Annotated in this window: 81 protein-coding genes and 4 pseudogenes; 47 read left to right on the top strand and 38 right to left on the bottom strand. The window is 70.2% G+C overall.

The window, feature by feature from the left end:
* Positions 1–225: 225 nt before the first annotated feature.
* A complete protein-coding gene (locus ABTY62_RS04830; RefSeq protein WP_352127936.1) occupies positions 226–1,524 on the bottom strand; it encodes an amino acid deaminase in 1,299 nt (432 codons plus the stop codon).
* 196 nt (positions 1,525–1,720) lie between these two features.
* Here ABTY62_RS04830 and ABTY62_RS04825 point away from each other — a divergent pair, with 196 nt between their 5' ends.
* The 4 genes and pseudogenes from ABTY62_RS04825 to ABTY62_RS04810 all read left to right on the top strand — a co-directional run.
* A complete protein-coding gene (locus tag ABTY62_RS04825; RefSeq protein ID WP_502997409.1) occupies positions 1,721–2,743 on the top strand; it encodes a sugar kinase in 1,023 nt (340 codons plus the stop codon).
* Positions 2,740–3,573 carry an IclR family transcriptional regulator gene (locus tag ABTY62_RS04820; protein WP_352127934.1) on the top strand — a complete coding sequence of 278 codons (834 nt, stop codon included), beginning with the start codon at positions 2,740–2,742 and terminating at the stop codon, positions 3,571–3,573. Before ABTY62_RS04825 ends, ABTY62_RS04820 begins: the two co-directional genes overlap by 4 nt.
* Positions 3,574–3,601: 28 nt before the next feature.
* A complete protein-coding gene (locus ABTY62_RS04815; RefSeq protein ID WP_311726225.1) occupies positions 3,602–4,015 on the top strand; it encodes a RidA family protein in 414 nt (137 codons plus the stop codon).
* A 67-nt stretch (positions 4,016–4,082) separates the two neighbouring features.
* A pseudogene (locus ABTY62_RS04810) lies at positions 4,083–4,400 on the top strand (GntT/GntP/DsdX family permease); the annotation flags it as partial.
* Positions 4,401–4,576: 176 nt separating this feature from the next.
* Here the strand turns inward: ABTY62_RS04810 and ABTY62_RS04805 are convergent.
* From ABTY62_RS04805 to ABTY62_RS04795, 3 genes are all read right to left on the bottom strand, one after another.
* The gene (locus ABTY62_RS04805; RefSeq protein ID WP_352127933.1) at positions 4,577–5,119 is read right to left on the bottom strand and encodes a GNAT family N-acetyltransferase; all 543 of its coding nucleotides are present in this window, start codon (positions 5,117–5,119) and stop codon (positions 4,577–4,579) included.
* Between the two features lie 57 nt (positions 5,120–5,176).
* On the bottom strand, positions 5,177–7,141 hold the full coding sequence (locus ABTY62_RS04800; protein ID WP_352127932.1) for a serine/threonine-protein kinase: 1,965 nt from the start codon (positions 7,139–7,141) through the stop codon (positions 5,177–5,179).
* Between the two features lie 126 nt (positions 7,142–7,267).
* The gene (locus tag ABTY62_RS04795) at positions 7,268–7,855 is read right to left on the bottom strand and encodes a CGNR zinc finger domain-containing protein (protein WP_352127931.1); all 588 of its coding nucleotides are present in this window, start codon (positions 7,853–7,855) and stop codon (positions 7,268–7,270) included.
* Positions 7,856–7,930: 75 nt separating this feature from the next.
* On the opposite strand from ABTY62_RS04795, the gene ABTY62_RS04790 reads away from it, so the two are divergent.
* Complete coding sequence (locus ABTY62_RS04790; protein WP_352127930.1) at positions 7,931–8,797, top strand: alpha/beta fold hydrolase; 867 nt, start codon at positions 7,931–7,933, stop codon at positions 8,795–8,797.
* A gap of 252 nt (positions 8,798–9,049) precedes the next feature.
* The gene (locus ABTY62_RS04785; protein ID WP_352128270.1) at positions 9,050–9,781 is read left to right on the top strand and encodes a MerR family transcriptional regulator; all 732 of its coding nucleotides are present in this window, start codon (positions 9,050–9,052) and stop codon (positions 9,779–9,781) included.
* 5 nt (positions 9,782–9,786) lie between these two features.
* Here the strand turns inward: ABTY62_RS04785 and ABTY62_RS04780 are convergent, their stop codons facing one another.
* Complete coding sequence (locus tag ABTY62_RS04780; protein ID WP_352127929.1) at positions 9,787–10,014, bottom strand: DUF397 domain-containing protein; 228 nt, start codon at positions 10,012–10,014, stop codon at positions 9,787–9,789.
* A pseudogene (locus tag ABTY62_RS04775) lies at positions 10,001–10,345 on the bottom strand (Scr1 family TA system antitoxin-like transcriptional regulator); the annotation flags it as partial. The pseudogene ABTY62_RS04775 and the gene ABTY62_RS04780, both read right to left, overlap by 14 nt.
* Before the next feature lie 165 nt (positions 10,346–10,510).
* Between ABTY62_RS04775 and ABTY62_RS04770 the strand changes: the two are divergent.
* Positions 10,511–11,239, top strand: coding sequence for a dienelactone hydrolase family protein (locus ABTY62_RS04770; protein WP_352127928.1), 729 nt, complete (start codon positions 10,511–10,513; stop codon positions 11,237–11,239).
* 41 nt (positions 11,240–11,280) lie between these two features.
* Here the strand turns inward: ABTY62_RS04770 and ABTY62_RS04765 are convergent, their stop codons facing one another.
* Together ABTY62_RS04765 and ABTY62_RS04760 are read right to left on the bottom strand one after the other, a co-directional pair.
* Positions 11,281–13,095, bottom strand: coding sequence for a protein kinase domain-containing protein (locus ABTY62_RS04765; RefSeq protein WP_352127927.1), 1,815 nt, complete (start codon positions 13,093–13,095; stop codon positions 11,281–11,283).
* Positions 13,096–13,342: 247 nt separating this feature from the next.
* Complete coding sequence (locus ABTY62_RS04760; RefSeq protein WP_352127926.1) at positions 13,343–14,713, bottom strand: M14 family metallopeptidase; 1,371 nt, start codon at positions 14,711–14,713, stop codon at positions 13,343–13,345.
* Positions 14,714–14,896: 183 nt separating this feature from the next.
* Between ABTY62_RS04760 and ABTY62_RS04755 the strand changes: the two genes are divergently transcribed.
* The 4 genes from ABTY62_RS04755 (at position 14,897) to ABTY62_RS04740 (ending at position 27,871) form a co-directional block, all read left to right on the top strand.
* Complete coding sequence (locus ABTY62_RS04755; RefSeq protein WP_352127925.1) at positions 14,897–15,748, top strand: S1 family peptidase; 852 nt, start codon at positions 14,897–14,899, stop codon at positions 15,746–15,748.
* Between the two features lie 669 nt (positions 15,749–16,417).
* Positions 16,418–20,128 carry a LamG-like jellyroll fold domain-containing protein gene (locus ABTY62_RS04750; RefSeq protein ID WP_352127924.1) on the top strand — a complete coding sequence of 1,237 codons (3,711 nt, stop codon included), beginning with the start codon at positions 16,418–16,420 and terminating at the stop codon, positions 20,126–20,128.
* 79 nt (positions 20,129–20,207) lie between these two features.
* Positions 20,208–26,756, top strand: coding sequence for a putative adhesin (locus ABTY62_RS04745; RefSeq protein WP_352127923.1), 6,549 nt, complete (start codon positions 20,208–20,210; stop codon positions 26,754–26,756).
* Between the two features lie 650 nt (positions 26,757–27,406).
* Positions 27,407–27,871, top strand: coding sequence for a hypothetical protein (locus ABTY62_RS04740; protein WP_352127922.1), 465 nt, complete (start codon positions 27,407–27,409; stop codon positions 27,869–27,871).
* Between the two features lie 13 nt (positions 27,872–27,884).
* Here ABTY62_RS04740 and ABTY62_RS04735 read toward each other — a convergent pair whose 3' ends face one another.
* Both ABTY62_RS04735 and ABTY62_RS04730 read right to left on the bottom strand, forming a co-directional pair.
* Positions 27,885–30,491, bottom strand: a complete 2,607-nt coding sequence (locus ABTY62_RS04735; protein ID WP_352127921.1) for a BRCT domain-containing protein — start codon at positions 30,489–30,491, stop codon at positions 27,885–27,887.
* A gap of 91 nt (positions 30,492–30,582) precedes the next feature.
* Entirely contained in the window at positions 30,583–31,596 is a 1,014-nt protein-coding gene (locus ABTY62_RS04730; RefSeq protein ID WP_502997403.1) for a chitinase, read from the bottom strand.
* A 203-nt stretch (positions 31,597–31,799) separates the two neighbouring features.
* Between ABTY62_RS04730 and ABTY62_RS04725 the strand changes: the two genes are divergently transcribed.
* A complete protein-coding gene (locus ABTY62_RS04725; protein WP_352127920.1) occupies positions 31,800–32,633 on the top strand; it encodes an NAD(P)H-binding protein in 834 nt (277 codons plus the stop codon).
* 68 nt (positions 32,634–32,701) lie between these two features.
* Here the strand turns inward: ABTY62_RS04725 and ABTY62_RS04720 are convergent, their stop codons facing one another.
* Positions 32,702–33,130, bottom strand: a complete 429-nt coding sequence (locus tag ABTY62_RS04720; RefSeq protein WP_352127919.1) for a hypothetical protein — start codon at positions 33,128–33,130, stop codon at positions 32,702–32,704.
* Positions 33,131–33,324: 194 nt separating this feature from the next.
* Positions 33,325–35,070 (bottom strand): chitinase, encoded by a 1,746-nt coding sequence (locus tag ABTY62_RS04715; protein ID WP_502997402.1) that lies wholly within the window; start codon positions 35,068–35,070, stop codon positions 33,325–33,327.
* 235 nt (positions 35,071–35,305) lie between these two features.
* On the opposite strand from ABTY62_RS04715, the gene ABTY62_RS04710 reads away from it, so the two are divergent.
* From ABTY62_RS04710 to ABTY62_RS04655, 12 genes are all read left to right on the top strand, one after another.
* Entirely contained in the window at positions 35,306–36,202 is an 897-nt protein-coding gene (locus ABTY62_RS04710) for a hypothetical protein (RefSeq protein ID WP_352127918.1), read from the top strand.
* A 25-nt stretch (positions 36,203–36,227) separates the two neighbouring features.
* Positions 36,228–36,932: a Flp pilus assembly protein CpaB gene (gene cpaB / locus ABTY62_RS04705; protein ID WP_311727485.1), complete on the top strand. Its 705-nt coding sequence runs from the start codon at positions 36,228–36,230 to the stop codon at positions 36,930–36,932.
* Positions 36,933–36,993: 61 nt separating this feature from the next.
* Positions 36,994–38,778: a CpaE/TadZ family protein gene (locus tag ABTY62_RS04700; RefSeq protein WP_352127917.1), complete on the top strand. Its 1,785-nt coding sequence runs from the start codon at positions 36,994–36,996 to the stop codon at positions 38,776–38,778.
* Entirely contained in the window at positions 38,756–39,163 is a 408-nt protein-coding gene (locus ABTY62_RS04695; protein WP_352127916.1) for a TadE/TadG family type IV pilus assembly protein, read from the top strand. The genes ABTY62_RS04700 and ABTY62_RS04695 overlap by 23 nt, the downstream gene beginning before the upstream one ends.
* A 495-nt stretch (positions 39,164–39,658) precedes the next feature.
* Complete coding sequence (locus tag ABTY62_RS04690; protein ID WP_352127915.1) at positions 39,659–41,017, top strand: TadA family conjugal transfer-associated ATPase; 1,359 nt, start codon at positions 39,659–39,661, stop codon at positions 41,015–41,017.
* A gap of 6 nt (positions 41,018–41,023) precedes the next feature.
* Positions 41,024–41,962, top strand: a complete 939-nt coding sequence (locus ABTY62_RS04685) for a type II secretion system F family protein (protein ID WP_352127914.1) — start codon at positions 41,024–41,026, stop codon at positions 41,960–41,962.
* Between the two features lie 13 nt (positions 41,963–41,975).
* Positions 41,976–42,869, top strand: a complete 894-nt coding sequence (locus ABTY62_RS04680; RefSeq protein ID WP_352127913.1) for a DUF5936 domain-containing protein — start codon at positions 41,976–41,978, stop codon at positions 42,867–42,869.
* Positions 42,870–43,322: 453 nt separating this feature from the next.
* Complete coding sequence (locus ABTY62_RS04675) at positions 43,323–43,487, top strand: membrane protein (protein WP_014176788.1); 165 nt, start codon at positions 43,323–43,325, stop codon at positions 43,485–43,487.
* 8 nt (positions 43,488–43,495) lie between these two features.
* Positions 43,496–44,191 (top strand): hypothetical protein, encoded by a 696-nt coding sequence (locus ABTY62_RS04670; RefSeq protein WP_352127912.1) that lies wholly within the window; start codon positions 43,496–43,498, stop codon positions 44,189–44,191.
* Positions 44,192–44,247: 56 nt separating this feature from the next.
* The gene (locus ABTY62_RS04665) at positions 44,248–44,841 is read left to right on the top strand and encodes a hypothetical protein (RefSeq protein WP_352127911.1); all 594 of its coding nucleotides are present in this window, start codon (positions 44,248–44,250) and stop codon (positions 44,839–44,841) included.
* A gap of 7 nt (positions 44,842–44,848) precedes the next feature.
* Positions 44,849–45,484: an OmpA family protein gene (locus ABTY62_RS04660; RefSeq protein WP_352127910.1), complete on the top strand. Its 636-nt coding sequence runs from the start codon at positions 44,849–44,851 to the stop codon at positions 45,482–45,484.
* A 58-nt stretch (positions 45,485–45,542) separates the two neighbouring features.
* Positions 45,543–46,856, top strand: coding sequence for an SLC13 family permease (locus ABTY62_RS04655; protein WP_352127909.1), 1,314 nt, complete (start codon positions 45,543–45,545; stop codon positions 46,854–46,856).
* A gap of 58 nt (positions 46,857–46,914) precedes the next feature.
* Here ABTY62_RS04655 and ABTY62_RS04650 read toward each other — a convergent pair whose 3' ends face one another.
* Complete coding sequence (locus tag ABTY62_RS04650) at positions 46,915–47,325, bottom strand: cold-shock protein (protein WP_352127908.1); 411 nt, start codon at positions 47,323–47,325, stop codon at positions 46,915–46,917.
* 107 nt (positions 47,326–47,432) lie between these two features.
* A complete protein-coding gene (locus ABTY62_RS04645; RefSeq protein ID WP_352127907.1) occupies positions 47,433–47,828 on the bottom strand; it encodes a DUF192 domain-containing protein in 396 nt (131 codons plus the stop codon).
* A gap of 71 nt (positions 47,829–47,899) precedes the next feature.
* Here ABTY62_RS04645 and ABTY62_RS04640 point away from each other — a divergent pair, with 71 nt between their 5' ends.
* From ABTY62_RS04640 to ABTY62_RS04620, 5 genes are all read left to right on the top strand, one after another.
* Complete coding sequence (locus ABTY62_RS04640; RefSeq protein WP_502997401.1) at positions 47,900–48,652, top strand: prepilin peptidase; 753 nt, start codon at positions 47,900–47,902, stop codon at positions 48,650–48,652.
* 344 nt (positions 48,653–48,996) lie between these two features.
* Positions 48,997–49,758: an isoprenyl transferase gene (locus tag ABTY62_RS04635; protein ID WP_311727677.1), complete on the top strand. Its 762-nt coding sequence runs from the start codon at positions 48,997–48,999 to the stop codon at positions 49,756–49,758.
* 403 nt (positions 49,759–50,161) lie between these two features.
* Complete coding sequence (gene phoH2, locus ABTY62_RS04630; protein ID WP_352127906.1) at positions 50,162–51,499, top strand: RNA 5'-3' helicase PhoH2; 1,338 nt, start codon at positions 50,162–50,164, stop codon at positions 51,497–51,499.
* A 437-nt stretch (positions 51,500–51,936) separates the two neighbouring features.
* A complete protein-coding gene (locus ABTY62_RS04625) occupies positions 51,937–52,653 on the top strand; it encodes an aggregation-promoting factor C-terminal-like domain-containing protein (RefSeq protein WP_502997400.1) in 717 nt (238 codons plus the stop codon).
* A 138-nt stretch (positions 52,654–52,791) separates the two neighbouring features.
* Positions 52,792–54,324: an AI-2E family transporter gene (locus ABTY62_RS04620; protein ID WP_352127904.1), complete on the top strand. Its 1,533-nt coding sequence runs from the start codon at positions 52,792–52,794 to the stop codon at positions 54,322–54,324.
* 60 nt (positions 54,325–54,384) lie between these two features.
* Here the strand turns inward: ABTY62_RS04620 and menC are convergent, their stop codons facing one another.
* Together menC and ABTY62_RS04610 are read right to left on the bottom strand one after the other, a co-directional pair.
* Positions 54,385–55,497: an o-succinylbenzoate synthase gene (gene menC, locus ABTY62_RS04615; RefSeq protein WP_352127903.1), complete on the bottom strand. Its 1,113-nt coding sequence runs from the start codon at positions 55,495–55,497 to the stop codon at positions 54,385–54,387.
* The gene (locus ABTY62_RS04610; RefSeq protein WP_352127902.1) at positions 55,494–56,369 is read right to left on the bottom strand and encodes a GNAT family N-acetyltransferase; all 876 of its coding nucleotides are present in this window, start codon (positions 56,367–56,369) and stop codon (positions 55,494–55,496) included. The genes menC and ABTY62_RS04610 overlap by 4 nt, the downstream gene beginning before the upstream one ends.
* 191 nt (positions 56,370–56,560) lie before the next feature.
* Between ABTY62_RS04610 and ABTY62_RS04605 the strand changes: the two genes are divergently transcribed.
* Positions 56,561–58,192 carry a PucR family transcriptional regulator gene (locus ABTY62_RS04605; RefSeq protein WP_352127901.1) on the top strand — a complete coding sequence of 544 codons (1,632 nt, stop codon included), beginning with the start codon at positions 56,561–56,563 and terminating at the stop codon, positions 58,190–58,192.
* Positions 58,193–58,216: 24 nt separating this feature from the next.
* On the opposite strand, the gene dapE is transcribed toward ABTY62_RS04605, so the two are convergent.
* Positions 58,217–59,278, bottom strand: a complete 1,062-nt coding sequence (gene dapE / locus ABTY62_RS04600) for a succinyl-diaminopimelate desuccinylase (protein WP_352127900.1) — start codon at positions 59,276–59,278, stop codon at positions 58,217–58,219.
* 278 nt (positions 59,279–59,556) lie between these two features.
* On the opposite strand from dapE, the gene ABTY62_RS04595 reads away from it, so the two are divergent.
* From ABTY62_RS04595 to ABTY62_RS04580, 4 genes are read left to right on the top strand one after another with little or no spacing between them, the layout of a single operon-like run.
* Positions 59,557–60,447: an ABC transporter substrate-binding protein gene (locus tag ABTY62_RS04595; RefSeq protein ID WP_352127899.1), complete on the top strand. Its 891-nt coding sequence runs from the start codon at positions 59,557–59,559 to the stop codon at positions 60,445–60,447.
* On the top strand, positions 60,444–61,382 hold the full coding sequence (locus ABTY62_RS04590) for an amino acid ABC transporter permease (RefSeq protein ID WP_352127898.1): 939 nt from the start codon (positions 60,444–60,446) through the stop codon (positions 61,380–61,382). The genes ABTY62_RS04595 and ABTY62_RS04590 overlap by 4 nt, the downstream gene beginning before the upstream one ends.
* Positions 61,379–62,143 (top strand): amino acid ABC transporter ATP-binding protein, encoded by a 765-nt coding sequence (locus ABTY62_RS04585; protein ID WP_352127897.1) that lies wholly within the window; start codon positions 61,379–61,381, stop codon positions 62,141–62,143. Before ABTY62_RS04590 ends, ABTY62_RS04585 begins: the two co-directional genes overlap by 4 nt.
* Before the next feature lies 1 nt (position 62,144).
* Positions 62,145–63,725 carry an N-acyl-D-amino-acid deacylase family protein gene (locus tag ABTY62_RS04580; RefSeq protein WP_352127896.1) on the top strand — a complete coding sequence of 527 codons (1,581 nt, stop codon included), beginning with the start codon at positions 62,145–62,147 and terminating at the stop codon, positions 63,723–63,725.
* Between the two features lie 63 nt (positions 63,726–63,788).
* Here the strand turns inward: ABTY62_RS04580 and ABTY62_RS04575 are convergent, their stop codons facing one another.
* Complete coding sequence (locus ABTY62_RS04575) at positions 63,789–64,328, bottom strand: alkyl hydroperoxide reductase (protein ID WP_311727510.1); 540 nt, start codon at positions 64,326–64,328, stop codon at positions 63,789–63,791.
* A 12-nt stretch (positions 64,329–64,340) separates the two neighbouring features.
* On the bottom strand, positions 64,341–64,892 hold the full coding sequence (locus tag ABTY62_RS04570; RefSeq protein ID WP_352127895.1) for a peroxiredoxin: 552 nt from the start codon (positions 64,890–64,892) through the stop codon (positions 64,341–64,343).
* A gap of 138 nt (positions 64,893–65,030) precedes the next feature.
* Between ABTY62_RS04570 and ABTY62_RS04565 the strand changes: the two genes are divergently transcribed.
* Entirely contained in the window at positions 65,031–65,990 is a 960-nt protein-coding gene (locus tag ABTY62_RS04565; RefSeq protein WP_352127894.1) for a hydrogen peroxide-inducible genes activator, read from the top strand.
* A 94-nt stretch (positions 65,991–66,084) separates the two neighbouring features.
* On the opposite strand, the gene ABTY62_RS04560 is transcribed toward ABTY62_RS04565, so the two are convergent.
* The 5 genes from ABTY62_RS04560 to ABTY62_RS04540 form a co-directional block, all read right to left on the bottom strand.
* Complete coding sequence (locus tag ABTY62_RS04560; RefSeq protein WP_352127893.1) at positions 66,085–68,538, bottom strand: FtsX-like permease family protein; 2,454 nt, start codon at positions 68,536–68,538, stop codon at positions 66,085–66,087.
* Entirely contained in the window at positions 68,535–69,221 is a 687-nt protein-coding gene (locus ABTY62_RS04555) for an ABC transporter ATP-binding protein (protein WP_352127892.1), read from the bottom strand. The genes ABTY62_RS04560 and ABTY62_RS04555 overlap by 4 nt, the downstream gene beginning before the upstream one ends.
* Entirely contained in the window at positions 69,218–69,742 is a 525-nt protein-coding gene (locus tag ABTY62_RS04550; RefSeq protein ID WP_352127890.1) for a PadR family transcriptional regulator, read from the bottom strand. The genes ABTY62_RS04555 and ABTY62_RS04550 overlap by 4 nt, the downstream gene beginning before the upstream one ends.
* Before the next feature lie 94 nt (positions 69,743–69,836).
* The gene (locus tag ABTY62_RS04545; protein WP_352127889.1) at positions 69,837–70,130 is read right to left on the bottom strand and encodes a type II toxin-antitoxin system antitoxin; all 294 of its coding nucleotides are present in this window, start codon (positions 70,128–70,130) and stop codon (positions 69,837–69,839) included.
* Complete coding sequence (locus tag ABTY62_RS04540) at positions 70,127–71,068, bottom strand: SPFH domain-containing protein (RefSeq protein ID WP_352127888.1); 942 nt, start codon at positions 71,066–71,068, stop codon at positions 70,127–70,129. The genes ABTY62_RS04545 and ABTY62_RS04540 overlap by 4 nt, the downstream gene beginning before the upstream one ends.
* 252 nt (positions 71,069–71,320) lie before the next feature.
* Here ABTY62_RS04540 and ABTY62_RS04535 point away from each other — a divergent pair, with 252 nt between their 5' ends.
* Entirely contained in the window at positions 71,321–73,591 is a 2,271-nt protein-coding gene (locus ABTY62_RS04535) for a transglycosylase domain-containing protein (protein WP_352127887.1), read from the top strand.
* 78 nt (positions 73,592–73,669) lie between these two features.
* Here ABTY62_RS04535 and ABTY62_RS04530 read toward each other — a convergent pair whose 3' ends face one another.
* The 6 genes from ABTY62_RS04530 to ABTY62_RS04505 all read right to left on the bottom strand — a co-directional run bounded on the left by ABTY62_RS04530 (position 73,670) and on the right by ABTY62_RS04505 (position 82,019).
* On the bottom strand, positions 73,670–76,111 hold the full coding sequence (locus tag ABTY62_RS04530) for a SpoIIE family protein phosphatase (protein ID WP_352127886.1): 2,442 nt from the start codon (positions 76,109–76,111) through the stop codon (positions 73,670–73,672).
* A gap of 57 nt (positions 76,112–76,168) precedes the next feature.
* On the bottom strand, positions 76,169–76,831 hold the full coding sequence (locus ABTY62_RS04525; protein ID WP_352128265.1) for a class I SAM-dependent methyltransferase: 663 nt from the start codon (positions 76,829–76,831) through the stop codon (positions 76,169–76,171).
* A 263-nt stretch (positions 76,832–77,094) separates the two neighbouring features.
* Positions 77,095–77,808 (bottom strand): cytidylyl-2-hydroxypropylphosphonate hydrolase, encoded by a 714-nt coding sequence (gene fomD, locus ABTY62_RS04520; RefSeq protein ID WP_352127885.1) that lies wholly within the window; start codon positions 77,806–77,808, stop codon positions 77,095–77,097.
* 57 nt (positions 77,809–77,865) lie between these two features.
* Positions 77,866–79,272 (bottom strand): class II fumarate hydratase, encoded by a 1,407-nt coding sequence (locus ABTY62_RS04515; RefSeq protein ID WP_352127884.1) that lies wholly within the window; start codon positions 79,270–79,272, stop codon positions 77,866–77,868.
* A 99-nt stretch (positions 79,273–79,371) separates the two neighbouring features.
* Positions 79,372–81,504 (bottom strand): bifunctional polysaccharide deacetylase/glycosyltransferase family 2 protein, encoded by a 2,133-nt coding sequence (locus ABTY62_RS04510; protein WP_352127882.1) that lies wholly within the window; start codon positions 81,502–81,504, stop codon positions 79,372–79,374.
* A 110-nt stretch (positions 81,505–81,614) separates the two neighbouring features.
* Entirely contained in the window at positions 81,615–82,019 is a 405-nt protein-coding gene (locus ABTY62_RS04505; RefSeq protein WP_352127881.1) for a hypothetical protein, read from the bottom strand.
* A gap of 160 nt (positions 82,020–82,179) precedes the next feature.
* Here ABTY62_RS04505 and ABTY62_RS04500 point away from each other — a divergent pair, with 160 nt between their 5' ends.
* Positions 82,180–83,223 carry a chitinase gene (locus ABTY62_RS04500; RefSeq protein ID WP_352127879.1) on the top strand — a complete coding sequence of 348 codons (1,044 nt, stop codon included), beginning with the start codon at positions 82,180–82,182 and terminating at the stop codon, positions 83,221–83,223.
* A 10-nt stretch (positions 83,224–83,233) separates the two neighbouring features.
* Here ABTY62_RS04500 and ABTY62_RS04495 read toward each other — a convergent pair whose 3' ends face one another.
* Positions 83,234–84,895 (bottom strand): fumarate hydratase, encoded by a 1,662-nt coding sequence (locus tag ABTY62_RS04495; protein WP_352127878.1) that lies wholly within the window; start codon positions 84,893–84,895, stop codon positions 83,234–83,236.
* A gap of 281 nt (positions 84,896–85,176) precedes the next feature.
* On the opposite strand from ABTY62_RS04495, the gene ABTY62_RS04490 reads away from it, so the two are divergent.
* Both ABTY62_RS04490 and ABTY62_RS04485 read left to right on the top strand, forming a co-directional pair.
* Entirely contained in the window at positions 85,177–85,833 is a 657-nt protein-coding gene (locus ABTY62_RS04490) for a DUF1707 SHOCT-like domain-containing protein (RefSeq protein WP_352127877.1), read from the top strand.
* 149 nt (positions 85,834–85,982) lie between these two features.
* The gene (locus tag ABTY62_RS04485) at positions 85,983–86,339 is read left to right on the top strand and encodes a WhiB family transcriptional regulator (protein WP_311727535.1); all 357 of its coding nucleotides are present in this window, start codon (positions 85,983–85,985) and stop codon (positions 86,337–86,339) included.
* 69 nt (positions 86,340–86,408) lie between these two features.
* On the opposite strand, the gene glpX is transcribed toward ABTY62_RS04485, so the two are convergent.
* Complete coding sequence (gene glpX / locus ABTY62_RS04480; RefSeq protein WP_311727536.1) at positions 86,409–87,440, bottom strand: class II fructose-bisphosphatase; 1,032 nt, start codon at positions 87,438–87,440, stop codon at positions 86,409–86,411.
* A 171-nt stretch (positions 87,441–87,611) separates the two neighbouring features.
* On the opposite strand from glpX, the gene ABTY62_RS04475 reads away from it, so the two are divergent.
* Positions 87,612–88,154 carry a DUF4245 domain-containing protein gene (locus tag ABTY62_RS04475; RefSeq protein WP_352128264.1) on the top strand — a complete coding sequence of 181 codons (543 nt, stop codon included), beginning with the start codon at positions 87,612–87,614 and terminating at the stop codon, positions 88,152–88,154.
* 84 nt (positions 88,155–88,238) lie between these two features.
* On the opposite strand, the gene ABTY62_RS04470 is transcribed toward ABTY62_RS04475, so the two are convergent.
* The 3 genes from ABTY62_RS04470 to xseA all read right to left on the bottom strand — a co-directional run bounded on the left by ABTY62_RS04470 (position 88,239) and on the right by xseA (position 90,488).
* Positions 88,239–88,829: a malonic semialdehyde reductase gene (locus ABTY62_RS04470; RefSeq protein ID WP_352127876.1), complete on the bottom strand. Its 591-nt coding sequence runs from the start codon at positions 88,827–88,829 to the stop codon at positions 88,239–88,241.
* 134 nt (positions 88,830–88,963) lie between these two features.
* Positions 88,964–89,257: an exodeoxyribonuclease VII small subunit gene (locus tag ABTY62_RS04465; RefSeq protein WP_352127874.1), complete on the bottom strand. Its 294-nt coding sequence runs from the start codon at positions 89,255–89,257 to the stop codon at positions 88,964–88,966.
* Between the two features lie 10 nt (positions 89,258–89,267).
* On the bottom strand, positions 89,268–90,488 hold the full coding sequence (xseA, locus tag ABTY62_RS04460) for an exodeoxyribonuclease VII large subunit (protein ID WP_352127873.1): 1,221 nt from the start codon (positions 90,486–90,488) through the stop codon (positions 89,268–89,270).
* A 64-nt stretch (positions 90,489–90,552) separates the two neighbouring features.
* Between xseA and ABTY62_RS04455 the strand changes: the two genes are divergently transcribed.
* The gene (locus ABTY62_RS04455; RefSeq protein ID WP_352127872.1) at positions 90,553–91,563 is read left to right on the top strand and encodes a 4-hydroxy-3-methylbut-2-enyl diphosphate reductase; all 1,011 of its coding nucleotides are present in this window, start codon (positions 90,553–90,555) and stop codon (positions 91,561–91,563) included.
* A 39-nt stretch (positions 91,564–91,602) separates the two neighbouring features.
* Positions 91,603–92,502: a polyphosphate--glucose phosphotransferase gene (gene ppgK, locus ABTY62_RS04450; RefSeq protein WP_352127871.1), complete on the top strand. Its 900-nt coding sequence runs from the start codon at positions 91,603–91,605 to the stop codon at positions 92,500–92,502.
* A gap of 22 nt (positions 92,503–92,524) precedes the next feature.
* Here the strand turns inward: ppgK and ABTY62_RS04445 are convergent.
* Positions 92,525–93,220 (bottom strand): annotated as a pseudogene (locus tag ABTY62_RS04445) (DUF6542 domain-containing protein); the annotation flags it as partial.
* Positions 93,221–93,288: 68 nt separating this feature from the next.
* Here ABTY62_RS04445 and ychF point away from each other — a divergent pair.
* The 4 genes from ychF (at position 93,289) to ABTY62_RS04425 (ending at position 99,981) form a co-directional block, all read left to right on the top strand.
* A complete protein-coding gene (ychF, locus tag ABTY62_RS04440) occupies positions 93,289–94,377 on the top strand; it encodes a redox-regulated ATPase YchF (protein WP_352127870.1) in 1,089 nt (362 codons plus the stop codon).
* Positions 94,378–94,761: 384 nt separating this feature from the next.
* Entirely contained in the window at positions 94,762–95,781 is a 1,020-nt protein-coding gene (locus tag ABTY62_RS04435; RefSeq protein WP_352127868.1) for a hypothetical protein, read from the top strand.
* A 103-nt stretch (positions 95,782–95,884) separates the two neighbouring features.
* On the top strand, positions 95,885–97,507 hold the full coding sequence (locus ABTY62_RS04430) for a site-specific DNA-methyltransferase (protein ID WP_352127867.1): 1,623 nt from the start codon (positions 95,885–95,887) through the stop codon (positions 97,505–97,507).
* Positions 97,504–99,981: a DEAD/DEAH box helicase family protein gene (locus tag ABTY62_RS04425; RefSeq protein WP_352127866.1), complete on the top strand. Its 2,478-nt coding sequence runs from the start codon at positions 97,504–97,506 to the stop codon at positions 99,979–99,981. Before ABTY62_RS04430 ends, ABTY62_RS04425 begins: the two co-directional genes overlap by 4 nt.
* A 57-nt stretch (positions 99,982–100,038) precedes the next feature.
* Here the strand turns inward: ABTY62_RS04425 and ABTY62_RS04420 are convergent, their stop codons facing one another.
* Positions 100,039–100,680, bottom strand: coding sequence for a hypothetical protein (locus tag ABTY62_RS04420; protein ID WP_352127865.1), 642 nt, complete (start codon positions 100,678–100,680; stop codon positions 100,039–100,041).
* A 125-nt stretch (positions 100,681–100,805) separates the two neighbouring features.
* Here ABTY62_RS04420 and ABTY62_RS04415 point away from each other — a divergent pair.
* Positions 100,806–101,449: pseudogene (locus ABTY62_RS04415) on the top strand (IS5 family transposase); the annotation flags it as partial.
* Positions 101,450–101,461: 12 nt separating this feature from the next.
* On the opposite strand, the gene ABTY62_RS04410 reads toward ABTY62_RS04415, so the two are convergent.
* Complete coding sequence (locus ABTY62_RS04410; RefSeq protein ID WP_352127864.1) at positions 101,462–101,968, bottom strand: DinB family protein; 507 nt, start codon at positions 101,966–101,968, stop codon at positions 101,462–101,464.
* Between the last annotated feature and the right edge of the window lie 238 nt (positions 101,969–102,206).

The raw sequence follows: 102,206 nt of genomic DNA, 5'->3' as shown, positions 1-102,206 counted from the left end.
GGCCTGGTCCGGAGCCTGGTCCGGAGCCTGGTCCGGAGCCTGGTCCGGAGCCTGGTCCGGAGCCTGGTCCGGAGCCTGGTCCGGAGCCTGGTCCGGAGCCTGGTCCGGGCCCCTCGTGTTGGCCTGGCGGCCCCGGCGCCGACTGCGCCCCGCTGGGGGCGGGACGGGGCTTGCCCCGCCGGGGTCCGGGGCGGAGCCACACATAGGGGCGGGCGGGTGGGTGGGTCAGAAGAACGTGCGGATGTAGTCCGTGACCGTGCCGTCCGCCTCGGCCAGCGGGATCAGCTGCCACTTGTCGAAGCTGGTGCACGGGTGGGAGAGGCCGAGGGCCACCCAGTCGCCGACCTCCAGGGACGTCCCCTCCTCGACCGCGAGCCAGGCGTGCTGGTCGGACAGGCCGGTGACGGTGAGCCCGGTGGCGGGGCGTTCGGTGCCGTCGGGGGAGCGGATGACCTGGGGCTCGGGCAGGTCGAGGTCGTACGCCGCGTCGCGCTTGCCCGCGTTGAGGAAGGCCTGGCCCGGCTCGGGGCGGGAGACGACCTGGGCCCAGAGGCGGAAGGCCGGGTGCAGCGCGCCCTCGTCGGGGACGCGGTTGAAGGGCGTGATGTGGCGGTAGTGGCCGTCGTCATGGGAGACGTACGCGCCGGAGCGCAGCAGCTTCAGGACCGGGCCGGACAGTTCGGGCAGCTCCGCGAAGACGTCCGCGACCGCGTCGAACCACGCGCTGCCGCCCGCGCTGACCACGATCTCGTCCGCGTCCGCGAACCGGCCCTCCCCGTCGAACGCGACGGCCAGCGCGGTGAGCCGGCGCAGCCAGGCCCGGACCCGCTCGCTGTCCGGCTTCGGCACCTCGCCCTCGTAACCGGCGACGCCGACCAGGCGCAGGGTCCCGGTGGCCGCCACCGCGTCGGCGACGGCCGTGCAGTCGGCCTCCGTACGGGCGCCGGTGCGGGCGCCGGGGCCCGCACCGAGTTCGACGACGACGTCGAGGGGGCGGCGGGCGCCGGCCTCGCGCAGGGCCGCGTCCATCAGCTCGACGCCGCGCGGGGAGTCGACGTACGCGATGAAGCGGAACTCGGGGTCGGCGTCCAGCTCGCGGGCGAGCCAGCGGAGCGCGGCCGCGTCCACGACCTCGTTGGCGAGGAAGATCCGCCGGATGCCGAAGGCGCGGTACATGCGCACATGGCCGGGGACGGCGGCGGTGATGCCCCAGGCGCCGTGGGCGAGCTGGCGCTCGAAGAGCTGCGGGGCGAGGGAGGTCTTGCCGTGCGGGGCGAAGGCCAGCCCGTGGGCGGTGGAGTAGCGCTCCATGACGGCGAGGTTGTGCTCCAGGGCCTCGGCGGACAGCGCCAGGACGGGCGTGGTGAAGCCGCCGGTGAACAGGGAGCGGCGCTCGGCGGCCAGCTCGCCGACGGTTCGGCCCTCGGCGTCCGGGGGCAGGCCCTTGAAGCGGTGGTCGACGCGCTCGTGGGCGAGGCGCCCGACGGGTGAGCCGGGCGTGTCGGCGGCGTGGTCGACGGCCATGGAGCCTCCCATGCGGATTCGTGCTGCAACATGTGCAACGCCCATTGCGTATGGCGCTTACCGCTGTCTAACATCCCGCCAAGCACCCGGTCAACGGTGCGCGCCACCCCCCGGAAGGCGCCAGAGCCCACAGCAAGGAGCGAGCCCCGCCGTGTCCGCAGCCCTCCACGTCGACGTCGTGTGCCTCGGTGAGTCGATGGTCACCTTCAGACCGTCCCGGCCGGGCAGGCTCGCCGATGTGCCCGCGTTCTCGCGGGGGATCGGCGGCGCGGAGTCCAACGTCGCCTGCGGGCTCGCGCGCGGCGGGCACACCGCCCGGTGGATCAGCCGCGTCGGCGCGGACGGCTTCGGGGACCACCTCGTCGCGGAGATCGCCGCCGCGGGCGTGGATGTCTCCCGCGTCCAGCGCGACCCGGAACGCCCCACCGGCATCTACTTCCGTACGGCGGGGGAGCGGGAGCGGGAAGGGGACGGGCAGCCGCTCTCCGAGGTCGTCTACTACCGGGCCGGGTCCGCCGCCTCGGCCATGTCCCCGCGCCTGGTGCCCAGGGAGGCGGCGTGGTCGGGCCGTGTCCTCCACCTCACCGGGATCACCCCGGCCCTCTCCGCCGACTGCCACACCCTGATGCGGGAGCTCACCGCCCCCGCCCCGGGCCGCCCCCTCGTCTCGTTCGACGTCAACTACCGCACCGCGCTGTGGCGCGGCCAGGACAGCGGGCGTCTGCTGGACCTCGCCCGCGGCTGCGACCTGGTCTTCGTCGGCGAGGACGAGGCCGAGGCCGCCTGGGGCCTGCACGGAGCGGAGGCGGTCCGGGCGGCCCTGCCCGAGCCGCGGGTGCTGGTGGTGAAGCAGGGCAGCGCGGGCGCCACCGCGTACGCCCGGCAGCCGGACGGCGGGGAGGACGGCGGGGAGGACGAGGTCACCTTCGAGCCTGCCCTGAACGTGGACGTGGTCGCGTCCGTCGGCGCGGGCGACGCCTTCGCCGCCGGGTTTCTGTCGGGCACCCTGCGCGGGCTGCCCGTCGCGGAGCGGCTGCGCCACGGCCATCTGATGGCGGCCGCCGCCCTCACCGTCCCCGGCGACCTGGGCACCCCGCCCTCGCGCGAGCACGCCGACCGCCTGGCCGCCCTCGACCCCGGCGCGTGGGGCAGACTGCGACTCGGCCCCGGCTGGACGGACACCGGGACCGTACGCGCGGAGGTGGTGACCGACCCATGAGCCAGACCGTCGACCGAGCGCTGAGCATCCTGCCGCTGCTGGCGGAGGGCCCGGCCAATCTGGAGCAGGTGGCCACGCGGCTCGGCGTGCACAAGACGACCGCGCTGCGGCTGCTGCGCACCCTGCACGAGCACGGCATGGTCTACCGGCAGGAGGACCAGCGCTACCGGCTCGGCGCCCGCCTCTTCGCGCTCGCGCAGCAGGCCGCGGAGAATCTGGACGTACGCGAGATCGCCCACCCCTATCTGGTCGAGCTCAACGAGCGGTGCGGGCACACCGTCCACCTCGCCGTGTACGAGGACAACGAGGTGCTCTACATCGACAAGGTGGAGAGCCGCTACCCGGTCCGGATGTACTCGCGCATCGGCAAGCCCGTCGCGATCACCGTCGCCGCCGTCGCCAAGCTGCTGCTGGCCGACCTGCCCGAGACGGAGCGGCGCGCGGTGGCCGAGCGGCTGCCGTACCCCGCCTACACCCCGCGCTCCACCCCGAACGCCGCCGCGTTCCTCAAGGAGCTGGCGACCGTGCGGGAGCAGGGCTGGGCCACCGACCTCGGCGGCCACGAGGAGTCGATCAACTGCGTCGGGGCACCCATCCGGGGGGTGGACGGGCGGGTCGTCGCCGCGTGTTCGGTCTCCGCGCCAAACGTCGTGGTCACGGCCGAGGAACTGCTCGCGCTGCTGCCGCTGGTGCGTCGCACCGCGGAGGCGATCAGCCGCGCGTACTCCGGAAGCGCCCCGCCGGACGTGCCGGATCGCGAGGAGCCGGATCCCGACGTGCCGGATCGCGGCGAGCGGGACCCCGACGTGCCGGACCCCGAAGACAAGTAACCGCCCGCCGAACCAAGGGAATCGACCCATGAGCGAGAAGCTCCAGAAGATCGCGATCACCCCGGACACCCACACCGCGCCCCCCGCGAAGTTCTCGCATGGTGTGAAGAAGGGCAACATCCTCCAGGTCGCCGGGCAGGTCGGCTTCGGCCCCGCGGTCCCCGGCCAGGCCCCCGCCCCCGTCGGGCCGACGCTGCGCGAGCAGACCCTCCAGACCCTGCGCAATGTGCAGTCCGTCCTGGAGGCGGGCGGGGCGAGCTGGGAGGACGTGGTGATGGTGCGCGTCTACCTCACCGACACCGCCCACTTCGCCGAGCTCAACGACATCTACAACGACTTCTTCGCGGACCTGAAGGAGGCCCCGGCGGCCCGTACGACCGTCTACGTCGGCCTCCCCGCCGGGCTGCTCATCGAGATCGACGCGCTGGCCGTCCTCGGCTGACGCACCCCCGAGGCGGGCGGGGCACGCCCCGCCCGCCGACCACCCCTTCGTGCCGCTGACCATCGCCCTGCTGCTGGCCTGGCTGATCTCGGTGGTGCTGCGCGTCGCACAGGGCCCGGCGACGGTCGCGATCGTCACCACGGCGGGCATCGTCTCCCCGATGCTGAGCGAGGGCCACTACTCGCAGGCGCATCTGGCGCTGGTCACGATGGCCATCTCGGCGGGAGCGATCTTCGCATCGCGCGTCAGCGACGGCGGGTTCTGGATGGTCGCCAAGTACTTCGGGATCTCCTAGCGGGACACGCTCAAGTCGTGGACCGTGCTGGAGTCGGTGCTGTCGGTGGCGGGCTTCGTGGTTGCGGGGCTATGCGTTCTTTATGGCTGAGGCGGGTGACGCGGCGGCCGCGCGGGATCTGTATGGGGATTTGGTTCGGGACCGTACTCGGGTGCTCGGCCCCGACCACCCCGACACCCTCCATACACGGCACCAGCACGCCCGCTAGACGGCTGAGGCTGGGTGACGCGGCCAAGGCGTGTATCAGAAGTAGATCTTTGCCGCCATCAACGAGCGGTTGCGACGTACTGGTCCGACGACAACTCGAACACCCGCACTCGCCGACCGCTGGTGGGATTGACGGTCTCACGGACCGGATGCATCCCCAGTTTGGTCATGATCCGTTCGGAGGCGTCGTTGCCCACTTGAGCGATGCTGACGATCCGCTCCAGCCCTCGCTCTTCGAACCCGAACCGTACGGCGGCCGCAGCGGCCTCGGTGGCCAAGCCCTGCCCCCAGTGGGAACGTCCCAGCCGCCAGCCGACCTCAACCGCCGGCAGTACCTCCGGCAAGAAGTTGGGCACCGAAAGGCCGGTGAACCCGGCCAGTTCGCCAGTGGACCGGATTTCCACGGCGAACAGGCCGAAGCCCTGTGACTCCCACTCGCTCTCCCATGCCTGGATCCCGCCGCGAGTCTGCTGTTCGTCACGGACGCTGCCGTCACGGATCCACCGCATGACCTCGGGGTCGGCATTGACGGCAGCCATGGGCGCAACGTCTTCCTCGCGCCAGCGACGCAGGATCAAACGGGGAGTCTCAAGCGTGACCATCCCATCATTCTGGATCACGAAGGGGCTCTCCACCATCCTCACCAGGTACTAACGACTCTACGGTGAGGCGGCGTTCCACCGCTGATCGTCGCCTTCATCGCACTCACTCGTCTTCAGCTGATAGCCGTTGGTCTCCGAAGGGGAGTTGGCGTCTTCCAGGCAGAGACCAGTCTTCATGCTGTACAGGGTGGAGTTGTCGCCGGAGATATCCCACCGCTGATAATCGCCTTCATTGCATGAATACGTGTACACCTGGCCGGATTCGTTACTGTCCAAGCAAAGGTCGGTCGCCACATCGCGCAGTTCGATCTCTTCCCCGGAGATGTTCCACTTCCCGTCCCCGCTCCCATTGTCGGAGCAGTCGCCCAACTGCGGGCCGCCGGAGCCGCTGCCGCTCAAGCAGCGGTCAGTCGCCACATTGCGCAGCACGGAATTCTCGCCGGAGATGTTCCACTTCTGGCGGTCGCTGCTATCGCATTCGATCGTGCGCAACGTGCCGTCCTGGTCGCCGTCCAGGCAGCGATCAGTCGCCGCATTGCGCAGTACGGACTTGTTGGATATGTTCCATCTCTGCTGATCGTTGCGATCACATGTCGACATGCTCAGCTCACCGGCATCGTCACTGCCCAAGCACATATCGCTCGCCGCATCACGCAGACTGAACCTCTTCCCGGACGCGGTCCATTTCTGGTAGCCGCCACCATTGCAGTCGAATGCGTAAGCCTCTTCGTCGCCGTTACTGTCCAGGCAACGTCCGGTCGCCGCGTTGGTGAATGTCTTTACGGTCGAGTCCAACTCCTTTGGAGGTGCTGCGGCGTTCGCCGGAGGGTTCGCGGGGGAGGTCTTTTCCTGTGAGGTATCCCGCGATGGGGTTTTCTGGGATGAGGATTTCTGCGAGGAGTTCGGGGAGGCACCGTCGTCCCCGTCGCCGCCTCGGTTCGGGAGCCAGACGAGCAGGGCGGCGACCGCGACGGCGGCGAGCGCCACAAGGCCTATTGCCAGTCGGCGTCTCCCGGGAGTCCCGGGCCGCGTCGCGGATTGCGGGTCGTAGACAGTTCTCTCGGGCATGGGCGGCGCGGAGACCGTCTGGGCCGAAGGGTCAGGCGGCATGGGCGATATGGGCGGCGCGGGCGCGGGCGCGGGCGCGGGAAGGAAGGCCGGGGGCAGCCACCCGGTGGCAGGAAGCACCTCGGTCAGGCCGAGCCCGGCCCCGGCATCCCGGCAGAGGGCCACCACCTCGGCGGGCGTGGGCCGCGCCTCGGGGTCCTTCTCCAGGCAGCGGCTGATGACGGGCCGTATTTCCGCCGGGCAGGCGGTGAGATCGGGCTCCTCGCGATCGATGCGGTAGAGCACGGCCGGGCCCGGCCCCTCCCCGAAGGGGTGGACGCCGGTCGCGGCGACATACGCGGTCAGGCCGAGCGCGAAGACATCGATGGCCGGGGTCACCGGAGCGGCGCCCCTGAGCTGCTCCGGGGCCATGTACAAGGGGGTGCCGATGCGCACGTCGGTGCCGGTCAGCGGAGTGGCCTCGGCGGCCCGCGCGATCCCGAAGTCGATGACGGCGGGGCCGTCCGGCGCCAGGATGACATTCCCCGGCTTGAGATCCCGGTGGGTGACCTGCACCGCGTGGATGGCCTCCAGCGCGTGGGCCACGCCGGCGATCAGCCGCAGGGCCGCGTCTGTCGGCAGCGGTCCGTGCGTGGCCACCGCCGCCGCGAGCGAGAGGCCCGGGGCGTACTCGGTGGCCAGCCAGGGCACGGGCCCTCCCGTGTTGCTGTCCACGACCGGCAGGATGTAGCGGCCCCGCACCTGCCGGCTGGAGCGCACCTCCTGCTCGAACCGCTGCCGGAACTTCGGGTCCTCGGCGAACTCGGGATGCACGACCTTCAGAGCGATCGGCTGCCCGCCCCGCGTGGCGGATAAGAACACCGTCCCCATTCCGCCCGCCCCCAGCCGCCCTTGGAGCGCATAACCCGCGATATCACGCGGATCTCCCGGATTCAGCGGCCGAATTCCCGCCACGCGATTCCCTCCCTTTCAACACCCTTGGCATACGCGTGACTACGCACGGCCAGCCAACTACCGTGGACCAGCGTAAAATACCCCGATCATCAGGTAGTCGACGACGCGACGGCCGGTCCCCGCCGATCAGTCACGCGCGCGGGAGCGGGCCTGGTGGAGCCGCGCTTTGGTGCGGTTCCCGCAGCGGGTCATCGAGCACCAGCGGCGGTTGTGCGCGGGTGAGCGGTCCACGAAGCGCAGGGCGCAGCGCTCGGAGCAGCAGATACGGACCCGCCGTAGCTCCGGGGAGAGCAGCAGCTCGATCGCGTCCTGAGCCACGAGGCCGAGCCCCCCGGCCGCGTCCTCGGCGGCATGCGGAGCGCTGCTCGACTCCAACCGACCGCTCTCGATGGCCAGTTGGAGTACGGGGCGGGGCGCCGCGGCCGACGCCTGGTTGATCACGGCGATGTCGGCCGGCGTCGGCAGCCCACCGTCGACCGCGCACAGCACCGCACGGTCGATCGCCGCACGCAGCGCCACCGCGGAGCGCAGCACGGACTCGGGTACCCCGCGGGCCCGGACGGCGAGCAGGTCGGCGCCCCGCAGCCAGCGCGCCAGGTCGTCCGGCTCGCGGAGTGTCTCCCGGGGCAGCGCCTGCCACCGGTCGCGGAGGGTGTTGACGAAGTCCAGGCACACGCGTCCGCCGTACCAGAGCCATTCGTCATCGGTCGTCATGGCTCCATTGTCCACCGCTTGTCGTGGCACTAACCTCCTATGAGGGTTAGTAAGCGCGAGGCGGGAGGTACGGTCATGAGCACGGAGACGGTGGAGACGGTGACCACAGGCGTCGCCCAGGTCAACGGGGTCCGGCTGCACTACACGCGCGCGGGCTCGGGGCCGCTGCTCGTACTGCTCCACGGGTGGCCGCAGACCGGGCTGTGCTGGCGGCCGGTGCTCGGCGAACTCGCCACCGGCCACACCGTCGTAGCCCCCGACCTGCGCGGATACGGCCTCAGCGACAAGCCCGCCACCGGCTACGACAAGCGGCGGATGGCCTCGGACATCGCCGAACTGGTCCGGCAGCTCGGATACGAACGGGCGGCGGTCGTCGGCCACGACCGCGGCGCCCGGGTCGCGCACCGCTGGGCCCTGGACCACCCCGACCAGGTCGAACGGCTCGCCGTACTCGACGTGATCCCCACCCGGGAGATGTTCCGCCGCCTGGACGCCTCCGTGGCCGCCGGCTACTGGCACTGGCTGTTCCACATGCAGCCCGATCTCCCCGAGTTGCTGGTCGGGAACAACATCCGCGCCTACCTGGAGTACTTCTTCGAGCGCTGGACGTACAACCGCCACGGACTCGACCCCGACGCCGTCGACGCCTACGTCCGCGCGTTCTCCCGCCCCGGCGCGCTCCGCGCCGGTTTCGACGACTACCGCGCCCAGGAACACGACCTTGCCCTCGACGACGAGGACGCCGCCGCGGGCCGCCGCCTGACCATGCCCGTCCTGGCCCTGTGGGGTTCGGCCGGCCTGCCCGCCCGGCTGCCCACCCTGGACATCTGGCGCCAGTACGCGGACGACGTCACCGGCGCCCAGATCCCCGACTGCGGCCACTTCATCCCCGAGGAACGTCCCGACGCCCTCGTGGCCCACCTGCGTACGTTCCTCGCCTGATACCGAACGACGTGGCGTGCCGTCAGTCTCAGCAGTCACAACCGGCGTGGCAGGCAAAGGTGTCCGAGGCGGCCGGGGCCACACGGCGACGGCGGCGATGACCAGGGCGGCGATCGGGTCGGCCCAGGACCGGCCGAGGGTGGTGCGGAGCACCAGGCCGACCAGCAGCACAGCGGAAAGGTACGTGCAGAGCAGGGTCCAAGGCCCTTGACCTTCGAGCCGGGTCGAAGGTCTACCGTCGGCGGTGTGAGCATGATGCGGATCTCCCAGCTCGCCGAGCGTTCCGGTGTCCCGGCCACGACGCTGCGGTACTACGAGAGCGCCGGGCTGCTGGCCGCCGACCGGTCCCCGGCCGGCTACCGCCTCTACGGCGAGGAGGCCGTCGAGCGCCTGGCGTTCATCGGCGCGGCCAAGCACCTGGGGCTGCCGCTGGAGGAGATCTCCGAACTGCTGGCCGTTTGGGAATCCGGCGCGTGCGCGGAGGTGAAGGCCGACCTGCGCACACGTATCGCCGCCCGGATCACCGACGCCGAGGCCCGCGTCGCCGAACTGGCCGGGTTCATCACCACCCTGCACCGGTCCCTGGAGCACCTGGACACCCTGCCCGACCGGCCCGGCCGCTGCGACCCGGAGTGCGGCTTCCTCGCCCTGCTGCCCAGCCGTCAGGCTGCCCAGGGCCGGCCCGAGCGATGGCGATCGGCGCCGGTGGCCTGCTCCCTGGACAGCGGCGGTCTCGCCGAGCGCACCGCCCAGTGGCGGCGGCTGATCGACGGAGCCCTACGGCAGGAGACCGAGGACGGCATCCGGCTGACCCTGCCCGCCGACCGCGCCGGTGACATCGCGGCGCTGGCCGCCGCCGAACAGCGATGCTGCCCGTTCTTCGACTTCCGCCTCCACCTCGACGGCCCCGTCCTGCACCTTCGGGTACGCGCCCCCGCCGAGGGGATCGCCCTGCTCACCGAGGTCTTCGGTCCGGCTGCCTGACCCGGTCAGGCAGCCGGGAACTCCCCTTCCTTGACGGCGGAGAGGAACGCCGACCACACGGACGGCTCGAACACGAGCGCCGGGCCGTGGGGGTTCTTGCTGTCGCGGACGGGTATGGAGGCGTGGCCTCGCGCGACCTCAAGGCACTCGCCCTGATCGCCGCCGCTGTAACTGGACTTGTACCACCCGTTGAGGGTGGACGCGTGGGAGACGCTGTGCTCACTGCTGACCATGCGCGTGTTCCTCCGCTGCCGCTCTGACGACGGCCAGTGATTCCTGATGCGACAACGCGTCGCTCAGGGCCAGAGAGTGGGCGGTCTGGCTGGCCTTCACCAGAGACGGATCATCCATCAAGTTGCCGGTGAGGAAGCCTTCGACGTAGGCCACCGGGGCGGAATCCTCAAAGCTCATGAGAGTGAGCAGACTCTGCTGGAGCGCGTGGGCCCCTGCGCTGTAGGGCAGCACGTGCAGCCGCAGACGTCCCGCTCCGGCCATGTCCGCGATCTTGTGCAGCTGCTCGGCCATGACCTGCGGGCCGCCGACACAGCGTAGCGCTGCGGGGTCGCCGTGAGGCGCGCGTGATGATCTTTGTGATACTTTCGGCGCCGCCGTGCACCATGACGAATTCGAGGAGGTGAGACCGATCAACGCTGTGACAGGTCGGGGCTCCCTCCTTTGCATGGTTTAGGGAGCGCTCGCGCAACGCATCCCGAAAGGCTTGAAACGCTGATGCGCTTCACCTCCCAGACGTCGTCGGACGGCGTCACCGAGCAGTTCTTCACCCTCGACGAGATCCCCGGCGTGCTGTGGACGCCGGAAGGCGCCTGCGGCACTCGTCCCCTGATTCTGCTGGGCCACGGCGGCGGGCAGCACAAGACGGCCCCCGGCAATGTGTCCCGCGCGCGTCGCTACGCCGCCGAGGGTTTCGCGGTCGTCGCGATCGACGCGCCGAACCACGGCGACCGTCCCCAGGACGATGAGTTCGGCCGGATCGTGGCCGAGATGCGGGCCGGCATGGCCGCCGGTACGGATCCGGGCGCGCTGGTCGCCGGCATGCACAGCTATCTGGCCGGTCGGGCTGTCGCGGAGTGGCAGACGGTCCTGACCGCGGTCCAGCGCCTCGACCAGGTCGGCGTCGGCCCGGTGGGTTACTGCGGTATGTCGATGGGCTGCGGGCTCGGCGTACCCCTCATCGCCGCGGAGCCCCGGATCCGCGCCGCGGTGCTGGGCCTGCTCGGCGTGCACGGGCTGGCCGAAGACGCCGCCCGGATCACCGTGCCGGTGCAGTTCCTGGTCCAGTGGGATGACCAGATGGTGCCGCGCGACCAGAGCCTGGCGTTGTTCGACGCCCTGGCCTCGGCGGAGAAGACGCTGCACGCCAACCCCGGCAGGCACGGGGATGTGCCGTCGTTCGAGGTGGACAGCTCGGTGAGGTTCTTCGCCCGGCATCTGAGCTGACGCCGGCGCGTTCGGTCCAGCGGGTCCGACCTGATGCGGCACTAGTAGGGCACGGTGTCGCACCAGGTCTCCGCCCAGGCGGAGGCACCGTAGGTGTTGGCCGCGCGCACCGTGACGCAGATTTCGTCCCCGGAGAACGGGCCCTTGATCGTGTAGCTGGTGCTCCCGGTGGAGTAGACCGTGTTGACGTTCTTCTCCGTGTAGTTGCTGCCCTTGTTGGTGTAGTGGATGTCGTACCTGGTCGCTCGGGAGATCGCCGTCCAGCTCACCTTGAGCGGCATGTCACACGCGCCGACACACGAGTTGGTGTAATCAATCCGGTAGCTCTTCATGGCGGGCGGCCGCGAGCCGGAGGACGTGCCGCTGGAGCCGGATGAACCCCCGCCGCCCGCAGACGAGTTTCCGCCGTCCGAGCCCGAAGAAGAGCCGGACTTGCCGTTGCCGGAACCACTGTCGCTTTTGGACGAACTGCTGCCGCCGTCACCATCCGACGGCCCGGAGCTACGGCTGCTCTTCTGGGCGTTCGGCTTGTCCGTCTCCTTCCCCTTCTCGCCGTCGTCCCCGCTCTTCTTCTTTTCTCCCTTGGAAGGTGAACTGCTGAGCGCGCTCGGCGAGGTGCTGCCACCGGAAGCGGCGCTCGCGCCACCGCTTGGTGACTGGGCATGCGTTCCGCCCCCGTCGTCACCCCCAAAGGGTTGAAGCAGGGCGACCGTGCCGCCGCCGGCGGTGATGACGACGACGATGGGCAGCGCGATGAGCCTGCGGCGCCGACGGGGCTCCCGCTCCCGCTTCGTGGCTCCGGCGCCCGGGACGGCCGGGGCGGCTTCGGCAGGCCCGGCCTTCGGCCGCAGCCCGAGGGTCGCCAGGTCCGTGGACTCCTCCCGCAGCGGCGCCGCCTCGGCGTCGAGCAGCCGGGCGGACTGCCGTGCGAGGTGCGCGACGACACCGGCGGGCAGCCAGGCGCCGTGCGTGGCGCGGGGACGCACTCGCTCGGGATCCTCCAACAGCTCGTCGACGCCGGGCCGTTGAACGGCGTCCTTCACCAGGCAACGGGCGATGAGCGCCCGCAGCGAGGCGTCCGCGACCCCTGTCAGATCGGGCTCGCCCTCCACGATCTCGAACATCACCGCGTGCTGATTGCCCGCCCGCTTCCCGAACGGCAGTTGCCCGGTCGCCGCGTACGTCAGCACGCACCCGAGGGTGAACACATCGCTCTTGACCCCCGCGCGCTGCCCGCGCACCTGCTCAGGCGACATGAACCCGGGAGACCCGACGACCATCCCCGTACTGGTCAACAAGGACTCGACGGACGTCTCCAGAGCCCGCGCGATCCCGAAGTCGATGACCTTCGTACCGTCCACGGTGAGCATCACGTTGGACGGCTTCAGATCACGGTGCACGATCCCGGCGCCGTGAATGTCCTTGAGCGCCTTCAGCAGCCCGTCCGCCAGAGCGTGCAGGGACGCGGCCGGGAGCGGCCCGTGCCGTCGCACGACCTGCTCGAGCGAGAGCCCGGGGACGTACCCCGTGGCGACCCACGGCGGCTCGTCGTCAGGACCCGCGTCGAGCACCGGCGCCGTGTACTGCTCCCCGACCCTCCGTGCCGCCTCGATCTCGCGCCGGAACCGCGCCCTGAACTGCTGGTCGGAGACGTGCTCTTCGTGTACGACCTTCACGGCCACGGTCCGACCGCTGTCCGACCGCGCGAGGAACACCCGCCCCATACCGCCGGCGCCGAGCCGCCCGAGCAACAGATACGGGCCTATGCGCGTCGGGTCGCTCACCGCGAGCGGCTTGACACCCACATCGGCATGGTCGTCCCGCTCGTCGGGTCCGTCCCCGTTCGTACCGCTCATGATGGTGTGGCTCCCCCTGCCCTCTTCTTCACCTGGTCAACGGCGCAACCCGGATGAGAATAGACGTTGTGAACCTGGCGAAGGCGAGGGCGCGTCGGGCGAGCGGGACGCTATGGCCGCATCAAGGCGACTGGAGCGGGCTCTGCGTCGCACTCGTCGGGATCATGGGGGAGCAGGACTCGCGAGGCGCCGTCCCGGCGGGGAATCCCACCGGGACGGCGCCCGTAGCGTGCCGTACGGCCTGGGCTCAGGCGCAGTACTGCGCTTCCTTGCCGATGGAGCGGTACATGCAGTCCGCGTTCTCGAGGAGCTGGAGCACCGCGTCGCGGTTACGGGCGGTCTCCCGGTCGATCACCTCGTCGGGCGGGTAGAAGCCGCCCGCGCCGCTGGAGGTCGGGTACATCTCGAAGGTGTACGCGAAGACCTTCTGGGCGCCCCAAAGCCAGTCGTCGATCGCCCCGTCCGTGATGTACAGCTCGCTCGACTGCTCGGGGGTGTAGCCGTTGCTCGCGGCCATCTTCTTGCCGACCGCGGCGAAGGCGTCGTAGTCGTCCCGCGTCATGCCGGTGGTGGTTTCGTCGTACGTCCAGCCGAACGGCCACAGCACCAGCTCGCTGTAGGTGTGGAAGTCGATGGCGGCCTTGATCTGCTGCTTGCCGCCGACGACGCGGCTGCGCGCGAAGTCCGCGACGACCTTCACCTCGGGGGCCGACTCGGCCTTGGGGCCGCGGTAGGTCTCGGAGCCGGTGGAGCCGGAGGAGCCGCCGCAGCAGCCCCACTTGAAGTCCCAGTTGCGGTTGAGGTCGGTGCCGACGTTGGAGGAGCCGGAGTTGGGCTGCCGGTTCTTGCGCCAGCTGCGGTAGGAGCCGGTGGCGATGTCGTACTCGCCGCCGTCCGGGTTCACATCCGGGACGATCCAGATCTCGCGGCTGTTGACCAGGTTGGTGACCCGGGTGTCGCTGCCGTAGCCCTGGGTGAACTCCCGGACCAGGTAGAGCGCCATCTCGACGGTGAGGTGCTCGCGGGCGTGCTGGTGGGCGGTGAACAGCACCTCGGGCTCGGCCTCGTCCGTGGCCACGTTGTCGCTGATCTTCAGCGCCACGATGTCGCGGCCCTCGTAGGACTTGCCGATGACCCGCTTGCTCAGGATGTTCGGGTACTTGGCGACCGCGGCGTTGATCTCGGCGGTGGCCTCGGCGTAGTTGTGGTACTTCGCGTCCGCGGAGGGGAAGTCGAAGGGCTTGACGGCCCGGCCCTCGGTGCGGGCCGGCGGGGTGGCCAGCGGGCTGAGCTCATAGCCGCGCGAGCGCAGCTTGCGGGCCTGGGCCGCGTCGGCGGTGACCACAACGGAGCGGGCGTCCGCCTCGTCGATGGAGACGCCGGTGGCCGCGATGGAGGAGCGCTCGGCCGGGGTGGCGGGGCCCGAGATCTCGTACTGCCGCACGCTTTCGTCGGCCGCGGTGCCGGCCGAGGCGTCGGCCGCGGTGGCGGCGGCCCTGGTCGCGGAGGTGGAGCCGGATCCCGAGCCGTCGGCCTGGGCCGCGACGGGCGCCGCGAGGGCGAGGGTCAGCAGGGCGGTGAGGGCGGTGGCCCTTCTGCCGCGAATGCGTAGTCGCATGAATTCTCCTGGGGGGTGGTCTGAGGCGAGCGACTGCTGCGCCAGTGTTCGGCCATGCGCATGACATGGTCAAGGGTGGGAAATGGTCGAAGCCGAGGGAACATTCGTGCGGCTCCGGGCCGACCCGCCGCGACGTGACCGGTCGCGGCGTGGTCCGAAGCCTCGTCATGGGAGGGGAACCACATGCGCAGACCCCTGATCGGTGCGCTGTCCGCGCTGCTGCTGGGCGGCGCGGGCCTCGCGACCGCCGGCGTCACCCCGGCCGCGGCCGCCTCGGACACCTCGAAGGCGACCCGCGTCAAGGCGGTCGACTTCGCGGGCACCGTGGCGCTGAGCAACTGCTCCGGCTCGGTGGTACGGATGCCGAACTCGGCGGACAGCGACCCGGCGTTCGTGCTCTCGAACGGCCACTGCCTGGAGACCGGGATGCCCGGCGCCGGACAGGTGGTCGTCGACCGGGCCTCCACCCGGAGCTTCACCCTGCTCAACAGCTCCGGCAGCGGCGTCGGCACACTCCGGGCCACCAAGATCGCGTACGCGACCATGACCGACACCGATGTGTCGCTGTACCAGCTGAGCTCGACGTACGCCCAGATCCAGCAGACGTACGGCATCAAGGCGCTACAGCTCTCGGACAGCCACCCGGTCCAGGGCACTGGCATCAACGTGGTCTCCGGCTACTGGAAGCGGATCTACTCCTGCAATATCGACGGGTTTGTCTACCGTCTTAAAGAGGATGAATGGACCTGGAAGGATTCGGTCCGCTACACCTCCGCCTGTAACACGATCGGGGGAACCTCGGGCTCGCCCGTTGTCGACTCCGCCACGGGCAAGGTCGTCGCCGTCAACAACACGGGCAACGAAAGCGGCGGGCGGTGCACCCTGAACAACCCGTGCGAAGTCGACGCGAGCGGGAACGTGACGGTGCGGCAGGGCATCAACTACGCCCAGGAGACGTACGGCATCACCAAGTGCGTCGCCGCCGGCAACAAGATCAATCTGAGCCTGGCGGGGTGTGAGCTGCCCAAGCCGTAGCCCAGACGTGCCGGTCCCCGGTCCGCCTCGCCAGGTCTGCCGAAGGCCGGACCGAGGGCCGGCACTATGCGCAACACGCCACGCCGTACCCGATCGAGTCGTATCAAGGCCAGGGAAGTGCCGACGCCGGAACCCGGGCGGCGGCCCTGTAAGCAGCGCTGCTGCTGGCCGGCCCCGCTGTCCCGGCCTTGGCGCGTGCCTCGGTATGTGCGTGGGGCGGTGATCCTGGGCTCTCCTCCCCTTGTAACCGCCGAGACGTCCTCGCTCCGCAGGGAAGCTTCGGAGCCGCATTCCTGCGCGGCCACCCCGGCTTGGCAGAGCCATGGTCCTTTCGGTCGGATTCGGCCATTTGTTCGCGCCCGTCATCTGGGGTGGGCCTCTTGCCTCGCCGAGGAAATGGTGATCGCTTGTGGGTTTCGGGCGGGAGTAGTGCTGGGGTGCGGCACTCGCCTGCGGGCTTGTCGAGGGTCGCGTGCGACGCGTGGCTGTAACTCACCCATCCAGCGGAAACGTGATCTGCTTCACGTTGACGAGGGGAACCAGGGGGCCGTTAACTCGCTGCACATTTGAGAATCCTGTGACTCTGGGGTGGGGACTGTGGAGTTGGGGTGGAGACGTCGGCGTGCGCGTGCGCGAAGACGCCGGTTAAATCCTGTGGTCGGCGGGGCGATGGCGGCGGAGATGCTGCTGTCGGTGCTGTCGCCGGTCACGTTCCTGGCGTCTGGCGCGCATGCGGCGGCGCCGGTATCGGCGTCGTCGGAGGAGTCGGCGTCTGCGCGGGCAGTGACATCCGGTGAGCCTGTGGAAGTGATCTCTGCGCGGACTGAGTATTCGCAGACCGTGGCGAATCCGGACGGCACCTTCACCCTGACGCAGTCGACGGAGCCGCAGCGTGCGCGGGCCGCTGACGGCTCGTGGCGCGACATCGATGTCATGTTGCAGAAGTACGCGGACGGCAGGGTTGGGCCGAAGTCCGCCGTGGTGGGGTTGTCGTTCTCGGGCGGTGGTAGCGGCTCGGGGATGCTGACGCTCGGGCGCGGTGAGCAGGAGTTACGGCTGGGCTGGCCCGGCTCGTTACCGGCGCCGAAGCTGGACGGGGCCACCGCCACGTACCCCGATGTCCTTGCGGGGGTGGATCTGGAGCTGACGGCGACGGCCGAGGGCTACCGCGAGGTGCTGGTGGTCAAGACCGCTGAGGCGGCGGCCAACCCGGAGCTGGAGAAGATCAAGCTCACTGCCACTGGGGACGGCCTGAGCGTGGTGCCGGGGGCCGGCGGTGGGGTGCGGGCGGTGGATGCGGATGGCAACGCGGTGTTCCGGGGCCCGGCGGGGCGGATGTGGGATTCCGCAGGAGACGACGCCACGGGCTTGCGTACCCAGCCTCGGTCGATCAAGAGTGGTCTCGCTCAGCCGGGTGAGGGTGATGCGACCGCTGAGTTGCCGGTGATCGTCGGTGACGGCAGTGTTTCGGTGGAACCCGACTTGGAGTTGCTGCGCGGGGAGAAGACCGCGTACCCGGTGTTCATTGACCCGTCCGTGGGTCTGGGGGCGTCGGAGTGGACGAAGCTGTCGTCCGACGGGGACCGGTTCTGGAAGTTCGACGAGCCAAAGGGTGTCGGCTTGTGCGGCAGTGCGGATGGCTACTACTGCGGGTCGGGCTACCGGGACCGGATGTATTTCGAGTTCGGCGCGTCGAAGCTGGCGGGCAAGCATGTGCTGGACGCGACGTTCCGGGCGTATGAGACGTGGTCGTTCAACTGCACCCCGTACTGGGTGGATCTCGAGCGGACCGACAACATCTCCGAGGGGACGCGCTGGCCCGGACCGAAGCAGTTGGACCAGATGGGCGACCGCTACGTGTCGGCGGGTCGGGGGGATCTGTGCAGCCCGGAGCAGCCGAACAAGTGGATCGAGTTCAATGACAATCCGGATGAGCCGGACGAGAACCTGACCTCCACGGTGCGGTCGTTGGCGGACGGCAAGATTTCCCGGCTGACACTGATGCTGCGGGCGAAAGACGAGGGTGAGCCGCGGGCATGGAAGCGTTTTGACTCCAATGCGGAGTTGAAGGTGTGGTACGCGCACAAGCCCGGCGTGCCGACGTCGGTCGGGGCCATCCCGGGCACGGGTACCAAAGCGCAGTGCCGTTCCTCGTCGGATCCGGTGACGGTGACGGTGGACACGCCGACGGTCCAGGCGCGTGTGCAGACGAAGGTCGAGGCTCACGAGGGCGACGAAGAAGGTTCGCTGCAGGCGGAATTCGTGATGCAGCGCAGCAGCACCGACACCAACTCGGGATCGTGGTCGCAGGTGTGGAGCGACTACAAGCCGGACAGTGGCTGGGATCCGGATGGCACGCTGGAGAAGACGACGACGGACAAGCGGGCTGATGGCGGGCTGTACCGGTTCCGCGCCCGGACCCAGTCGCACTGGAGCTACAACGGCAAGTCGGGTGATCTGTTCTCGCCCTACTCGGCGTGGTGCTATCTGCGGATCGACTCCACCGCTCCCAAGGTGCCGGTCATCGTCCCCGGAGCCCCGTACACCGAGTGCACGGCCAATGACTGCGCAGCACACGGCGGTCCGGGAAAGCCGGGGACCTTCACCTTCAAACCGAACACGGCCGACAAGGACGTGAAGGCCTACCGGTGGCGGCTGCTGACCTCCGACGCCGATGCGACCAAGCGGGTGAGCGCCCCGACCACGAATGCTTCGGTGCAGGTCAAGGACGTCAAGCCTGGGCTGCCGGGCACACAGACGCTGTCGGTGGAAGCCAGCGATCTGAAGCTGGACAAGGAAGGGCGGGTGCGCTGGGGACCGCCTGCGGAACTGGCTTTCAAGGTGGCGACTGCTCCCGGGCCGACCGGGCGGTGGCGCTTCGACGACGGCGGGCCCGGTTCGGGGCTGACGGTGGCGAAGGACACGGGCGAGGTGGGCGCCCGTCACGACCTCGTGCTGCGGGACGAGGCCGGCACCGGCTGGTCGACCCTCGCCAGGCGAGGCGCCGGTGACTATTCGCTGCGTCTGAATGACAACCTGAGTGATCCCTCGCGGCAGGTGGGCTATGCGTCGACGGACGGCGCGGCCGTGAACACGCAGGATTCGTTCACCGTCTCCGCCTGGGCGTATCTCACCGACACGTCGGCGAATCATGTGGTGCTGTCGGCACCGGGGGAGTACGGCTCGGCGTTCACCCTGTACTACTCGTCCGCGTACAAGAAGTGGGTCTTCAACCGGACCGACCGGGACAAGAACGATCCGGTGTACATCCGCTCGCTGGCCGAGGAGGAAAGCCCCCCATTGCGGGTGTGGACACACCTGACCGGCGTCTTCGACACACAAGGCGACGCGGACAAGTCCAACGACACGATCCAGCTGTTCATCAACGGACGCCCCCAGGGCGACCCGGTCGTCTTGGCCGACGCGGCGCCCGCGTACGAACCGTGGACAGCCGACCGCAACCTGATGATCGGCCGCTCCAAGGTGGCAGGAGCGTATGGCGAGTACTTCCTGGGCCGCGTCGATGAGATCGCCGTCTGGCAGGACACCCGCACCCCTGAGCAGATCCGGGAGGAAGACCGGCTGGACAAGGACGGAGCGCCCGCCAATGAACTGGTGGCGCACTGGGACGCCACCATCTCCCAGGGCAGTCAGGTGATCGAGAGCCCGGAGGATCCGGACGACCCGGCCAGCACCACATTCCCCTACCGCCGCGGCCCCATGACACTGTCCGGCTCAGGCGCGACCCTGACCGGCGAGGACGCCACGGCGCTGGTACTCAACGGCAGCACCGGCTACGCCTCGGCAACCGGGCCGGTGGTGGATGAGACGGGTTCATTTACGGTGTCGGCGCGCGTGCGGCTGAGCAAGGCGCTGCTGACGGCTAAGCCGGTTGGCTACCGGGGACTGGTTGCCGCGCAGGCCACGCCGGTCGGCAAGGAGTCGTCGTGGGCCTTGTGGGTGGAGAAGCCCGCAGAAAATGTCTACTGGTGGAAGTTCGGGCGAACTTCGGTGGACAGCAACGGCAAGGTGATCGACACGGCGATTGACATGGGTCAGGAGCCGGTCGGTGACAAGGAGTGGGACACCTGGGTGGATGTGACCGGTGTCTTCGACTCCGGGCTTCCTTTCACGGGCAGCGATGGCAGTGAACGCTACGGCGCGGCACGGCTTTTCGTCGGCCAGTTCGCCCAGCAGGGCGGGGATGACGTTGGGCTGGATACGGCGCAGCAGGGCGGCGGGTCCCTCTCGGCGGGCCGGGGCTCGGGTGGCGGCGCCACGGGCCACTACCTTCCGGGGGACCTGGCGAAGGTGCGTGTTTGGGTCGGCGCGATGACGCGCGACCAGGTGACCTCCCAGATCGCACAGCCAACGACCTAGGGTCCGGCTTCTTTCCCTTCTTCTGCTGACCTTTGACGGTGTGCGGGCGCGTCGGCGCTCGCACACGAGGAGACTTGTCATGAACCAGTTCGGGTCCGGCATGCCCCGGATAGGCGACACGGCACGCAGGAGACGGTCCTGGGGCAGACGGCTCGCCGTCTTAGCGGGGTTCGCCCTGGTACCGGGGTTGCTGTCTCCGGTCGCTTTTGCTGATGCGCCGGATCCGCTCGGCAAGCCGAAGCTGACAGCACCCCGTTCCTCAACGGTCTCTCCGCTGACCAAGAAGGCGAACGACAAGAACGCCCGCGTGGTCAAAGCCTCCGAAGCCGCCCACCGAGCCGCGGCCGAACGGGCGAGGACGGATCAGGGCCGATCGGTGACCTGGCCGGGGCAGGGCCAGGAGACGCTCAGACTCGACGCCGAGAAAACCGCCAAGGCGAACCCTGGCACTCTCCCCGTGACATTGACCGCAGCGGCGCCAGGCAGGGACCGGAAGAAGGAACGTGTCGCCCGGACCGTCACGGTCGAGGTTCTGGACCAAGAGGCAGCAGGCAAGCTCGGTGTCAAGGGCGTGGTGCTCACCGCCACCGGTCCCACGGGCGGGGGCTCGGCCCGGCTCACCGTTGACTACTCGGCGTTCGCTTCCGCCTACGGCGGTGACTGGGCCGGGCGGCTCCAGATCGTGAAGCTTCCCGACTGCGCACTCAAGGACCCTGCACAGTCGCACTGCCGTGGTCGCGAGACGGTGCCGTTCACCAACGACCGGGCCGGCCAAACCCTCCAAACCACCCTGGACTTCTCTGCCGCACCTGCGGGTCAGCAGATGGTGCTGGCGCTGGCAGCGGGCACCAAATCGGGGGCCGGCGACTACAAGGCCACTCCCCTGGCGGCCTCCTCGACCTGGGAAGCCGGCGGCTCGTCCGGCAGCTTCACCTGGTCGTACCCGTTGCGGACCTCGCCCGCCGCGGCCGGGCCGTCGCCGGACCTGTCGCTCTCCTACGACTCGGGCAGCGTGGACGGGCGTACCGCGTCCACGAACAACCAGGGCACCGCTATCGGTGAAGGTTTCGATCTCACCTCGTCCTTCATCGAGCGCAAGTACGGCTCCTGCGACGACGACGGGCAGGATGGCAAGTTCGATCTGTGCTGGAAGTACGACAACGCCTCCCTCGTCCTGAACGGCAAGGCCACCGAGCTGGTCAAGGACGACACCAGTGGCCGGTGGCGGCTGAAGAACGACGACGCCTCGACTGTCGAGCACCACACCGGCGCGGACAACGGCGACGACAACGGCGAGTACTGGACCGTTACCACCGGCGACGGAACCGTCTACACCTTCGGCCTCAACAAGCTCGACGGGGCCGGCGCGGATGACCGCACCGCATCGGTGTGGACTGTGCCGGTCTTCGGGGACGACGAGGGAGAGCCCGGCTACGCGGACGGCACGAGTTTCTCCGGCCGGGACAAGAAGCAGGCCTGGCGGTGGAGCCTCGACCTGGTCGAGGACACCCATGGCAACGCCATGACCTACTGGTACAAGGCCGAGGAGAACAACTACGACAAGCTCGGCGACGACAACACGGGCACCGGCTACATCCGCGGCGGCTACCTGAAGGAGATCCGTTACGGCCAGCGCAAGGATGCCCTGTTCTCCGCAACCCCCGCCGCCTCCAACAAGGTCGTCTTCGACTACGCCGAGCGGTGCCTGGCCTCCGGCACCGGCTGCGACTCGCTCACCAAGGACACCCGCGACAACTGGCCGGACGTGCCCTTCGACGCGGTGTGCAAGGACGACGACAAGTGCACCGGAAACGTCGGCCCGTCCTTCTTCACCCGCAAGCGGATGACGGGCATCACCACCTACGCATGGAACGCCGCAGCCTCCACCCCCGGCTACGCCTCCGTCGACAACTGGACACTCAAGCAGCTCTACCTCGACCCGGGCGAAACCGGTGACACCAGTGACCAGTCTCTGTGGCTGGACGAGATCAAGCACACCGGTAAACACGGCAGCGACCTGGCCCTGGACCCGGTCAAGTTCACCCACGTCTTCCTGCCCAACCGCGTCGACGGGGCGAGCGATGACATCCTCTCCCTCGACAAGCCGCGCCTGAAGACGGTCACCTCCGAGGCCGGGGCGCAGACCATCGTCAGCTATCTCGAGGCCGACTGCGTGGCCGGGCAGACGATGCCCAAGGCCGACGAGAACACCCGGCGCTGCTACCCGGTGTACTGGTCGCCGAACGGGGAGAAGAACCCGGTCCTGGACTGGTTCCAGAAGTACCCGGTCACCGCCGTGTCCACCACCGACCCGTACGGCGGCTCGGAGGCGGTGCAGAACACCTACAGCTATGAGGGCGGGGGCGCCTGGCATTACAACGACGACCCGATGACCCCGGCCAAGGAACGCACCTGGTCCATCTGGCGCGGCTTCGGGAAAGTCACCCACCTCACCGGGGACCGTGACAGCACACAGCTGAAGACCGTCACCGTCTACCTGCGCGGAATGAACGGCGACCGCCTACTGGGCCCGGACGGCAAGACCCCGGACCCGGACAAGCGCAAGCAGGTCAAGGTCACCGGCATCAAGGGCGAGGCCATCACCGACTCGGACCCGTACGCCGGGTTCACCCGCGAAACCGTCACCTACAACGGGGACACCGAGGTGTCGGGCACGGTCGATGACCCGTGGTCCAAGCGCACCGCCACCCAGCACAAGTCGTACGCCGACACCGAGGCCTACTACGTCCGCACCGCCGCCACCCACACCCGCACCCGCATCACCAGCGGCCTCACCCCCGTGGACCGTGTGCGGACCACTGCCACCACGTACGACGACTACGGCATGGCCCAGACGGTCGAGGACCGCGGCGACGACGCCAAGTCCAAGGACGAGACCTGCACCCGCACCTGGTACGCGCGCAATGACGACAAGGGCATCAACGCGCTGGTCTCCCGCACCCGAACCACCTCACAGCCCTGCGACACCCCGGACGCGGACCTCGACCTGCCCGCGGACTCCAGCCGCCAGGGCGACGTCATCTCCGACACCGCCACCGCCTACGACACCACCACCTGGAACGCGTCACACAAGCCCACCAAGGGCGAGGCCCAGTGGACCGGGCAGGCCAAGGGTTACGGCACCGACAACGCCCCCGCATGGCAGCAGACCGGCACCGCCGCATACGACACGCTGGGCCGGCCCACCGCGGTCAAGGACGCGCTGAACCGCACCACCGCCACCACGACCTACACACCAACCGCTGCTGGGCCCCTGACAGCGACCACAGTGGCCGACGCCAAGAGTTTCGAGACCACCACAGCCCTCGACTTCGCCACCGGGGCATCACTCAAGGTCACCGACCCCAACGGCAAGATCACCGAAAGCGAGTACGACGCGCTCGGCCGGGTCACCAACGTATGGCTGCCGAATCATCTGAAGGTCCTGTTCAAAAACCCCAGCCTGGCTTACGCCTACCACTTCAACAGCACGTCGCTGCCCTGGATCTCCACCAGCACAATCAAAGGTGACAGCTCCGGGTACAACACCACCTACGAGATCTACGACTCGCTCCTGCGCGCCCGCCAGGTCCAGTCACCCACACCGGTCGGCGGCCGACTGATAGGCCTGACCCTGTACGACGACCGGGGACTGGCGGTCAGCTCTCAATCGGACACCTGGGACGAGACCACGTCCCCGTCGGGCACACCCGTGCAGACCGAGGGCAGCCAGGCCCCCGCTCAGACCGACACCACCTATGACGGCGCCGGGCGGGCCACCAAGACGGTCACCAAACACTACGGTGTCACCCGCTGGACCACTGAGAGCACCTTCACCGGCGACACCGTCGCCACCAGTGCCCCCGCCGGCGGCCAGGGCGTTGCCGAGGTCACCGATGTGCGCGGGCAGACCACCGAGCGCCGCGAATACGCCGGCCCCAAGCCGACCGGCACCGAATTCACCACTACCGGCTTCACCTACACCCCCGGCGGCCTGCAGAAGACCATCACCGGCCCGGACAAGGCCACCTGGTCCTACTCCTATGACCTGGCCGGACGGCAGGTCCTGGCGGACGATCCCGACAAGGGCGAGACCACCAGCACTTACAACGCTGTCGATCAGGTCACCAGCACCACCAACGCCGAGAAGCAGACCCTCGTCTACGACTACGACGAGCTCGGCCGCAAGACAGGCATGTGGAGTGGCACCAAGACAGATGCCAACAAGCTCGCCGCCTGGACCTTCGACACTCTGGCCAAGGGGCAGCAGGACACCGCCGTCCGCTATGACGGGGGCCTGACCGGCAAGGCGTACACGCGGAAAGTGACCGCCTATAACGGCCTCTATCAGGTTATGAACAGCGAGCTCACGCTTCCTGCTGAGGACCCTCTGGTCAAGGCGGGAGTTCCCAAGACCCTGGCCTTCTCCACCGGCTATCGGGTCGATGGAAGCGTCGGCCAGTACGGCGAGCCGGCCGTGGGCGGACTCGCCGCCGAGACTGTCTCCTACACCTACAACGCCACCGGCCAGCAGCTGACCTCTGTCGGTACCACGGGATATCTCCAGGGCGCCACCTTCTCCCCGCAAGGCGACCTGCGGCAGCTGACTGTGGGCATGTCCGGGACCAGCTCGGCGAAGAAGGCTTACCTCAACCACGACTACGAGCCCGGCACCCGTCGCCTGACCCGCTCCTACGTCACCGACGACGTCCACGGCTACATGCCGCAGGAGCTGAAATTCACCCAGGACGACGCGGGCAACGTCACCTCCATCTTCGACAACACAACACTCGGCGGCACCGGCAAGGCCGACTACCAGTGCTTCACCTACGACGGCTACCGCCGCATGACCGAAGCCTGGACCCCGGCCACCGCCAACTGTGCCACCACCGGGCGCACCACCGCCAACCTCGCCGGCGCCGCCCCGTACTGGACCAGCGACCACTACAACACCGCGGGCCAGCGCGACGAACAGACCGAACACACCACAGGCGGCGACACCAAAACCACCTACACCTACGGCACCCAGACCGGCCAGCCTCACCCCCTCACCAAAACCGAGACCAACGGCGGCACACCCCGCACCTACACCTACGACAACACCGGCAACACCACCGGCCGCCCCGGCACCCAGGCCACCCAGACCCTGACCTGGAACCCCGAAGGCAAACTCGCCACCACCACCGAACCCGCCGCCGGTAGCAAACCCGCCACCGCCACCGGCTACCTCTACGACGCCGACGGCGAACTACTCATCCGCCGCGCCACCACCACCGACGGCGACACCGTCCTCTACCTCGGCGCCACCGAAGTACGCCTCACCGTCAAGGGCGGCACCAAGACCCTGTCCGGCACCCGTTACTACACGGCCAACGGCCAGACCATCGCCGTCCGCACCGCCAGCACCGCGACCACCGGCACCAAACTGTCCTTCCTGGCCGCCGACCATCACGGCACCTCCAGCATCGCCCTGGACGCCACCACCTACGCCATCACCAAGCGCTACACCACCCCCTTCGGCGCCCCACGCGGCCAACAACCACAAGCCTGGCCCGACGACAAAGCCTTCCTCGGCAAACCCGCCGACACCACCACTGGCCTCACTCACATCGGCGCCCGCGAATACGACCCCGTTCTCGGCCAATTCCTCAGCCTCGACCCTGTTCTCGCCCCTGGTCAGGCGCAGTCGCTGAACGGCTACAGCTACGCCAATCAGAACCCCATAACGCAAAGCGATCCAACAGGATTGTGGATCGATGACGGCACAGGCCACTCAGAACCCCGAAACGATGGACACGGCGACCACAACAAATACTCAGACGGGTGGAAGGCCGACAAGAATGGAAGGCCGTGGTCTGGCGGAGGTACAGCGACTGCCGAAAGCAGTGGCGGACTTAGCCCATCATCTCCCGAATGTGACGCTTCATGTAAAGCGGCGTTTGGGCAGTTCTTCCAGGCCATCGATGAGGAACCGAAGTACAGAGGGGACTGCGGATCCACTATAAGCGGCGGTTTGTCCTGCTCTGGAACTCTATCGGAAGGCCAAAAGCGCGTCGGTGGAATCTTGTCCATGTTGGACCCCACTGGAGCGCTCGGGGCTCTCGAATGCGCGCAACAGTTCGAAGCATCTGACTGCGGTATTACTGCAATATCCTTCGCCCCTATTGCTGGGAAGGCTTTCAAAGGTGGAAAGGCGGCTTTAAAGAAGATCGACGAATTGGGCCAGGAAGGTCGCGCCTTTGGGCGAGGTGTAGGTCCGGCGAAGAACAGGGTGAGTGTCGGCTCCCACGCCAAGGGTGAGACGGTATTTGCTGGACACGGGAGATGGAATATTTGGAATGGTTGGACTAAGGTTCCCGAAGGTACCGAGTTGAGAATGTACAGCAAGCATGGATATGCGATTGGAGATAGAGAGGGATTCGCTATCGAAGCAGGTGTCCCTCTCTCGTCGGCGGTGGATATCTATCGATCGGGTAAGTGGGTGCGCAATTATACGCTGTATCCGTCCAAAGGGCTCACTGTTTTGCACAGTTCGACGACAGTGGATAAGGCGCATAGACTGGGGGCGTTGCTGCAGGCTAACGCGGGAACATGTCACTGGGCGGCTTGTAGGGGGAACCGCCCCTGATTCGCCATTCCTTGTCGAACTCTCGGTATGATGCCATGGCCTCAGTTGCAAGTCGTGAGATGGATGGCTAGGCGGTGGCCCTTTCCAGCGGCGACGGGGGGCGAACACGGTTGAGCGTGGCTGTTCGTGCTTAGTGGTATGAGTGAAGGGTCGGGATGCTCGTGCCGTTGGGATGGCCAGGTGAGCTCGATGGTGCGACCTTGGTTTCATCTTGAGGGCAATGTCCCGTGATCAATTTAGATCGACGGTCGAGTTGACTGCAAAGAATCCCGTGAAGGGGCATGTCGGAAATGCATCGTTCGGAAGGCCAGCGCGTTGCTGTCGAATTCTTCGTCGCTCGCATCGAGGACGGTCGAAATTGGAAGGTGCGCGGTCCATCCAAGCGGTCTGTCAAGAAATCGATCAGAGATGGGCGATCTATGGTTTTCGTGTTTCGGCCGCCAGGGGGAGGGGGATGGAAGCGCTCCTGGCCGCGCCTGAGAGTCGCGGTCGACCCTGAGACTGGCCGGGCCACGATGCTGCGCTAGTATGGAGGATTTCCGCGCTGGTCCTATACGCGGCCCGCGCCTTCGCGTTGATATTTCGACTTCCACTACTGTTGCTCTGCCCGCGCCTTCGCGCCCCGCACCGGCCGCACCCTGGACCGGGAGGTGGCGGTCACCGGCTTCTCCCAGGGCGCCTCGGCCGCCCTGGGCCTGGCCCGGGCCCTCCAGTCGGGTCAGGCGCCGTACGCCGACACCATTGAGGCGCTGTTCGACGGCGCGCACACCGGCCGGCAGCTCATGGAGGGCACCCCGGCCACCCTCGACAAGCTGCTCACCGCCCACGGCCGCGACCTGCTCGCTCACCCGACCGGCCCCATGGCCGCCGCCCTGCGCACCACCGACGACGTCTGCGACTGGGCGCCCCGCGTGCAGACACGCCTCTACATGGCGAGCGGCGACGAGCAGGCCACCGTCGCCAACACCGCCCACTGCCGGTCCGCCCTCGCCCGCCACGGCGTGGCCGCGCCGGTCGTCGACCTGGGAGCCGTCGACTACAACGGCTCCCGCCACCTGGGCTCCAACGTCCGGGCTACCGCGGCCGTCGTGCGCTGGCTCGACGAACTCCGGTAACCCGACGGAGGCGTCACCACTGGGCCTGGTGGTGGCCCGTGGCGGCGCGCCACACCGCAGAGAGCGCCGCTTTCGGCCGGTGGTTGAAATCATGGGCCGGAAGGTCGCCGAGCAGGTCCAGTACGGCGCTGAGGTGCCCACAGTCCGCGGCCTGCCCGATGAGCTCCTCAGTCGGCATCTGGCGTTTGGCGCGCGGCGTCTTGAGCAGCTTGGCGTGCGCTTCGGCGAGGGCCGCGAGGTCCTCCTCGGTCGGCGTCGGCGGCAGGGACCGCCGCGGGGCGCCGTCGGCGATCGCCTGGGCACGCTCGTAGGCGTCGTCCGGTATGTACCACGAGTCGGCGAGCCACGAGCGGAGCAGATCGGGCCGACCGAGCTCGACCAGTGCCTTGATCATGCTCGACGGCCGTTCCCTGGCCGGGACGCACGCTTCCAGGAACTCTTCCGCGATGTCGAGCCGGTCGGTGCTCAGCAGACAGAGCAGCCACGGCTCGGAGCGGAAGCTGTTGGGCTGGTTCTCGGCGGACGTCCACAGCGACCGGGCCTCGTCCACGCGCCCGCACTCGGTGAGCGCCCAGATGACCGCGAGGCGGTTCTCCCAGGAGTTGGTCTCCGGCTCGATGGCGTCCCGTGCGCGGGCGAACCACGCGTCGGCGGCGGCCGTGTCGCCCAGGGCCTGGTAGGCGCCGGCCACCGAGGAGGCGACACTCACGACGTTGTACTTGCCGAGGGCCGCCTCCGCCCTCGGCTCGGCGAAGGCGAAGACGGCCCGCGCCTGTTCGGTCCGTCCCGCGCGGGCCAGGATCGTGGCCACCTGGGCCGAGGCCGCGACGCGCTCGTCCGTACCGGGTATCGCCTCGAGCAGTTCCGCGGCCCCTTCGGGCTCCCCGCGCCGGGCCCGGAGCCGGGCCGCGTCACCGAGGTACTCGTTCACCGCGAAGTTCCAGTTGCTCCCGAGCTGGGAGACGGCATCCCGTACCGCCGAGAACAGGTCGTCCATCGTCGCCGTGTTGGGCGGCGGCCACGCCCCGTCTCCGTGGGGCTCGGCGGGCTTCATCCGTTCCACGTACTCCCGGACGAAGTAGCCGAGACCGTCGTCCCCGAGCCGCTGGGCGGCGGTCCGTACGTCCGGCACGACATCGAGCCCGCCCCACCGCACCGGCCACCCGAAACGCCGGTCGACCGACCAGGTCAGCACCGCATCCAGGTCTTCCCTGCGGTCCGCCGGCGCGATGACCAGACCCTCCTCGAACGCCGCACACCAGGTGTCGTCGTCCAGGGCGAAGTTGACGTTGTGCTGCTCGAGTACGTAGTCGTCCTCCAGGAGCCGGGGGCCCGGGGGCTCGCGGAGGAAGGTGAAGTCGCCCAGCTCCCCTCCGGTGTCGGGCCGACGGAAGGTCACCCGGGTCGAATCCACCGACACCCGCACTCCGCCCCTGCCGCCCTTTCCTGCGGCCGGGTCGGGTCCGTCGTCCTCCTCAGCCGCCCAGCCGACCTGCCTGGTGGCCACGTCGATGGCCAGATCCCGCTTGTGCCGGGCGTTATACGCGTACAGCCGGGTGCCGTCCAGCGACCAACTGACCCCGTCGTCCAGCCACAGCTCGTCGTCCTCGGCCCCGAACTCCTCGGGAAGCGCCTCGGGCAGCAGATAAGGGTGTGAGGGGGGTGCGTAGCCGGGCAGCCAGAACAGATGGCCCGCCTCCAGCGGGACGACACAGCCCTTGATCGAACAGGGGGAGCCGGACGAGACGAACGCGCGCCGCCCGTCGGGCGCCAGCGCCCACGTCGGCGGCCGGCTGGCCCCGTCCGTCACGGACGCGCTGGCCAGCGGATAGGTGTTGGTGGTGTGGGTCTCGAACGGGTCGAAGACCCCTACCTGGTTGGTGTTGTAGGCGAGCCCGACGCGGGTGCTGTCGGCCGACCACTGGATGGTGCCGTCGTAGTCGGGCCAGCCGACTCCGCCCTCGATGCGCTGGAGTGTGTTGACGCAGCGGCCGCTGGCGACCTCCCAGATCTGTAGCGCACCGCCGCGGTGGTAGTCGTCGCCGACCCAGCTTCCGGTGGCCAGATAGCTTCCGCACGGGCTGACATCAAACGATGTGATCTCTGTGCTGTGGCCGTACGGATGCTGGAGCCGCGTGCCGCCGAGCCCGCGAATCGCGTCGGTCGCGAAGCGATGCGCCTCGGTGACCCCATGCGTGCGCTCGAACTCCAGCAGCCGGGCCCGGAGCGGCGGCAGGTCCCGCTCGGCCGCGAAGGCGGACCAGTCCGCTCCCTGAAGGACCGCGAGCAGTGCGGCCGGGTCGGCGGCCGACGTCAGCGACGCGTGATCCGCGAAGGTCTCTGTCCCGTCGGTGGTGGCGGACTCATGGCCCGCCGAGGGCTTGGCCGCCCCCGTGAGCACGCCCCGCAGCGCCTTCGCGTCGTAGATCGGAATGCCGCGTGTGCTCGCCGCGCCGATCTTGCGGCCCGGGACATCATGTGCGACGAAGACGAGATCTGTTCTGTCGGACACCGAACCCGACACCCGCGCGCCCAGCGCCTCCAGCCCGGCCTTCGCCTCAGCGTGCGGCAGCTTGTGGAACCGTCCCATCAGGACGATTGATTTTCCCCGTAGATCCATGGCCATGACCGTAAGGCCACCCACTGACGACCCGATCACCCCAACTCCCCGCTCGAGGGGGATCTTTCGGTCCCCCTCGAACGGGCGGGCCCTACGACAGACCGTGGACGTGCGGCCCGACCGCCTTCGACCAGGCGCTGCCGTTCGCCGCGTCCCAGTTGGTCGACCAGGTCATCGCGCCGCGCAGCCCCGGGTACGTCTTCGAGGGCTTGAACGAGCCGCAGCCGGAGCCCTTGGTGAGGCAGTCCAGGGCGGCGTTGACGATCCCCGGCTCCACATACCCGGAGCCCGCGCCGCGCGTGGAGGCCGGGACGCCGAGGCCGACCTGGGACGGGTCGAGGCCGTTCTCCAGCTGGATACAGGCGAGGGCGGTGAGGAAGTCGACGGAGCCCTGTGAGTAGACCTTGCCGTCGCAGCCCAGCATGGAGCCGCTGTTGTAGTACTGCATATTGACCACCGTCAGGAAGTCCTTGGTGGCCAGCGCGGTTTTGAAGTACTCGTTCTGCGGCGACTGCATATCGATGGTCTGCGGCGCCATCGTCACCACGACATCGCTCTTCTTGTCGTGGATCGCCTTGAGTGCCTTGGTCATGTAGGTGGCGTTGAGCCCGTTCTCCAGGTCGATGTCGACGCCGTCGAAGCCGTACTCGTCCATGAGCTTGGTGACGGAGTCGGCAAAGGCGTTGGCGGACGCGTCGTCGCTGATCGAGACGGTGCCGTTCTGGCCGCCGATGGAGATGATGACGGACTTGCCCGCCGCCTGCTTGGCCTTCATGTCGGCCTTGAACTGGTCGACCGTATAGCCGCCGAGCCCGGCCGAGTCGAGGTTGAAGGTGACCGCGCCGGGCGTGCCGGTCGCGTCGGCGAAGGCGACGGCGATGATGTCGTAGTCGTCCTGGACGTCGGCGAGCTTCTGGACGGTCGCGCCGTTGTTGAAGTTCTGCCAGTACCCGGTGACCGCGTGCTGGGGGACGGCGGCGGTGCCCGCGGGCTCCTCGGCCGCGCCCGCGGTGTTGGCGGCCATCAGCCCGCCGGCGGCGAGGGCCGCCACGGCTATGCCGCCGAGCAGTTTCCGGGTGAACGTACGTGAATGTGCGCGTGCCACGGGTGCCTCCGGGCGTGGGGGGGACGTGGGGGGAGTGGTGCGCTTACGCGTTCAGGGGCCCCTGAGGCATGTGATCCACCGTGGTCCAGACCAATCCACCTGTCAAGTCCCTGACAGAAACGGAACGGCTTGACCTGAAGTTTGGTTGAGGTTTTAGCGTTCACGCCGGATTGAACATCGTCTGGCGACAGGAGAGTGTGCCCGTGATCCTCGTGACGGGAGCCACCGGAAACATAGGAAGTGCCCTGCTGAAGGAGTTGCGGGCGAGCGGTGCCGGGCCGCTGCGAGGTCTCACCCGGGACGCCGCGCGGGCCGGATTCCCGGCCGGAGTCGAGGCCGTGGAGGGCGACTTCGCGCGGGCCGCCACGCTGAAGCCCGCGCTGGACGGGGTGCGGTCGCTGTTCCTCCCGTCGCGCATGGGCCCGGACGCCGACATCCTCGACGTCGCCCGACAGGCCGGGGTGGAGCATGTGGTGCTCGTGTCGTCCATCACCGTCCAGACCCATCCCCACCTGGGCCCCGCCGAGGAGAACCTCGCCGTCGAGCGGCTGCTGAAGGACAGCGGCATGGCCTGGACGATCCTGCGGCCCACGCAGTTCGCCTCGAACGCCCTGTGGTGGGCGGACCCGATCCGCGGGCGCGAGCCGGTCCGCCTGCCGTACGCGGACGTCGGGCTGCCCGCCGTCCACCCCGCGGATATCGCGGCGGTGGCCGGGGCGGCGCTGACCGGGCCGGGGCGTCGCGGGCGGACGTACGCGCTGACCGGGCCGGAGCGGGTCACGGCCCGGCAGCAGGTCGAGGCGATCGCGGCGGCCCTGGGGCGGGAGGTGCCGGTCGCCGAGATCAGCCGGGAGGAGGCTCACCGCGGCATGGCGGCGTTTCTGGGGGACGAGGCCGCGAGTGCGGTGCTGGACCTGATGGGCGGGGACGTCAACGACGAGTTGCTGAAGGTGCGCGACACGGTGGAGCGGGTCACCGGCCGGCCGGCCAGGCCGTTCCGGCAGTGGGCCGCGGAGAACGCCGACGCGTTCCGCTGACAGCGCTGTTCGAGGGAGGGCGCTCGGCCCTCCCTCGAACAGCACCGTCAGCGAGGATCAATCGGCCATTACTCGGCGTCGGACTCGTCGATGCTGGTGGCGATGCCGTCCTTGATGACGACGGTGGCCATGATGCCGTTCTCGTCCTTCAGTACGGTGTCGAGCTGGTCGGGGGTGCAGGCGGTGTTGGCGTCGCAGATCCGGCCGGCGCCGGTGATTTTGGTGTCGTCGGCGACGAAGAATCCCTGGTTCCCGACGGTGTGCTTGCCCGGGGCGAGGTAGCGGAGCTCACCGGAGAAGGTGCCGTTGACGGGCTTCCCGGCCGGGGCGTCGCCACCGTCCGACGAGCCGCCGCCCGGGGCGGTCGGGGCGGAGGACGAGCTGTCGGGCCCCGAGGCGTCGGCGTCGGACGGCTGGCAGGCGGTGGCGAACAGGGCCCCGGTCACCAGCAGGCTCATGGCGGCGAACGTACGAACGCGGGAGCGGTAGGCGCGCATGATGAGAGACCTTCTTCGCCAGTCGAGGGAGGAGACCCGGGGAGGTGTCTCTCCCGGTGTGCTTCTCATCCTGCGGGCCACCGCTGCCGTGCCATTAACGTGGCGCTAATGAAGCGCTGTTGTCCGGGACGAGCGTCGCCCGGCCGTTCGGGGGAGGCGGTCGGCCCACCCCCGAACGGCCCGAACGAAATCGCCTACGGCAGGCCGTGGACCTTCGGCCCGACCGCGTTGGACCAGGCGTTGCCCGCCAGCGCGTCCCAGTTGGTCGACCAGGTCATCGCGCCGCGCAGGCCCGGATAGGTCTTCGCGGGCTTGAACGAGCCGCAGTTGGTGCCCCGGGCCAGGCAGTCCAGGGCGTTGTTCACGATCGTCGGGGAGACGTAGCCGCTGCCCGCGCCGCGCGTCGAGGCGGGCAGGCCCAGGCCGACCTGGGACGGGGACAGGCCGCCTTCCAGCTGGATGCAGGCGAGCGCGGTGAGGAAGTCGACCGAGCCCTGTGAGTAGACCTTGCCGTCGCAGCCCAGCATGGAGCCGCTGTTGTAGTACTGCATATTGACGACGGTCAGGATGTCCTTGATGTTGAGCGCCGTCTGGAAGTAGGCGTTCGACGTGGACTGCATGTCGATCGTCTGCGGGGCCATGGTGATGACGAGCTTCGAGCCCGCCTTGGCGGAGAGCGAGCGCAGGGCCTGCGTCATGTAGGTCGCGTTGAGGCCGTTCTCCAGGTCGATGTCGACGCCGTCGAACCCGTACTGCTGCATCAGCGCGTAGACGGAGTTGGCGAAGTTGTTCGCGGAGGCCGAGTCGTTGATGGAGACCGTGCCGTTCTGGCCGCCGATGGAGATGATGACGGACTTGCCGGCTGCCTGCTTGGCCTTGATGTCGGCCTTGAACTGGTCGACCGTATAGCCGCCGAGCCCGGCCGAGTCGAGGTTGAAGGTGACCGCGCCGGGCGTGCCGGTCGCGTCGGCGAAGGCGACGGCGATGATGTCGTACTGGTCCTGGACACCGCTGATCTTCTGGACGGTCGCGCCGTTGTTGAAGTTCTGCCAGTAGCCGGTGACCGCGTGCTTGGGGACGGTGCCGCCCCCGCCGCCGCTCCCGGCCGAGGTGGTGCCGGTGACGGCCGTGGACCTGGGCGACTCGCCCGCCGCGTTGGTCGCGGTGACCTGGAACTGGTACGAGGTGGCGGCGGCGAGCCCGGTCACCGTGGCCGAGGTGCCGCTGACCGCCTGCACCTTGGCGCCGTCCCGGTAGACGTTGTAGCCGGTCGCGCCGCTGACCGTGGACCAGGACAGGGCGATGGACGAGGAGGTCACCGTGCCCGTCTTCAGACCTGACGGGGCGGTCGGAACGGGGTCGCCGGGGTCACCGGGGTCGGAGCCGCCGGGGCCGGTGAGGCTGATGTCGTCGGCGTAGTAGGCGGGCTGTCCGTACCAGCCGTGGGTGTAGACGGTGACCGAGGTCGTGCTCGGGCCGGTCTTGAAGGTGGTGGTCAGCTGCTGCCAGCCGGAGGCGGACGGCGTCCAGGTCGACACGTCCGTCGTCCCGGTGCCGCTCGCGCCGAGGTAGACGTAACTGCCCTGCACCCAGGCGCTGAGCGTGTACGAGGAGTCCGGCTTGACGCTCACGGTCTGCGTGCACTGGGCGTTGTCCTGCCCGGCCGGGGTCGCCTTGAGCGCCGACGAGCCGCCGTGCGCCGGGGTGGCGACCGTGGTCCCGGAGGCGGCGGAACAGGTCCAGCCGCTCAGCCCGGACTCGAAGCCGGAGTTCTGTACGAGGTTGGCGTCCGCCGCGCCGGCCGTGCCGCCGCCGACGGCGACCAGCGCGCCGGCGCCGAGCACGGCCGCGGCGGCGGCGGAGAGGAATCGGGTGAGCCTGGTTCTGCCGGGTCTGCTGGGTCTGCCGGGTCTCGCGGGGGGTATCGCAGCACGGTCCACGACTGCCTCCGTGGGGGAGAGTTGAGGGAGGAGCTCAGGGAACGGCGGCCACCGTACGACCGTTTCAAAATGGTCCAGACCAATGGGCTTGTCAAGGGGGCGGGCATGGGTCCGTAACCCAGGGGAACTGTTCTCTCACGCGGCTTTCGTGGATAAAGTGCTGATGCACCAGGACAGCAGCAACGACCTGCGGCCGCCGCTCTCCCCGGCGCCGACGTGAGACGGGGTAGCCGACGTGCCCACCGCGATAGCAGTCACCGGCCGTGAGCTGGTGCTTCCGCCGCCCGACGGTCAGACCCCGTCGGCCGTCGTGCTCATGCCGCCCGACGTCCAGCCGCTGGACGACGCGCTCACCGAGACCGCCGGCCTGCTCGACCAGCAGGGCTATCTCATCGTGGTCTACCCCGCGGCGACCCCCGCGCCCTTCGTCCGCCGGCTCCATACCGTGCGGGCGGTCCTGGAGAGCGACCGCATCGCGCTGCTGCCCCTCGAACTTCCGCCGCTCGCCGTCGCCGTGGTCGCCCGTCAGCTGCGCCAGCTGTCGATGTGCGACTTCAGCCCCGGCGTGCTCGCCTGCGCCGCGCGCCTGCTGACGCACTACGTCCACGCGGGCGCGCTGCTGGGCAGCGTGGCCAAGCTGGACCGGGTGCCCGTCAGCCTCACCTCGCACGTCAAGTCCTGGGTGCCCGGCGCCCAGTTCGCGGTGCTCGCCCACCCCACCCCCCAGCTGGTCAAGGTGGGCGGCGAGGCCGCGCTGCCCGGGCCCGGGTACGCCACCCACCTCACCGTGGCGCGCGGCAACCTCAACAATCACGGCCACAGCCATGCGGGCGGCGACTGGGTCAACGCCAGGCTTGCCCCCGGATGGGGGGTGCAGGGCGTCGAAGAGGTGCCGCCGCCGCATGAGTCGGCCGCCTGGTGGGGTACCCCCAAACTGATCGAGTTCGCCGCCGCCATCCCGGACCTCTCCGTCCTCTACCAGTTGGTGGCGTCCGTACGGAGAGAGGAGTGCCACTGGTGCGGCTTCGAACTCATCGGCGACCGCTGCGCGTTCTGTTCCGCCCCGGTGCCGCGCGGCGATGACATCCTTGCCCTGACCCAGACCGAGCGACCCGCTCTGATGAGCCGGTAACGTCCCCCAACGAGGTTGTGCGTCCATGAATTCACGCCAGCGCCGCGGAGTCATCCTGCTGCTCCTGTCGGTCCTGTGCGCCGGTGGCGCGTTCGCCGGAGTGCTGTCCGTCATCCGCGACGTGGAGTCGAAGGTCGGTCCCGAGACCACCGCGTACAAGCTCAAGTCGGACGTCCCGGCCTACCAGGCGCTGGACGCGGACAAGTTCGAGAAGATATCGATGCCCGAGCGCTGGCTGCCGTCCACGGCCGTCACCGACCTCGCCGACGTACGCGGCAAGATCGCCGTCATCCCGCTGCGCAAGGGCTCGCTGCTCCAGGCCGACATGATCGTGGAGCGCCCGGCGCTCAAGGCGGGGCAGCAGGAGATCGCCATCATGATCGACGCGGCGACCGGCGTCGCGGGCAAGATCAACCCCGGGGCGAAGGTGAACATCTACGCGACCTTCGAGGGCAAGGGCCGTAACGACGACCCCGTCTCCAAGCTCATCGTCGCGGGCGCGGAGGTCATCGACGTCGGCAAGCTGACCGCGCTGGAGCCGAACCAGGACGACACCCGGCGCCTGGACAAGGCCGTGCCCATCACCTTCGCGCTGGACACCGGCGACGCCCAGCGCGTGGCGTACGCGGAGTCCTTCGCCACCCATGTACGGCTCGCCCTCGTCGCCCCCGGCGACGACGACAGCGTCTCCCCACGCGACCGCACCTACACCCTCGACGGCGACAGATGACAAGCGGCACGACGACCCGACAAGCGGCGGGCCGCGGGAACATGAGTGAGGCGGTGCCCCGGTGACGATCAGAATCCTTCCGGCCGTCGGAGATCCCGACGCCGCCCGCGCGCTCGGCGGGCTGCTCGGACAGCTGCCGGGCGTCGAACCATCCCCACCGGTGGGCGACTCGACCCGGCTGCTCGACACCCTCGCCGCGCTGGCCGCCGCCTCCCTGGAGGACCTGCCCGAGGTCGTCCTGGTCCATGAGCGGATCGGCCCGGCCCCCGCGCTCGAACTCATCCGCGAGATCGCGCTGCGCTTCCCGGCCGTGGGCGTGGTGCTGGTGACGGCGGACGCCGGGCCCGCGCTCTACTCCGCCGCCATGGACTCCGGCGCCCGCGGCATCGCCGGGCTGCCGCTGGCGTACGACGAGCTGGCCGCCCGCGTCCAGGCCGCGGCCCAGTGGTCCACCGGCGTACGGCGCCACCTCGGGGGCGGTGGCGAGGCGATCGCCACCGGGCCCGGCGGGAAGCTGGTCGCCGTCGCGGGCGCGAAGGGCGGGGTCGGTACGACGGTCACCGCCGTACAGCTCGCGCTGGCCGCGCAGGCGGCGGGCCGCAGGGTCGCGCTCGTCGACATGGACCTCCAGTCCGGCGACATCGCCTCCTACCTCGATGTGCAGTTCCGGCGGTCGATCGCCGACCTGGCGCAGATCAACGACATCACGCCGCGCGTGCTCCAGGAGGCGGTGTTCACCCACCAGACCGGCATCGGGCTGCTGCTCGCCCCCGGCGAGGGCGAGCGCGGCGAGGAGGTCTCCGACCGCGCGGCCCGGCAGGTCGTCAGCGCGCTGCGGTCGCGCTTCGAGGTGGTGATCGTCGACTGCGGTACGCAGATGACCTCGGCGGGCGCGGCCGTCGTCGAGATCGCGGACCTCGCGGTGCTGGTGACCACCCCGGACGTGGTCGCGGTGCGGGCCGCCAAGCGCATGGTCCGGCTCTGGGACCGGCTCCAGGTCCGCAAGGCCGAGGACACGGTCGCCGTCGTCAACCGCCACACCCGCAGCGCGGAGATCCAGCCGCAGCTGATCGAGCGCGCGACGGGCACCCGGATGGCCCGTACGGTGGTGCCGGCCGGCTTCAAGGAGCTCCAGCCGGCCGTGGACTCGGGCCGGATGCAGGACCTGGACGCCAAGTCGGCCGTCAAACAGGCGCTGTGGGGCCTGGCCGGGGAGCTGGGCCTGGTGGAGCCGGGCCCGTCTGGTGCGGCCATGGGCCCGCCCGGCCGGGCGCACCGCGGGCACCCCGGCCCGGCGGACCACCGCACGCTCGCGGGCAGCCGGCAACGCCGTGCCATAGGAGTGGGCGCCGACGACCCGAGTGGCCTCGGGGGCGGCGGGGGCGCGGGCGGGGGCGGCGGCGATGCGGGCACCGGCCCGGAGTCGCTGCGGGAGGTCCCCTCCACGCCCTCCAGGCGCTTTATGCGCAAGCGGGGCGGCGACCGGGGCCAGGTCGCGGTCGAGTTCCTCGGCGTGCTGCCGCTGGTGCTGGTGGTACTGGCAGTCATCTGGCAGTTCGTGCTGCTCGGTTACACGTACTCGCTGGCGGGCAACTCCGCCGACAAGGCCGCCCGTGCGGGCGCCGCGGTCGGCGGGGACGCGGGCGCCTGCCAGGAGGCGGCGCTGGACGACCTCCCGGGGGCGTGGCAGGGCAGCGCGGAGATCACCTGCGGCCAGAGCGCGGATGGGGTGTGGAAGGCCACGGTGAAGGTGCACGTCCCGGTGCTCTTCCCCGGGGCCGCGGACTTCCCGTGGCCGGTGACCGGTTCCGCGGGGGCGGTGGATGAGCAGGCGGAGGGGGTGTGAGGCGATGGCCGGGCGCGGGGCACGCGACCGGGGGTCTGATCGGGGGTCTGCCTCGATCGAGTTCCTCGGCTTTCTGCCGGTCCTGCTCTTCGTCGCGCTGGCCGCGGTCCAACTGGGCCTCGCCGCGTACACCGTGCAGCAGGCGGGCACGGCGGCCCGCGCGGCGGCGCGTACGGCCTCGCTCGACGAGGTGCGGACCAGCCCGGCGGCGGCCGGGCGGGCGGCGATGAGCGGATGGCTGGCGGACGGCACGGACGTCGGCATCACCCCCTGCGGGGACGGCCGGGCACGGGCGACCGCGACGGTGCAGATTCCGTCGGTGATTCCCGGGGTGAGCTTCGGGAGCGCGGAGAGGAGCGCGACGATGCCGTGCGACGACGGCTAGGGGACCTTTCCCCCACCCCGCCCCTTCCCGATACCGGGGCTCCGCCCCGGACCCCGCTTCGGGGCTCCGCCCCGGACCCCGGGTTGGGGCTCCGCCCCGGACCCCGGGTTGGGGCTCTGCCCCGGACCGCGGGTTGGGGCTTCGTGCCGGGCCCGGGTTGGGGCTCCGTGCCGGACCCCGCCTCGGGGCCCAGCGCCGGACCTGGTTTCGGGGCTCGCGCCGGAGCCTGGGCTTGGGGCTCTGCCCCGGACCGCGGGTTGGGGTCCGCTCCGGACCCCGCCTCGGGGCTCTGCGCCGGGGCTCGGGTCGGACCCCGGCCTTGGGGCCCCAGGCGGAGCCCCAAGCGGGGCCTGGGGCGGAGCCCCGGGTTCGGGGGCCGGGGCAGAGCCCCGGGTTCGGGGGGCCGGGGGCTTGCCCCCGGTTCGGGGAGGGGCGGGGTGGGGAAGAACTCGCCGCGCAGCGTTACCGCAGAACGAGACCACGAGGAGGACACCGATGAGCCTGCGGGCACGCATCACCGCGCCCGAGGGGCCCGGTGAGGGGCGGGAGGACGGGCATCTCGTCTCCGTCTACCGCGCCAAGCTGCTCGAGGAGATCGACCTCGCGGAGATGTCCTCGCTCGCCGCCGGCGAGCGGCGCTCCCGCCTGGAGCGCGTCCTCGGGCACATCATCAGCCGCGAGGGCCCGGTCCTGTCCACCGCCGAGCGGTCCCAGCTGATCCGCCGCGTCGTGGACGAGGCGTTGGGGCTCGGGGTGCTCGAACCGCTCTTGGAGGACGCCTCCATCACGGAGATCATGGTCAACGGCCCGGACCAGATCTTCGTGGAGCGCGCGGGCCGGGTCGAGCTCGTCCCCGTGCGCTTCGCGTCCGAGGAGCAGCTGATGCAGACCATCGAGCGGATCGTCTCGACGGTCAACCGCCGCGTGGACGAGTCGAATCCGATGGTGGACGCCCGGCTGCCGTCCGGCGAGCGGGTCAACGTCATCATCCCGCCGCTCGCGCTGACCGGCGCCACGCTCACCATCCGCCGCTTCCCGCGCGCCTACACCCTGCACGAGCTGATCGGCATGGGCACGCTGGACGAGCAGATGCTGCTGCTGCTCGCCGCGCTGGTGCGGGCGAAGTTCAACGTGGTGGTGTCCGGGCCCACCGGATCGGGCAAGACGACGCTGCTCAACTCGCTGTCCGGACTGATCCCGGAGGGGGAGCGGATCATCACCGTCGAGGACGCGGCGGAGCTACAGCTTCAGCAGACGCATGTCATCCGCCTGGAGTCCCGGCCGCCCAACGTCGAGGGCAAGGGCCGGATCACCATCCGCGACCTGGTGCGCAACTCGCTGCGCATGCGCCCCGACCGCATCATCGTCGGCGAGGTGCGCGGCGGGGAGACGCTGGACATGCTCCAGGCCATGTCCACCGGCCACGACGGCTCGCTGGCGACCGTGCACGCCAACAGCGCGGAGGACGCGCTGATGCGGTTGCAGACGCTCGCCTCGATGTCGGATGTCGCCATTCCGTACGAGGCGCTGCGCGACCAGATCAACAGCGCGGTGGACTGCATCGTGCAGCTCGTGCGGCACGCCGACGGCTCGCGGCGGATCAGCGAGATCGCGCTGTTGGACAGCCATGGCCACGACGACTACCGCATCGCGACCGTCTCCCGGTTCGACGCCCAGCCGATGGCCGGGGACCGGGTGGTGCGCGGGCGGTTCTCGTACTTCCCGCTCCCGGAGCGGGTCGCGGAGCGGCTGCGGCTGGCGGGCGAGTCGGTGCCGCCCGCGTTCGGCGTGGCCGCGTTCCCGGCGCAGCTGAGCGTGCGCGGCGCCGTGTACAGCCCGACGGAGCGGAGGTAGCCGGGCATGGACCAACTGGCGGTGGTGACGGTCGGGGCGACGCTGGTGTGCGGCGCGCTGGGCGTCGCGGGCGTGCACACGTACGCCAAGGGCAAGGTGGCCCAGCGGGCGCTGTTCGACCGGCTCTCCGATACGGGGCCGCTGCCGCTGGCCGGCCGGCCGCACCGCTTCGCGCGGGTCGACCGGCGGCTGCGCGCCACCTCGCTCGGGCGGAAGCTGGAGCTGCGGCTGGCCTCGACGGGTCTTGAGATCACCCCCGGTGAGTTCTTCGTCTATACGGCGGCGGCGGCGATCGGGCTGTGGCTGGTGGCGGCGTCGCTGCTCGCGGCGTTCTTCGGGCCGATCGCGGCGGTGGTCGGCGTCTGGTCGGCGTTCGCGTTCCTCAACTGGCAGCGGCAGAAGCGGATCGAGAAGTTCATCAACCAGTTGCCGGAGCTGTCGCGGATCCTGGCCAACGCCACCCAGGCGGGGCTCGCGCTGCGCACCGCGCTGGGCATGGCGGCCGACGAGATGGAGGCCCCGGCCGGGGAGGAGCTGGCCAAGGTCGCCGACAAGCTGGCCGTCGGCCACTCGATCGACGACGCGCTGGGCGAGCTGGCCGAGCGGCTGCCGTCCCGGGAGCTGGTCGTCCTGGTCACCACGCTCGTGCTGTCCAACCGCGCGGGCGGGACGGTCGTCAGCTCGCTGCGCAATCTGACCCAGACGCTGGAGGAGCGGAAGGAGACCCGGCGCGAGGTCCGCACCCAGCTGTCGCAGGTCACGGTCACCGCGTATGTGGTCCCGCTGATGGGGATCGGCACGCTGCTGCTGATGAACCGGATCGCGGACGGGTCGCTGGACCGGATGACCTCGTCCTTCTGGGGACAGGCCGCGGTGGTGGTGGCCTTCGGGCTGTACGGGATCGGCTTCTTCCTGATCCGCCGCATGTCGAAGATCGACGTCTGAGGGGGCGGCGGACATGGCGATCGGTGTGCTGCTGGCGCTGGTGGCGGGGTTGTCGGTGGCGGGTGTCGCGTACGGCGTCGCGCTCTACCGCAGCGAGGCCAAGCTGCCCAGCGACCTGGCGGTGGCGCTGGAGGTCGGGGCGACGCGCACGACGGTGGTCGGCTCGGCCGTCGACCGCCTCGGCATGCGCTACGCCCCGTTCGTGCTGCGGCTGATGGGCGAGAAGCGGGTCGCCAAGGTGCGTCGCCGGATCGATCTGGCGGGCAATCCGGGCGGGTTGACGGTGGACCGCTACGCGGCGCGGCGCGCGGTGTACGGCATCCTCGGCTTCGGCGGCGCGCTGGTGATGCTGATGAAGGGCCAGCTGCTGCTCGCCCTGGTGCTGGTCGCCTTCGGCCTGTCGTGGATCGAGGTGGGCATCTGGGCGGCGGTGCGGGAGCGCCGGGCCGCCATCGAGCGGACGCTGCCCGACTTCCTGGACGTTCTGGCGGTGGTGGTGAGCGCCGGGCTTGGCTTCCGGCAGGCGCTGGACCGGGTCGCGGAGAAGTACGAGGGGCCCTGGGCGGATGAACTTCGTATCACCCTCCGGCAAATGGACATGGGGGTGAGCCGCAGACAGGCGTTCGAGGAATTGCGGAAGCGGAACGACTCGGACCAGGTCGCCCAGTTCGTCACCGCGCTCCAGCAGGGCGAGGAGCTCGGCGCGCCGATTGTCGAGACGCTGATCGCCATTGCGAACGATATGAGGCGTACGGACGCGCAGAACGCCCGGCGCCGCGCGGCCCGCGCGGTGCCCAAGGCGACCATGGTGATCACGACCTTCATGGTGCCCGGCACGATGATCCTGCTCATCGCGGGATTCTTCGTCGGCTCGGGCACGGACTTCGGCTCCATTACGGGGGATTGACCGCACTGACACCGGTGGGAGGAGACCCGCGATGACCGATGTCCCGTACCGCACATCCCTGGCATGGCCCGCGTCCGGCGCCGCGTCCGGCCATGTCTCGCAGCACATCTCGCCCCCGCAGGAGCAGTTGCTCTCGGCCGCCGCGGTCTCGAATCCGTCTCCATTCGACGAAGTTGCTTCGCGATTGCAATCGGATGTGGGACAGTCGTCTCCGGAGAACTCCTCGGGGCCGGGAGGGGGTGAATCGTATGGGCCGCGCCGGCCGGAATGCTGACTCGAACGTCAGCCGGAAGGGGAAGGCGCGGTTCGGACGCCTCGCAATGGGCAGGCAATGGTGCCGTGGGCACTGTTCCCGGGTAGGTGTTTCGGCGTACTTTGCTCGTGTCGCGAGCGACACCACGGGGGTTGAGTCGCCGGACCGGAGCGGTACGGCCACCCATGGAGGGGAACACAATGGGGAAGCGCGTCATGCGGAACGACCGGGGGCAGACCTCGATCGAATACCTGGGCATCATCGCCGTGGTGGTCGCCATCGTCCTGGTGCTGTCGACCACGGACTTCGGCAGCATGATCGCGAACGCCATCTCCGACAAGATCTCCGAGGTCGTCGGCATCTGACCGGCTTCGTGACCGCCCGTCGCTCCCGCCGCCTCGCCGGTGACGCGGGGCAGGCATTCCCGATCTACATCACCGCCGTGGCGGGCCTGCTCTTCCTCGCGCTGGCCCTCTTCGCGGTCGGCCAGGCAGGGGCCACCCGCAACGGCGGACAGACCGCCGCCGACGCGGCGGCGCTCGGCGCGGCCGAGGACTTCCGCGGCCAGCTGCGCAAGGGGCTGCTGGACGCGATCACCAGCGGTGAGGTCCTGGAGGATCTGGCGGACCTGCTCAACGGCCGTGGCTTCGACCCGCCCGGCGACCCGTGCGACCAGGCGCAGTGGTTCGCCGGCGAGAACGGCGCGGATGTCGTCGACGGCGGGTGCGTCCCGGGCTATCTGCCCGTCTCCTTCACCGTCACGGTCAGGACCAGCAAGGCGGTCGGCAAGTCCGTCATCCCGGGTACGGAGACCAAGCACGCGACCGCGCGGGCCAAGGCGGTCGTGGAACCGCGCTGCACGTACCAGGAACCGACCCCGCTGCCCGACCCCACCGGGGACGGCGACAAGGACGAGGACGGCAAAGGCGACGGCAAGGACGACGGGGGCAAGGACGAGAAGTCCGTCATCGATCTGGTCTGCGAGGGCAGGAACATCACCATCGACCCCGAGCATCTGGATCTCTTCCCCGACGCCAAGGACCTGTTCTCCGTGCATCTCGCCGACTGACGACCGATGACTGACGAGCGAACGAAGAGTCAACGAAGAGTAAGGGACAGCGAGCGATGAGCATTCGGCACACGACGAAGGCCCGGAGGGGGGTCGCCGTGGGGGCTCTCGCGGCGGCCCTGGCCCTCGCCGTGGCCGGGTGCGGCAGCGACGACGGCAAGAAGCCGGACGAGGGCGGGGGAAAGACGTCCGCCGCCGCCAAGGACGACCGGTCCGGGGACGACGGCCCGGACAGCGAGCCCGCGGCCGACTCGTCCAAGACCATCGGCGAGATCAAGGGGCCGAACGGGATCGTGGTCACGCTGCACTCCGCGGTCCGGGACAGCGGCGGGTTCGTCACCGTGAACGGGACGGTGACCAACCGCGGGGAGCAGCCCTTCAACGCCGTGGACTGGCGCTCCAAGGAGACCGAGATGAGGTCCCGGTCGTCCGTCTCGGGCGCCTCGCTCGTCGACCAGTCGGGCAAGAAGCGCTATCTGGTGCTGCGGGACACCGACGGGGAGTGCCTGTGTACGACGGGGCTCTCGGGGATCAAGCCGGACGAGAGCCGACCGCTGTTCGCCCAGTTCCCGGCGCCGCCGTCGAGCGTCACCAAGGTCGACTTCCAGATCCCGACCATGCCGTCGGTCAGCATCGAGCTCACGGGCTGAGCGGGCGATGACCACACTCCGCGACCGCCGCGCCCGTACCCGAGCCCGCCGGGGCTCTCTCCTCGCCGCGCTCGCCTCCACCGCGCTCCTGGTCGCCCCGTCCCCCGCGGCCCGCGCCGACAGCGGGCCCGGCGCCCCCGCGGACACCACGCCGCCCGTCAAGATCGACACCGGCGACTCCGATCTGCGGATGCCCGGGAGCGCGAAGCTGGCCCCCGGCCGCGTGCTCGACATCAAGTCGGTCGTCGAGACCGACGACGGGGACGAGCGCCGCGAGGACACGAACGCCAAGGTCAAGTTCGCCCTCCAGGCCGAGGTGCTGTTCGGCAAGGACAGCTCCAAGCTGGGCGGCGAGGCCAGCGCCCGGATCAAGGCCATCGCCCAGGAGATCGAGAAGCAGAACGCGACCAGCGTGCGGGTCTTCGGCTTCACCGACGACCTGGGCTCCGCGCTCCATGGCATCAAGCTGTCCAAGGAGCGGGCCAACGCCGTCCAGCGCGCGCTCTCGGCCGACCTGGACTCCGCCGTCCAGTACGAGATCCGCGGCTACGGCGAGCAGTACCCGATCGCGGACAACTCCACGGAAACGGGTCGCAAGAAAAACCGCCGGGTAGAGGTCAGCTTCGCCCGCGCGGGGGAGTAGGCCCCGGCTCCTGCCCAGGGGGCCGTGGGTGTGCACCCCGGCGCGTATCCCATGATGGATGTGTTTGTCGCATCCGGACCGGGAGTCCCCCCTGAGCACCGCCCTCACCGAGACCATATCCGCCGCCCTGCTGCTGGGCGTGCTCGCCTTCGCCGTCGTACGGCCCCGGGGGTGGCCCGAGGCGGCCGCCGCGGTGCCCGCCGCGGGGCTTGTGGTGGCGGTCGGGGCGGTCTCGCTGCCCGAGGTGTGGCAGGTGACCCGCAGACTGCTGCCGGTCGTCGGCTTTCTGGCCGCGGTGCTGCTGCTGGCCCGGATGTGTGCGGACGAGGGGCTCTTCGAGGCCGCGGGAGACGCGGTGGCCCGGGCCTGCCGGGGCCGTACGGACCGGCTGCTGGCCGGGGTCTTCGCGGTGGCGGCGCTGGTCACCGCGGTGCTCAGCCTGGACGCCACCGTGGTGCTGCTGACCCCTGTGGTGTTCGCCACGGCCACCCGGCTCGGCGCCCGGGCGCGCCCGCATCTGTACGCGTGCGCCCACCTGGCGAACTCCGCGTCGCTGCTGCTTCCGGTGTCGAATCTGACCAACCTGCTGGCGCTGAAGGCCAGCGGGCTGTCGTTCACGCGGTTCGCCGTGCTCATGGCGCCCGCGTGGCTGCTGACCATCGGCCTCGAGTACCTGGTCTTCCGTCGCTACTTCGCCGCCGACCTGGCCGCCGGGGCCGCGCTGCCGCCGCCCGCCCGGCGGCCGGAGGTGCCGGTGTTCGCCCTGACCGTGCTCGTGCTGACCCTGTGCGGCTTTGTCGCCACCTCGCTCGTCGGCGTGGATCCGGCCTGGGCGGCCTGGGCCGGGGCCCTGGTGCTGGCGGTGCGCGCGGTGGCGCGCGGGCGGGAGACGGTGCGGGGCGCGGTGGCCGCCACGGGTCCGCTGTTCTGCCTCTTCGTGCTCGCGCTGGGGGTCGTGGTCCAGGCCGTGCTGGCGGGCGGGCTGGGGACCGGCCTGGCGCGGCTGCTCCCCGGCGGCGCCGGGCTGCCCGCGCTGCTCGCGATCGCCGGGGTCGCGGCCGTCCTGGCCAACCTCGTCAACAACCTCCCCGCCACGCTCGCGCTGCTGCCGATCGCCGCCGCGGGCGGGCCAGGCCCGGTGCTCGCCGTGCTGATCGGGGTCAACCTGGGGCCGAACCTCACCTACGTCGGCTCGCTGGCCACCCTGCTGTGGCGGCGCGAGATCCGCGCCTACGGCGTGGGCGCGGGCCCGAGCCGTACCAGCGGCTCCGGGCTGGGCGACTTCACCCGGCTCGGGCTGCTGACCACACCGGCCACGATCGTGGTCGCGACGGTCGCGCTGTGGGCGATGCTGACGGTCACCGGGGCCTGAAACGGAAACCGCCGCGGCAGGGCGAGGCCCCGCGCGGCGGTCCGGTGTGGTGCTGGGTTCAGGACTCGATCCAGTTGTGCGCCTGGGCCAGCTCGATCACGCGTCTGCGCACCTGCTTGATCTGGTCGGCGGTCAGCGTGCCGCCCACCTCGACCAGCGCCTCGGTCAGCTCCTGCCGGAACTCGGCGACCGACAGCACATCGCACATGGTGTCGTCGCCCGAGTCCGCCGCCGGGCCCGGCGTGTGGATCCGGACGGCGGCCCGCTGCACGACCCGTACTTCGGCCGCCTTGGGGCCCTTGTCCCCGTACTCCGGCACGAACTCCACCTTGCTGCCCGGCTGGAACAGGTGCTTCTCGTCCAGCAGGTCGTTCGCGTGCATGAAGACGTCTTCGCCGCCGTCGTCGGGGGCGATGAAGCCATAGCCGCGAAACTCGTCAAACCGCAGAATTTTGCCCGTGGTCGTCACCGTGCAACCCCTACCCCTGTACCTCTACCTCAAGGACCTCGATCCGCGACCGAGGGTGTCCAACCATGACACCGAGGCCTCAGCGTACAGCTCGGGTCCTGCCCCGGCTATGCGTCCGGGCGCCCGATGGCGACCCGGGTCCCGGCCCGCAGCCCCCAGCGTTCCATCGCGCCGGTCTCGGCCTCCAGCACATGGCGCGCGCGGGGGCGGGGCAGCCCGAACCGGCCGGGGCGCATGGTGCGCACGGCCAGGACGGTCAGCCGGCGGTCGACGTAGGCGACGTCGATGGCGAAGCGCATCCCGAGGGTGTGGACGCTGCTCGCGGGGGTGAGCAGCAGCGCGCCGGCCACCCCGTCCCGGCCGAGCAGCCCGCGGGTGCGGGCCCGGTAGGAGGCCGCGATCTCCAGGGGGATGCCGGCGGCGCGGCTCTCCCCGTCCGGCCCGGCGCCGGGCTCCGGGTCGAGTACGTACAGCGTCCCCGTGCCGTCCCGCCAGTGACCCATCCCCGCCCATCCCTGGTAGCCGATGTCCGGAGCGAGTGTCGCACCCGGCCGCGCTTTCGTAGGCTCGGCCCGTGCCTGTGCCCCCGGTCGTCCTGGTCGTCCTGGCCGCCGCCTACGGCGCGGCGGCCGGGCTGCTCGTGCCCCGTGCCCGGTACCGGCTGGCCGTCGAGCCCGAGGAGCCGTGGCGGGCGGTGTGCCCGCGCGGGCACGCGCTCACCGGGGCGGCCCGGGGCTGGCTGGGGCTCGCCCGCTGCCCGGGCTGTCCGGACGGCGAGCGGGACTACGGCACGGGCAGGCCCTGGGCCGCGGCCCTCACCGCGCTGGTGTGCGGGGTGCTGGCGGCGGCCGTCGGCGCGCGCCCCGAGCTGGCGGTGTGGCTGCTGCTCACGCCGCCGATGGTGCTGCTGGCGGGGGTGGACCTGGCGGTGCACCGGCTGCCGGACGTGCTGACGCTGCCGCTGGCCGCCGGGGCGGCCGCGCTGCTCGGCGTGGCGACGCTGCTGCCGCACAGCGCCGGGTCCTGGCGGCGGGCGCTGCTGGGCGGGGCGGCGCTGAGCGGCGCGTATCTGCTGCTCTTCCTGATCAGCCCGAGCGGGATGGGGTTCGGCGATGTGAAGCTGGCCCTGGGGCTGGGGGTCGCGCTCGGCTGGTACGGCTGGGCGGTGCTGGTCCTGGGCGCGTGCGCGGGGCTGCTGCTGGGCTCGTGCTACGCCGTCGCGCTGCTCGCGACGCGCCGGGCGACCCGCGGAACCGGGATGGCGTTCGGCCCCTTCATGATCCTCGGGGCCTGTGCGGGGCTGGTGCTCGGGGGGCTCGCGGCCTGACGGCGGCGGCGCATTCCCGGCGGCTTTCCCGGCGACATTCATTGTCACCCTCGCCGATGCCTGGACTATCCCTCACAAAGCGTTATGGTGGAAGCCCCCCCTCGGGCCGGTCCGTATCCCCCCCACGGACCGGCCCGCTTCTTTCTCGGGCGATTCCGGGGCGTACCGGCCATGATCTGGGACGGAGCGCTCATCGCAACACTACGGAGCGTGATGTATTGGGGGGTGGGCAGGCGCTCGCGGGGGCGCACCCGGTTCGCCAGCGCCCCCCGCCCGCAGTAGGGTGTCGGCCCTGGGCGGACCGCCAATCGCAAGTCATGCAAGGCACTGAGGGGCTGGAAGACGTGAAGTTGCGCGACCTGGTGTACGGGCTCTACGCACGCCGGGTGGAAGGCCGCCTCGACCACGCCCAGGTGCCCAAGCACATCGGTGTCATCCTCGACGGCAACCGCCGCTGGGCCCGCGCCGCCGGGGGGACGATCGAGCAGGGGCACAAGGCGGGCGCGAGCAAGATCCAGGAGCTGCTCGGCTGGTGCAGTGAGACGGACGTCGAGGTCGTCACGCTCTGGCTGCTGTCCACCGACAATCTGGACCGCCCCGAGGAGCAGCTGGTCCCGCTGCTGAGCATCATCGAGGGCGCGGTGCGCGATCTGGCCTCCGACGGCCGCTGGCGGGTGCACCACGTCGGAAACCGCGATCTGCTGCCCGCCCACACCCAGACGGTCCTCAAGGAGGCCGAGCGGGACACCGAGCACATCGACGGGATACTCGTCAATGTCGCCGTCGGCTACGGCGGCCGGCAGGAGATTGCCGACGCGGTGCGTTCGCTGCTGCACGACCACGCGAGCAAGGGCACCACCTTCGACGAGCTCGCGGAGATCGTGGACATCGACCTGATCTCCGAGCACCTGTACACGCGCGGCCAGCCCGATCCGGACCTCGTCATCCGCACCAGCGGCGAGCAGCGGCTGTCGGGGTTCATGCTCTGGCAGAGCGCCCATTCGGAGTACTACTTCTGCGAGGTCTTCTGGCCGGCCTTCCGCAAGGTCGACTTCCTCCGCGCGCTGCGTGACTACGCCGCGCGGCACCGGCGGTACGGCGGCTAGTCCCGTACCCGGTACGGCAGTCGGGGCCGGGCGCCTCATCCATCCGTACGGTTTCCGTTACGACCTCACCTCGCCCCGCAACGGGCGGGTTTCACAACGTTCATGCGCACGCAGTCATATGCCATTGCATGGCTGCGCACGTTCGAGGGAATATCCCTTCCAGGTCGACGCCCTGCCCCAACTGTCCTAGGGGTGTCGAACTGCCAGCGGACGGCATTGGCCCGTTCGCCCGGGAGGCCCTTTGCACACGGACGACTGTGCGGATCGTGCGTATGACGCGGAGGGCCGGCGCTCGGCCCTTCGCGTGGGGTCTGAGCCCGGTCCGTCCCCCCGCCTGCGGCCGGGGGACCCGTTCCCGCGACGCCGTCGCACCCCAACCTCTCCCGAGGGGGTTCGTCCACCCGTGGTGACCAGCAAAAAACGCCGCGAGCAAGACCGGCGCACCTATGTTCTCGACACCAGCGTCCTGCTCGCCGACCCGAACGCCATGGCCCGCTTCGACGAGCACGAGGTCGTGCTGCCGGTCGTCGTGGTCACCGAGCTGGAGTCCAAGAGGCACCACCCGGAACTGGGTTACTTCGCCCGGCAGGCGCTGCGCCTGCTGGACGATTACCGGATCCGGTTCGGCCGTCTGGACGCCCCGATCCCGATCGGCGATCTGGGCGGCACTCTGCGCGTCGAGCTCAACCACTCCGACCCGGGCATCCTGCCCGCCGCCTTCCTGACCCATGGCGGCCGGGTGGGCGACAACGACTCGCGGATACTCGCGGTCGCCAGGAACCTCCAGGCCGAGGGGTACGACGTCACGGTCGTCTCGAAGGATCTCCCGCTCCGTATCAAGGCCTCCTCGGTGGGGCTGCTCGCGGAGGAGTACCGCGCCGAGTTGGCGATAACCGACTCCGGCTGGACCGGGATGGCCGAGCTGAGCGTCACCGCCGAGCAGGTGGACGACCTCTTCGCGGCCGAGACCGCGCATGTCCCCGAGGCGGCGGAGCTGCCGGTGCACACCGGTCTTGTGCTCCAGTCGGAGCGCGGCAAGGCGCTGGGCCGGGTCACGCCGGACGGCCAGGTGCGACTGGTGCGCGGCGACCGCGAGGCGTTCGGGATCCACGGGCGGAGCGCGGAGCAGCGCATCGCGCTGGATCTGCTGCTCGACCCGGACATCGGGATCGTCTCGATGGGCGGCCGGGCCGGCACGGGCAAGTCGGCGCTGGCGCTGTGCGCCGGTCTCGAGGCGGTGCTGGAGCGCCAACAGCACCGGAAGGTGATGATCTTCCGGCCGCTGTACGCGGTGGGCGGGCAGGAGTTGGGCTATCTGCCGGGCACCGAGGCGGAGAAGATGAGCCCGTGGGCCCAGGCGGTGTTCGACACGCTGTCGGCGGTGACCACCTCGGATGTGATCGAGGAGGTCGTGGGCCGCGGGATGCTGGAGGTGCTGCCGCTCACCCACATCCGGGGCCGCTCGCTCCATGACGCCTTTGTGATCGTGGACGAGGCGCAGTCGCTCGAACGGAACGTCCTGCTGACCGTTCTGTCCCGTATCGGCGCCAACTCCCGGGTGGTACTCACCCATGACGTGGCACAGCGGGACAATCTGCGCGTCGGGCGTTATGACGGCGTGGTCGCGGTGGTCGAGAAGCTCAAGGGACACCCGCTGTTCGCCCATGTCACCCTCACCCGCTCCGAGCGGTCGCCGATCGCGGCCCTGGTGACCGAAATGCTCGAAGACGGCCATATCTGAGGCAGTTGAGGGGGGTAAGTGACCCCGCGTGACCCAGGCGCCGCGCGGCTGAGCCCAAAGAGCTTAGTCGCGCGGCGTCTTGGTGCGCTCGGATTTCCGAAAATCCTAGGGTGTAAACGGGGTGTGAGCTTTCACACTCAACGGGGAATTGCCTCCGGGCGTCCGCTTCCGGCAGTGTGTGGGTCCTGTCAGGCCCCGCATACGGCACACCAGTACCCCCAGCGGTACGGAACCACGGCAGTACCAGAACTAAACAGCGTCGCCGTATGCCGCCCGAGCACCTTGCGGCCCTCCCGAGGGAGGGTCCACCGGGCCCGTGCCTCCCGTGACCAGCCGTGCCCATGAGTAACAGGGGGACGGAACAAGGGGAAGCCAGCGCCAGGGGCACGATTGCGTCCGCGAGGTCACCTAAGCGGGCGATGCTGGAAGGAAACCGTGTGAGCCGGATTTCGGTCCGGGGATTCGCAGTGGCCTCCGCCACCGCGGTCACCACTGTGGGCGCTGTCGTCGGTGTCGCCGCGGGCGGAGAGCAGGGCTCTTCCGACCCGATGGAGGCGGCCGCCGCCGACTCGACGCTCCTCGCGGACATACCCGCCGGCCAGCAGGCCGTGGCGCAGACCGCATCCCTGTCGCAGCAGGCGGACGTCCAGTCCACCGCGGCGGACGCGGAGGCGAAGAAGTCCGCGGAGGAGGCCGCTCGCAAGCAGGCCGCCAAGGACGCCAAGGCCAAGAAGGTTCAGGCGGAGAAGGAAGCCGCCGAGGTCAAGCTCGCCAAGGAGCGCGAGGAGGCCGCCAAGAAGAAGCTCGAGGCGAGCCGTTCGGCCGCGCGCGACGCGAGCAGCTTCACCCAGCAGGCTTCGTACACCGTCGCGCAGGTCCAGGCCATTGCGCGGCAGATGGTCCCCGCGGACCAGTTCCAGTGCTTCAGCAACATCGTGAACCACGAGAGCACCTGGAACTACCGGGCCGAGAACCCCTCCTCGGGCGCGTACGGTCTGGTGCAGGCGCTGCCGGGCACCAAGATGGCCTCGGCGGGCGCCGACTGGCGGACCAACCCGGCCACCCAGATCAAGTGGGGTCTGGGCTACATGAACGACCGCTACGGCAGCCCCTGCGGCGCCTGGTCGTTCTGGCAGGCCAACAACTACTACTGATACCTCCCGGCCCGATCGGTCGCCCCAGGTGTTCAGCTTCGGGAAACCCCCGACCGCAACCGGTCGGGGGTTTCCCGCGTCCTGAGCCTGTAACGTCTTCCCGGAGACCGCGGGGGAACTGGGGGTAGGGGAAGCGAAATGTCCGCATTGCCACACTGGGTCGGCAGAATGGGCGCCGGTCTGACACGGCTGGCCGAGCGGCTGGAGCACCAGGCCAAAGCCGCCGATCCCGCCGATCCCGCCGACCGGGGCGACACATACACCGACGACGGCAGGGATCGCGGCGAGGGCCGCGCAGTCGCCGAGGGCGCCGAGAGCCCTGCCCCGGAGCGCACCGCCGCGGAGCGTCCTGCCCCGGAGCGCCCAGCCCTGGAGGGTTCGGTCCTGGAGGGCCCCGCCCCGGAAGGCCCCGGTCGCGAGGATTCCGGCCGTGAGGATTCCGGTCGCGAGGATTCCGGCCGTGAGAGCGAGCTCCCGGTCCGGCAGGAGCCGGCCAGCGTGCCCGCCCCGCCCGCCTACGCCCCCGCCATCTCCGCCAAGCCCGACCCCGTCGCCGCCGTCCCCTGGGGCGTCCGGGTCGCCGCCGAGGTCGGCTGGCGGCTGCTGGTCCTCGCCGGGACCGTCTATGTGCTGATGACCGTCATCAGCGCCGTCGAGCTGGTGGTGCTCTCCTTCACCGTCGCCCTGCTGATCACCGCGATGCTGGAGCCGACCGTCACCCGGCTGCGGAACCGGGGCGTCCCCCGTGGCCTGGCCACGGCCATCACCTTTATCTCCGGCTTTGTGATCATGGGCCTGGTCATCTGGTTCGTGGTCTGGCAGGTCATGGAGAACGTCGACGACCTGTCCAGCAAGGTCCAGGCGGGTATCGACGATCTGCGGCGCTGGCTGCTCAACAGCCCCTTCCATGTGACCGAGAAGCAGATCAACCAGATCGCCAACAACCTGCGCGACGCGATCGGCGCCAACACCGACGAGATCACCTCGGCCGGTCTGGAGGGCGTCACGGTCATCGTGGAGGTGATGACCGGCATCCTGCTGGCGATGTTCAGCACGCTGTTCCTGCTGTACGACGGGCCGAAGATCTGGTCCTGGTTCCTCAAGCTCGTCCCGGCCCCGGCCCGTGACGGTGTGGCGGGCGCGGGCCCGCGCGCCTGGACCACGCTCACCGCCTATGTGCGCGGCACGGTGATAGTGGCGCTGATCGATGCCATCGCCATCGGCGTCGGCATCTTCTTCCTCGATGTCCCGATGGCCGTCCCGCTCGCCGTCTTCATCTTCCTCTTCGCCTTCATCCCGCTCGTGGGCGCCGTGGTCTCCGGCGCGCTGGCGGTCGTGGTCGCGCTGGTGACGGAGGGCGTGTGGACGGCGGCGATGGTGCTCGTGGTGGTGCTGGCCGTGCAGCAGATCGAGGGCCATATCCTCCAGCCCTTCATCCTGGGTCGGGCGGTGCGGGTGCACCCGCTGGCCGTGGTGCTCTCGGTCGCGGCCGGCTCGCTGATCGGCGGGATCGGCGGCGCGGTGGTGGCCGTACCGCTGGTGGCGGTCGCCAACACGGTGGTCGGCTATCTGCGTTCGTACTCCAAGGAGGCGGCGCTGCGCACGACCCCGGGGCCGCACGGCTCCACCGCCGCGGAGATCGCGCCGACCCGGCGTGACGAGGGTGCCTGAGCCGCCGCCCGAGGGCCCGTAGGGCCCGGGGCGCGCGGGCGGTGGCTCACAACGCGCCCGCTACGGACGGCGGTACAGGGTGCGGCGGGAGGCGGTGAAGCGGCGCAGCACCTCCGGCAGTGGATCGGTGCCGATGCCGGGCGCGGTGGGCACCCGCATGTGCCCGTCCACCAGAGTGAACGGCTCGGTGATGTCCTCGGCGAAGTAGCGGCTCGACGCCGAGGTGTCGCCCGGCAGCGTGAAGCCGGGCAACGCGGCCAGCGCCAGGTTCGGCGCCCGCCCGACCCCGGTCTCCAGCATCCCGCCGCACCACACCGGGACGCCGTGTGCCATGGCGACGTCGTGGATGCGCCGGGCCTCCAGATAGCCGCCGACACGGGCCGGCTTGACGTTGATCACCCGGCAGGCGCCGAGGGCGATCGCGGTGGCGGCGGCCCGGGCCGAGGTGATCGACTCGTCCAGGCATACGGGCGTCCGCAGCCGCTCCGCGAGCCGGGCGTGCCCGTACATGTCGTCCTCGTCGAGCGGCTGTTCGATGAGGAGCAGGCCGAACTCGTCCAGCATCCGCAGGTGTTCGGCGTCGGCGAGGGTGTACGCGGTGTTGGCGTCGACCTGGAGCGGCAGGTCGTCGCCGAAGTGCTCACGGACCGCCCGGACGGGCTCGATGTCCCAGCCCGGCTCGATCTTCAGCTTGATCCGCAGATAGCCCTCGGCGAGGTACGCCCCGACCTCGTCGAGGAGCCGTGGCACCGATCCGCTGATGCCGACCGACACCCCTGCGGGCACCCGGTCCCGGACCGAGCCGAGCAGGGTGGCGATCGGCATCCCGTGGGTGCGCAACTCGGCGTCGAGCAGGGCGGTCTCCAGGGTGGCCTTGGCGAGCAGATGCCCCTTGACCCCGGCCATCGCCGGGGCCAGGGCGGCGCTGGAGACCTCGGGCAGCGCGGTGACCCGGGGCACCAGATGCTCGGCGAGCACGATCTCCGCCCCGGCGACGAACTCCGAGCAGTACAGCGGCTCGGGGTCGGCCGCGAACTCCGACCAGCCCTCGGCGCCGTCCGTCGTGACATGCAGCAGGAAGGTGTCCTTGCTGGTCATCGTCCCGAAGGAGGTCCGGAACGGCGTCACCAGGGGAATCTGGACATGCAGCAGCTCGATGTGCTCGATCTTCACGCGGTCGCCTCCGGGGTGAGCAGGTACCAGCCGTCGCGGGTCATGGCGGTGGCCACGAAGCCCTCGGCGAACGCCTCGGTGAACACCTCGCGGACAGCGTGCCGCCAGCGCAGCGCCGCCGTGGCGTCGGTGGCGCGCAACGCGACCACATCGGCCGGCACCCGGCACCAGATCCGGTCGCCGTCGCGGACGGCCAGCGGGCCGCCGTCGGGGGCCATGCGGGTCACGGGCGCGGCCTGCCGTGAAGCGGTCGCCTCTCCGTCCCGGCTCCCGGTGCCGTGCGCGCCGCCGTCGAGCAGATCCCAGCGGGCGGTCAGCCGGTCGCTCTCGTCGCCGTCGTTGAGCCCGTCGCGCATCGGCCCGTAGAAGTCGATCAGGTACTCGACGCCGACCGCGCCCAGCTTGACCAGGTTGAACCGGGCGTTGCGACCGACCAGCGGATCGAAGGTCCACACCATGGCCCTCGCCCCGTGCCGCAGCGCCCAGCCCCGCTGGGCCTGCTTGAGCGCGAAGCCCACCCCCCGGTCGGAGTGGCGTGCGGCGGCGACCAGCGAGTAGACGGCCCCCGTCCCGGGCGGCGAGAACACGGCGGCGGTCGCCCCGACCAGTTGCGGGCCGTTGTACGCGCCGAGCACTTCGCCGCCCGCGTGGCACAGGCTGCTCAGCAACTCGGCGGGGTACGGCGGGTTGGTGCGGGGGGTGCGCCATACGTCGGCGAAGAAGTCGGCGACGGCCGCGATTCCGGCGACGTCCTCGACGGGCCGGATGGTGACACCGCCCGGCGGGGCGGCCGGGCCGGCCGGGACCGGGGCGGTCGCTGTCGTCGCCGTGACGGTCTCCGGTGAGGGCTGGAATCTGGTTTCACGCTTCACCGGTCCGATTTTCGGGCGCCGCGCGCCCCAGGGGACTGGACGCACAGGCAAGAGGCCCCGGCGATCGTTGTACGATCGGCCAAAGCGCGCCGGTGGTCCGGTGTGGTGCGGTGAGCGGCGGACCGCCGCCCAGCGGACGCCCGGCGGACAAGCCGGCCGGTCTCAGCCACGGGACGGGAGCCGATAACGACGTGGACCAGCGCACAAGCCAGAGCGGCACCCGCGAGATCCGGGCCTGTAGCCTCGCCCAGCTCCTCGACGTGCTCGGCCAGTCCGTGCTGCGGCTGCTCACCGCCCCGGCCGGCCTCTCCGCCCCCGTGACCGAGGCACTCGTGCACGACGTCCACACACCCCTGCCGCGCACGCCGGACGGCCTGCTGCTCGCGGTCGGCGTCCGGCCCGCCGAGCCCGAGGCGCACGAGCTGGTCCGGGCCGCGGGCGCGGCCGGGCTCACCGCGCTGGTCGTCAAGGAGCACGGCGGGACCGCCGCCGCCCTCGCCGACGCGGCCGAAGCCCATGGCGTCGCCCTGCTGGCCGTGGACGAGGATGTGTCCTGGCACCATCTGCACCTGCTGATCGCGTCGACGCTCAACGCCCCGCGCACCGTCGCCGGCACCGCGGGCGGGGCCGCGCTCGGCGATCTCTTCTCGCTGGCCAACGCCCTGGCCGCCGCCATCGGCGGGGCGACGGCCATCGAGGACCCGCGGCAGCGCATCTTCGCCTACTCCACCCTGCCGGACCAGCCCGTGGACGAGGACCGGCGGCAGGGCATCCTCGGCCTCCAGGTGCCGGACGGCCCGGAGAACAGCGCCCAGTACCGGATGCTCTACCGCGGCCCGGGAATCTGCCGGCTGCCGGCGGTCGGCGACGGACTGCCGCGGCTCGCGGTGGCCGTCCGGGCGGGCGGCGAGACCCTCGGCTCGATCTGGGTCGTGGACACCGGCACGCTCGCGAAGGACGCCGAGGAGGTGCTCGCCCAGGGCGCGTCCATGGCGGCGCTGCACCTGCTCCAGGCCCGGGCGGCCGAGGAGCTGGTCCGGCGTCAACACGGCGACCTGCTGCGCCGGGTGCTCGACGGCGGGGCGAGCGCCGCGCTGGTGGCGCCCCAGCTCGGGCTGCGGGAGGACGACCCGGTCCGGGTGGTCGCCTTCGCACTCGCCGGGGACCTCTCCGTGCCGTCGGGGGAGCAGGCCGCGCTGCGGCTGGTCGAACTGGTCAGGCTCCAGTGCGAGGCCCGGTACGGACAGCATGCCTGCGTCCTGGTCGGCGGCATCGTCTACGCGCTGCTGCCCGTCCCCGACGAGCGGAGCGAGGCACGTCAGCGCGGCCTCGCCGCCGACATCGCCCGGCAGGCCGGCCACGCCCTGCGGGTGCCGGTGGTCGCCGGGCTCGGCGGCGTGGTGCGCGGACTGGCGGAAGCCACCGCCTCACGCGTCGACGCCGACCTGGTGCTGCGCATCCTCACCGGCGGCGGCCGGCCGGACGGACCGGTCGCCGCCACGGTGGCCGAGCTCCGGTCCAAGGTGACCCTGCTGCGCCTCGGCGAGCTGCTGGCGGACCGGCCGCAGCTGGCCGAGGGGCCGTGGCGCCGGGTGCTCGCGTACGACGCCGAGCACGGCACCGAGTACGCCCGGACCTATCTGGCCTATCTGGACGCCGGATGCGACATGGCCCGGGCGGCCCGGCTGCTCGCCGTCCACCCCAACACCTGCCGCTACCGGCTGCGGCAGGCACAGGCGCAGCTCGGCATCGACGTGGAGGATCCCGACGAGCGGCTCGTGCTGTGGCTGCATCTGCGCACCCTGGCCCGGACCGCGCCGTGATCGGTCAGAAGCCCATGAGCCCCGTCATGCCGTGAGCCAGGCGCGCAGCCGCTCCTCGCAGCGGGTCAGCTGGTCCAGGGGGACGTACTCGCCCGGGGTGTGCGCCAGGCCGGGGTCGCCGGGGCCGTAGTTCAGCGCGGGGATGCCGAGTTCGGCGAAGCGCGCCACGTCCGTCCAGCCGAGCTTCGGGCGGGGCTCGCACCCCAGGGCGGCGACCAGCGCGACGACGGCGGGCTGCCGCAGTCCGGGCGGGGCGGCCGGGGCGAGGTCGGTCACCCGCACCTCGAACTCGGGGAACAGCCCGGTTACGTAGGCGACGGCCTCCTGGGGGGAGCGGTGCGGCGCGAATCGGTAGTTGACGGTCACCACGCAGCTGTCCGGCACCACGTTGTCGGCGACCCCGGCCCGCACGCCTACCGCGCTGAGCCCCTCGCGGTAGGTCAGCCCGTCGACCTCCACCTCGGCGCCGATATGGTCCTCCAGCCGCTGGAGGATCGCGGCGGCACGGTGCGCGGCGTTGCGGCCCAGCCACGCGCGGGCGGTGTGAGCGCGTCTGCCGGTCGCCACGACCTCGGCCGTCAGCGTGCCCTGGCAGCCCGCCTCCACCCCCGCGTCGGAGGGCTCCAGGAGGACGGCGAGGTCAGCGGCGAGCAGGTCGGGCCGGTGTGCGGCGATGCGGGTGAGCCCGTTGCGGTCACTGGAGACCTCCTCGCACTCATAGAAGACATAGGTCACGTCGTGCGCGGGCGAGGGGAGCGCCGCGGCCGTGCGCAGCGCCACCGCGACGCCGCCCTTCATGTCGCAGGCGCCCAGGCCCAGCAGCCGCCCGTCCTCGATGCGCGACGGGAGGTTGTCCGCGGCCGGGACGGTGTCCAGGTGCCCGGCGAGGACGACGCGGGTGGGGCGGCCGGCGTGGGTGCGGGCGACCACGGAGTGGCCGACGCGGCTGACGTCCAGGTGGGGAAGCCGGGCCAGGGCCGCCTCGACCGCGTCGGCCAGCGCCGCCTCGTGGCCGCTTTCCGAGGGTGTGTCCACGAGCTGCCGGGTGAGGGACACGACGTCGGACGTCAGGTCGAGGGCTGCCATGGTGAGAACTCCTTCCGCGCGGGTGCTGGCCCCAGGGTTACCCCGGCCCGTGACGGTCGCGCATTGGAGGATCGGCTAATGCCCGGGCCCGCTCTAGGCCGGACGGCCAACGACTGCGGATCGCGGACCCTTCAGGATGCTGACACGGCCAATGATTCACCTGCCCGCACACAGGGGTTCGAGTAGCCGGTCATACCCGCTCACATACTTGAGGCCCCATGCGAAGACGACATCGACCCCGTTTTCCCCTACCTGCCGCGGCCGCCGGGTGCCTTGCCGTGGCATTGCTCGCTTCCGGGTGTTCCGGTGGCGTCACCGGCCAGGCGCCCGCTTCGGCCGATCTGTCGGGCATCTCGGAAGACGCCCGGCTGCACGCGCTGCTTCCCGAGCCGATCCGGAATTCCGGGCGGGTCGTCGTCGGTACGAACGCGCCCTACCCTCCGTTCGAGAGTTTCCGCTCCGAGAGCGACCAGGAATTCGTCGGGCTGGACATCGATCTCGGCAAGGCCGTCGGCAAGGTGCTCGGAGTCGAATTCGAATTCCGGCAGCAGCCGTTCGACGGGCTGGTCCCCGGCGTCCAGGCGGGCAAGTACGACCTGGTCATGGCCGGGATGGTGGATACCCCGGACCGCCAGAAGGTCATCGACTTCGTCGACTACGGCGTCCTGGTCCCCGCCCTGGTGGTGAACAAGAAGAAGCCCATGGGATTCCGGGACACGATGAGCCTGTGCGGGCACAAGGTCGGTGGCCAGACCGGCACCACCACCGTCGATGACATCGCCAAGGACACGCGTGCGTGCGCGGCGGCGGGAAAGCCGGGGATCGAACTCCAGACGTATCCCGTCTTCTCGCAATCGCTGCTCGCGCTGAGCAGCGGCAAGGTGGACGCGGTCATCAGCAATTCCGCACTGAGCGGATACACCGTCGAACGGCAGGGCGCGGACGGGCCGCTGGAGATCGAGAAGCAATTCGACTTCGGAGCCAAGCGGGACATCCTCGGAATCGGCGTCTCCAAGAAGCGCGCGGGACTGGCCGAGGCCGTCCAGGCCGCCCTGCGACGGCTGAAGGCCGACGGCTCGTACCGCCGGATCCTGGGGCACTACGGCATGGCCGACTACGGCCTGAACGACTACGCGATCAACGGAGCGAGCAAGAGGAGACAGCGGTGAGCACCGTCCCCGAGTTGAGGACCGACGACCCCGCGTCCTCCCGAGTGCCGGGCCCGGCGCCCGTGATCAAGCCGCTACGGCACCCCGTCCGGACCGTCTGCGGCGTGCTGGCGCTGCTGTGCCTGGCCGGTGTCGTCTGGTCGGTCGCCAAGAACCCCAACCTGGAGTGGCACACCGTCGGCCAGTATCTGTTCCATGAGCGCACGCTCTCCGGCCTCGGCGTCACCCTCTATCTGACCGTCGTCTGCATGGTGATCGCCGTCGTCGGCGGCACCGTACTGGCGATCATGAAGCTGTCGGACAGCTTTCTGCTCCGTACGATCGCCGACGGCTACATCTGGCTGTTCCGTGGCGTGCCGCTGGTCGTCCAGCTGATCTTCTGGGGCTTCCTCGGCGCCTTCTACCAGCGCCTGACCATCGGCATCCCCTTCACCGACGTGGTCTTCTACAGCGTGGAGACCAACACGCTCGTCACCGCCACCGTCGCGGCGGTGCTCGCGCTCGGCCTCAACGCGGTCGCCTACGCCGCGGAGATCGTCCGTGGCGGCATCGCCGCCGTGGACGCCGGGCAGCGGGAGGCCGCGTACGCGCTCGGCCTGACCCCGGCACAGACCATGCGCCGGATCGTGCTGCCCCAGGCGATGCGGGTGATCGTCCCGCCGATGGGCAACGAGGTCATCACCATGCTCAAGATGACCGCCCTGGTCTCGATCATCGCGGGCAACGACCTGATGACCAACCTCCAGAGCATCTACTCGATGAACTTCAAGGTCATCCCGCTGCTCGTGGTCGCCTGCATCTGGTATCTCGCGCTGACCACGGCGCTCACCTTCGGGCAGCGCTATCTCGAGCGGCGCTTCGGCCGCGGCACCACGGCATCGCGCGGCGGCTTCGGGCCCCGCGCCGCCCGCACCACCGGAGGTGAGCAGGCATGAGCACTCCCATGCTGGTCGCGGAGGGCGTCCGCAAGAGCTTCGGGGACAGTGAGATCCTCCGCGGCATCGACCTGACCGTAGGGCGCGGCGAGGTCCTGTGCCTCCTGGGGCCGAGCGGTTCGGGCAAGAGCACCTTTCTGCGCTGCGTCAACCACCTGGAGCGCCTCGACGGCGGCCTGCTGTCCGTCGACGGCGAACTGGTCGGCTACCGCCGGGACGGGGACGTGCTGCACGAACTGCGGCCGCGTGAGGTCGCCTCCCGGCGCGCCCACATCGGCATGGTCTTCCAGCGCTTCCATCTGTTCCCGCACATGACCGCGCTGGAGAACGTCATCGAGGCGCCGTGCCGGGTGCGGAAGCAGAGCAAGCAGGCCGCCGTCGCCCGCGCCCGGGAACTGCTGGAGCGGGTCGGCCTGGCCGACAAGGCCGACTCCTACCCGTCCCAGCTCTCCGGCGGTCAGCAGCAACGCGTCGCCATCGCCCGCTCGCTGGCGATGGAGCCCAAACTGATGCTCTTCGACGAGCCCACCTCGGCGCTCGACCCCGAACTGGTCGGCGAGGTGCTGACCGTGATGCGGGACCTGGCAGCGTCCGGCATGACGATGGTGGTGGTGACCCACGAGATCGGCTTCGCCCGGGAGGTCGCCGACCAGGTGGTCTTCATGGACGGCGGGGTGGTCGTCGAGTCCGGTCCGCCGGACGAGGTGCTGACGCGTCCCCGGCACGAGCGCACCAAGTCGTTCCTCGGAAAGGTGATCTGAGTTGCCCGCCACTTCCCCTCCGCCCGCGGCCTCCGGAGCGTCCGCCACTCCCCGCGGCGGCGCTCTCCTGATCACCGGTGCGACGGTGCTGGACGGCACGGGGGCGGCGCCCCGACCGGCCGATGTCACGGTCGCCGCCGGCCGGATCGCCGCCGTCGCGCCGCCGGGCACCCTCGCCCCCGGGGACGGCTACGACATCCTCGACGCCACCGGCCTCGCGCTGGCGCCCGGTTTCATCGACCCGCACTCGCACGCCGACGGGTCGCCGCTGGAGAGCGAGGACGACACCAGCAAGATCCTCCAGGGCATCACCACCGAGATCGTCGGCAACTGCGGCCAGAGCCCGGACCCGGGCCCGTACGGCGGCTTCGGTGCCCTCTTCGAACGGCTGGACGCGGCCGGTTACGTCACCCACTACTGCCCGCTGGTCGGCCACGGCGCACTGCACGAGGCGGCCATGGGCGGCCGGCCCGGCCCGCCGGACCGCGCCGACGCCCGCCGGATGGGCGCGCTGCTCGACGAGGCGGTCGAGGCCGGGGTCTTCGGGATGTCCAGCGGGCTGATCTACCCGCCGGGCCTCTACACCGAGCCGGACGACCTGGTCGACCTGGCCGGCCGGCTGCCCGAGGGCCGTATCTACGCCACCCACATGCGTGACGAGGGGCGCCACCTGGGGCGCAGCGTCGAAGAGGCGGTCGCGCTCGGCGCCCGCACCGGCCGCCGCGTGCAGGTCTCGCACCTCAAGGCGGCCGGCGTGCCGTTCTGGGGAGGCGTGGACGACGCGCTCGCCCGACTGGACCGGGCCCGCGTCGAAGGCGTGGACGTCAACCAGGACGTCTACCCCTACGACGCCAGCTCGACGACGCTGCACGCCGTCCTGCCGCCCTGGTTCCAGGAGGGCGACGACGCCCTGCTGCGTCAGCGGCTGGCGGACCCGCGGCAGATCGAGCGCGCCCGGGCGGAGGTGGAGGACCCCACCGACCACGGCTGGGAGAACATCGTGGCGGGGGACGGCTACGACCGGATCATGGTCTCCTCGACCCGCAGCCACACCCATGAGGGCGCCACACTCGCCCAGCTCGCCGAGCAGCTGGACATGGCGCCGTTCGACGTGATCGTGCATCTGCTGCGTACCGAGGACCTTCAGGTGCACATGGTCGACTTCTCCATGGACGAGCGGGACGTGGAGACGGTGCTGCGCGCCCCGCGTACCAGCGTGTGCACCGACGGGCTGCCCATCGATCTGGGCGGCAAGCCGCATCCCAGGCTGTACGGAAGCTTCCCCCGGGTGCTGGGCCGGTATGTGCGTGAGCGCGGCGTGCTGGACCTGGCGACGGCCGTCCACAAGATGACCGGGCTGACCGCCGAGGTCTTCGGGGTGCCCGAGCGCGGGCGGATCGCTCCGGGCCTGGTCGCCGACCTGGTGGCGTTCGACCCCGCCACGGTCGGCGACACCGCGACCTATCAGGAGCCCCGGCGCGTCCCGGCCGGCATCCGCTGGGTCATGCAGTCGGGCCATGTCGTCGTCCGCGACGGCCGCTGGCTCGGCACCCGCCGGGGCGCCCGGCTCACCCCGGCCTGACCCGCACGCCCGCGAGGGGCGGCCCCACCAGCCGGTGGGACCGCCCCTCGCGCGGGTTTTCCGTCAGCCGTTCGCGGCCAGCGTCGCCTCGGCGTCCAGCGTGGTGCCGACCGCCTGCACCACGGCGGCGATCTTGAAGGCTTCCTGGACCGTCTCACGGTCCACGCCCGCCTTGCGGAGCACCTGCTCATGCGAGTCCAGGCACTGGCCGCAGCCGTTGATCGCGGAGACCGCGAGCGACCAGAGCTCGAAGTCGGTCTTCTCCACGCCCGGGTTGCCGATGACGTTCATCCGCAGACCCGCGCGCAGGGTGCCGTACTCCGGGTCCGACAGCAGGTGCCGGGTCCGGTAGAAGACGTTGTTCATCGCCATGATGGCGGCGGCCGACTTGGCGGCGGTGTAGGCCTCGGGCGTCAGCTTGGCCTTGGCCTCCGGCTCGAGCTCCGCCAGCACGCGCGGCGAGCGCGAGGCGATCGCGCAGGCCAGCACGGTGCCCCACAGCTGTTGCTGCGGAAGGTCGGAATTGCCGATGACCGAGCCCAGGTTGAGCTTGAGGTCCTTCGCGTAGTCCGGCAGGGCGGACTTCAGGTCGTCGAGTGCCATGGTCGGGTCAGCTCACTCGCCCGAGAGGAGCTTGACCGGGTCGAGGGTGTCCTCGCCCTTGCTCCAGTTGCAGGGGCACAGCTCGTCGGTCTGGAGGGCGTCGAGGACCCGCAGGACCTCCTTGGGGTTACGGCCCACGGAACCGGCGGTCACCATGGTGAACTGGATCTCGTTGTTCGGGTCGACGATGAAGACCGCGCGCTGCGCGAAGCCGTCCTCGCCCTCGACGCCGCAGTCCCGCATCAGCTCGTGCTTGGAGTCGGCCAGCATCGGGAAGGGCAGGTCACGCAGGTCGGCGTGGTCCTTGCGCCAGGCGTGGTGGACGAACTCGGAGTCGCCGGAGACACCGAGGATCTGCGCGTCACGGTCGGCGAACTCGTCGTTCAGCTTGCCGAACGCGGCGATCTCGGTCGGGCACACGAAGGTGAAGTCCTTCGGCCAGAAGAAGACAACTCGCCAACCCTCGTAGGACTTGTGGTTGATCTGCTCGAACTCCTTGCCGCTCTCCAGCGACACGCAGGCGGTCAGGTCATACGTGGGGAACTTGTCACCGACAGTGAGCACGTGCTCTCCTTGCAACTTTCAGCGGAGAAAACCCTTATAGGGCGGTTTCCTCGGGGTTGGACGGAACCACCCTGTCACACGAGGCATTGATCAGTGAAATAGCTAGACTAGGTGCTGTTGATCGGAGGTGGTTATCAGTTGGTCGCACCGACCACACTCGGGGGCAAGCCCCGCCAGCCCAGCCTCGCCCAGCTCAGGGCGTTCGCCGCGGTCGCCGAGCAGCTGCACTTCCGCGATGCCGCGGCCGCCATCGGCATGAGCCAGCCCGCGCTCTCCGGGGCCGTCGCCGCGCTGGAGGAGGCGCTCGGGGTGCAGCTTCTGGAGCGTACGACGCGCAAGGTGCTGCTCAGCCCGGCGGGGGAGCGGCTGGCGGCGCGGGCCCGCACGGTGCTGGAGGCGGTGGGGGCGCTGATGGAGGAGGCGGAGGCGGCGCGGGCGCCGTTCACCGGGGTGCTGCGGCTCGGGGTGATCCCGACCGTCGCGCCGTATCTGCTGCCGATCGTGCTGCGGCTGGTCCGCGACCGCTATCCGCTGCTCGACCTCCAGGTCCACGAGGAGCAGACCGCCTCACTGCTGGACGGCCTCGCCCACGGACGGCTCGACCTGCTGCTGCTCGCGGTCCCGCTGGCCGCCCCCGGCGTGGTCGAACTGCCGCTGTTCGACGAGGACTTCGTGCTGGTCACGCCCCAGGACCACTGGCTCGGCGGGCGGAGCGACATCCCCCGCGCCGCGCTGAAGGAGCTGGATCTGCTGCTGCTCGACGAGGGCCACTGCCTGCGCGACCAGGCCCTGGACATCTGCCGCGAGGCGGGCCGGCCGGAGGGCGCGCCGGTGACCACGAGCGCCGCCGGGCTCTCCACGCTGGTGCAGCTGGTCGCGGGCGGGCTCGGGGTGACGCTGCTGCCGCGTACGGCGCTGCGCGTGGAGACGGGGCGCAGCGAGCAGTTGGCCACCGGCTACTTCGCGGACCCGGCGCCCGCGCGGCGGATCGCGCTGGCGATGCGGGCGGGGGCGGCGCGGCAGGAGGAGTTCCAGGCGTTCGCGGGGGCGCTGCGGGAGGCGCTGGGGCCGCTGCCGGTGCGGATCGCGAAGGGTTGAGCGGGCGGCCTCGCGTAAGCCCCGAAACGCCTGACCGCCGGGCCCTTCCCACAGGCGGGAAGGGTCCGGCGGTCATGGGGTGCGCGGATGCGCGCTACTCCGTACGGAGCCCGTCCGGCCGCATCATGCGCCACAGCGGACCCATGCTGACGAGCGTCACCAGCAGGATCACGCCCGCGCCGATCCCGGTCATCATGGTGAGGCTCGTCCAGTCCACGGCGACCGGCATCTCGACCATCTTGAGCAGGATCGCCCCCAGGCCGATTCCGCCCGCGACCGACAGGGCCAGGCCCAGGACCACCGGGATCGCGGTCTGCCACAGCACGGACCAGCCGAGGGTGGCGCGGCGGGTGCCGAAGGCGACCAGGACCGAGAGCAGCTTCTTGCGCTCGCGCAGCTGCTCCAGCATGGACACGATCATGCTCGCGCCGATCAGCAGCAGGGTGGCGGCGGCGCCGATGAACAGGCCGCGCTTGATGGTCCGGAACTCGTCCGACTGCCTGGTGCTCTGGAGCTCGTAGATGTCGGACTCGGCGGAGAGTCGGGCGGCCGTGTTGCGGGCGTACTCGATGGCGTCCGGGACCTTCGGGTCGAGCCGGAGCATCATCTGCACCGAGGGTTCGTGCAGGTCGGCGATGTCCAGCGCGCCCGGGGTGGCCAGGATGCCGGAGTGCTCGCCGCCCATCGGGTCTTTCTTGATGCCCACGACGGGCGCGGACTTCGGGATCGTCCACAGCTGCGGCTTGTCGCGGGAGGGGTTGTAGTTCTCGTCGAAGCGGAGGTTGACCGTCACGCCCGGTTTGATGAAGTACGTGTCCTCGTCGTCCCATTCGGCGGGCTCGGTGACGAAGACGTCGCCGTCGCGGCAGTCGCCGATCCGCGCCAGCTCCTTCAGCGTGCGGCAGTCGCCGACCACCACGCTCTGGACCGGGATGTCGCCCCGGTTCTTGGCCTTGCTGCGCGGGTCGCTGGCCATTCCGTCGGTGAAGCCGAGCGAGCCCCGTAGGCCCTTGATGGCGGCGTACTGCGCGATGGCGTCCCGTGCCTGCGCGCCGGTGTCCACGGGGATGTTCGCCACCACATCGGCGCGGGTCGGGTCCTGTCCGGTGGAGGTGGTGTTGTCGCTCTCCGCGGCGGCGAAGAGCATGGTGATCGCGATCGCGCCGGCCACCGCGACGGTGATGCCGCTGACTGCGCGCGAGGCGGAGCCGCTGCTGAGCTGGAGCCGCCGGGTGGCGAGCTGCCAGGGGAGGGGGCCGCCGCCGAAGCGCTTGACGGCGGCTTCGACCAGCCACGGCAGCAGCGCGGTGATACCGACGAGCACCAGGACCGCACCGGCCGCGACCTGGTACGTGGAGTCGCCGTTGTTCGCGCTGCCGATCAGCGGCAGCAGCAGCGCGAGTCCGAGGACGGGGACCAGCAGCCGCCACCACAGGCGGCGCGGTTTGGGCGTGGTGTTGCGTACGACGCCGAGCGGTTCGATGGCGATACCGCGCAGCGCGATCTGGGTGACCACGACGGCGCAGGTGGGCACCGCGACCATGATCAGCGCGGTGATCGTGGCCGAGGGCTGGACGTCGGAAGAGAAGACGCTGGTGCCGAACACCGCGACCCCGTCGATGAACTGCCTGATGAGCAGGAAGATCCCGGTGCCGACCGCGAGCCCGAGGAGGGAGCCGACCAGCGCCTCGCCGGCCGCGATCCGCCGCGTCATCCGGCTGTCGGCGCCCACCAGGCGCAGCGCGGCGAGCCGCCGGTCGCGGCGCTCGCCGCCGAAGCGTACGGCGGTGGCGATGAAGATGGCCACGGGCAGCAGCAGCACCACACAGCCCACGACGATCAGCAGCAGCAGGACCGGGTCCAGCTTCTGCTCCTGCTGCGGGGAGTTGTCACCCCAGTGGTCGAGACGGGCGCCGTTGCCCTCGGAGAGGGCGTCGGGGGCGACGGTCGCGTAGTAGATCAGCTCGGCCGGTCCGCCCAGCCCCTCGTCGCCGATCGTGCCGACGATCTTGTAGTTCAGACGCTCCCTGAGCAGCTTGCTGTCACCGTCGGCGAGCAGCTTCTTCAGGGCGGGGGAGACCACCATCTCGCCGCGCGCGGGGATCCGGTCGACACCCGGGGGTGCGGGCGGCCGGTCGCCGTCGGGGGCCAGCAGGAGGCCCGTGATGTCGGAACCGCGGAAGGTGGTGGATCCCGGGCTGAACCGCAGGGTGCCGGGGCCCGGCTTGGCCTCGTTGAGGTAGCCGTCCGTGTAGGAGCGGGCGCTGGTGCGGTCGTCGCGTGCGGAGACGATATGCGGGATGGAGGCGGCGAACAGCAGCAGCGCCACGCCGAGTCCGACGCCGACCGCGGTCAGGACCGTCCTGGCCCAGCTCTCCCGGCCGCCGCCGACCGCGAAGCGCGCCCCCATCGCCAGGTCGGCGGCCCAGCGGCGCAGCCCGACCGGCTGGCGGGACTCCGGGCGGGCGGGGGGCGCCGGGGGCGCTCCGCCGGGGTGCTGTTCCGTGTGTTCCGCAGTCCGCAGCGGGGTCACATGGCCGGCGCTCATCGGGCGCCCGCCATGTCCCGCGCCTTGCCGTCCCGTACGACGACCTCGCGGTCGGAGTACGCGGCGACGCGCGCCTCGTGGGTGACCAGGACGACGGCCGCGTTGGTCTCGCGGGCGGCCTCGGTCAGCAGCTCCATCACCCGCTCGCCGTTGAGCGAGTCGAGGGCGCCGGTCGGCTCGTCGGCGAACAGCACGCGCGGGCCGGTGACCAGCGAGCGGGCCACGGCGACGCGTTGTCCCTGGCCGCCGGAGACCTCGCCGGGCCGCTTGTCGCGCACATCGGCGACCTCCAGCCGCTCCAGCCAGACCAGCGCGCGGCTCTCCGCCTCCTTGCGCCCCACGCCGGTCAGCCGCAGCGGCAGCGCGACGTTCTCCACGCAGCTCAGCTCGGGGACCAGCTGGCCGAACTGGAAGACGAAGCCGAACTCGCTGCGGCGCAGCGCGCTGCGCTGGGAGTCGGGCATGGCGGACAGCAGGCGCCCGCCGTACTGGACGGTGCCGGAGTCCGGGGTGACGATCCCGGCGAGGCAGTGGAGCAGGGTCGACTTGCCGGACCCCGAGGGGCCCATGACGGCCACGACCTCGCCCGCGTGGATCGAGAAGTCGGCGCCGTCCAGGGCGGGGGTCGGGCCGTAGGCCTTGTTCAGCCCTTCGGCTATGAGAAGCGAGCCTGCGGGAGTCATGGGGTTACCGCCTTGGCGAGTTGGCCGAGGCGCGCGGCGGTGAGCTCCAGCCAGCGCAGGTCGGCCTCGAGGTGGAAGAGGGCGTGGTCACAGATCAGCTGGTCGCTGAGGTCGCCGGAGCGCTTGCGCTGGGTGAGCTCGCGCATCAGGCGCAGATGCTCGGCGCGCTGCACATCGAGGATGTCCGAGGCGTCCCGGTCGGTCATCAGGGCGAGGACGACCTTGGTGTAGAGGACGGACTGGAGGTACGGCTCGGGCTTCTCCGGCTGCCGGAGCCACTGCTCCACGTCGGTGATGCCGGCCTCGGTGATGGCGTAGCGCTTGCGCTCGGGGCCACCACCGTGCTCGATGCCGTCGACCTCGACGAGGCCGTTCTTCAGGAGCCGGGACATGGTCGAGTAGACCTGTCCGTAGTGCAGCGGGCGGTCTTGCCCGAATCTCTCGTCAAAGGCGCGCTTCAGGTCGTAGCCGTGGCGCGGGCCGGACTCCAGGAGTCCGAGCAGGGTGTGGCCGATTGACATGCGCAGCACTCTACACCATGCGTATACATGGTGTGTATAGATGCTGATAGTTCTGCGTTTCCGCAGGTGAGGGGGGTGTCGGGGGCGGGGGTGGCTAGGGATCGTGCGGATCGGGGCCAGGGGGCTCGGGGGTGCGGGGCGGGCGGCCTCGGCGGGGGATGGGGGCCGCGGAGCGGGGCAGCCGCCCCGCCTCCGCGAGCGCCTTCCGCAGCAGGAACTCGATCTGAGCGTTGGCGCTGCGCAGCTCGTCCGAGGCCCAGCGCGCCAGCGCGTCATGGACCGTGGGGTCGAGCCGCAGCAGCATCTGCTTGCGCTGCCGCGGAGCCCGGCGCGCGCCCTCGCGCGCGTCCGGCTCCGCGGCCTCGTCCCGCTCGCCGCGGTCCGTCACTGGTAGAGCGTGCCCGTGTTGAGGACCGGCTGCGGGGCGCGGTCGCCGCACAGCACGACCAGCAGATTGCTGACCATCGCCGCCTTGCGCTCCTCGTCCAGCTCGACGATCTGCTCCTCGGCGATCCGGGCCAGCGCCGCCTCGACCATGCCGACCGCGCCGTCCACGATCTGCCGGCGCGCCGCGACCACCGCGCCCGCCTGCTGGCGCTGGAGCATCGCGGAGGCGATCTCGGGGGCGTACGCGAGATGGGTGAAGCGCGACTCGACGATGCGCACCCCGGCCGCCTCGACCCGCGCGTGCAGCTCGTGTGCCAGCTTCTCGGTGATCTCCTCGGCGTTGCCGCGCAGCGACAGCGCGTCCTCGTCGTGCGCGTCGTACGGGTACTCGATGGCGATATGGCGCACCGCGGCCTCGGTCTGGGTGGAGACGAACTCCAGGAAGTCGTCCACCTCGAACACCGCCTGCGCGGTGTCCTCGACGCGCCAGACGACGACGGCGGCGAGCTCGATCGGGTTGCCGTACGCGTCGTTGACCTTGAGGACCGGGGTCTCGTGGTTGCGCACCCGGGTGGAGAGCTTCTTGCGGCTGGTGAACGGGTTGACCCAGCGCAGCCCCTCGGTGCGGAGGGTGCCCTTGTAGCGGCCGAAGAGCTGGACGACGCGGGCCTGGCCGGGGGCGATCGCGCACAGCCCGCGCATCGCGATGAAGGAGGCGATGATCACGAAGATGCCGAGCATGATGAGCCCGGGGTTGCTGTTGTCCTCGTAGGCGTATTCGGAGGTGTCGGCTCCGGCCGCGATGAGGGTGGGGCCCGCGGCCAGGCCGGCCAGGCTGAGCAGCAGTGCGAGCCCGCCGCTGATGCTGCGCGCGGGCCGCTCGCGCACCTGGGTCCTGGGCTGGTCCGGTATGTGGGCGGCAGGTGTGATATCGGTCATGTCGGGCATGGAGTCCCCCCGTTTTCGCTGGTGCTGGGTGGTGCGGGGCCGTGTGGCCTCTATCAAAGTGATAGCAGATTTATGGGGGAAGGCAACCCTCGGCCGCGGCCAGACGTCAGTTCCAGCAGGGTGGGTGCTGTTTGTCACCTTCGGAAAAAGCTTGATCGATGAGTATTTGACGTCAGTTGCGGTGTTAGCTTCATGAGCTGAGTTGGGGGCTGACGTACGGAAGCGGCGGGAGCGGCGGGAGAGATGGGCAGAGCCGAAGAGCGGCGGGCGCGGCAGAAAAGCGCTCGCAGGGCCGGGAAGGGTGGCAAGAAGGCCGGTAAGAAGACCGGTATACGCCGCTTCTTCACCTGGAAGATGGTGCTGGGCTACTTCCTCTCGATGGGGCTGCTGCTCATCGGCGCCTTCCTCGTGCTCTACTTCTGGGTCGACGTGCCCAACGCCAACGCCCTGGCCACGGCGGAGGCCAACGTCTACAAGTACAGCGACGGCAGCATCATGGCCAAGACGGGCAAGATCAACCGTGAGTCCGTACCGCTGTCGAAGATCCCCAAAGAGGTGCAGCACACCTTTGTCGCCGCCGAGAACAAGGACTTCTACTCCGACCCCGGCGTCTCGTTCACGGGCACCGCGCGCGGCATGATCAACACGCTGCTCGGCCGGGGCAAGCAGGGCGGCTCGACCATCACCCAGCAGTACGTCAAGAACTACTACCTCAGCCAGGAACAGACCGTCAGCCGCAAGCTGAAGGAGCTGGTGATCTCCCTCAAGGTCGACCAGCAGGAGTCCAAGGACGACATCCTCGCGGGGTACATCAACACCAGCTACTACGGGCGCAACGCGTACGGCATCCAGGCCGCCGCCCGCGCGTACTACAACAAGGACGTCCAGGACCTCACCGTGGCGCAGGGCGCCTACCTCGCCGCGGTGCTCCAGGCCCCCAGCCAGTACGACTACTCGGTGGCCGGCCCCAACGGCAAGCGGCTGGTCAAGCAGCGCTGGAACTACGTCCTCGACAACATGGTCGAGAAGCACTGGCTGGACGCGGGCGAGCGCGCGGGCCTGACGTTCCCCGTTCCCGGCGACCCCCGCCCCACCCCCGGCGTCGACGGCCAGGCGGGCTACTTCGTCGAGCTCGCCAAGCAGGAGCTGGCCAAGTCCGGGGTGAGCGAGGACGAGCTGGCGGCCGGCGGCTGGACGATCACCCTCAACATCGACAAGAAGAAGCAGCAGGAGCTGGAGAAGGCGGTCCGCACCCAGCTGACCGACAAGCTCAAGCCGAAGACGCGCACCGTCGACAAGCACACCCAGGTCGGCGCGGTCTCAGTGAACCCGAAGAACGGCGCGATCGTGGCGATGTACGGCGGCGCGGGCGCCACCAAGCACTGGACCAACAACGCCACCCGCGCGGACTACCAGCCCGCCTCGACCTTCAAGCCGCTCATCCTCGCCTCCGCGCTGGAGAACGAATCCACCACCGAGGACGGCACCCCGATCCGGGCCAACACCGTCTACGACGGCGACAGCAAGCGGCCGGTCAAGGGCCAGGACGGCGGCGAGGTCGGGTTCGCGCCGCCGAACGAGGACAACAGGGACTACGGCCGGATCACCGTCCAGACTGCGATGAACAACTCCGTCAACTCGGTCTTCGCGCAGATGGCGGTGGACGTCGGCCTGAGCAAGGTCAAGAAGACCGCCACCGACCTGGGCATGAACGCCAAGGCGGGCGGCTTCGACGTGGCCCCCGCGATGTCGCTGGGCGTCATGGGCGCCAGCCCCAAGGACATGGCCGGGGTCTACGCCACCCTCGACAACCACGGCAAGAAGGTCACCCCCACCATCCTGAAGTCGGCGGAGAAGGGCGACCGGACCGTCGAACTGCCCGACACCACCGGCGACGAGGTGATCAGCCGCACCGCGGCGGACTCCGTGACCTCCGTCATGACCGGCGTGGTCGACCAGGGCACCGGCTCGGCCGTCAAGCAGAAGGGCCAGGCCGTCGCGGGCAAGACCGGCACCTCCGACGACAACAAGTCGGCCTGGTTCACCGGCTACACCCCGGACCTGGTCACCTCGGTCGGCATGTTCGGCGAGGGCCAGGGCGGCAAGCAGGTGACGCTGACCGGCACCGCCGGAGGCGGGCGCGTCAACGGCGGTGGCTTCCCGGCCCAGATCTGGGCCGCGTACATGGGGTCGGCGCTCGACGGCGAGGGGAGCGCCAAGTTCGACCTGGACACCGACATGGGCGCGGCCGTCCCGCCGCCGCCGAGCAGCAGCTCCGCCGCCTCCTCGTCCGCCAGTGAGTCGGCGGACCCGACGACCTCGGCCCCGCCCACGAAGGAGAGCCCGACGGCCTCCTCGTCCGCGCCCACCACCCCGCCGACGACGCCCCCGAGCTCGGGCGGCGAGTCGTCGACCGACACCACCACGCCGCCGACGACCCCGCCGACCTCGCCCTCCACGGACACCCGCGGCGTCCGTGGCGGCAGTACGGGCACGGGCAAAAAGCACGGCTGATCCGACACCGAACCATCCGACACACGGCGGCGGGCGGGGCCGAGAAGGCCCCGCCCGCCGCCGCGTGTGCCGCGGGTCTCAGGACCGCGGCGGCATCGCCAGCTCGAACCACACGACCTTGCCCGTGCTCAGCCGCGTCGCGCCCCACCGCCGCGCCATCCGGTTGACCAGGTACAGCCCACGCCCGCCCTCGTCCGACGGGCGCGCCTGGCGCAGCCGCGGCAGCTGCGGGACGTCGTCCCCGACCTCGCAGCGCAGCACGTCCGTCCGCAGCAGCCGCAGCGTCACCGGCCGCTCCGCGTACCGCACGGCATTGGTGATCACCTCACTCACCAGCAGCTCCACCGCGTCGGTCAGATCCTCCAGGTCCCACCGGGCCAGCGCCCGCCGCGCCAGCCGGCGCGCCTGCCCGGCCGTCTGCGCCTTGGGATCCAGGAACCAGTAGGCGACATCGCTCGGCGCGATCCCCTCGAAGCGGGCCGCCAGCAGCGCCACATCGTCGTCCCGGTCGCCCGGGCCGAGCATGTCCAGCACCTCGTCGCACAGCGGCTCCAGCGGCGGCGGGTTGGGGCCGGTGAGCCGGGCGGTCGCCGTCAGGCGCTCGCGGAGCTGCTCGATCCCGGTCCACACGTCCCGCATCCGCGACTCGACCAGGCCGTCGGTGTAGAGCATGAGGGTGGCGCCCGCGGGCGCGTCCAGCTCGACCGCCTCGAAGTCGACGCCGCCGACCCCGATCGGCGCGCCCGGCGGCACCCGCAGCACCTCCGCGCGCCCGCCGCGGTGCAGCAGCAGGGGCGGCGGATGGCCCGCGTTGGCCACCACGATGCGGTGCGCGACCGGGTCGTAGACCGCGTACAGGCAGGTGGCCATGCGGTCGGTGCCCAGCCGCTGCGCCTGCTCGTCGAGGTGGTGCAGCACCTCCTGCGGCGGCAGGTCGAGCCCGGCCAGGGTCTGCGCGGTGGTGCGCAGCTGGCCCATGATGGCGGCCGAGGTCATGGAGTGGCCCATCACATCGCCGACCACCAGCGCGACGCGGTTGCCCGGCAGCGGGATCGCGTCGTACCAGTCGCCGCCGACCCGCGCGGTCTCGGCGGCCGGGAGATAGCGGCTGGCCAGCCGGACGCCGGTGGGCTGTGGCAGCGAGTCGGGCAGCATGGTGCGCTGAAGCTCGTCGGCGATGTACACCTCGCGGCCGTAGAGCACCGCCTTGTCGACGCCGAGCGCGGTGTGCGTGGCCAGCTGGGCGGCGACCAGCAGATCGTCCGGCTCGAACGGCGGCCGGTCCGGGCGGCGTACGAACACGGCCGCGCCGATCACCCGGCGCCGCCCCCGCAGCGGCGCCAGGACCGTGCGCTGGCCCGTGGCCACCGACGTGTGCTCGCCCAGCAGTTCGGGCAGCGCGGCCCGGGCCGCCGAGGAGTCACCGAAGACCGGCCGCACCCCGCGCAGCACCTCGTTAAGCGGCCCGCCCGCCTCCACCTCGCACAGCTCGGCCGCCGGGCCGCCGCCCACGGCGGGCGACAGATCCGGCTGCGAGGGCAGCAGCGGCAGCCGCCCGCTCTCGGTGTCCGGGTCCAGCGGGATGCGGTCGGTGCGGCGCAGCCGCAGCACGACCGGGCCGACCGGGCGCTCGTCGCCGACCGGGAGCGGGTCGCGCAGATAGACCAGGATCGCGTCGGCGAAGGTCGGCACGGTGGCCCGGCACAGGCCCAGCACGATCTCGTCCAGGTCGATGCCGCGCGCGATCCGGCGGGTCGCCGCCCCGACGAACCGCAGCCTGTCCCCGCCCCGGTCCCGCGCGGCGGCCGCCTCGGCGGCCACGGGGCCACCTGACGGGGGAACAGCCGGGACCGCGGGCACCGCCGGCACCCCGCCCTCGGGCGTGCCGTAGCCCACCTCGGCCGCGGCCCGGGCATCGCCCACCCCGGCCGGCGGGTGTTCGCCCGCGGCCGCGCCGCGCCGGGCGGCTCCCCGGGCGTCACGCCCGCGCCGCCCGCCCGTGCCGCTCCCGGCGGCCGGGGGCTCGGCCCCGGGGCCGGGAGCGCCGTCCCGCGCTCCGGGCCCGTGTGCCGCGCCCCTGGCGGCGTTGCGGTCCGCGTCCCACACTGGCTCGCCCTCCGGTGTGCCGTGCTCCGGCTGCGCCGGGTGCTCGTTTACCGCCTCGTTGGCCGACTCGCCGCCGCCCGCTCCGCCGCCGGGATCCGCGGCACGGCCGCGTCTCCTCGTATGGCGCGAGGCGTCGCCGCCGCGGTCCTGGGCGCCGTCCCCGCCCGCGACGACACCCCGGCCCGGGGTGTCGTCCCGGGCCGGGCCGGAGGCGGGGCCGCCGGCCGACTCGGCCGCGGGAAAGGCCGGACGAGGCCGCCCGCCGCCCGGCTCCTGGCCGGGGGCGTCGGCTCTGCGCACGGCGGTCCGCGGGTCCGGGACCGCGCCGTGCGCGTCCTCGGGCGTATGCGCGCCCGAGGCGGCGGCGGGGCTGGTGGCCTGCCGCTCGTTGTGGGAGGTGGGGTGCTCCGTCACGCGTGGGTTTCCATCCGTCCGGGGCCATGCGCCCTGTTCGTCCGGGCGCACCGAGTGTCAGACACGTCGTCGGCAGTGCAGATAGAGCTGGATCTCGGGTGGTACGTCCGTGCTGGCCGGGGCGTACGAGTGCGAGTCCTCCCCGGTGATCTCGAAGCCCGCGTCCTGCACGACCCGCCGCAGTTCTTCCCGCAGGTAACCGGATACCCGCACCGAGTTGCCCAGGAACGGGATCGCGAAGTCGTCGATGTCCGCCTCGACCATGGCCAGGGCCAGCAGCCCGCCGGGTCTCAGCAGCCCGCGCAGCGCCCGCAGCGCGTACGGGATCTCCGGGCGCGGCAGCATCAGCAGCGAGAAGAACGCGACGACGGCGTCGAACTCGCCGAGGTCGCGCGCGCCGCCCGGCCCGTAGCGGCCGCCGGCCCGCAGGTCGACGATGTCCGTCAGGTGGAAGGTGGCGGCCGGGATGTTGTGCCGGGCCAGCTTGAGCATGCCGGGGGAGATGTCGATGCCGACCACCTGGTGTCCGGCGTCGGCGAGCTGACGGGCCGTGGGCAGTCCCGTGCCACAGCCGACGTCGAGCACGCGGGAGCCGGGCGCGAGGGCGCCGGCCAGCCAGCGGCCGGCCGTGAGCTGGCCGTCCTTGTGCGGAAACGCCTCGTCGTAGCGGTCGCCGATGGTGTCGAAGGCCTCCGCCTGCCCGCTGCGGTCCAGCGCCAGCCGGTCGAAGTCCTCGAACCCCTCGTAGTCGTCGGCGTAGTCGGCGTCTTCCGCGCCGGCGCTCCCCGTCACGGTCACCGGCCCTCCGTCGCCCGCCCCGCCGTGGACGTGCCGACCTCCCTCATCGCTCACGCCTCCGCCCCCTCCTGTGACCGCGTCAGATGTCACGCCTCAGTCGTGAGTTGCGCCGCTGTCCCGTTTTCGTGAGTGCAGTCTTCCGGACGACGATCCTACGTTTGAAACACAGGGGCACAGCAAGAGGTTCATGGCCTCGAGTGCGCCGACGTGCGATACCGGTCGGTACGGACCGCCGGCCGTCGCCATTCCGCCGGCAGTTCGGGCACGGTCCACGCCGGGTCGGGACGCCAGTCCTCCCAGCCCTCCCGGAACGGCGCTCCCCAGGATTCGATGAGACCGACGGCGGCCCGCCCCGCGGCCCGTACGCGCTCCGCCTGCTCGGGGGACATCAGGCCGTCGCGCTGGGCCTGCGCGAACTCGTCCTCGTCCTTCCATTCCCAGCTGCGGTCCGGGTAGACCGCGATGTCCAGGAAGTGGTCCTCCGAGTCGATGCCGCCGCTCCAGCGCAGCCGCGGCTCCTCCAGGTTCACGTACCAGTTCTTGAAGCGCCAGTCACGCTCCCAGAACAGCCATACCGACCACGGGTCCCCGGGCCGGGCGAGCTTGAGGACGCCGGTGCCCAGCCAGGTGGACAGCGCGGTGGTGCGCGGCTTGGTGTAGCGGGTGGACAGCGGCTCGTGGTGGAGCGAGGTGCCGTCGGTCAGCTGCGGCCTGACGCAGGAGGTGCCGGGGGCGAGCCAGACGGCGAGCAGCTTCGCGGTGTCCTGGACCACGGTCACGGGGCGGCAGATGTGGATGCTGTCGGCGGCGTTGGCGCGGTAGCGCCACAGGATGTGCTCCCCACGCGCCCATCGAGCGGTGTGTGCCGTCCCCGTCGTCTCCACGATGTCCGCTGTCATGAGCAGATCTTAGGTGGGCGGACGGCACCACGCCGTGACCTATACCGCAACACCGCGTTACGGGTGGGTCATCCGCAAGACATCGAGGGCTTCGTCCAACTGCTCGAGGGTCAGCAGCCCCCGCTCCACGTACCCGGACTCCAGGACCACCTCCCGGATGGTCTTCCGCTCGGCCAGCGACTTCTTGGCCACCTTCGCCGCCTCCTCGTAGCCGATGTAGCGGTTGAGGGGGGTGACGACGGAGGGGGAGGACTCCGCGTACTCGCGGGCGCGCTCCGCGTTGGCGGTGATCCCGTCGACGGTGCGGTCCGCCAGCAGCCGGGAGGCGGCCGCCAGCAGCCGGACGGACTCCAGCAGGTTCTTGGCGATGACCGGGAGCATCACATTCAGCTCGAAGTTTCCGGCCGCCCCGGCCCAGGCCACGGTCGCGTCGTTGCCGGTGACCTGGGCGGCCACCATGAGCACCGCCTCGGGGATCACCGGGTTGACCTTCCCCGGCATGATCGAGGAGCCGGGCTGGAGATCGGGCAGGGCGATCTCGGCCAGCCCGGTGCGCGGCCCGGAGGCCATCCAGCGCAGATCGTTTGCGATCTTGGTGAGGGAGACCGCGAGGGTGCGCAGCTGGCCGGAGGTCTCCACCAGGCCGTCGCGCGCGCCCTGCGCCTCGAAGTGGTTACGGGCCTCGGTGAGCGGCAGCCCGGTGGCGCGGGCCAGCTCGGCGATGACGGCGGCGGAGAAACCGGGCGGGGTGTTGATGCCGGTGCCCACGGCGGTGCCGCCCAGCGGCAGTTCGGCCAGCCGGGGCAGCGCGGCGCGCAGCCGCTCGACGCCGTAGCGGACCTGGGCGGCGTATCCGCCGAACTCCTGGCCCAGCGTCACCGGTGTGGCGTCCATGAGGTGCGTACGGCCCGCCTTGACCACCTCCGCGAACTCCGCCGCCTTGCGCTCCAGCGCCGCGGCGAGGTGGTCGAGTGCGGGGATCAGGTCGGCGGTGACGGCCGCGGTGGCCGCGATGTGGATGGAGGAGGGGAACACGTCGTTGGACGACTGGCTGGCGTTGACGTGGTCGTTGGGGTGGACGTCGCGGCCAAGGCGCTCGCTCGCGAGGGTGGCGAGCACCTCGTTCATGTTCATGTTGGAGGAGGTGCCCGAGCCGGTCTGGAAGACGTCGACGGGGAAGTGGTCGTCCCAGCGGCCCTCGGCGACCTGGGCCGCGGCGTCCGCGACGGCCCGCGCGACCTCGGCGTCGACCACGCCGAGCGTGGCGTTCACCGTGGCGGCCGCGGCCTTGATGCGCGCCAGCGCCTCGATGTGCGCGCGCTCCAGGCGCTGCCCGCTGACGGGGAAGTTCTCCACCGCCCGCTGGGTCTGGGCACGCCACTTCGCGTGCGCCGGGACCCGCACCTCACCCATGGAATCGTGCTCGATGCGGTACTTCTCGTCGGACAGCTTCTTATCGGTCATGACACGCCCACCTCCACTCCCGACAGCACCCGCCCGCCCCGCGGTGTTCCCGGCCAGGGGGTGATCTTTGCCCTGGCCCGCCCCGTCCCCGGGGGGCGGTCAGCGTACGGGTTCGGGGGTGGGGGTGCGGGGCGGGTCCACCTCGCCGGTGCGCCGCAGCTTCTGCCACGGCAGCAGCGCCCCGGACGCCGCCGTGACACAGGAGTGCAGCAGCACCAGGTACATCAGCTGCCGGTAGGCGACCTGCTGGAGCGGCAGCGCCAGCAGCGGCCCGTACCGCTCGCCGTCCAGCCGGAAGGCGTACGCCGCGGCGAGCAGCTGGAGCAGCACCAGGGCCCACCAGGCCAGCAGCGACTTCGCCGGGTCGAGGAAGACCACCCCGTACAGCGTGAACAGGTCGATCAGCGGCGCGCACAGCGGCGCGACCACCTGGAAGAGGACCACCAGCGGCATCCCGACCCGGCCGAAGCGCCCGGAGGGGCCATGGTCGACCAGCGAGCGGCGGTGCTTCCACAGCGCCTGCATGGTGCCGTAGCTCCAGCGGTAGCGCTGCCGCCACAGCTGGGCCACCGTGCTGGGCGCCTCGGTCCAGGCGTGGGCGCTGTCCTGGTAGACGACCCGCCAGCCGGCCCGGTGCAGGGCGATCGTGATGTCGGTGTCCTCGGCCAGGGTGTCGGCGCTCATGCCGCCCGCCTCCAGCACGGCGCGGCGGCGGAAGGCGCCGATGGCCCCGGGGATGGTGGGCATGCAGCGCAGCAGGTCGTACATCCGGCGGTCGAGGTTGAAGCCCATCACGTACTCGATGTGCTGCCAGGCGCCGATCAGCCCGGCGCGGTTGCCGACCTTGGCGTTGCCCGCGACCGCGCCGACGCCCGGGTCGGCGAAGGGCCGGACCAGCTCGTGCACGGTGCCGGGTTCGAAGACGGTGTCGCCGTCCATCATCACGATCAGGTCGTAGCGGGCCTCGGCGATGCCGTGGTTGAGCGCGGCGGCCTTGCCCGCGTTCTCCTGCCGCAGCACCCGTACGTTCGGCAGGCCCAGGGCCGTCACGATGTCGCCGGTGCCGTCGGTCGAGCCGTCGTCCACGACCAGGATCTCGATCGGATGGGTGCTGGCGGCCAGCGAGTTCACCGTGTTGGCGATGCACTCCTTCTCGTTGTACGCGGGCACGATCACGCTCACCCGCTCCTCCACCATCCGGCCCCAGGTGAAGCGCCGCCGGTCGCGGGCGCGCCGGTGCCACCACGCGAGCACCAGCATCATCAGCAGCCGCGCGATCACCGCGAGACCCACCACGGCCAGCAGCCAGGCCAGCCCCGGCATGGCGAACTGGGTGAGCGCCGCGGCCCAGATCAGGGCCCGGCCCTGCCAGACGCGCGAGCCGTCGGCCGGGTGGACGGCGGTCCCGGCGCCGAGCGCCCCGGTGACCGTGGTGAAGGTGTAGCCCTTCGCCTTCATCCGCTCGATGTACGTCCCCAGCGCCCGGACGGTCCGCGAGCGGTCGCCGCCCGCGTCGTGGAAGAGCACGGCGGCGCCCTCTCCGGCCTTCGGGGTGGCGTTGCGGATGATCCTTTCGACCGGCGGGCGCTTCCAGTCCTGGCTGTCGACGTCGATGAACGCGCTGATGTAGCCGCGGTCGCCCAGATACCGCTGGACCGGCCAGAGCAGGTCGTCGAGCGCGCCGAGCGTCGAGGCGTACGGGGCGCGGAACAGCGAGCTGGTGATGCCGGCCGCGCCGGCCAGGGCCACCTGGGACTGCGCCAGCTCGCGGTCCACCCGGCCGCGGTCCTGGTAGGCGAGGTCCGAGTGGGTGAAGGTGTGCACGCCGATCTCGTGGCCGGCGGCCCGCACCCGGCGCACCAGGCCGGGGTGGCGGACCACCATCTGGCCGAGCACGAAGAAGGTGCCCGGCACGTCGTGGTCGCGCAGCACCTTCAGGATCTCCGGGGTCCAGCGCGGGTCGGGGCCGTCGTCGAAGGTCAGCGCGATGGTCCGGGCCGGGATGCGGTGGCCGGTGGGCCTGCCGCGGTCGTCGAAGGCGAGCACCGGGCCGCCGGTGCGGACCCGGTCGGGGACGTGATCGGCGCGGAGTGTCCGGTGCACCCGGGCGTCGTTGCCGACCTCGGCGTGCAGATAGCCGTCCAGCAGCATCCCGCAGACCACCGCGACCAGTGTGGCCACCCCGAGCACCAGCCGCAGCTGGGGGACGGCGTGCCGCCCGGCGGCGGCCATCCGGGACACGGTGCGGCGGGGAGCCCGCTGCGGCTGCGGCCGCGGCGGGGGCTCGGCCGCCGGGTGCCGGCGGCGGCGCGGGCGCGGCAGCCTCGGCTGTCTGCCGCCGTTCATCGCGCCTCGGCCCCGGCCGGGCGGTCGGTGTGCCGGGAGGGGGCTCCGGCCATGGCCGGGGGCTTGTGGGGCGGGTGGTGGCCGCGCGGGGCGTCCTTGCCGTCCCGGGCGTCTTTGTCGTCCCGGGCGTCCTTGCCGTCCCGGGCGGCCGGGGCGGCCGGTTCGGCGGTGGCGTCGCTGCCGGGGACCAGGGTGGCCGGGGCGAGGGTGGTGCTGCCCGAGAACCCCGCGCCCAGGAGGGCGGTGTAGCCGAGGACGGCGGCCCCCGCGACCAGGCCCGCGTGCCGCAACAGGCGGGCGCGGCGCCCGGAGAGGTCCACGAACACGGGCCCCGCCGTGGCCTCGTCCGCGGCGAGGAGGCGCGCCGGAGCGCGCTCGGCCACGTCTGACTGTGGGTGCATGAGCGAGAGGCTAATGCAGCAAATAGGATTTTCCGCATATAGGTAAACGACGCGGTGTGTCATAGCTCATGACGGTTCATCCGGTGTGCGAGCTTTGAACGGCGGCCGACGGAGCACTCGGCCAGGCCCGGAGCCCCGTACCGGAAGGAGAGACATTCGCGTGAGGGCCAGATCCACCCCACGCCTGGGCGGCCGCGCCGCGCTCGCCGCGGCGGTCTGCGCCGCCGTCGCCGTCTGGGCCGGTGGCGAGCGGCCGCTCCCGCGGCCCGCCTCCCCGCCCGCGCGCCCGCCCGCACCCGCTGTTGCCCGCGGCCACGCCGATGTACCGCTGGCCCCGTACGTCAGCGCCTGGGCGGCCTCCGGGTACGACATGACCGCGGCCGCGGCGCGCGGCGTCAAGGAGTTCAGCCTGGGCTTCGTCATCGCGGGCGCGGGCTGCGCCCCGGTGTGGGACGGCGGGATCCCGCTGGCCGACCGCGCGCTGGCGGCCCGGATCGCCGCCGTACGCCGGGCCGGGGGCGACGTACGGGTCTCCTTCGGTGGCGCCACCGGGCCGGAGCTGGCCGCGGCCTGCCCCGACGTGGGCCAACTCGCCACCGCCTACGCCACGGTGATCGACCGTTACGGCTTCACCAAGGCCGACTTCGACATCGAGGGCGCCGGTCTGGCCGACCCCGTCTCGGCCACCCGCCGGGCGCGGGCCATCGCGCTGCTCCAGCGCGTCCGGCCGGACCTGGACGTCTCGTTCACCCTGCCCGCCATGCCGTACGGCCTGACCGACGACGGCAGCGCCCTGCTCGCCAACGCCAGGGCCCAGGGCGTCGCCGTCTCGGGCGTGAACATCATGGCCATGAACTACGGCGGCGAGCACACCGGAAACATGGGCCGGTACGCCGTCCAGGCCGCCATCAACGCCCACGGCCGGATCCGCGGCGTCCTCGGCCTCTCCGCGGCCGCGGCCTGGAAGGCGCTCGCCGTGACCCCGATGATCGGTGTCAACGACGTCTCGGGCGAGGTCTTCACGCTCGAGGACGCCGCCGGTCTCGCCCGGTTCGCCGCGGCCAAGGGGATCGGCCGGCTGTCCATGTGGTCCGCGGAGCGCGACCGCCCCTGCCCCGCACGCGACAACGCCCCCGGGCCGGACCCCGCCTGTAGCGGCGTGGCCCAGCGCCCGGGGGCGTTCGAGACGGTGCTGGCCGGCTAGGGCGGTTGGCTCAGCCCTGCGGCCGCACCGGGATGCTGGTGACGAGCGGCTGGGACGGGCCCGGGTCGGTGAAGAAGTCGTTCCCCTTGTCGTCGACCACGACGAACGCCGGGAAGTCCTCGACCTCGATCTTCCAGATCGCCTCCATGCCCAGCTCCGCGTACTCCAGGACCTCCACCTTCTTGATGCAGTCCTGGGCCAGCCGCGCCGCCGGGCCGCCGATCGAGCCGAGGTAGAAGCCGCCGTGCGCCTCGCATGCCTCGGTGACCTGCCGGGAGCGGTTCCCCTTCGCCAGCATGACGTGCGAGCCGCCGGCCGCCTGGAACTGCTCGACGTACGCGTCCATGCGGCCCGCCGTCGTCGGCCCGAAGGAGCCGGAGGCGTAGCCCTCGGGGGTCTTGGCCGGGCCCGCGTAGTAGACGGCGTGGTCGCGCAGGTACTGCGGCATCTCCTCGCCCGCGTCCAGCCGCTCCTTGATCTTCGCGTGCGCGATGTCGCGGGCGACCACGAGCGGGCCGCTGAGCGAGAGCCGGGTCTTGACCGGGTACTTGGTCAGCTCCGCCCGGATCTCGTCCATCGGGCGGTTGAGGTCGATGCGCACCACGTCGTCGTCCGACAGGTGCTCGTCGGTGGTCTCCGGCAGGTACTTGGCCGGGTCGGTCTCCAGCTGCTCCAGGAAGACGCCCTCGGGCGTGATCTTCGCCAGCGCCTGGCGGTCGGCGGAGCAGGAGACCGCGATGGCCACCGGACAGGACGCGCCGTGCCGGGGCAGCCGGACCACCCGCACGTCATGGCAGAAGTACTTGCCGCCGAACTGCGCGCCGATCCCGATCCGCTGCGTCAGCTCGAAGACCTTCTCCTCCAGCTCCTTGTCGCGGAAGCCGTGGCCGGTCGGGGAGCCCTCGGTGGGCAGCTCGTCCAGGTAGTGCGCCGAGGCGTACTTCGCGGTCTTGAGCGCGTACTCCGCGCTGGTGCCGCCGACGACGATCGCCAGGTGGTACGGCGGGCAGGCCGCGGTGCCCAGCGAGCGGATCTTCTCCTCCAGGAACTTCATCATCGAGCCCTCGTTGAGGACCGCCTTCGTCTCCTGGTAGAGGAAGGACTTGTTGGCCGAGCCGCCGCCCTTGGCCATGAAGAGGAACTTGTACGCGCCGCCGTCGGTCGCGTACAGCTCGATCTGGGCGGGCAGGTTGGAGCCGGTGTTCTTCTCCTCCCACATGGTCAGCGGGGCCATCTGGGAGTAGCGCAGATTGAGCTTGGTGTACGCGTCGTAGACGCCGCGCGACAGGGACTCCTCGTCGCCGCCCTCGGTCAGCACGTTCTGCCCGCGCTTGCCCATCACGATGGCGGTGCCGGTGTCCTGGCACATCGGGAGCACGCCCGCGGCCGCGATGTTGGCGTTCTTCAGCAGGTCCAGCGCGACGAAGCGGTCGTTGGGGCTGGCCTCGGGGTCGTCCAGGATGCGGCGCAGCTGGGCGAGGTGGGCGGGGCGCAGATAGTGCGAGATGTCGTGCATCGCCTCGGCCGCGAGCTTGCGCAGCGCCTCCGGCTCGACCTTGAGGAACGTACGCCCGTCGGCCTCGAAGGTGCTCACGCCCTCGGCGGTCACCAGGCGGTACGGCGTGGTGTCCTCGCCCAGGGGCAGCAGGTCCGAATAGGCAAACTCTGGCATGGCGTGGCCATTCCTCACTCGACGGGGCTACGGCTGACTTCGTCGACAGCGGACACCAGCGTAGAACGGGGCCGGGCGCCCGAACCTGTGAGGTCGGGCATACGGACTCCGTCCGTCGAGTCGCCACGACCCCTGGTCGCGATGTAGCCCCTTTGGGATGGCCGTCCTCGCACTGCTCGGCCCTGGGGGCCTCTCAGGCTTCGGCCGGCCGCGCCGGACTCCGTCCGTCGAGTCGCCACGACCCCTAGTCGCGATGTATCGCGACTGGGTACTCTGGTCGCGTGACTGACCAACAGCCGGTGCCATTGACGAAGACCGCGCCCGCCCCCGTGCCCGCCGCGGAGCTGCGGGCCTCGGACGCGGATCGCGACCGGATCGCGGACGTTCTGCGCGAGGCGCTGGCCGAGGGCAGGCTCGACCCCGAAGAGCACGCCGAGCGGATCGACGCGGTCTACCGGGCCAAGACCGTCGGCGAACTGGAGCCCCTGGTCCGCGATCTGCCCTCGCCCGCGGCGAGCGGCCGGTCCGCCGTCCCCGTGTCGGGGCACCCGTACGGGGCCCGGGCCCTGCCCGCCTCCGACAACCTGACGGCGATCTTCGGCGGCGCGACGCGCAAGGGCCGTTGGCGGGTCAGGCGCACCACCCGGGTCCTGGCGATCTTCGGCGGCGTCGAAATCGACCTGACCGAGGCGCTGTTCGAGCACCGGGAGATCGTCATCGACGTCTCCGCCATCTTCGGCGGAGTCGAGATCAAGGTCCCGGAAAACGTCACGGTCCGCGGCGACGGCGGGGGCATTTTCGGTGGATTCGACATCAAGACATACGAGGCGCCGGACCCGGAGGCCCCGGTCATCGTGGTGCGGGGATTCGCCTTCTTCGGCGGTGCCGAGGTCAAGCGCAAGCGCGGAAAACGGCTGAAGAACCTACGTTCATATTGAATTTCCGGCAGGGGCAACGGTGTGCATAAGCACGCGCACAGCGGGTAAGGCTTGGTGCATCGTCTCTCGTACGGCTGATGGGGGTGTCAAGGGGCCGTGCGGGCCAGGCGGGCAAGGGTGACCACCGGAGCCGTCGTCAGGAGTAGACCGTGCTGCAACCGCATCAGCCCCTGCTGGACGCCGCCGTGCCCCCGCAGCGCAGTCCCGCTCGGGATCAGGCAGGCCCCTGGCACTCGGAGGCTGTGTGCCGCCGGGACGAGGCCGGGCTGTTCTTCGCTCCTTCGAAGGAGCCCACGGCTGCGCGGCTGTCGCGGGAAGAGGCCGCCAAGCGCGTCTGTGCGCGCTGCCCGGTCATGGTCGAGTGCCGCGAGCACGCCCTGCTCCAGCCCGAGCCGTACGGGGTGTGGGGCGGGCTGACCGCGGCCGAGCGCCGGGTCGTGCTGGCCCGCCGGCGGCGCCGCGAGGCGGAGCTCCAGCGCACCGTCCGGGTGGCCGCCGCCGGCTGACCGAGACCTGAGAAACCACGCGGCCGGGCCCCGCCGGGGAGGAGGGGCCCGTCCGCGAGCGCATGCCCGCTAGCGCGCGCGGTCGAAGTCGACCGCGGCGTAGGCGCGCAGCTTGGACAGCCGGTGGACCGAGTCGATCTGCCGGATGGTCCCCGACTTGGAGCGCATCACCAGCGACTGGGTGGTCGCGGTCTCCGCGCGGTACCGCACCCCGCGCAGCAGATCGCCGTCGGTGATGCCGGTGGCCACGAAGAACACGTTGTCGCCCCTGACCAGGTCGTCCGTCTCCAGCACCTGGTCGAGGTCATGGCCCGCGTCGATGGCGCGCTGCCGCTCCTCGTCGTCCTTGGGCCACAGCTGGGCCTGGATGGTGCCGCCCAGGCACTTGATCGCGCAGGCCGCGATGATGCCCTCCGGCGTACCGCCGATGCCGAGCAGCAGATCCGCGCCGGCGCCCTCGCGCGCGGCCATGATCGCGCCGGCCACGTCGCCGTCGGAGATGAACTTGATCCGGGCGCCCGCCTCCCGGATCTCCTTGACGATGTTCTCGTGCCGGGGCCGGTCGAGCACGACCACCGTGACGTCCTCGGGGCTGGACTTCTTCGCTTTCGCGATCCGGCGGATGTTGACGCCCACGGGCGCCGTGATGTCGACGAACTCGGCCGCCTCGGGGCCGGTGGCCAGCTTGTTCATGTAGAAGACCGCGGACGGGTCGAACATGGTGCCGCGCTCGGCGACCGCCAGGACGGACACCGCGTTCGCCATGCCCTTGGCGGTGAGCGTGGTGCCGTCCACCGGGTCCACGGCCACGTCGCACTCCGGGCCGGTCCCGTCGCCCACTCGCTCTCCGTTGAAGAGCATGGGCGCTTCGTCCTTCTCGCCTTCGCCGATCACCACGACACCGTTCATGGACACGGTGTGGACGAGGGAGCGCATTGCTTTGACGGCGGCTCCGTCGGCGCCGTTCTTGTCGCCGCGTCCCACCCAGCGGCCGGAGGCCATGGCGCCGGCCTCGGTGACCCGGACGAGTTCCAGGGCCAGGTTGCGGTCGGGCGCCTCGGGGCTGACTTCCAGCTGGGACGGGAGATGATGCTCGGTCATCGGATCGCACCTTTCTGTACGGCGACGGCCGGATGTGAGGGTGTTTTGTACTTGGTGCGGGAGCTGTGGACAGCCCCCCGAAAATCACAGTATCCGCTGATTGCGAATGTGAGCAGAGGGCCCCACGCATGAGCACGACTGTCATGAGGGACGATAGGGGGCGTGGCAGGTATGCGAGGCAAAGAGACGGTGCGGGACATGGTGCTGTCGCTGGCGGCGATAGGCGCCTTCGCGGCACTCATTTACGTCTTCGCCATTCCGCACGACGACAGCAAGAATCCGCTGAAGACGGTCGACTACAGGGTAGAGCTGATCACCGCCCGGCGCGCGGCGCCGTACCCGGTGGCCGCGCCGGAGCCCGGCAGCCTGCCCAAGGGCTGGCGCGCGACCTCGGTGACGTACGGGCCGGTGAAGCTCGCGCAGGCGGAGGGCGACACGGTCTGGCACCTCGGCTTCCTCACCCCGGACGAGGAGTACGTCGCGGTGGAGCAGAGCGACACCAAGGCGGGGCCGTTCATCGCTGACGTCACCCAGCGGGCGGCGAAGACGGACCGGACGGAGCGGATCGACGGCAAGGAGTGGGTCCGCTACGAGGGCGACAAGTACAACGCCCTGGTGCACGCGGAGCCGGGCGCGACCACGGTGGTCACCGGCACGGCGACGTTCGGGCAGCTGACGGAAATGGCCGCCGCGCTCAACTCGGCGAAGGGCTGAGCGCGGCGGCCGGGCGCGCCGCCCCGCGGGGGGACCGGGGCGGCGGCGGTGCCCCGCCGGGGGAAGCGGGGCGGTCCGGGGAGGTCACGCCGTGGTGACGACCTCGTCGTAGGAGAGGCGGGGGCCGCGCGGGAACGAGGCGTTGTCGCCCGGCTTGCCGATGTTGATGATCATCAGTGGGGTGTGGTCGTCGTCCAGGAACTCCTTGCGCACCCCGGCCGGGTCGAAGCCCGTCATCGGGCCGGCGGCCAGACCGGCGGCGCGGATGCCCAGGATGAAGTAGCCGGCCTGGAGCGAGGCGTTCATCGCCGCGGCCTGCTCACGGGCGGCGCGCTCGGCGAAGAAGAGGTCCTTGGCCTGCGGGAAGGCCGGGAAGAGGGTGGGGAGCTCCTCGTGGAACTCGTTGTCCGCGGCCAGGATCGCGACCAGCGGGGCGGTGGCGGTCTTGGCCCGGTTGCCCTCGGACATGTGCGGGACCAGGCGCTCACGGGCCTCGGCCGAGCGGACCAGCACGACGCGCAGGGGCGACTGGTTGAAGGCCGTGGGGGCGTACTTGATCAGGTCGTAGATCGCCTGGACCTGCTCGTCGGACACCGGCTCGTCGGTGAAGGTGTTGGCGGTGTGGGCCTCGCGGAAGAGGAGGTCCTGGGCGGTGGGGTCGAGGGCGAGAGACATGGTCGTGCGCAACCTTCTGCTTGCTGTGGGGGTGGTGCTTACGAAGCCCCACCATACGCGATTTAGGTTAACGTTCAACTAAATCGCGGGCGGGGTGCTCCGAATCACAGCGACTGATCGCGTCGGCTCGCCCGTCAGCCTTCGCCGTCCCCCTCGTCTCCGGCCCCGGCCCCGCCCTGGCCCGCGTCCGCCGTCTCGGCCAGCGCCGCGTCCAGCCGAGCGCGAGCGCCCTCCAGCCAGCGGCGGCAGACCTTCGCCAGCTCCTCGCCCCGCTCCCACAGGGCGAGCGACTCCTCCAAGGTCGTACCGCCGGCCTCCAGGCGGCGCACCACCTCGACCAGCTCGTCCCGCGCCTGCTCATATCCGAGCGTGGACGCCTCGGCCGCGCTCCCGGCGGCCTTCGTGGCCTTCTGATCCGTCTTCGCCATACCGCACAGCCTATTCAGGGGGGCTGACAACGGCGCGAACCGCGAACTCGCCCTCGGCGACCCGGGCCCGGAGCTCCTCGTCCGCGCTCACCTCGGCCGCGGCCCGCACCACCGACCCGTCCGCGTGCTGGAGCACCGCATAGCCGCGCCGCAGCGTCGCGGCGGGGGAGAGCGCCACCACCCGGGCGTGGGTGTGCGTCAGCTCCGACTCCGCCCGGTCCAGCAGATGCCCGAGGCAGCGCCGGCCGCGGTCCAGCAGCCCCGAGACCTGCTCGGCCCGCTCGTCCACCATGCGCTGCGGCCGGCGCAGGCACGGGCGCGCCAGGGCCGCCGCGAGCCCCCGCTCCTCCCGGTCCAGCAGCCCGCGCACGCTGCGCAGCCCGCGCTCGCGCAGCTGCTGGATCCGCACCAGCTCCTCGCCCACGTCCGGCACGATCTTCTTGGCCGCGTCGGTGGGCGTGGAGGCGCGCAGATCGGCGACCAGGTCCAGCAGCGGCGAGTCCGGCTCGTGACCGATCGCCGAGACCACCGGGGTGGCGCAGGCCGCCACGGCCCGCACCAGCTGCTCGTCGGAGAACGGCAGCAGATCCTCCACGCTGCCGCCGCCGCGCGCCACGATGATCACGTCCACCTCGGGCAGCGCGTCCAGCTCCTGGACCGCCTCGATCACCTGGGGGACGGCGTGGACGCCCTGCACGGCGACATTGCGCACCTCGAAGCGGACCGCGGGCCAGCGCAGCCGCGCGTTCTCCAGCACATCGCGCTCGGCCGCCGAGGCCCGCCCGCAGACCAGCCCTATCAGCTGCGGCAGAAAGGGCAGCGGCTTCTTGCGGTCGGCCGCGAACAGGCCCTCCGCCGCCAGCGACTTCTTCAGCAGCTCCAGCCGGGCCAGCAGCTCCCCGACCCCGACCGGCCGGATCTCGGTGGCCCGCAGGGACAGCTGGCCGCGCGGCGCGTACCACTCCGGCTTGGCGAGCACCACCACCCGCGCGCCCTCGGTGACCGTGTCCGCGACCTTGTCGAAGACGGCGCGGAAGCAGGTGACGGTGAGCGAGATGTCGTACGAGGGGTCGCGCAGGGTCAGAAACACCACCCCGGCGCCCGGGCGCCGGGACAGCTGGGTGATCTGCCCCTCGACCCACACCGCCCCGAGCCGGTCGATCCATCCCCCGATCAGCCGGGACACCTCGCCGACCGGGATCGGCGCCTCAGCGGATGTGTTGACAGCCATGTGCGGGAGCGTATCGGCCGCCGCCGACAATGACCCGGGTCCACGGCCCCCTACCATGGTGAACATGACCGCAACGACAGCCCGCCGGGTCCTGCTCGCGGCCCCCCGGGGCTACTGCGCCGGCGTGGACCGTGCCGTAATCGCCGTCGAGAAGGCCCTGGAGCAGTACGGGGCGCCGATCTACGTGCGCAAGGAGATCGTCCACAACAAGTACGTCGTGCAGACCCTCGAGAAGAAGGGCGCGATCTTCGTCGACGAGACGGAGGAGGTGCCCGAGGGGTCCATCGTGATCTTCTCGGCCCACGGCGTCGCGCCCGTCGTCCACGAGGAGGCGCGGCAGCGCCGGCTCGCCACCATCGACGCGACCTGCCCGCTGGTCACCAAGGTCCACAAGGAAGCGGTCCGGTTCGCCAAGGAGGACTACGACATCCTCCTGATCGGCCACGAGGGCCACGAGGAGGTCATCGGCACCAGCGGCGAGGCGCCCGACCACATCACCCTCGTCGACGGCCCGAAGGACGTGGAGAACGTCCAGGTCCGCGACGAGTCCAAGGTCGTCTGGCTGTCCCAGACCACGCTCTCCGTCGACGAGACGATGGAGACCGTGGACGCGCTCAAGCAGCGGTTCCCGGGGCTCGTCAGCCCGCCCAGCGACGACATCTGCTACGCCACGCAGAACCGCCAGATCGCGATCAAGCAGGTCGCCGCCGAGGCCGACCTGGTGATCGTCGTCGGCTCCAAGAACTCCTCCAACTCGGTGCGGCTGGTCGAGGTCGCCCTCGGCGCCGGCGCCAAGGACGGCCACCTGGTCGACTTCGCCGACGAGATCGACGAGGCATGGCTGGAGGGCGTGACGACGGTCGGCGTGACCTCGGGCGCCTCGGTGCCGGACGTGCTGGTCGAGGGCGTGCTGGAGTGGCTGGCCGAGCGCGGCTTCGGGGATGTCGAGGTCGTCCAGCCGATGCGGGAGAGCCTGACCTTCTCGCTGCCCAAGGAGCTGCGCCGCGACCTGAGGTCCGAGGCCGCGGCCGCGACGGCCGACGCCACCCCGGCCGCCCCCTCCCGGGACGCGTGAGCGGCCCATCCGGCGGCTCCACCCTCTAGCCTTCTGACCATGCAATCGACGCACTCCGCACCGCAGTCGCAGCCCGAGCCCGCAGACTCCGCCGCCCGGCCGGAGGGTTCCGGCCACCTCACGGGCCATGTCCTGGGCGTGGACATCGGGGGCTCGGGCATCAAGGGCGCCCCGGTGGACCTGGTGCGCGGGGACCTGGCCGAGGAGCGCTTCAAGGTCCTGACCCCGCAGCCGTCCACGCCCGACGCGGTCGCCGACCGGGTCCGGGAGGTCGTCGACTCCTTCAACTGGAGCGGGCGGCCGGTCGGGGTGACCTTCCCGGGCGTGGTGACCGGCGGTACGACGCGCACCGCCGCGAACGTCGACAAGAGCTGGATCGACGTCGACACGGCGGCGCTGCTCGGCGAGCGGCTCGGGTGTCCGGTGACGGTCCTCAACGACGCGGACGCGGCCGGCGTCGCGGAGATGACCTTCGGCGCCGGGCGCGACCGTACGGGCACGGTCATCCTGCTCACCTTCGGGACCGGCATCGGCAGCGCGGTCTTCACCGGCGGGCGCCTGGTGCCCAACACCGAGCTGGGCCATCTGGAGCTGAGCGGCCACGAGGCGGAGAAGCGGGCCTCGACCAAGGTCAAGGACGACCACGGCCTGACCTGGCACCAGTGGGCGCACCGGGTGCAGAAGTACCTGGAGCACGTGGAGATGCTGTTCTCGCCCGAGCTGTTTGTGATCGGCGGCGGGGTGAGCCGCAAGTCGGAGAAGTTCCTGCCGCTGATCGAGGGGATCAAGGCCGAGATCGTGCCTGCGCAGCTTCAGAACAACGCGGGGATCGTGGGGGCCGCGATGGCCGCCCGGGCCGCGACGGCCGGTCCGGCCGGTCCGGCCGGGGATCCCGGCTCCGCTGCCGCTCCCACTGATGCCGCTGGTTCCGCCGGCTGACCATCGCGCCCTTGCGCGCCAGGACGATCAGCGAGGCCAGCAGGGTTCCGGCGTAGAGCCAGCCGGCGTTCAGCGCCAGTGAGGTGAAGACGCCCATCGCCTGCCCGGCCAGGCCGTCCGACCCGTCGTTGATCGGCACCAGCCCGAACGTGAACGCGATCGGCGCCCCGACCGGCGCCGCCGCGAGGTCCGCCGGGCGCACCCACAGCCCGCACGCCGCGCTCACCAGCAGGAAGACCGTGCCGTAGGCGGTGGTGGAGGCGGAGAACAGCAGCGTGTCCAGGCACCCGAAGGTCAGCAGGGCGACGGTGGCCAGCAGACCCGCGCCGAAGCCGGTCAGGCGCGGGGTGGGATAGCGCAGCCCGGCCACCGCGCGCCGCACGGCCGGCCCCACGCCCGGCCCGCGCCGCCGCGGCGCGGCGGCGGCGGACGACGGCGGCACGCGCCGCTTCGCCTCGCCCGCCTCGCCCGCCCCGCCTCTGCGCCGGTCCCTGCCCGCGTTCCTGTCGTCCGCGTCGTCGTCCGCCGCGGGGCGGGGCGGCGGGGCGGCGTAAGAGCGGCGCGGCGTACGGGTGCTGTATGGCTCCACCCGACCAACGTAGGTCGAGGGGCGGCGGGAATCCGGCGTTGGACACGCCCTTCGCAGGACCTTGGCAGTGTGTTCGACCGATTGTCGGTCCGGCCGGGTGACACGGGGCGGCCCCGTAGACTGGTGCATCGGCCCCGCAGCGGGCCTCGTCCCTGTCGTCACATTCTCGCTACGGGAAGTTACGGGAAGTCGCCAACGTGTCGCTCACGATCGGAATCGTCGGTCTGCCGAATGTCGGCAAGTCGACCCTGTTCAACGCCCTGACCAAGAACGACGTGCTGGCGGCCAACTACCCGTTCGCCACCATCGAGCCCAATGTCGGCGTCGTCGGCGTCCCCGACCCCCGCCTCGACACCCTCTCCGGGATCTTCGGCTCGGCCCGCAAGCTCCCCGCCACGGTCGACTTCGTCGACATCGCGGGCATCGTCAAGGGCGCCTCCGAGGGCGAGGGCCTGGGCAACAAGTTCCTGGCGAACATCCGCGAGTCCGACGCGATCTGCCAGGTCATCCGCGCCTTCAAGGACGAGAACGTCGTCCACGTCGACGGCAAGGTCTCGCCCAAGGACGACATCGAGACGATCAACACCGAGCTGATCCTGGCCGACCTCCAGACCATCGAGAAGGTGCTGCCGCGCCTGGTCAAGGAGTCGCGGATCCAGAAGGACAAGCAGGCCCAGGTCAAGGCCGTCGAGGAGGCCAAGGACATCCTCGAGGAGGGCCGCACCCTCTTCTCCGCCGGCATCGTCCAGGGCACCGAGCGCGCCGCCGTCCTCCACGAGCTGCACCTGCTCACCACCAAGCCCTTCCTCTACGTCTTCAACGTCGACGAGGACGAGCTCACCGACGACGCCTTCAAGGAAGAGCAGCGCGCCCTCGTCGCCCCCGCCGAGGCGATCTTCCTCAACGCCAAGCTGGAGGCCGACCTCGCCGAGCTCGACGACGAGGAGGCCCTCGAGCTCCTCCAGTCCGTGGGCCAGGACGAACCCGGCCTCGCCACCCTCGCCCGCGTCGGCTTCGACACCCTCGGCCTCCAGACCTACCTCACGGCCGGCCCCAAGGAGTCCCGCGCCTGGACCATCAAGAAGGGCGCGACCGCCCCGGAGGCGGCCGGTGTGATCCACACCGACTTCCAGAAGGGCTTCATCAAGGCCGAGGTCATCTCCTTCGAGGACCTGGTCGCCACGGGCTCGGTCGCCGAGGCCCGCGCGGCGGGGAAGGCCCGGATGGAGGGCAAGGAGTATGTGATGCGGGACGGGGATGTGGTGGAGTTCCGCTTCAACGTGTGACGGGTCACGTAGCACGGGACTCCTGATCTAGCAAACGTGCAGGTCAGAGGGGGTTGGTTCCTTCGGGAGTCGGCCCCCATTTCATTCCCGTGCTGACTTGGCGCTGACCTGGAAGCACCGCCCATCACCCCTCCGCATCCCTCCCGTGCTGGTTTGGTGCTGACTTTTGCGGGCCGGTTCGGGAGCTCTGTTCTGACGACCCGTCGGGGGGTTGTGGGACTTCCGAACCATCTCTCATCCGCCCGGAGTACGAGTTCCAAGATCCAGAAGATACCTCTCTCTGTCGAACAAAAGTTCAATGTTCTATTGAATCGGAATCAATGGTTCCAACCCTCGGGGGGGGGGGTACCTGCCGTGCCCGTCTGTCGTACGACTGTTTCCCGTGTGCTCGCCCTCCCTGCGAGAGGCGAGCTCCAGAGGAAAACTGCGATACTCGGGTACGGACTCCTCGCATCAGTCATCGCCTACACAGGGACCCTCAGCCTCTCGCAGACGTCGCACGCACCGACCGCCAAGAGCCGTCCGGCCACCGCTGCGCCCGACGTGGACCCGGAACGGGGCGATGTGTACCGCAGTGAGCCAGAGACGGGCTACGTGCCCACCTACTTCGACGGCAGGGGCGGCATCGCGGGTGTTCCGCTCACCGAAGAGCAGCGCCAGGCGATCATGAAGGAAGCCATCCGCCGGGGCCTGTCCAAGGAGGACGCTCACGCCCTGGCGTACGGGGAGAACGACGAGTTCACCAAGCCCGCACAGCCCGTCAAGCCCGATGCAGTCGAGAAGGGAGGCGGGGGTACGGAGATCTTGGCTAGCGGTCCGCTGTACCGCGAGGTGGCGCCATCTGAGGAACGCAAACCAGCCGACTCCGACCGTCAAGCTGGGCGAAACGCCCCTTCCGTGCGCGAGCATCATGGCAAGAAGTCCGAAGACCCTGCACAGGACACCGGGAAGGAAGGCGAGGAACCGAAGGGCACGCTGGGCAAGCTCGGCGATACCGTTCGCGAGGCCGTCCCCGATCCAGTAGAGGATCTGGTGGACACGCTAATGCCGTTCAGGAGCTACATGGTGGTGATCAGCCAGCCTGGCACGGTTCCAACGTTCGACGTGTCCGAGCCGGACGTCGAGGGCGTGGTGACGGTTACGGCTGAGTCGCAGGTCACCGACACCATGACCGTCACGGTCGAGGTGACTGCACCGGTTGAGGCGACACCGGACGCTCCACCGTGCGTTGTTTCTGTGACGGTGACGGACCCGCAGACGGATGAAGTGATGGTGCCGACGGACACCGAAACCGTGGATTCCGCAGGAGAAGTGCCGAGGGTCGCGATCGGCGAGGTGGTTGAGGCGGTCGTTTCTGCGGCAGAGGGGGACAGCTCCCTCGGCGCCGGCGAGGGTCGAGGGTGAGACGGCACGGCTGAGGCGTTTGTGCCGGTCGAGTGGCGAACCAGCCTTCGGTGTCAGTGCGCCCCGGTACGCTTCTCAAGTCACCACAGTTGGAGGAAAAGACATGGGCACCTCGGGGCGTCTCAGCCTGTCTTGGATCAATAAGGACAGGTCGCTCATCAGCGCTCAGGATGGCGGCTACGAGTGGGTCGATCGGGATGACTTCCGGGTGACCGAGACACGTCTCCTCCGCGATGTCGCGACGGTAGGAGAGGTGCATGACGACCTCAAGCGCGCCGAAGACAACCTGCTGATTGCGGGGGACAGCGGGGATGCGCTCAGGGCTCTCACGAGACTCCCGGAGTTTGCGCAGAAGTATCGCGGTAAGGTCAAGCTCGCATATATCGACCCTCCCTTTAATACGGGGCAAGCCTTCGACCACTATGACGATGGCGTGGAGCACTCGGTCTGGCTCACAATGATTCGTGATCGACTGCTGCTCATTCGTGATCTTCTTGCGGATGATGGAACCGTGTGGGTGCATCTCGACGACTCGGAAATGGCGTACTGCAAGGTACTTCTGGATGAGGTCTTCGGGCGGTCAAATTTCGTCGCAACGGTTGTGTGGGAAACCGATGCGGGTAGAAGGAATGACACTGCAATCAGCACGGTGCAGGACTACATTCTGGTATTTGCAAAGAACTGGAATGCGTGGCGCCCCACCAGAAACCTCCTCCCGCGCACTGCTGATCAGGAAAAGCGATACAAGAATCCCGATGGTGATCCCCGAGGGCCGTGGCTCCAGGGGGCGGACAGCACGGCAAAATCCGGCTCGGACGCCATGCGATATCCGGTCACGCTACCTTCGGGCCGTGTCGTAACGCCCCCGAGTGGTGTCTACTGGCGTTTCTCTAAAGCGAACTTTGAACTTGCGCTTCATGAAGGCCGCGTTTACTTCGGCAAAGATGGCGACAGGATGCCCATCGTCAAGAGGTATCTCACCGAAGTTCAAGGAGGTGTTGTTCCTCGGACGTGGTGGCCGGCCGCAGAGGTCGGGAGCAACATGGGTGCGAAGCGCGACCATTTCCGAAAGATGTTCCCCGACGTTCCCGCCTTCGCTACGCCGAAGCCCGAAGGTCTCATGGAGCGCGTAATCACCATCGCATCCAATCCGGGCGACATTGTGCTCGACTGTTTTGGTGGGTCGGGAACTACGGCTGCGGTCGCACACAAGATGGGTAGGCGCTGGGTCACTGTCGAGCGAGAGCGTGCCACTATCGAGACCTTTGTGCGACCTCGCCTTGAGATGGTCGTAAATGGAGAAGAGCCCGGCGGTGTTACCGCTGCCGTTGGCTGGGAAAAAGGCGGCGGCTTCCGCCAGCTGGAAGTTTCTCCGTCCATGTATGAACGCCTGGGCAACCGGCTCCTCCTCGCGCCTTGGGTGACCGGCGACGACTTTGCCGAAGCCGCCTGTGCGCAGATCCCCGGTTTCGAATTGGAACCAGACCCTGAGCCACCGTTCGTCGGTCGCAAGGGGCGTCAACGACTTGCGGTTGTTGACGGGTTGGTCTCTGAGAGCACGGTTCAGTCAATCGTTGACGGGCTGAATGACGACGAGCGAGTTCTCATTGTGGCCAAGAGCTACCTTCGTGAGGCGGCCAGCCTTCTCGCCAACCTCAGCCCAGGCTCGCGGATCAAGAAGGCTCCCCAGGACCTGTTGGACATGAAGGGACGTGTGCTGCGTTGAGTTGGATCACGTACGACCAGGCGGCGATCGAGGGCCTGGCGACCCGTATGGAATTGCGGGACCCCAACCGGCGTGCGGTGTCCAAGGCCGTCGAGGAGATTCAGTCCGGGGACGGACGCGAGATCGTCTGTGACCTCGCTACCGGTGTAGGCAAGACCTACATCCTCCGGGCTTTGATCGACTACCTTGCCGAGCAGGGTGTGCGCAACATCCTGATTGTCACTCCTGGCAAGACGATCCAGAAGAAGACGGTAGCCAACTTCGATCCTGGCCATCCCAAGTTCGTTCCAGGAGCGGAATACGAGCCGCTCGTCATCCATCCGGAAAACTATGCTGGTGGCCGCGTCGGCGACGCGCTACACGATCCGGATGCACTGAAGGTCTTCATCTTCAACGTGCAGTTGCTGACGAAGCCAACCGCGAAGACCTCTCGCGCTGCCCACTTGACCGATGAGTTCATCGGGACTGCGCTGTACGACCACCTGCGCGAGGCTGATGACTTGGTCATCATCGCCGATGAGCATCACGTGTACCGGAGCGAGGCGAAGAAGTTCCACGAAGCAGTTCGGGATCTTGAACCTCGCGCACTTGTCGGTCTGACGGCAACCCCTGATGAGGCCGACCGCAAGGTTCCCGGCCGGGTGGTGTTCCAGTACTCGCTTGCGGAAGCCATCGCGGATGGGCTGGTGAAGATCCCGGTCATCGTCTACCGGGAGGACGGCCATACGGACATCGCCACTCAGCTCGCTGATGCCTGTCAGCTGCGCCGGGTGAAGGAGGAGACGACTCGGGATTGGGCCGAGCAGAACGGGCGTCCCATGGTCAATCCCGTTCTCTTCGTGGTGTGCCAGAGCGTCGCAGAGGCTACGGAAGTAGCCGACATGCTGGCTGGCCCGGGGTTCATCGGCGAGGCCGGGGCGGTCTTGCAGATCACCTCGGGGAGCAAGGAGGACGCGCTCGAAGCCCTTGCCGGCATCGAGGACTCAGATTCCCCGGTTCGGGCCGTGGTGTCGGTCAACATGCTCAAGGAGGGTTGGGACGTCAAGAACATCAGCGTGATCGTCGCGCTGCGTACTCTTGCCTCTGAGACCCTCACCGAACAGATCCTGGGCCGCGGTCTTCGCCTGCCCTACGGGAAGCGCGTTGGCTTCTCGATGGTCGACACCGTCGACATCATCGCGCACGACTCGTACCGAAAACTGCTGGCAGCGAAGGAAGCCCTTCTGGAGCACGTCCTTCCTCAGAAGGGTCAACAGGGCGCCGCCCCGGTGTCCAAGCCTGGTGGCACAAGCTCTCTGCCGGCGTATAGCGAGGTGGAGACTCAGGGGATGCTGGTCTTCACCGCCGAGGCGCCTGTCAGGGACGGCGGTTTCGACACAGAGACGTCCGAGACTGCCTTCATCGGCATGGCGGACATGGAGCACCGGCTTGCCGAGGCCGGGGTCGAGAAGGCGCAGATCCCGCAGGTCATGAGGCCTGCCGAGGGGGCGCCGCCCATTACGTTCCCCAGCAAGCGGCTGCTGGAGAAGCCGGACACGTACAGTCTGTCCTTCGTGAACCCTGGCGCCGTCGCGAACATGGGGAAGCGCTTCAAGGACGTGATAGAAGTCGACCTGAAGAAGGTCGCTTTGAACGCCACCCGAGGACTGGACGGCCAGGTTTCTGGAATCCAAGAGCAGGTGCTGAAGTCCGAGGTCGCGACCCAGCGGAGCTGGCCGATCGCGAAAGTCAGGGAGGACCTTGAAGAACGGATTCTCAACCTGCCGCAGTTGAAGCTCACAACCGATGAGGTCGAGGCCGCGCAGAAGATCGTTCACACGTTCCTGAGTGCGGCGATCGAGGGTGCGGCGATTGAGATCGACGCGGAGGACAACACGCCCTGGGAGGAAGCCCGGGCAGATCTCGCACTGTCGCAGTTGGAGAATCTGGTGGTCTCCAGCTTCAAGCAGAAGCTCGCGACGACCGAGCACGAGTTCGTCACGGTCACCATTCCGCCTCCGGTTCAGCCGATGCCGCGGCCGACGATGTCGAAGATGCAGATCGCCGGCAAGGTGATCCGAGGCACGGGTTACACGGACTGGACCAGTTCCATTCTTCCTGTCGTGCACTTCGACGCACTGTCCACCGAGGTCAAGCTCGCCAACCTGATGGACGACAGCTCCAAGGTTGAGTGGTGGCTGCGACTCGAATCGCGTAGCGGTACGTACATCCAGCTCGACAACGGGGCGCGCTACTACCCGGACTTCATCGCCATAGACAAAGACGGTGTGCACTGGCTTGTCGAGGGTAAGTCCAACGCCGAGGCATCCAGCGAGTCGGTCCTTGCAAAGAAGGCCGCCGCTGAGTCGTGGGCGAAGGAAGTGACCGAACTTGGTCAGTTCGGGACTTGGAAGTACCTGTTCGCCACCGAGGAACATCTGAGTCAGTCGAACAGCTGGGACACCCTGCTGACCGTCACTGGTGCCCGAGGGTAGAAATCGGAAGATGGCGGAGGAGCCCCCGCCGTTCAGACTGGGGCTCCTCCGTGGCGGCTATCGACGGGTGATCTCCTGCTCGATGGTGGTGGCAATGGTCGGCCAAGGGACAGCAAGCGCCGCAATCGTCGTCCAGTACTGGTGCGTTGATCGAACTGCGGCGCTTACTCCGAGGCGGATCGATTCGGGCGTGAGCGTGCCAAGGACTCGCCGGGTTGCTCCGCCCGCGCCCCGTGCCGCAGGCATGATGCCGTTGCCGATCAGAAGCGTCGCTGTGCGGAGTGCGTCCAAGGTGGAAGGAGAGGCCGCTCCAGCGAGAGGCCCGAAGATCAGTTCGTTCCAACTTTGCAGGGTCCGGGCCCAGGCCAAGCGTTCGAGGCTAGCGCCGAGGTCGACCGCCATGCATTGTGGATTGTCCGCGTTCCACAGGAGAACAATGTCGCCTAGCGTGAGGTCCAAGTGCCGAAACCGCAGGGTGATTCCCTGGACTTGGCGGCGTTGCCACACCATGACCCGGCCGTAGATGCTTATGTGCCGGGCATGGAAGCCGAGTTGGGAGAGTATGGAGAGCCAGCCGTCGAGTATCGCCCCATATTCCTCGATGTCGTCGATGGGCTGGACACAGGAGACATTGACGAAAGAGGTCAGAAACCCGTCACGCAGTTCTCCGGAGTCGGTGCGTTGGCCGGTGAATCGCACTACAGGTTGAGGGATGAAGCCCCGGCGGTAGGTTCCTGAGCAGCCGTCCTTGTGAGAAGTGGATCGAGGGCCTGGACAGCCGAGATGGTCAGTTCGGTCTCGCGCCCTGGGACGGGATCTTCGCGGCCGTCCTGGCTGACGCCGACGCGGAAGGCCGGATCGACTGGTCGATGGTGAGCGTCGATTCGACCTCCTGCCGGGCCCATCAGCACGCCGCCGGGGCTCGTAGGAAACCGCCACGCGTGCCGGGGGAAGACGCCCGCCTCGGAGGCACCGCCCCGACGAGGGACTCGGACGCTCCCGGGGCGGCCTGACCTGCAAGATCCACCTGGCCGGTGAGGGTGGACGCCGCCCCATGGCCCTGCTGATCACTCCGGGCCAGTGGGGCGACGCTCCGCAGCTCATTCCGGTCATGGAACGCATCCGTGTTGGCCGCCCCGGTGGCGGACGCCCTCGCACGCGGCCCGACCATCTCGGCGGCGACAAGGCGTACTCCTCCCACCGCAACCGCCGCTACCTGCGACGACGCCAGATCAAGCACACCATCCCCGAACCGAAGAACCAGCGGGCCAACCGCCAACGAAGGGGCAGCAAGGGCGGCCGACCTGTCGGCTTCGACAAGACGATCTGCAAGCGACGGAACGAAGTCGAGCGGACGATCAACGGGTTGAAGAACTCCTGGGCCGTGGCCACGAGGTTCGACAAGCGCGGCTACATCTTCCACGGCACCGTCACCGTCGCGTCGATCCGACTCTGGCTCCGCCCGTGATCTCCGCCGGATCTAGTCGCCGGTCGTGCCGTCGAGCATCTCGCGCAGGATGTCCAGGTGGCCGTTGTGGCGGGCCGTCTCCTCGGTGAGATGGAGGAGGATCCAGCGCAGGTCGACGTGGAGGCCGTTGCGGACGGTTCGCTGGGCATGCTTGTCCAGGCCGTTCCCGGCGACCAGTTCGCGGTAGTAGGCGCTCTGTTCGGCGTATTCGTCGAGCAACTGCGTGAGCGGGAAGTCGACGGCGATACGCATCTCGCGGTCGGGGTCCTCCTCGGTCCAGGGGCCCCGGTCTTCCTCGCCGAGGAAGACCACTTGGAACCAGTAGTACTCGACCCAGCGGAGGTGGTTGATCACTCCGCTCATGGTCATCAGCGGTGAGCCCGGCAGGAGCGCCTTGCGTGCGTTCTCCGCAGAGACGCCATCGCACTTGGCGCGGGCGGTGTCACGCGCGTAGTCGAGAAACGTGGTGAGCTGGGTGCGCTCGTCCCACGCGGGAGGCGTGTCATCGATTCTGGTCATCGCGCGAAGCGTCCCCGACCACCGCGACCGATGTCCAGGTATTTATCGACGGACCCAACCTGCTCCACCCAACTCCTTGTCCGGCGGGTCGCTACAGCGATCCAGCGCCGGTGGGCCGCCCGACATGATCCGCCGTACAGGCCCTAGTGTGATGCGCCGGAAATCGCGGGCTTAAGTCTGTAGGCTGTTTTCATGTCCCGGGGTCCTCGTGCCGTCGAGGTTGTGCTGTCCGATGATG

Source organism: Streptomyces sp. NPDC097640 (genome assembly GCF_040302705.1).
Lineage (GTDB): Bacteria > Actinomycetota > Actinomycetes > Streptomycetales > Streptomycetaceae > Streptomyces.
Note: the sequence above shows the minus strand (reverse complement) of the source record. Positions and strands in the feature narration are given on the sequence as shown.

Excerpts from the sequence above, each read along its gene's own strand:
- ABTY62_RS04830 (WP_352127936.1), bottom strand. The coding sequence starts at position 1,524 with ATGGCCGTCGACCACGCCGCCGACACGCCCGGCTCACCCGTCGGGCGC.
- ABTY62_RS04825 (WP_502997409.1), top strand. The coding sequence starts at position 1,721 with ATGGTCACCTTCAGACCGTCCCGGCCGGGCAGGCTCGCCGATGTGCCC.
- ABTY62_RS04820 (WP_352127934.1), top strand. The coding sequence starts at position 2,740 with ATGAGCCAGACCGTCGACCGAGCGCTGAGCATCCTGCCGCTGCTGGCG.
- ABTY62_RS04815 (WP_311726225.1), top strand. The coding sequence starts at position 3,602 with ATGAGCGAGAAGCTCCAGAAGATCGCGATCACCCCGGACACCCACACC.
- ABTY62_RS04805 (WP_352127933.1), bottom strand. The coding sequence starts at position 5,119 with ATGGTCACGCTTGAGACTCCCCGTTTGATCCTGCGTCGCTGGCGCGAG.
- ABTY62_RS04795 (WP_352127931.1), bottom strand. The coding sequence starts at position 7,855 with ATGACGACCGATGACGAATGGCTCTGGTACGGCGGACGCGTGTGCCTG.
- ABTY62_RS04790 (WP_352127930.1), top strand. The coding sequence starts at position 7,931 with ATGAGCACGGAGACGGTGGAGACGGTGACCACAGGCGTCGCCCAGGTC.
- ABTY62_RS04785 (WP_352128270.1), top strand. The coding sequence starts at position 9,050 with ATGATGCGGATCTCCCAGCTCGCCGAGCGTTCCGGTGTCCCGGCCACG.
- ABTY62_RS04780 (WP_352127929.1), bottom strand. The coding sequence starts at position 10,014 with ATGGTCAGCAGTGAGCACAGCGTCTCCCACGCGTCCACCCTCAACGGG.
- ABTY62_RS04770 (WP_352127928.1), top strand. The coding sequence starts at position 10,511 with ATGCGCTTCACCTCCCAGACGTCGTCGGACGGCGTCACCGAGCAGTTC.
- ABTY62_RS04765 (WP_352127927.1), bottom strand. The coding sequence starts at position 13,095 with ATGAGCGGTACGAACGGGGACGGACCCGACGAGCGGGACGACCATGCC.
- ABTY62_RS04760 (WP_352127926.1), bottom strand. The coding sequence starts at position 14,713 with ATGCGACTACGCATTCGCGGCAGAAGGGCCACCGCCCTCACCGCCCTG.
- ABTY62_RS04755 (WP_352127925.1), top strand. The coding sequence starts at position 14,897 with ATGCGCAGACCCCTGATCGGTGCGCTGTCCGCGCTGCTGCTGGGCGGC.
- ABTY62_RS04750 (WP_352127924.1), top strand. The coding sequence starts at position 16,418 with ATGGCGGCGGAGATGCTGCTGTCGGTGCTGTCGCCGGTCACGTTCCTG.
- ABTY62_RS04745 (WP_352127923.1), top strand. The coding sequence starts at position 20,208 with ATGAACCAGTTCGGGTCCGGCATGCCCCGGATAGGCGACACGGCACGC.
- ABTY62_RS04735 (WP_352127921.1), bottom strand. The coding sequence starts at position 30,491 with ATGGATCTACGGGGAAAATCAATCGTCCTGATGGGACGGTTCCACAAG.
- ABTY62_RS04720 (WP_352127919.1), bottom strand. The coding sequence starts at position 33,130 with ATGCGCGCCTACCGCTCCCGCGTTCGTACGTTCGCCGCCATGAGCCTG.
- cpaB (WP_311727485.1), top strand. The coding sequence starts at position 36,228 with ATGAATTCACGCCAGCGCCGCGGAGTCATCCTGCTGCTCCTGTCGGTC.
- ABTY62_RS04695 (WP_352127916.1), top strand. The coding sequence starts at position 38,756 with ATGAGCAGGCGGAGGGGGTGTGAGGCGATGGCCGGGCGCGGGGCACGC.
- ABTY62_RS04690 (WP_352127915.1), top strand. The coding sequence starts at position 39,659 with ATGAGCCTGCGGGCACGCATCACCGCGCCCGAGGGGCCCGGTGAGGGG.
- ABTY62_RS04685 (WP_352127914.1), top strand. The coding sequence starts at position 41,024 with ATGGACCAACTGGCGGTGGTGACGGTCGGGGCGACGCTGGTGTGCGGC.
- ABTY62_RS04680 (WP_352127913.1), top strand. The coding sequence starts at position 41,976 with ATGGCGATCGGTGTGCTGCTGGCGCTGGTGGCGGGGTTGTCGGTGGCG.
- ABTY62_RS04675 (WP_014176788.1), top strand. The coding sequence starts at position 43,323 with ATGGGGAAGCGCGTCATGCGGAACGACCGGGGGCAGACCTCGATCGAA.
- ABTY62_RS04665 (WP_352127911.1), top strand. The coding sequence starts at position 44,248 with ATGAGCATTCGGCACACGACGAAGGCCCGGAGGGGGGTCGCCGTGGGG.
- ABTY62_RS04660 (WP_352127910.1), top strand. The coding sequence starts at position 44,849 with ATGACCACACTCCGCGACCGCCGCGCCCGTACCCGAGCCCGCCGGGGC.
- ABTY62_RS04655 (WP_352127909.1), top strand. The coding sequence starts at position 45,543 with ATGTGTTTGTCGCATCCGGACCGGGAGTCCCCCCTGAGCACCGCCCTC.
- ABTY62_RS04645 (WP_352127907.1), bottom strand. The coding sequence starts at position 47,828 with ATGGGTCACTGGCGGGACGGCACGGGGACGCTGTACGTACTCGACCCG.
- ABTY62_RS04620 (WP_352127904.1), top strand. The coding sequence starts at position 52,792 with ATGTCCGCATTGCCACACTGGGTCGGCAGAATGGGCGCCGGTCTGACA.
- dapE (WP_352127900.1), bottom strand. The coding sequence starts at position 59,278 with ATGGCAGCCCTCGACCTGACGTCCGACGTCGTGTCCCTCACCCGGCAG.
- ABTY62_RS04585 (WP_352127897.1), top strand. The coding sequence starts at position 61,379 with ATGAGCACTCCCATGCTGGTCGCGGAGGGCGTCCGCAAGAGCTTCGGG.
- ABTY62_RS04575 (WP_311727510.1), bottom strand. The coding sequence starts at position 64,328 with ATGGCACTCGACGACCTGAAGTCCGCCCTGCCGGACTACGCGAAGGAC.
- ABTY62_RS04560 (WP_352127893.1), bottom strand. The coding sequence starts at position 68,538 with ATGAGCGCCGGCCATGTGACCCCGCTGCGGACTGCGGAACACACGGAA.
- ABTY62_RS04555 (WP_352127892.1), bottom strand. The coding sequence starts at position 69,221 with ATGACTCCCGCAGGCTCGCTTCTCATAGCCGAAGGGCTGAACAAGGCC.
- ABTY62_RS04550 (WP_352127890.1), bottom strand. The coding sequence starts at position 69,742 with ATGTCAATCGGCCACACCCTGCTCGGACTCCTGGAGTCCGGCCCGCGC.
- ABTY62_RS04540 (WP_352127888.1), bottom strand. The coding sequence starts at position 71,068 with ATGACCGATATCACACCTGCCGCCCACATACCGGACCAGCCCAGGACC.
- ABTY62_RS04535 (WP_352127887.1), top strand. The coding sequence starts at position 71,321 with ATGGGCAGAGCCGAAGAGCGGCGGGCGCGGCAGAAAAGCGCTCGCAGG.
- fomD (WP_352127885.1), bottom strand. The coding sequence starts at position 77,808 with ATGACAGCGGACATCGTGGAGACGACGGGGACGGCACACACCGCTCGA.
- ABTY62_RS04515 (WP_352127884.1), bottom strand. The coding sequence starts at position 79,272 with ATGACCGATAAGAAGCTGTCCGACGAGAAGTACCGCATCGAGCACGAT.
- ABTY62_RS04510 (WP_352127882.1), bottom strand. The coding sequence starts at position 81,504 with ATGGCCGCCGCCGGGCGGCACGCCGTCCCCCAGCTGCGGCTGGTGCTC.
- ABTY62_RS04505 (WP_352127881.1), bottom strand. The coding sequence starts at position 82,019 with ATGCACCCACAGTCAGACGTGGCCGAGCGCGCTCCGGCGCGCCTCCTC.
- ABTY62_RS04495 (WP_352127878.1), bottom strand. The coding sequence starts at position 84,895 with ATGCCAGAGTTTGCCTATTCGGACCTGCTGCCCCTGGGCGAGGACACC.
- glpX (WP_311727536.1), bottom strand. The coding sequence starts at position 87,440 with ATGACCGAGCATCATCTCCCGTCCCAGCTGGAAGTCAGCCCCGAGGCG.
- ABTY62_RS04475 (WP_352128264.1), top strand. The coding sequence starts at position 87,612 with ATGCGAGGCAAAGAGACGGTGCGGGACATGGTGCTGTCGCTGGCGGCG.
- ABTY62_RS04470 (WP_352127876.1), bottom strand. The coding sequence starts at position 88,829 with ATGTCTCTCGCCCTCGACCCCACCGCCCAGGACCTCCTCTTCCGCGAG.
- ABTY62_RS04465 (WP_352127874.1), bottom strand. The coding sequence starts at position 89,257 with ATGGCGAAGACGGATCAGAAGGCCACGAAGGCCGCCGGGAGCGCGGCC.
- xseA (WP_352127873.1), bottom strand. The coding sequence starts at position 90,488 with ATGGCTGTCAACACATCCGCTGAGGCGCCGATCCCGGTCGGCGAGGTG.
- ABTY62_RS04455 (WP_352127872.1), top strand. The coding sequence starts at position 90,553 with ATGACCGCAACGACAGCCCGCCGGGTCCTGCTCGCGGCCCCCCGGGGC.
- ppgK (WP_352127871.1), top strand. The coding sequence starts at position 91,603 with ATGCAATCGACGCACTCCGCACCGCAGTCGCAGCCCGAGCCCGCAGAC.
- ABTY62_RS04430 (WP_352127867.1), top strand. The coding sequence starts at position 95,885 with ATGGGCACCTCGGGGCGTCTCAGCCTGTCTTGGATCAATAAGGACAGG.
- ABTY62_RS04410 (WP_352127864.1), bottom strand. The coding sequence starts at position 101,968 with ATGACCAGAATCGATGACACGCCTCCCGCGTGGGACGAGCGCACCCAG.